Annotated in this window: 113 protein-coding genes (1 of these 113 running past the window's edge); 59 read left to right on the top strand and 54 right to left on the bottom strand. The window is 63.9% G+C overall.

The window, feature by feature from the left end; translation table 11 throughout:
* Nucleotides 1-21 carry the 5' end (the start) of a hypothetical protein gene (locus HV765_RS23385; RefSeq protein ID WP_175171129.1) on the bottom strand. 135 nt of this gene lie to the left of the window's left edge, so 21 of the gene's 156 nt are visible here — the first part of the coding sequence; the start codon lies at nt 19-21; the stop codon falls past the left edge of the window.
* Nucleotides 22-66: 45 nt separating this feature from the next.
* Nucleotides 67-516 carry a universal stress protein gene (locus tag HV765_RS23380; protein WP_175171128.1) on the bottom strand — a complete coding sequence of 150 codons (450 nt, stop codon included), beginning with the start codon at nt 514-516 and terminating at the stop codon, nt 67-69.
* 244 nt (nt 517-760) lie between these two features.
* On the opposite strand from HV765_RS23380, the gene HV765_RS23375 reads away from it, so the two are divergent.
* From HV765_RS23375 to HV765_RS23335, 9 genes are all read left to right on the top strand, one after another.
* Nucleotides 761-1186: a universal stress protein gene (locus HV765_RS23375; protein ID WP_175171127.1), complete on the top strand. Its 426-nt coding sequence runs from the start codon at nt 761-763 to the stop codon at nt 1184-1186.
* 67 nt (nt 1187-1253) lie between these two features.
* Entirely contained in the window at nt 1254-2033 is a 780-nt protein-coding gene (locus HV765_RS23370) for a L,D-transpeptidase (RefSeq protein WP_254600695.1), read from the top strand.
* The gene (locus HV765_RS23365; RefSeq protein ID WP_175171125.1) at nt 2030-4414 is read left to right on the top strand and encodes a phosphoketolase family protein; all 2385 of its coding nucleotides are present in this window, start codon (nt 2030-2032) and stop codon (nt 4412-4414) included. The genes HV765_RS23370 and HV765_RS23365 overlap by 4 nt, the downstream gene beginning before the upstream one ends.
* A 67-nt stretch (nt 4415-4481) precedes the next feature.
* Nucleotides 4482-4940 carry a universal stress protein gene (locus HV765_RS23360; RefSeq protein WP_175171124.1) on the top strand — a complete coding sequence of 153 codons (459 nt, stop codon included), beginning with the start codon at nt 4482-4484 and terminating at the stop codon, nt 4938-4940.
* 145 nt (nt 4941-5085) lie between these two features.
* Complete coding sequence (locus HV765_RS23355; protein ID WP_054427186.1) at nt 5086-5541, top strand: CBS domain-containing protein; 456 nt, start codon at nt 5086-5088, stop codon at nt 5539-5541.
* A gap of 28 nt (nt 5542-5569) precedes the next feature.
* On the top strand, nt 5570-6091 hold the full coding sequence (locus HV765_RS23350) for a flavodoxin family protein (RefSeq protein WP_175171123.1): 522 nt from the start codon (nt 5570-5572) through the stop codon (nt 6089-6091).
* Nucleotides 6092-6314: 223 nt separating this feature from the next.
* Nucleotides 6315-7403: a PAS domain-containing sensor histidine kinase gene (locus tag HV765_RS23345; RefSeq protein WP_175171122.1), complete on the top strand. Its 1089-nt coding sequence runs from the start codon at nt 6315-6317 to the stop codon at nt 7401-7403.
* Nucleotides 7400-8053 carry a response regulator gene (locus HV765_RS23340; RefSeq protein ID WP_054427183.1) on the top strand — a complete coding sequence of 218 codons (654 nt, stop codon included), beginning with the start codon at nt 7400-7402 and terminating at the stop codon, nt 8051-8053. Before HV765_RS23345 ends, HV765_RS23340 begins: the two co-directional genes overlap by 4 nt.
* A gap of 178 nt (nt 8054-8231) precedes the next feature.
* Nucleotides 8232-8966, top strand: coding sequence for a helix-turn-helix domain-containing protein (locus HV765_RS23335; protein WP_175171121.1), 735 nt, complete (start codon nt 8232-8234; stop codon nt 8964-8966).
* 54 nt (nt 8967-9020) lie between these two features.
* Here the strand turns inward: HV765_RS23335 and HV765_RS23330 are convergent, their stop codons facing one another.
* Genes HV765_RS23330 through HV765_RS23310 form a run of 5 tightly spaced genes read right to left on the bottom strand, consistent with a single transcriptional unit; the run spans nt 9021 to nt 13208 of the window.
* Nucleotides 9021-9680: a tetratricopeptide repeat protein gene (locus tag HV765_RS23330; protein ID WP_175171120.1), complete on the bottom strand. Its 660-nt coding sequence runs from the start codon at nt 9678-9680 to the stop codon at nt 9021-9023.
* Nucleotides 9677-10492 (bottom strand): SDR family oxidoreductase, encoded by an 816-nt coding sequence (locus HV765_RS23325; protein WP_175171119.1) that lies wholly within the window; start codon nt 10490-10492, stop codon nt 9677-9679. Before HV765_RS23325 ends, HV765_RS23330 begins: the two co-directional genes overlap by 4 nt.
* The gene (locus HV765_RS23320; protein WP_175171118.1) at nt 10489-11160 is read right to left on the bottom strand and encodes an iron-containing redox enzyme family protein; all 672 of its coding nucleotides are present in this window, start codon (nt 11158-11160) and stop codon (nt 10489-10491) included. The genes HV765_RS23325 and HV765_RS23320 overlap by 4 nt, the downstream gene beginning before the upstream one ends.
* A 6-nt stretch (nt 11161-11166) precedes the next feature.
* The gene (locus HV765_RS23315) at nt 11167-12648 is read right to left on the bottom strand and encodes an AMP-binding protein (RefSeq protein WP_175171117.1); all 1482 of its coding nucleotides are present in this window, start codon (nt 12646-12648) and stop codon (nt 11167-11169) included.
* Nucleotides 12645-13208 (bottom strand): thermostable hemolysin, encoded by a 564-nt coding sequence (locus tag HV765_RS23310; protein ID WP_254600694.1) that lies wholly within the window; start codon nt 13206-13208, stop codon nt 12645-12647. The genes HV765_RS23315 and HV765_RS23310 overlap by 4 nt, the downstream gene beginning before the upstream one ends.
* A 189-nt stretch (nt 13209-13397) precedes the next feature.
* Here HV765_RS23310 and HV765_RS23305 point away from each other — a divergent pair, with 189 nt between their 5' ends.
* On the top strand, nt 13398-14069 hold the full coding sequence (locus tag HV765_RS23305) for a response regulator (RefSeq protein WP_175171116.1): 672 nt from the start codon (nt 13398-13400) through the stop codon (nt 14067-14069).
* Nucleotides 14066-15424, top strand: a complete 1359-nt coding sequence (locus HV765_RS23300; RefSeq protein ID WP_175171115.1) for an ATP-binding protein — start codon at nt 14066-14068, stop codon at nt 15422-15424. Before HV765_RS23305 ends, HV765_RS23300 begins: the two co-directional genes overlap by 4 nt.
* A 55-nt stretch (nt 15425-15479) precedes the next feature.
* On the opposite strand, the gene HV765_RS23295 is transcribed toward HV765_RS23300, so the two are convergent.
* The gene (locus HV765_RS23295) at nt 15480-16802 is read right to left on the bottom strand and encodes a sigma-54-dependent transcriptional regulator (protein ID WP_175171114.1); all 1323 of its coding nucleotides are present in this window, start codon (nt 16800-16802) and stop codon (nt 15480-15482) included.
* On the bottom strand, nt 16799-18178 hold the full coding sequence (locus tag HV765_RS23290) for a sensor histidine kinase (RefSeq protein WP_254600693.1): 1380 nt from the start codon (nt 18176-18178) through the stop codon (nt 16799-16801). Before HV765_RS23290 ends, HV765_RS23295 begins: the two co-directional genes overlap by 4 nt.
* A gap of 407 nt (nt 18179-18585) precedes the next feature.
* On the opposite strand from HV765_RS23290, the gene HV765_RS23285 reads away from it, so the two are divergent.
* The 6 genes from HV765_RS23285 to HV765_RS23260 all read left to right on the top strand — a co-directional run bounded on the left by HV765_RS23285 (nt 18586) and on the right by HV765_RS23260 (nt 24306).
* Nucleotides 18586-19077 carry a tripartite tricarboxylate transporter TctB family protein gene (locus HV765_RS23285; protein ID WP_175171113.1) on the top strand — a complete coding sequence of 164 codons (492 nt, stop codon included), beginning with the start codon at nt 18586-18588 and terminating at the stop codon, nt 19075-19077.
* A gap of 3 nt (nt 19078-19080) precedes the next feature.
* Nucleotides 19081-20607, top strand: coding sequence for a tripartite tricarboxylate transporter permease (locus tag HV765_RS23280; RefSeq protein ID WP_175171112.1), 1527 nt, complete (start codon nt 19081-19083; stop codon nt 20605-20607).
* Between the two features lie 79 nt (nt 20608-20686).
* On the top strand, nt 20687-21259 hold the full coding sequence (locus HV765_RS23275; RefSeq protein WP_175171111.1) for a hypothetical protein: 573 nt from the start codon (nt 20687-20689) through the stop codon (nt 21257-21259).
* A 58-nt stretch (nt 21260-21317) separates the two neighbouring features.
* Complete coding sequence (locus HV765_RS23270; protein ID WP_175171110.1) at nt 21318-22571, top strand: putative Na+/H+ antiporter; 1254 nt, start codon at nt 21318-21320, stop codon at nt 22569-22571.
* 122 nt (nt 22572-22693) lie between these two features.
* Nucleotides 22694-23950 carry a hypothetical protein gene (locus tag HV765_RS23265; RefSeq protein ID WP_175171109.1) on the top strand — a complete coding sequence of 419 codons (1257 nt, stop codon included), beginning with the start codon at nt 22694-22696 and terminating at the stop codon, nt 23948-23950.
* A gap of 128 nt (nt 23951-24078) precedes the next feature.
* The gene (locus HV765_RS23260; RefSeq protein WP_156336987.1) at nt 24079-24306 is read left to right on the top strand and encodes a hypothetical protein; all 228 of its coding nucleotides are present in this window, start codon (nt 24079-24081) and stop codon (nt 24304-24306) included.
* A gap of 70 nt (nt 24307-24376) precedes the next feature.
* Here HV765_RS23260 and HV765_RS23255 read toward each other — a convergent pair whose 3' ends face one another.
* The 5 genes from HV765_RS23255 to HV765_RS23235 all read right to left on the bottom strand — a co-directional run bounded on the left by HV765_RS23255 (nt 24377) and on the right by HV765_RS23235 (nt 31879).
* The gene (locus tag HV765_RS23255; protein WP_175171108.1) at nt 24377-27133 is read right to left on the bottom strand and encodes an aminotransferase class I/II-fold pyridoxal phosphate-dependent enzyme; all 2757 of its coding nucleotides are present in this window, start codon (nt 27131-27133) and stop codon (nt 24377-24379) included.
* Nucleotides 27134-27142: 9 nt separating this feature from the next.
* On the bottom strand, nt 27143-28831 hold the full coding sequence (gene aspT / locus HV765_RS23250) for an aspartate-alanine antiporter (RefSeq protein WP_175171107.1): 1689 nt from the start codon (nt 28829-28831) through the stop codon (nt 27143-27145).
* Between the two features lie 77 nt (nt 28832-28908).
* A complete protein-coding gene (locus HV765_RS23245; protein WP_175171106.1) occupies nt 28909-30324 on the bottom strand; it encodes a TolC family protein in 1416 nt (471 codons plus the stop codon).
* A gap of 10 nt (nt 30325-30334) precedes the next feature.
* On the bottom strand, nt 30335-31477 hold the full coding sequence (locus HV765_RS23240) for an HlyD family secretion protein (protein WP_054427169.1): 1143 nt from the start codon (nt 31475-31477) through the stop codon (nt 30335-30337).
* An 18-nt stretch (nt 31478-31495) separates the two neighbouring features.
* The gene (locus HV765_RS23235; protein ID WP_054427168.1) at nt 31496-31879 is read right to left on the bottom strand and encodes a DUF3302 domain-containing protein; all 384 of its coding nucleotides are present in this window, start codon (nt 31877-31879) and stop codon (nt 31496-31498) included.
* A gap of 108 nt (nt 31880-31987) precedes the next feature.
* Here HV765_RS23235 and HV765_RS23230 point away from each other — a divergent pair, with 108 nt between their 5' ends.
* Together HV765_RS23230 and ppk2 are read left to right on the top strand one after the other, a co-directional pair.
* The gene (locus HV765_RS23230; protein WP_175171105.1) at nt 31988-32914 is read left to right on the top strand and encodes an AraC family transcriptional regulator; all 927 of its coding nucleotides are present in this window, start codon (nt 31988-31990) and stop codon (nt 32912-32914) included.
* Nucleotides 32915-33042: 128 nt separating this feature from the next.
* Complete coding sequence (gene ppk2, locus HV765_RS23225; RefSeq protein WP_054427166.1) at nt 33043-33858, top strand: polyphosphate kinase 2; 816 nt, start codon at nt 33043-33045, stop codon at nt 33856-33858.
* A 73-nt stretch (nt 33859-33931) separates the two neighbouring features.
* Here ppk2 and HV765_RS23220 read toward each other — a convergent pair whose 3' ends face one another.
* The gene (locus tag HV765_RS23220; protein ID WP_420840144.1) at nt 33932-34687 is read right to left on the bottom strand and encodes an IclR family transcriptional regulator; all 756 of its coding nucleotides are present in this window, start codon (nt 34685-34687) and stop codon (nt 33932-33934) included.
* Between the two features lie 82 nt (nt 34688-34769).
* Between HV765_RS23220 and HV765_RS23215 the strand changes: the two genes are divergently transcribed.
* The 5 genes from HV765_RS23215 to HV765_RS23195 are packed head-to-tail and all read left to right on the top strand — an operon-like array spanning nt 34770 to nt 39308.
* Complete coding sequence (locus tag HV765_RS23215) at nt 34770-35738, top strand: Bug family tripartite tricarboxylate transporter substrate binding protein (protein ID WP_175171104.1); 969 nt, start codon at nt 34770-34772, stop codon at nt 35736-35738.
* A gap of 6 nt (nt 35739-35744) precedes the next feature.
* A complete protein-coding gene (locus HV765_RS23210; protein WP_175171103.1) occupies nt 35745-36614 on the top strand; it encodes an amidohydrolase family protein in 870 nt (289 codons plus the stop codon).
* Between the two features lie 28 nt (nt 36615-36642).
* Complete coding sequence (locus tag HV765_RS23205) at nt 36643-37644, top strand: Bug family tripartite tricarboxylate transporter substrate binding protein (protein WP_175171102.1); 1002 nt, start codon at nt 36643-36645, stop codon at nt 37642-37644.
* A 39-nt stretch (nt 37645-37683) separates the two neighbouring features.
* Complete coding sequence (locus HV765_RS23200; RefSeq protein WP_175171101.1) at nt 37684-38367, top strand: RraA family protein; 684 nt, start codon at nt 37684-37686, stop codon at nt 38365-38367.
* Nucleotides 38364-39308, top strand: a complete 945-nt coding sequence (locus HV765_RS23195) for an NAD(P)-dependent oxidoreductase (protein WP_054427162.1) — start codon at nt 38364-38366, stop codon at nt 39306-39308. Before HV765_RS23200 ends, HV765_RS23195 begins: the two co-directional genes overlap by 4 nt.
* Here the strand turns inward: HV765_RS23195 and HV765_RS23190 are convergent.
* Nucleotides 39299-39763 carry a hypothetical protein gene (locus HV765_RS23190; RefSeq protein ID WP_175171100.1) on the bottom strand — a complete coding sequence of 155 codons (465 nt, stop codon included), beginning with the start codon at nt 39761-39763 and terminating at the stop codon, nt 39299-39301. The two genes, HV765_RS23195 and HV765_RS23190, sit on opposite strands and share 10 nt — an antisense overlap.
* Before the next feature lie 170 nt (nt 39764-39933).
* Between HV765_RS23190 and HV765_RS23185 the strand changes: the two genes are divergently transcribed.
* Nucleotides 39934-40578, top strand: a complete 645-nt coding sequence (locus HV765_RS23185) for a hypothetical protein (RefSeq protein WP_175171099.1) — start codon at nt 39934-39936, stop codon at nt 40576-40578.
* A gap of 27 nt (nt 40579-40605) precedes the next feature.
* On the opposite strand, the gene HV765_RS23180 is transcribed toward HV765_RS23185, so the two are convergent.
* Nucleotides 40606-41277, bottom strand: a complete 672-nt coding sequence (locus tag HV765_RS23180; RefSeq protein ID WP_054427160.1) for a hypothetical protein — start codon at nt 41275-41277, stop codon at nt 40606-40608.
* A 27-nt stretch (nt 41278-41304) separates the two neighbouring features.
* Complete coding sequence (locus HV765_RS23175; protein ID WP_175171098.1) at nt 41305-41604, bottom strand: hypothetical protein; 300 nt, start codon at nt 41602-41604, stop codon at nt 41305-41307.
* A 271-nt stretch (nt 41605-41875) separates the two neighbouring features.
* Here HV765_RS23175 and HV765_RS23170 point away from each other — a divergent pair, with 271 nt between their 5' ends.
* Nucleotides 41876-42775 carry an AraC family transcriptional regulator gene (locus tag HV765_RS23170; RefSeq protein WP_175171097.1) on the top strand — a complete coding sequence of 300 codons (900 nt, stop codon included), beginning with the start codon at nt 41876-41878 and terminating at the stop codon, nt 42773-42775.
* On the opposite strand, the gene HV765_RS23165 is transcribed toward HV765_RS23170, so the two are convergent.
* The 6 genes from HV765_RS23165 to HV765_RS23140 form a co-directional block, all read right to left on the bottom strand.
* On the bottom strand, nt 42766-43398 hold the full coding sequence (locus tag HV765_RS23165) for a class I SAM-dependent methyltransferase (protein WP_175171096.1): 633 nt from the start codon (nt 43396-43398) through the stop codon (nt 42766-42768). The two genes, HV765_RS23170 and HV765_RS23165, sit on opposite strands and share 10 nt — an antisense overlap.
* A 182-nt stretch (nt 43399-43580) precedes the next feature.
* The gene (locus tag HV765_RS23160; protein WP_175171095.1) at nt 43581-44870 is read right to left on the bottom strand and encodes a TRAP transporter large permease; all 1290 of its coding nucleotides are present in this window, start codon (nt 44868-44870) and stop codon (nt 43581-43583) included.
* A 9-nt stretch (nt 44871-44879) separates the two neighbouring features.
* Nucleotides 44880-45500 (bottom strand): TRAP transporter small permease subunit, encoded by a 621-nt coding sequence (locus HV765_RS23155; RefSeq protein ID WP_054427156.1) that lies wholly within the window; start codon nt 45498-45500, stop codon nt 44880-44882.
* A 23-nt stretch (nt 45501-45523) separates the two neighbouring features.
* Nucleotides 45524-46576 carry a TRAP transporter substrate-binding protein gene (locus tag HV765_RS23150; protein ID WP_254600691.1) on the bottom strand — a complete coding sequence of 351 codons (1053 nt, stop codon included), beginning with the start codon at nt 46574-46576 and terminating at the stop codon, nt 45524-45526.
* 206 nt (nt 46577-46782) lie between these two features.
* Nucleotides 46783-48165, bottom strand: coding sequence for an amidase (locus tag HV765_RS23145; RefSeq protein ID WP_175171094.1), 1383 nt, complete (start codon nt 48163-48165; stop codon nt 46783-46785).
* Entirely contained in the window at nt 48162-48869 is a 708-nt protein-coding gene (locus HV765_RS23140) for an RraA family protein (RefSeq protein ID WP_175171093.1), read from the bottom strand. Before HV765_RS23140 ends, HV765_RS23145 begins: the two co-directional genes overlap by 4 nt.
* Nucleotides 48870-48983: 114 nt before the next feature.
* Between HV765_RS23140 and HV765_RS23135 the strand changes: the two genes are divergently transcribed.
* On the top strand, nt 48984-49898 hold the full coding sequence (locus HV765_RS23135) for a LysR family transcriptional regulator (RefSeq protein WP_054427153.1): 915 nt from the start codon (nt 48984-48986) through the stop codon (nt 49896-49898).
* 90 nt (nt 49899-49988) lie between these two features.
* Here the strand turns inward: HV765_RS23135 and HV765_RS23130 are convergent, their stop codons facing one another.
* From HV765_RS23130 to HV765_RS23115, 4 genes are all read right to left on the bottom strand, one after another.
* Complete coding sequence (locus HV765_RS23130; RefSeq protein ID WP_254600690.1) at nt 49989-51017, bottom strand: Bug family tripartite tricarboxylate transporter substrate binding protein; 1029 nt, start codon at nt 51015-51017, stop codon at nt 49989-49991.
* Nucleotides 51018-51131: 114 nt separating this feature from the next.
* Complete coding sequence (locus HV765_RS23125) at nt 51132-51656, bottom strand: DsbA family protein (protein ID WP_054427151.1); 525 nt, start codon at nt 51654-51656, stop codon at nt 51132-51134.
* A 2-nt stretch (nt 51657-51658) separates the two neighbouring features.
* Nucleotides 51659-52153 (bottom strand): redoxin domain-containing protein, encoded by a 495-nt coding sequence (locus HV765_RS23120; protein ID WP_175171092.1) that lies wholly within the window; start codon nt 52151-52153, stop codon nt 51659-51661.
* A gap of 42 nt (nt 52154-52195) precedes the next feature.
* Nucleotides 52196-52714 (bottom strand): Dps family protein, encoded by a 519-nt coding sequence (locus HV765_RS23115; RefSeq protein ID WP_054427149.1) that lies wholly within the window; start codon nt 52712-52714, stop codon nt 52196-52198.
* A 229-nt stretch (nt 52715-52943) separates the two neighbouring features.
* Here HV765_RS23115 and HV765_RS23110 point away from each other — a divergent pair, with 229 nt between their 5' ends.
* The 7 genes from HV765_RS23110 (at nt 52944) to HV765_RS23080 (ending at nt 60006) form a co-directional block, all read left to right on the top strand.
* Nucleotides 52944-54539, top strand: a complete 1596-nt coding sequence (locus HV765_RS23110) for a sensor histidine kinase (protein ID WP_217483388.1) — start codon at nt 52944-52946, stop codon at nt 54537-54539.
* 102 nt (nt 54540-54641) lie between these two features.
* Nucleotides 54642-55283 carry a response regulator transcription factor gene (locus HV765_RS23105; protein WP_175171091.1) on the top strand — a complete coding sequence of 214 codons (642 nt, stop codon included), beginning with the start codon at nt 54642-54644 and terminating at the stop codon, nt 55281-55283.
* 115 nt (nt 55284-55398) lie between these two features.
* A complete protein-coding gene (locus tag HV765_RS23100; RefSeq protein WP_054427146.1) occupies nt 55399-55782 on the top strand; it encodes a response regulator transcription factor in 384 nt (127 codons plus the stop codon).
* Nucleotides 55783-56028: 246 nt separating this feature from the next.
* A complete protein-coding gene (locus HV765_RS23095) occupies nt 56029-56865 on the top strand; it encodes an alpha/beta fold hydrolase (RefSeq protein ID WP_054427145.1) in 837 nt (278 codons plus the stop codon).
* 371 nt (nt 56866-57236) lie between these two features.
* Entirely contained in the window at nt 57237-57659 is a 423-nt protein-coding gene (locus HV765_RS23090; protein WP_054427144.1) for a GreA/GreB family elongation factor, read from the top strand.
* Between the two features lie 331 nt (nt 57660-57990).
* Nucleotides 57991-58860 carry an RNA ligase family protein gene (locus HV765_RS23085; RefSeq protein ID WP_175171090.1) on the top strand — a complete coding sequence of 290 codons (870 nt, stop codon included), beginning with the start codon at nt 57991-57993 and terminating at the stop codon, nt 58858-58860.
* Between the two features lie 9 nt (nt 58861-58869).
* Entirely contained in the window at nt 58870-60006 is a 1137-nt protein-coding gene (locus tag HV765_RS23080; RefSeq protein WP_175171089.1) for an AAA family ATPase, read from the top strand.
* Nucleotides 60007-60068: 62 nt separating this feature from the next.
* Here the strand turns inward: HV765_RS23080 and pcaG are convergent, their stop codons facing one another.
* The 12 genes from pcaG to HV765_RS23020 all read right to left on the bottom strand — a co-directional run bounded on the left by pcaG (nt 60069) and on the right by HV765_RS23020 (nt 72939).
* Nucleotides 60069-60677 (bottom strand): protocatechuate 3,4-dioxygenase subunit alpha, encoded by a 609-nt coding sequence (gene pcaG, locus HV765_RS23075; RefSeq protein ID WP_175171088.1) that lies wholly within the window; start codon nt 60675-60677, stop codon nt 60069-60071.
* Nucleotides 60678-60688: 11 nt separating this feature from the next.
* Entirely contained in the window at nt 60689-61423 is a 735-nt protein-coding gene (gene pcaH / locus HV765_RS23070; protein ID WP_175171087.1) for a protocatechuate 3,4-dioxygenase subunit beta, read from the bottom strand.
* A complete protein-coding gene (locus tag HV765_RS23065; RefSeq protein WP_175171086.1) occupies nt 61420-62832 on the bottom strand; it encodes an MFS transporter in 1413 nt (470 codons plus the stop codon). Before HV765_RS23065 ends, pcaH begins: the two co-directional genes overlap by 4 nt.
* 110 nt (nt 62833-62942) lie before the next feature.
* A complete protein-coding gene (locus tag HV765_RS23060; RefSeq protein WP_175171085.1) occupies nt 62943-64133 on the bottom strand; it encodes a 4-hydroxybenzoate 3-monooxygenase in 1191 nt (396 codons plus the stop codon).
* A gap of 152 nt (nt 64134-64285) precedes the next feature.
* On the bottom strand, nt 64286-66031 hold the full coding sequence (locus HV765_RS23055) for a long-chain-fatty-acid--CoA ligase (protein ID WP_175171084.1): 1746 nt from the start codon (nt 66029-66031) through the stop codon (nt 64286-64288).
* 37 nt (nt 66032-66068) lie between these two features.
* Nucleotides 66069-67223 (bottom strand): acyl-CoA dehydrogenase family protein, encoded by a 1155-nt coding sequence (locus HV765_RS23050; protein ID WP_054427136.1) that lies wholly within the window; start codon nt 67221-67223, stop codon nt 66069-66071.
* Between the two features lie 17 nt (nt 67224-67240).
* Nucleotides 67241-68065: an SDR family NAD(P)-dependent oxidoreductase gene (locus HV765_RS23045; RefSeq protein ID WP_054427135.1), complete on the bottom strand. Its 825-nt coding sequence runs from the start codon at nt 68063-68065 to the stop codon at nt 67241-67243.
* Nucleotides 68066-68086: 21 nt separating this feature from the next.
* Nucleotides 68087-68536, bottom strand: a complete 450-nt coding sequence (locus HV765_RS23040; protein ID WP_175171083.1) for a MaoC family dehydratase — start codon at nt 68534-68536, stop codon at nt 68087-68089.
* A 10-nt stretch (nt 68537-68546) separates the two neighbouring features.
* On the bottom strand, nt 68547-68990 hold the full coding sequence (locus tag HV765_RS23035) for a MaoC family dehydratase N-terminal domain-containing protein (RefSeq protein WP_054427133.1): 444 nt from the start codon (nt 68988-68990) through the stop codon (nt 68547-68549).
* Between the two features lie 65 nt (nt 68991-69055).
* Nucleotides 69056-70240 (bottom strand): lipid-transfer protein, encoded by a 1185-nt coding sequence (locus tag HV765_RS23030; protein ID WP_175171082.1) that lies wholly within the window; start codon nt 70238-70240, stop codon nt 69056-69058.
* Nucleotides 70237-71769, bottom strand: coding sequence for a class I adenylate-forming enzyme family protein (locus HV765_RS23025; protein ID WP_175171081.1), 1533 nt, complete (start codon nt 71767-71769; stop codon nt 70237-70239). Before HV765_RS23025 ends, HV765_RS23030 begins: the two co-directional genes overlap by 4 nt.
* Before the next feature lie 126 nt (nt 71770-71895).
* Nucleotides 71896-72939 carry an AraC family transcriptional regulator gene (locus HV765_RS23020; RefSeq protein WP_175171080.1) on the bottom strand — a complete coding sequence of 348 codons (1044 nt, stop codon included), beginning with the start codon at nt 72937-72939 and terminating at the stop codon, nt 71896-71898.
* A 191-nt stretch (nt 72940-73130) separates the two neighbouring features.
* Between HV765_RS23020 and HV765_RS23015 the strand changes: the two genes are divergently transcribed.
* Nucleotides 73131-74300: a CaiB/BaiF CoA transferase family protein gene (locus HV765_RS23015; protein WP_175171079.1), complete on the top strand. Its 1170-nt coding sequence runs from the start codon at nt 73131-73133 to the stop codon at nt 74298-74300.
* A gap of 86 nt (nt 74301-74386) precedes the next feature.
* The gene (locus HV765_RS23010; protein ID WP_175171078.1) at nt 74387-75382 is read left to right on the top strand and encodes a tripartite tricarboxylate transporter substrate binding protein; all 996 of its coding nucleotides are present in this window, start codon (nt 74387-74389) and stop codon (nt 75380-75382) included.
* 21 nt (nt 75383-75403) lie between these two features.
* On the opposite strand, the gene HV765_RS23005 is transcribed toward HV765_RS23010, so the two are convergent.
* The 7 genes from HV765_RS23005 to HV765_RS22975 all read right to left on the bottom strand — a co-directional run bounded on the left by HV765_RS23005 (nt 75404) and on the right by HV765_RS22975 (nt 82036).
* Nucleotides 75404-75778 carry a tautomerase family protein gene (locus HV765_RS23005; RefSeq protein WP_054427127.1) on the bottom strand — a complete coding sequence of 125 codons (375 nt, stop codon included), beginning with the start codon at nt 75776-75778 and terminating at the stop codon, nt 75404-75406.
* Nucleotides 75779-75950: 172 nt separating this feature from the next.
* Complete coding sequence (locus tag HV765_RS23000; protein ID WP_054427126.1) at nt 75951-77204, bottom strand: quaternary amine ABC transporter ATP-binding protein; 1254 nt, start codon at nt 77202-77204, stop codon at nt 75951-75953.
* Entirely contained in the window at nt 77201-78058 is an 858-nt protein-coding gene (locus HV765_RS22995; protein WP_054427125.1) for an ABC transporter permease, read from the bottom strand. Before HV765_RS22995 ends, HV765_RS23000 begins: the two co-directional genes overlap by 4 nt.
* A 337-nt stretch (nt 78059-78395) precedes the next feature.
* On the bottom strand, nt 78396-79397 hold the full coding sequence (locus HV765_RS22990) for an ABC transporter substrate-binding protein (protein WP_175171077.1): 1002 nt from the start codon (nt 79395-79397) through the stop codon (nt 78396-78398).
* 614 nt (nt 79398-80011) lie between these two features.
* Nucleotides 80012-80251: a hypothetical protein gene (locus HV765_RS22985; protein WP_175171076.1), complete on the bottom strand. Its 240-nt coding sequence runs from the start codon at nt 80249-80251 to the stop codon at nt 80012-80014.
* A complete protein-coding gene (locus HV765_RS22980) occupies nt 80248-80718 on the bottom strand; it encodes a hypothetical protein (RefSeq protein WP_175171075.1) in 471 nt (156 codons plus the stop codon). The genes HV765_RS22985 and HV765_RS22980 overlap by 4 nt, the downstream gene beginning before the upstream one ends.
* Nucleotides 80719-80773: 55 nt before the next feature.
* Nucleotides 80774-82036 (bottom strand): class I SAM-dependent methyltransferase, encoded by a 1263-nt coding sequence (locus HV765_RS22975; protein WP_175171074.1) that lies wholly within the window; start codon nt 82034-82036, stop codon nt 80774-80776.
* 179 nt (nt 82037-82215) lie between these two features.
* Here HV765_RS22975 and HV765_RS22970 point away from each other — a divergent pair, with 179 nt between their 5' ends.
* The 6 genes from HV765_RS22970 (at nt 82216) to HV765_RS22945 (ending at nt 88175) form a co-directional block, all read left to right on the top strand.
* A complete protein-coding gene (locus HV765_RS22970) occupies nt 82216-83415 on the top strand; it encodes a Bcr/CflA family multidrug efflux MFS transporter (RefSeq protein WP_441371710.1) in 1200 nt (399 codons plus the stop codon).
* A 332-nt stretch (nt 83416-83747) separates the two neighbouring features.
* Nucleotides 83748-83984: a 50S ribosomal protein L28 gene (gene rpmB / locus HV765_RS22965; protein WP_054427120.1), complete on the top strand. Its 237-nt coding sequence runs from the start codon at nt 83748-83750 to the stop codon at nt 83982-83984.
* Nucleotides 83985-84018: 34 nt separating this feature from the next.
* Nucleotides 84019-84186, top strand: a complete 168-nt coding sequence (gene rpmG, locus HV765_RS22960; RefSeq protein ID WP_003810296.1) for a 50S ribosomal protein L33 — start codon at nt 84019-84021, stop codon at nt 84184-84186.
* Between the two features lie 127 nt (nt 84187-84313).
* On the top strand, nt 84314-85543 hold the full coding sequence (locus tag HV765_RS22955) for an ABC transporter substrate-binding protein (protein WP_156336979.1): 1230 nt from the start codon (nt 84314-84316) through the stop codon (nt 85541-85543).
* Nucleotides 85543-87420: an ABC transporter permease gene (locus HV765_RS22950; RefSeq protein WP_175171073.1), complete on the top strand. Its 1878-nt coding sequence runs from the start codon at nt 85543-85545 to the stop codon at nt 87418-87420. Before HV765_RS22955 ends, HV765_RS22950 begins: the two co-directional genes overlap by 1 nt.
* Entirely contained in the window at nt 87417-88175 is a 759-nt protein-coding gene (locus tag HV765_RS22945; protein ID WP_175171072.1) for an ABC transporter ATP-binding protein, read from the top strand. The genes HV765_RS22950 and HV765_RS22945 overlap by 4 nt, the downstream gene beginning before the upstream one ends.
* Nucleotides 88176-88300: 125 nt before the next feature.
* On the opposite strand, the gene HV765_RS22940 is transcribed toward HV765_RS22945, so the two are convergent.
* From HV765_RS22940 to HV765_RS22925, 4 genes are all read right to left on the bottom strand, one after another.
* Nucleotides 88301-90082 (bottom strand): SulP family inorganic anion transporter, encoded by a 1782-nt coding sequence (locus tag HV765_RS22940; RefSeq protein ID WP_254600689.1) that lies wholly within the window; start codon nt 90080-90082, stop codon nt 88301-88303.
* 115 nt (nt 90083-90197) lie between these two features.
* A complete protein-coding gene (locus tag HV765_RS22935; RefSeq protein WP_054427232.1) occupies nt 90198-91070 on the bottom strand; it encodes a phosphonopyruvate hydrolase in 873 nt (290 codons plus the stop codon).
* A gap of 61 nt (nt 91071-91131) precedes the next feature.
* Complete coding sequence (locus tag HV765_RS22930) at nt 91132-91680, bottom strand: hemerythrin domain-containing protein (protein WP_175171071.1); 549 nt, start codon at nt 91678-91680, stop codon at nt 91132-91134.
* Between the two features lie 102 nt (nt 91681-91782).
* The gene (locus tag HV765_RS22925; protein ID WP_175171070.1) at nt 91783-92943 is read right to left on the bottom strand and encodes a D-alanyl-D-alanine carboxypeptidase family protein; all 1161 of its coding nucleotides are present in this window, start codon (nt 92941-92943) and stop codon (nt 91783-91785) included.
* A 285-nt stretch (nt 92944-93228) separates the two neighbouring features.
* On the opposite strand from HV765_RS22925, the gene HV765_RS22920 reads away from it, so the two are divergent.
* From HV765_RS22920 to HV765_RS22870, 11 genes are all read left to right on the top strand, one after another.
* Nucleotides 93229-93687 (top strand): HU family DNA-binding protein, encoded by a 459-nt coding sequence (locus tag HV765_RS22920; protein ID WP_054427115.1) that lies wholly within the window; start codon nt 93229-93231, stop codon nt 93685-93687.
* A gap of 251 nt (nt 93688-93938) precedes the next feature.
* A complete protein-coding gene (locus HV765_RS22915; protein ID WP_054427114.1) occupies nt 93939-94451 on the top strand; it encodes a MarR family winged helix-turn-helix transcriptional regulator in 513 nt (170 codons plus the stop codon).
* Between the two features lie 186 nt (nt 94452-94637).
* Nucleotides 94638-95858 (top strand): MFS transporter, encoded by a 1221-nt coding sequence (locus HV765_RS22910; RefSeq protein WP_054427113.1) that lies wholly within the window; start codon nt 94638-94640, stop codon nt 95856-95858.
* 100 nt (nt 95859-95958) lie between these two features.
* Complete coding sequence (gene leuS, locus HV765_RS22905; RefSeq protein WP_175171069.1) at nt 95959-98616, top strand: leucine--tRNA ligase; 2658 nt, start codon at nt 95959-95961, stop codon at nt 98614-98616.
* 11 nt (nt 98617-98627) lie between these two features.
* A complete protein-coding gene (locus HV765_RS22900; RefSeq protein WP_054427111.1) occupies nt 98628-99290 on the top strand; it encodes an LPS-assembly lipoprotein LptE in 663 nt (220 codons plus the stop codon).
* Nucleotides 99291-99293: 3 nt separating this feature from the next.
* Nucleotides 99294-100349, top strand: coding sequence for a DNA polymerase III subunit delta (holA, locus tag HV765_RS22895; protein WP_175171068.1), 1056 nt, complete (start codon nt 99294-99296; stop codon nt 100347-100349).
* A 194-nt stretch (nt 100350-100543) separates the two neighbouring features.
* Entirely contained in the window at nt 100544-101824 is a 1281-nt protein-coding gene (locus tag HV765_RS22890; RefSeq protein ID WP_054427109.1) for a glutamate-5-semialdehyde dehydrogenase, read from the top strand.
* Between the two features lie 14 nt (nt 101825-101838).
* Entirely contained in the window at nt 101839-102069 is a 231-nt protein-coding gene (locus HV765_RS22885; protein WP_175171067.1) for a hypothetical protein, read from the top strand.
* Between the two features lie 100 nt (nt 102070-102169).
* Nucleotides 102170-102550, top strand: coding sequence for a hypothetical protein (locus HV765_RS22880; protein ID WP_175171066.1), 381 nt, complete (start codon nt 102170-102172; stop codon nt 102548-102550).
* A 4-nt stretch (nt 102551-102554) separates the two neighbouring features.
* Entirely contained in the window at nt 102555-103340 is a 786-nt protein-coding gene (locus HV765_RS22875) for a 2-keto-4-pentenoate hydratase (RefSeq protein ID WP_175171065.1), read from the top strand.
* Between the two features lie 141 nt (nt 103341-103481).
* On the top strand, nt 103482-104009 hold the full coding sequence (locus HV765_RS22870; RefSeq protein WP_175171064.1) for a GNAT family N-acetyltransferase: 528 nt from the start codon (nt 103482-103484) through the stop codon (nt 104007-104009).
* A 185-nt stretch (nt 104010-104194) separates the two neighbouring features.
* Here HV765_RS22870 and HV765_RS22865 read toward each other — a convergent pair whose 3' ends face one another.
* Together HV765_RS22865 and HV765_RS22860 are read right to left on the bottom strand one after the other, a co-directional pair.
* A complete protein-coding gene (locus HV765_RS22865; RefSeq protein WP_175171063.1) occupies nt 104195-105610 on the bottom strand; it encodes an amidase family protein in 1416 nt (471 codons plus the stop codon).
* A 136-nt stretch (nt 105611-105746) separates the two neighbouring features.
* Complete coding sequence (locus HV765_RS22860; protein WP_175171062.1) at nt 105747-106619, bottom strand: LysR family transcriptional regulator; 873 nt, start codon at nt 106617-106619, stop codon at nt 105747-105749.
* A gap of 139 nt (nt 106620-106758) precedes the next feature.
* On the opposite strand from HV765_RS22860, the gene HV765_RS22855 reads away from it, so the two are divergent.
* The 4 genes from HV765_RS22855 (at nt 106759) to HV765_RS22840 (ending at nt 110010) form a co-directional block, all read left to right on the top strand.
* The gene (locus HV765_RS22855; RefSeq protein ID WP_175171061.1) at nt 106759-108156 is read left to right on the top strand and encodes an MFS transporter; all 1398 of its coding nucleotides are present in this window, start codon (nt 106759-106761) and stop codon (nt 108154-108156) included.
* Between the two features lie 67 nt (nt 108157-108223).
* On the top strand, nt 108224-109171 hold the full coding sequence (locus HV765_RS22850) for a 3-hydroxyacyl-CoA dehydrogenase NAD-binding domain-containing protein (RefSeq protein WP_175171060.1): 948 nt from the start codon (nt 108224-108226) through the stop codon (nt 109169-109171).
* Nucleotides 109172-109315: 144 nt separating this feature from the next.
* On the top strand, nt 109316-109588 hold the full coding sequence (locus tag HV765_RS22845) for a GNAT family N-acetyltransferase (protein ID WP_054427101.1): 273 nt from the start codon (nt 109316-109318) through the stop codon (nt 109586-109588).
* A 20-nt stretch (nt 109589-109608) separates the two neighbouring features.
* On the top strand, nt 109609-110010 hold the full coding sequence (locus HV765_RS22840) for a YchJ family protein (RefSeq protein WP_175171059.1): 402 nt from the start codon (nt 109609-109611) through the stop codon (nt 110008-110010).
* A gap of 13 nt (nt 110011-110023) precedes the next feature.
* Here HV765_RS22840 and HV765_RS22835 read toward each other — a convergent pair whose 3' ends face one another.
* Nucleotides 110024-110896, bottom strand: a complete 873-nt coding sequence (locus HV765_RS22835) for a LysR substrate-binding domain-containing protein (RefSeq protein ID WP_175171058.1) — start codon at nt 110894-110896, stop codon at nt 110024-110026.
* A gap of 110 nt (nt 110897-111006) precedes the next feature.
* Between HV765_RS22835 and HV765_RS22830 the strand changes: the two genes are divergently transcribed.
* Complete coding sequence (locus HV765_RS22830) at nt 111007-111720, top strand: haloacid dehalogenase type II (RefSeq protein WP_175171057.1); 714 nt, start codon at nt 111007-111009, stop codon at nt 111718-111720.
* Between the two features lie 45 nt (nt 111721-111765).
* On the top strand, nt 111766-112506 hold the full coding sequence (locus HV765_RS22825) for an aldolase (RefSeq protein WP_175171056.1): 741 nt from the start codon (nt 111766-111768) through the stop codon (nt 112504-112506).
* Nucleotides 112507-112688 lie beyond the last annotated feature (182 nt).

Here is a 112688-nt window from a genome sequence, read left to right as displayed (position 1 = left end):
CGTTTTTCCAGGTTGTTCCATGTTGATCTCCAGGGGTTGTGGATCAGGGATCGGTTGAGCCGCCCGTCACGGCGTACGGACCAGCAATACGGGAACAGGAGAGGTGCGCAGCACGGCTTCGGCGCTGCTGCCCAGCATTGCGCGCGTCACGCCACGCCGACCGTGTGTGCCCATCACGATCAGGTCGGCTGGCCAGTCCCGGGCGGCCATCACAATTCGCTCTTCCACCGGCAAGCCCAGATCATCGTAAAGCACCGTTTCCACCGGCAGTTCTGCCGCGGTGGCGCGCGTGCGCGCTTGGTCCAGAATCTTCACGCCTTCCTGCTTCAGATTCTCGATCAGCTCGCCCGTGTAGTAGCCCGCGTAGGGGTTGGTGGCAATAAAGAGCGACAGGTCATCCAGCACATGGATGATGCGCAGCGTCGCGTGCGCCCCCTTTGCGATCTTGATGGCTTCGTCCAGAGCCCGATTGGATGCGTGGCTGCTATCAACCGCGACAATGATGCGTGTGTACATGATCTCGTCCTTGCTGGGGGCGCGGCATCGCCCCATGCCTTGAGTCCTATAGTGCGCTATCGCGATCAACGCATGTTGACCATTGTCAATTCGAAAACGGGGACGAAGATCTGCCCCTGCGCCATGCAGCCGGGTTGCAATGAAGTTGACCGGCGTCAATGGAATTCATCACCGCAGTGCCATGATGGAGTTCAAACCACAAACGGCCTTCTGACGAAGACCATCCCAGCACTCCGGAGGCATCGTGAAAAACGTTCTGATTCCCGTAGACGGCTCGGCCAACTCGTTACGCGCCGTGGGCTACATGATTGACCACGTCCGCGAAAATGGCCCCTGCACCCTGCACCTGCTCAACGTGCAACCTCCCATCGTTTCCGGGACGGTGCTGGGCTTTGTTTCCAAGGACATGATTCAGGAGTACTACCTGGACGAGGCCAAGATGGCGCTGGCCGACGCCAAGGTGGCGCTGGACAAGGCGGGGGTGATGTATCAAGAGGCGCTTCGGGTTGGCCACATTGCCGAATCGATCAAGGCGTACGCCACCGAGCATCAATGTGACCACATCATCATGGGCTCACGTGGACTGGGCGCGGCGGGGAGCCTGCTGCTGGGATCGGTGGCGTTGAAGGTGCTGCACACCATCCATATCCCGGTCGTCCTGATCAATTAGGCCAAAGCGCATGAGTCCGCGGCCCCTCCAGCGTCGCGCCATACCGGCGTGGGTGACCGCGGGTGCAATGGTTGCCGCGCCCCTGGCCGGCAACGTGACGGCCTGGGCGCAAGTCTCGGTCGAGGACGTCGAGCGCGCCTTCCGCCAAGAGGTCACCCCTGCGCTGGCCCTGCCCGCCGACGAGCAGACGCGCTATGCCAACCTGGCCTTGCAAACGCTGCAAATGGCGGGCATCGATTTGTTAGGCCCCCAATATGTGCTCGTTGTGGACCGGCATGTGAAAGTGCAGGCCGCGATGCTCTACTGGATGCGCCCTGCTGCCCCGGCCACTTACATAGGCGCGGCCCCGGTGTCCACGGGCCGGGTCGGCCAGTTCGATCATTTCGAAACCCCAACGGGCGTATTCGCGCACAACTTGAATAACCCCGATTTCCGCGCCGAGGGGACGAAGAACGCCAATGGCATTCTTGGCTATGGCGCAAAAGGCATGCGCGTCTACGACTTGGGCTGGCAACAGGCCCGCCAGGGCTGGACCACGGATGGTGTGAGCACGATGCGCTTGCAGATGCATGCGACAGACCCGTCTCTGCTGGAGTCCAAACTAGGCACGCCGCAGTCCAAAGGGTGCATCCGGATTCCGGCAACGCTCAATCAGTTGATCGACCGGCTGGGCCTGTTGGACGCCGACTACGAACTCGCCGCCGACCTCGTTTCCACGCCTTGGGTGTTGCGGCGCGACCGAACGCCTGCCTATGGCGCGGGGCGTTACCTTATCGTTGTTGAAACCGTGCGCGATGGGCGCCCCGCCTGGTCGCTGGCCCCCGGCCACACGAAGGGAAAACCATGACTAGCGCATCGCCGAACACCCAGCTGGACCGCATCCACGCCTACTGGCAGGCCAGCAATTACCTGTGCGCCGGCATGCTTTATCTGCGTGACAACGCGTTGCTGAGAAGGCCGCTGCACGCGGATCACATCAAGCGCCGGATTCTTGGCCACTGGGGTACCTGCCCGGGGCAGTCCTTCACGCTCACGCACTTGAATCGGCTGATTGTCGAGCACGACCTCAACCTGATGTATGTGTGCGGCCCGGGGCATGGGGCAGCGGCGGTGCTCGCGCACGCCTATCTGGAGGGGCACTATTCGGAACGCTATCCCGAGTGCTCGCAAGATGAAGCCGGGATGCTCCGGCTATTCCAGAAGTTCTCGGCGCCAGGCGGTGTCGGATCGCATTGTTCGCCTCATACGCCCGGCTCCATTCACGAAGGCGGCGAGCTGGGCTACAGCTTGTCGCACGCGTTTGGCGCGGCGTTCGACAACCCCGATCTCATCGTGGCCGCGATGATTGGCGATGGCGAAGCCGAGACCGGAGCCCTTGCGGCGTCATGGCACTCCAGCAAGTTTCTGAATCCGGCGCGCGACGGTGCGGTGCTTCCTATTCTGCATCTGAACGGATACAAGATCGCCAACCCCGCCATCCTGGCTCGCATTCCGCATGCCGAGCTGCTTGCGCTGTTCGAAGGCTACGGGTATCGGCCGATTTTCGTCGAAGGGTCCGACGCGCCCGCCATGCATCGCAAGATGGCGCGCGCCCTGGACCAGTGCGTGGCGGATATCCACGGCATCCAGGCGCGTGCGCGCGCAAGCGGCCCCAAGACGCGGCCTTGCTGGCCGATGATCGTCTTACGCACGCCCAAGGGCTGGACGGGGCCGCAACGCGTGCACGGCCACGCGGTTGAAGATTCCTGGCGGGCGCATCAGATACCGGTGTCCGACCCGGCAGGCCGCGCTGACGAGCTGCATGTGCTGGCCGAGTGGCTCAGCAGTTATGGCCCCGAAAAACTGTTTGACGCGGCGGGCAGGCTGATACCGGAATTGCGCGCCCTGGCGCCCGCCGGCCATCGGCGCATCAGCGCCAACCCCCATGCCAATGGCGGAAACTTGCGCCGGGCGCTTGAACTTCCCGACATCGCCGGGCATCAGATCGCCGTGCCGCAGCCAGGCGTGCACACGGCGCAGGCCACGCAGGTGCTCGGGGAATACCTGCGCGACGTGATGCGCATGAACCTGGACCGGTTCCGGGTGTTCGGGCCGGACGAAACCGCCAGCAACCGGCTGTCCGCCATCTATGACGCCTCTGGCAAGACGTGGATGGCGCAACTGCTCGACAGCGATGCCGACGGCGGCAACCTGTCACCCACGGGCCGCGTCATGGAAATTCTGAGTGAACAAACGCTGGAGGGGTGGCTGGAAGGCTATGTGCTGACGGGCCGGCATGGCCTGCTTTCCACGTATGAGGCATTCGCCCACGTCATTGATTCGATGTTCAATCAGCACGCGAAGTGGCTGGACAAGGCTAAACACCTGGTGGACTGGCGCACGCCCGTGCCGTCACTGAATTTGCTGATTACCTCGCTGGTCTGGCGCCAGGACCACAACGGGTTTAGCCATCAGGACCCCGGCTTTCTGGATGTGGTGGCCAACAAGAGCCCTGATGTTGTCCGAATCTATCTGCCGCCGGACACGAACTGCCTGCTGAGCGTGACGGATCATTGCCTGCGGTCTGTGGACTATGTCAACGTCATCGTGGCCGACAAGCAGCCGCACCTGACGTATCTGAACGGGCCGGACGCCATGCGCCATTGCCAGGCAGGCATCGGCGTGTGGGAGTGGGCCAGCACGTTCGTGCCTCATGAACCCGATGTCGTCATCGCCTGCGCGGGCGACATCCCCACGCAGGAAGCGTTGGCCGCCGTGGCGATGCTCAAGCAGATGTTCAGCGGGCTGAAAATTCGCTTCGTCAACGTGGTGGACCTGTTCACGCTGATACCCGATCAGCAACACCCGCACGGCTTGTCAGACGACGCCTTTGACCGCCTGTTCACGCTGGACAAGCCGGTCATTTTCAACTTTCACGCCTATCCCGCCCTGATCCACAAGCTCTGTTACCGCCGCCGCAATCACGCCAATTTCCACGTACACGGCTACCGGGAGCAAGGCGACGTCAACACGCCGTTCGAGCTCGCCATCCTGAATGGCATTGACCGCTACAGCCTGGCGATGGATGTGCTCAAGCGCGTCCCGCGTCTGCGCACGTGTTCGGCGGCGCACATGCAAACCCTGCTGGCGCTGCAAGCCCAGGCGCTCGCCCAGGCTCGGGCGGAAGGCATCGATTCAGACGACATTGTGAACTGGCAGTGGCCGGCGGCAGGCCCGCTGCGTCATTGACTCTGGTCAATGTCGCAGCCCGCAAGGGGCCGATACTGGGTACCCGGCCACCGCCTGGAGACTCGCCATGTATGAACGCATTCTGGTGCCCATTGATGGAAGCCCGACCTCGGAACTTGGCTTGAAAGAGGCGATGCGCCTGGCGATGCTGACCCATGGCAGGCTGCGCCTGATCCATGTGATCGACGAATTGTCCTTTGCCCTGGCCGCCGACTCCTACGGCAATTACGCGGGCGAATTGCTGGACCTGCTTCAGAAAAACGGCGCCGACCTCCTGGCCAAGGCGCAGACCACGGCGCGCGCGCAAGGGCTTCAGACCGACACCGTGCTCTATGAAAACCTGGCCAAGACCGTGGCGCAACGGGTGGTGGACGAGGCCGTCAGTTGGCAGGCAGACCTGATCGTCGTCGGGACGCACGGCCGCCGCGGCGTGCGCCGCATGGTATTGGGCAGCAGCGCCGAAGGCATCCTGCGAACCTCACCGGTTCCCGTGCTGCTGGTGCGCGCCCCCGAAGGCGCGTCGTGATGGCACCTCGTAACGGCACCTCGTGATCGCGACCCGCCCACAACCCTTGCTTGACCAAAATCAAGTTCCGCCGCCCTTGAGGGATCACTATAGAGATGACGATTTCACAGGACAGGGTACGCCTCTGCCCTCCCGGAGAACAGCCATGCTTGCGCACGAACTCATGACCCCTGACCCCTATTGCGTGACGGCCCGAACGCCTGTTTCCCAGATCATGCATGCGATGCTCGACCACGATATCAGCGCCGTGATGGTGACCGGCGACGATGGCGGACTGATTGGTGTGGTCACTGAAGGCGATCTCATCCGGCGTCAGGACAGCGTGCATCAGAAGAAACTGGACCACTGGCTGACTTTGCTTGCCGAGGGCGAGGCGCTGAATCTGGAGTTTCTGCACAGCCTGCAGCTCAGCGAGCAAACCGCGTCCGCAGTGATGAGCCGGCCCGCCATCACGGTGGAGGAAACCGCCGATCTGGCAACGATTGCGGACGTGTTGCTCAAGCGCGGCATCAAGCGCGTTCCCGTCACCCGGGCGGGAAAACTGGTCGGCGTGGTCAGCCGGCGCGACATTCTGCGAGCGCTGCTGGCTCAAGAGACGTGATGCCGCCATTGCGGCAAGGGGACACACCATGGCACGCATCGGCATTTTCTTCTATTCCCGTACGGGAACCGGGCGAACCGTCGCCGAACGCCTGGCTAGCGTCAGCGGATGGCCAAGCTACGAAATCCGCGACGCGTCTCCGCGTTTTGGATTGCGGGGAGATCTGCGCTGCGTCGTCGATACCCTGTTCAAGCGCAGCCCCGCCTTTCGCTATGACGGCCCCGGGCTGGACCAGTTCGATCATGTGGTGCTGATCGCCCCCGTGTGGCTGCGCGCGCTGGCCGCGCCGATGCGCTCGTTCTTGAAAGCGCAGGGCCGAATGATCAAGGCCTATTCGGTGATCGTCGTCATGTCGGGTTATGGCGGGTTTCGCGCCGTGGACGATATGGCGGCCATTGCAGGCGCCAAGCCGCGCTCGATTCTGCTCTTGAAACAATACGATGTGCTTGCCGAAGAGTGCGATGCGTCTCTGTGCCGTTTCAGAGAGCAAACGCTGGCCGCCGATGGCCCCGGCGGATGGAACGCCCCCTTGCTACCGTCCATCGACTGACGCTGCGTTTCCCACCAGATTTCTCCAGCGGATTGCTCCCACGGGCTGCTCCAACAGGCTGCTCCAACAGGCTGCTCCCACGGCTGCTCCCACAGATGCGGCCCCTGTAAACGCACTAGTGCTTTTGGCGCAGCCGCGCTGCGCCTATGGCTTCACCCGGCAATGTGTGCTGCAATGATTTTTCCCCGAACCAGGCTGGCTCGCATCCATCGCACACATTGCAATGACGCCCTCGCCTAGCGCGCCTCCGCTGCTCGATATCATCCAGTCCGCAACCGAACCGATCATCACAATCGACGAGCATCAACGCATTGTGATGTTCAACCCGGCGGCAGAGCGCGTGTTTCTGTGCCACGCCGACCAGGCCATTGGCGCCAGCCTCGATATCTTGATACCGGCGCGCTTTCGCACGGTGCATGCCAAGCACGTCAGCCGTTTCAAAGATACGGGCATGTCCGACCGGAAAATGGGCTTGGGCGCGCCGCTATGGGGGCTGCGGTCCAACGGCGAAGAGTTTCCGATGGAAGCCTCTATCTCGCAGACGAAAACGGAATCGGGGGTATTCCTGTCGATCTTCCTGCGAGACATTACCGAGCGGCAGCGCGTTGACCAAGCGCTGCGCGCGTCGCGGGACGAACTGACCCGGCTGTCCAACGCCTTGCTGCATGTGCGCGAGCAGGAAAAAAAACACATCGCCCGCGAGCTGCACGACGATCTTGGCCAGAGCCTGACGGCCTTGACCATGGAGCTGTCCCAACTGGAATCCAACCTTGATCCCGACGACAACGACGCGCGGGATCGGGTTCGTGCGATGCGCCAGGTGATCAAGGCCACCTTTGCTTCATTGCGGCGTATTGCCTCTGACCTGCGGCCCGTCATGCTGGATGACCTGGGGCTGGCCGCGGCCGTCGAATGGCTTGTGGCGAATTTTGTATCGCGCTATGGCATCGACACGCATGCAGAGATCCACATCGGCCCGGCCGAGCCCTCCAAACGGGTCGCCACGACCTTGTTTCGGGTGGTGCAAGAGGCGCTGACCAATATCGCCAAGCATGCCCAGGCGACGCAGGTGCAACTGCACCTGACCTGTGACGACACGCAATGCACGCTGACCGTGCGGGACAACGGCGTGGGCGCCGCGCCTGAAAGCCTGACCAAGAAGCTGCCGCTGTCGCTCGGCCTGCAAGGTATACGCGAACGGGTTCGGCTGCTTAATGGTGATGTGACGATCACTACCCGCAAGAAGGAAGGATTCCGCCTGGATGCCCGCATGCCGGCGCAACATCCCGAATCGCCCTGGGAGGCATCGTGATCACCGTCATGCTGGCAGACGACCACACCTTGCTGCGCGAAGGGCTACGGCGCCTGCTTGAGCAGGCCGGCGACATCTCCGTTCAGGGCGAGGCCGCCAATGGCGCTGAAGCGCTGAAACTGCTGGAACAGCGGGCGTGGGATCTGCTGGTGCTCGATATGTCCATGCCCGGCCGCAACGGCGTAGATCTAATCCGTCAAATCAAGAGCGGCCATCCCGACGTGCCGATTCTGGTGCTGACCATGCACGGTGAACAGCAATACGCCATCCAGGCCATCAAAGCCGGCGCGTCAGGCTTTCTGACCAAAGACATCGCCGCCGAAGAATTGGTTCAGGCGGTTCGGAAGGTAGCGGGCGGCGGCCGCTATCTGAGCCCATCCCTGGCAGAAAGCATCGCCTTTGATCGGCAGGACAACACCGGCGCACTGCCCCACTTGCTGCTGTCAGATCGAGAACTGTCCGTGTTCCGCCATCTTGCCTCTGGCTTGAACAATTCAGATATTGCCCGGCGCCTGTTCCTGAGCGTCAAGACGGTCAGCACTTACAAAAGCCGCATCCTGGTGAAAATGAACCTGCGCAATCAGACGGACCTGGTGCGTTATGCCATCCGGCACCAGCTGATCAACGAGCAAGATCTCCCGGACCTCTAAGCGGAACGTGTAGGAATATTCCTACGCTTGTAAGGCACCGCTGCCAAAAACTGGCGAACGGCGCTGATAGCGCGAGCCTGGCGGACATCCGATACTGCTGAAAAGCCTGCCGCGTTGCGCAGCGCGCATTTCCTCAGCAAAGCATCGCTCCGATCGAACGACCTAGCGAGATGCAGCCATGGACAATATCGTTGCTTATCCTACCGGCCCAGCCTGGCGCACGGCCGTGCCCCCGAACTGCGAGCTATGCGTCATGGCGCATTTGTGCAACCCCGTATCGGATGGGTACGCGCCTCAGATTCCCGTCCCCGTACGCAGCCAGAAGCTGGTGCATCGCGGAGAACCTGTCTATCGGGCGGGTGATCCGCTGTTGAATTTGTATCAGCTTCGATCCGGATCAGCCAAGGTGCGTGTCACCAATCTGTCGGGGCAAGAGCAGATCACGGCGTTCCCCGTTGCGGGCGCCTTGCTGGGGCTGGACGGGATCGAAACGGGCATCCACACCTGCGACGCCATCGCGCTGGAAGATTCGCTGGTCTGCATCCTGCCGTATGCGGAACTGATGGGCAACTGCCGCAAGGACTACGACGTGGCCCAGCAATTCAATCGGCTGATTGCTCACGACTCAAACCAGTATTGCCGCCTGTTGCTGACCCTGGGCTGCATGACCACCGATGAGCGGGTCGCTGGCTTTCTGATCGGCATTTCCGAGCAGATGGCCGCCAACGGCTACTCGCCGCTGGCGTTCACCCTGAAGATGACGCGCGAGGATATCGCCAACCATTTAGGCATGAAGGTTGAAACCGTTTGCCGCGTGCTCGCGCGTCTGCAAGTGGCGTCCATGGTCAAGGTGAGCCGGCGGCAACTGGAAATACGCAACGTTGAGGGTTTGCGCCAGATGAGCTGCCAATAAGGCGTCCCATTAATCCGCCGCCCCATCAATCAGCCGCCCCGTCAATCCGCCGCGCTATCGCACGCTCTCCAGCAACGCCCGCGCCTCCTGCTTGCGGCCAGCATCGGCCACGTCGCGGCCGGGCCGCGGCGGCGCCTTCAGCGCTTTCTCAAGGTAAGGAATGGCCTCGGGCTTTCGATTCCGATAGATCAGGTAGTCGGCATAAAAGTAGTTGGCGTCGATCCCATCGGGGTTTATCGCCAAGGCCTGCTGCAACAGCGCTTCCGCTTTTTTGTTGTCGCCAAATCCCACCGGCCAGCCGGGCACCTTGTAGTACAGGACGCCCAGGCTGTTCAGGGCGGACCCGCCCAGCGCCTTGCTATCGATCTGGATGGCCGTTTCGTATTCCGCTTTGGCCTGCTTGGCCAAACCCAACGCGCCCAGCCCGCCTTTGGCGCCCGCCCACGAGCTCAGGATGATCCCCTCCCAGATGTGTGGTTCCGCCTTGGCGGCAAAGCGCTCCGTGAGCGCATGCGCCTGCTGCGACAGCGCCTCGAAACGGGTTTCGCGCTGGTTGGCCGGCGTCTGGTACTGGATCACCGCCCAGTCATTCTGAAGAGCGCGTATGCCCTGATCAAGATCGTCGGGGGCCGACGCGGCAAAGGCTGATAGGGACATTGACGCGCCCGCCAGCATGGCGGCGGCCGCTTTGAACAAGGAAAGTCGGGTAATCATGAAGAGGCTCCTGGAGGGAATTTCAAAGACATCAGCGCGCGGCGATGTTTTGCAAACGCGCCATCAAGCCATTCGGGACACAAGCCATTCAAGCGCGCGGCAATCGCCTCGACGCCGCCTGCAAAACCCTGGCGCGATTCGCGTTGCAGCATGTGCGACACGCGAACCGCAATCACCTCCGGGGTGTCGCTGGCGGAACCAGTTGCGTGGTTGAATGCCTGGACCTGCGGGGAATTGAATGGCGTGTCAATCGCGCGCGGCGCGTAGTACTGCACCCGGACGGTAGAGTCCGCCAGTTCGCGGCGCAGCGACTCGGTGTAAATCCGAAGCGCGGCTTTGCTTGCGCCGTACACAGAGAACCCGGGTACGCCCAAGCTGCCCAGCGTCGATCCGATATTCAGCACCTGAGCGCGCGGGCGGCTGCGCAGTAGCGGCAGCATCCCCGCCGTCAGCATCATGGGCGCCACGACATTCGTTTCCATCACGCGCCGGGCGTCGTCGCTCTGCACGTCCTCTGCGGGCCCGAACGCCGCCACGGCCGCGTTATTGATCAGCACATTCGCGCCTCTGGCCGCAGCGGCGTCGATGATGGCCGCGCGGCCGTGATCCGTCGTCACGTCCACCACCAGGGCATCAACGCGATTGCGGTCTTGCGCGCCCGCGCTGAGCGACTGCGCCAGACTCAGCAGCGGCCCCGCCGTGCGTCCGATCAACAGCAAACGTGCGCCTTCGGCAAAGAGCTGCCGAGCAATCGCGCTGCCCAGGCCGCCCGCGGCCCCGGTCAACACGATGGAGGCATCGCGCGGGCTCATGCGGCCTCCGTTTGCGTCTGCGCACGGGGCAATGCGCGGAAAATTGCGCCGTACAGGCCGTAGAACATGTTGGCGGCGTGGATCACTGCGGCCTGATCCCCCGCATCGTCCAGCCGATTCATCAGCAGGGCGAAGTGCGCGGTGTGTTCCTGGTCCAGCGTGCCATGCGAACGCAGATAGCTGAAAGCGGACGCCGGCAGCGCCAGCTTCTGCTGAATCTGATCCGCAGCATTCAACGCCAACGCGACGCTGGTGCCTTCCAGAACGTGCACCATCCCGAAAAATCCCACCGGATTCTTGCGCGCGATCATGTCATAGGCATAGGCCACCATCACCTCGGTCTGCGGGCCAGGTCCGGCAAGCCGGACCTCGTCGGCGTCCTGCCCAAGCGCCCGCAGATCGTTCAGAATCCAGGCGTCGTGCCCGGTTTCCTCTTCGATGTATTCGTCGATGGGCGCCAGCATCCAATTCAACCTGGCCGGCATGCGGGCACGGCAGGCGTGCAACAGCGGCACGGTATGGCTGACGTGGTGATAGGCCTCGCGCAGGAAGGCAATGTAGGCAGGCAACGCGACGGTGCCATGCAAGCAGTCCTGGATGATCGGAGTCGTCACCAGCGACTCCCGGCTTGCACGGGTATCGATAAGCAGTTTGTCGAAAAAGGTCATGACGGTTTACACCAGAGGTTGTGCGGATTTCCGCGAAAACAGATCGGCGTGCAGGTCTGCGACAGCGCTTCGGCGCGGACGGCCGTTGGCGGTCGCCATGCCGCTTGCCGCGCTGAACTCGGCTCGCCCGCGCATCCACGGGCCGATCCGCGCATAGTCAGGAAGGGTGTGGTTGGCGCGGTCGATACCGGCGCGGATGGCGTCGTCACCCACATCGCCCAGCGGCCAAATCACCGCGCCCAGCTCGGGCTGGCCCTCACCCAGCACCACGGCCTGGGCGATAGCGGACTGGTTCGCCAAGCGCAGCTCGATCCATTCGGGCGACACGTTGCGCCCGAAGCCGGTGATCAGCAGATTCTTCTTGCGTCCGTGGATGTGCAGGAACCCCGCTTCGTCCAGCCGCCCCAAATCGCCGGTGGGCAGCCACTGCCGGGGCGCGGCCTGCTCGCCCAGATAGCCCAGCGCATGGGTGCCGGCCACCTCGATTTCGCCGTCGGCCGTCACGCGCAAGCGGGCATGTGGCAAGGGGTAGCCCGCCGAACCCGGGCAATCGGCGCCGGGCAAATTCAAGGTTTGCACCGAGCAGGCCTCGGACAGCCCGTAGCCTTCGTAGGCGGGCAGCCCTTGCGCCCGGGCGCTTGCCAGCAAGTCCACCCCCACCGCGGCGCCGCCGACCGCCATCAAGCGCAGTTCGGGCGGCGCGCTGGTGACCGTGGCTCGCAGAAAGCCGGTGTACGCGCGCAGCATCTGCGGCAGAACAATGACGCTTTGTGCGGCGGCGCCCGTCAGCGCCGCATGAAAGATGGCCGGATCAAAACGCGATGAGCCCTGCAACCCGGTCTCGATCAAAGGACGCGTCACAATCGCGGCCCCTTCCATCAAAGGCGAATAGACGCCCGCAATGTTTTCCAGCAAGACGGGAAGCGGCAACGCGGTCAGGTGGCGGCGTATTCCAAGCGGCCGGGTAGCTTCCGCAAGGCTCGCCGCCACCGCCAGCATTTCGGCGGCGCCCAGGCACACGCCCTTGGGGCTGCCCGTCGAGCCGGACGTGAACGTAATCTTCGCCGTCCGGCTGGGCAAGGACGCCCCCGTGTGGGGACGCCGGAACAGCGCTAGCCGGTCGGGCAGGCTATCGGCCAATTCGAAGCCGAACGCATGCAGCATGGGTTGAATCGACGACGGGCCCACCACGGTATTCGCGCCCGCCGCGTCCAGCGTTTCGCGCCATTGGCCAGGGGTAAAGAACAAGGGCAACGGCACATGCACCACGCCCGCCTGCAAGCACGCCAGGTCATGAATGATCCAGTCGGCGCCGTTGTCCATCAGCGACGCGGTGACGTGTGCCCGATGCGCCGCAAGCAGCTCCGCGCGCACTTGCACCCGGCCAAGCAGCGCTTCGTAATCCAATGATTCCCTTGGGGTCTGTAGCGCAAGGCGGCCAGCGCGGCTCGGGTCTCGCAATAGCGAAATGAAGTCGGCAGCGTTCATGCTTCTTGCTCCGGAAAGTGTTCAAGGATGGTGTGCAGACGGCCTGCAAAGACGTGAGGCGCATGGGCGTAGTAGTCGCCCCAGTCTCTGCGTTCCTGCTCGTTCAGGTGATCCGAGGTCGCCGCCGAAATCGCCTGGTGCGCCAACCCCATTCTGGCGAACAGATGGTGCAGCTCGCTGGTAAGGGTGCTGACCGCCCAGTCGAAGCCTTGCTGGTGCAGGTGGCGGGCAAGCAGCGGCACGAGCACTCGCCCGCCCCCCGGCCTGGCCGCCGCGAACTGGCCGGCCTCGACAATCAGGCGGCGCGCCACGGGCGCGTTCTGATCGCGCAGATACTGTTCGATCGGCGCGGCAAGGTAGCGCTCAAGAAACAACAGATCGTCCGCGCCCCGATAGCCCGCCGCCGCCAGGATTTCCCCGTTCTCCTGCACGCTTACCAGCGTGGGCAACCACTCTTTCAGCGTCGCGCCGAATCGTTGTTGATAGCGTTGGTGGATGTAGGATTCCACGCGGCCGCGCATCGGGTCGTCCACGGGATGGATATGCAGCGTGCGGGGCATGGCCCCTGACTGTGCAGCGATAGCGCGCTGCGTGGGCGAAGATGAAAACTTGGTTTGCGGCATACTGGCATCCGGTCGATGTGGCGTCGGTTTATCGACACTTGGTGCGCAGCTTAGGCAGCCAACCTTAATGAGAAATTAACCGTCCTGCGGTGGTAATCTCAGCCGTACACGGCGCGAAGGCAATAAATGAGAATCCTCATCATTGAAGACGACCCGCTGATCGGTGATGGCCTGAAATCCGGCCTGCGCCTGCTGGGTTACGCGGTCGACTGGTTTTCAAGCAGCCGCGAAGGCGACCAGGCCATGGGCGTCGTGCACTACGATGCCGTGGTGCTGGACCTTGGGTTGCCGGGCGAAGACGGCGTGTCGCTGCTCACTCGGTGGCGCCGCGCGGGCCACACCTTGCCTGTCGTCATCCTGACGGCGCGCGAAGCCGTGGAAAGCCGCATCGCGGGGCTGGACGCCGGCGCCGACGACTACCTGATCAAACCCATCACGCTGGACGAACTTGCCGCACGCTTGCGCGCGGTAACGCGACGCGTTGCGGGCAAGCCCGAACCGGTATGGCGCCATGGCAATCTGGACTACCACCCGGCCCTGCACGAAGTGCACTGGAAGGGTCAAAAGGTGGATCTGACAACGCGGGAAGCGCTGCTGCTTGAACTATTTCTGACCCATCCGAACCGCGTCCTTACCCGCGACTTCATCCGCGACAAACTCTACGACTGGGACTCCGAACTGGAAAGCAATGCGCTCGAGGTGTTCGTGCATCACTTGCGCAAGAAGATTCATCCCAAGATTGTGCGCACCGTGCGGGGTTCGGGCTATGCACTGGGCCAAGTGGACGCCGAGTCATGACACTGCAACGCAGGCTTATCATCGCCGTGCTGCTGGCGGCCCCCTTCGCATGGCTCATCACAATCGCCGGCACCTACTGGCGCGCCGCGCACGAAATCAACGAGCTCTACGACACCGACATGCTGCGGCTGGCGCAGCAAACGCTTGCCATCTCTTCGTTGATCCCGCCCTCCGCCCCCCTGCGGCCCATGCCCGCACAGACGCCGGCTTCGACGGATTCGGGTGATGCTGGGCTGGGTGATCTCTCTGTCGCCATCTGGCGCGGCTCTGATGCTCCGCTGGTGCTTGATCCCGAAGCATTGCAATTCCCGCGTGAAGGAAGTCGGACGGGGTTCTTCGATAGCGTCGTCAGCGGCGAGCCGTGGCGGCTGGTCTACCTGAGCGATCCCGACGGCCAGACCCGCGTCGCAGTGGGACAGCGCATCGGCGAACGCAACGACCTGGTGGTGGCCTACATCGCGGGCCAGATTCTGCCCTGGCTGATCGGGCTGCCGGTGCTGATCGCTTTGCTGATCTTCGCCGTTCGCCGGGCGATGCGGCCCGTGCGTGATCTATCGATGCAGTTAGAGCAACGCAGCCCCGATGACGCCACCCCCTTGCCTAGCGCCGACGTGCCAGGCGAACTGAAGGGCCTGCTCAATGCCATGAACGGTTTGCTCGCGCGCGTGGGCACGCTGATCGAACAAGAGCGGCGGCTGACAGCCGATGCCGCACACGAACTGCGTACGCCGTTGGCGGCGGTGCGGGCGCAATGGGACGTGGTGCAACGCACCGCAGATCCCGCTGAACGATTGCAGGCGCAGACGAGCGTCACTCGCGGGATGGAAAGACTGGACCGGCTGGTGTCGCAGTTGTTGACCATGGCCCAGCTGGACAGCGCCAACCATGCCGACTTTGGCGGCTCCGTGGATTGGCGCGCCGTCGCGGAACAGGCGGTGGGAGATTGCCTGTGGATCGCGGATCGGCGCGACGTGGACATCGCCGTGGAATGGCCGGATGCGGGCATCCTGCCGCTGCCAATGGCGGGTGACGAAAATGCGCTGACCATCATGCTGAAGAACATTCTGGACAACGCCATTCGTTATGGCCCGCGGCATTCGCTTGTGCGGCTGACGTTCTCTTCATCACGCATCATCATCGACGACCAGGGCTCGGGCATTGCGCCCGAGGTCCTGCCCCGGCTGGGCGGCCGATTTGTCCGCGCCCCGGGCAATGAAGAAGCCGGCAGCGGGCTGGGCGTGTCGATCGCTCGCCGCATCGCCCATCACCACGGCATGAGCATCCACTTCGCCATGCGCGATGCCAGCAGCGAGCTGGGACCCGGGCTGCAAGTCACGTTGCGGCGGGGTGAGTAGGCAGGCTCTGCTCAAGGTGCTGACCATCGTCAGCAACAATGCAAGCGCCGCGTCGTCAATCAATCGGCCGATTTCGCAACCGCTTCCAAAGCGTTGTGCGCGAGATTCCCAGCTTTTTTGCGGCAAGGCCCAGCTGGCCGCCGGATACCGCGATCGCTTGCTCTATTGACCGCAGTTCCGCCTCGGCGCGTACTGCGCCCAGATCGGGAACACCTCTTGCGTTGAGCCCCCCTTCGGGAAATAGATCCTGCTCTTCGATCATGGCCCTGTCCGCCAACACCGCCGCACGCACCACGCGATTCTTCAATTCCCGGATATTGCCTGGCCATTCGTGGGCTTGCAGTGCCGTTTGCGCGTCATCCGACAAGCGCTTGGCGGGCTGCCCGGACTCTGCTGCGCACCACTCCTGCAAGAACCGGTGCGCCAAGGGCAGGATGTCCTGCCACCGCTCTCGCAGTGGCGGCAAGCGCAGATGCCCCGCTTCCAACCGATAGAAGAGATCCGCCCGGAACGCCTTGTTGGCGACTGCGGCCTGAAGATCGATATTGCTGCTGGCCATGAACCGGCAGCTGGCTTGCTGCGGCGTAGCGTCGCCCAATGGCTGGAACTGCTTGTCTTCCAGCACGCGCAGCAGCAACGCCTGCGCCTTGACGCCCAGTTCATCGACCCCGTCCAGAAAGAGCGTGCCGCCGGCCGCCTGATCGATCAGCCCCCGGCGGCTTTCCCGCGCGCCCGAAAATGCGCCGCGCACATGGCCGAACAACAGGCTGCCAGCCAGGTCTTCGGTCAGGCTTGCGCAGTTAACGGCAACAAATGGGCCGGTGGCCAGCGCTGAATTCGCGTGCAGGTATTGCGCGGTCAACTCTTTCCCAACGCCCGTTTCGCCTTGCAGAAATACCGTCAGGGTCTGTGACGCCAAGCGTTGAACCTCCAAGGCGATGCGGCTCGTCTCACCACTGATCAGAAATGGATTTTCCGGCGTTCGCCTGACCGCATCGGCATCGTTGAAGGCGGTGATCGCCGCACGTATGCGAGGGATCAGCGCGTCAACATCGTAGGGCTTGGTCAGGTAGTCCGTTGCGCCCGCGGCCACCAGCCGCACCGCTTGCGACAAGTCTCCATAGGCGGTGGCGAACACGATGGTCGTGCGGGCAACATAGGGAATGATGCGGCGGTAAAGGTCTTCTCCGGACCCATCTGGCAGGCGGATATCGGCAAGCAGAAACGCAGGGCGCAGACGGGTCCGGCGAAACGCCTCGACCGCTTGCGCGCAGTTCTCCACCCAGTTCACCGAGATCCCTTCCAGGCCCAACCGTTGGCGCAGTGCGCCCCCCAGCACGCGGTCGTCTTCAATCAGCAGTACATCCACATAGCTCATTTGTCTTTCTTCCCTGCTGCTGCAAACGGCAAGCTCACGATAATCAACGTACCGGGACCCGGCACGTCTTGCACGGCAATGGAACCGCCCAGGCCTTGGACCAGATCGCGCACAATCCCCAGACCAATTCCCCCGGAGGGGTCCTCGCCCGATTGCATCAATACCGCCATGGCCGCATCCGGCATGCCGTGGCCCTGGTCTTGTATTTGCACTTGCAGGCGCTCTCCATGGCTTGCGCTGGTGACGTGTACGGCCCCGCCCGACGGCGATGCAGCAATCGCGTTAAGAACCAGGTTCAGCAATATCTGGCGCACAGGCACGCTGGGCAACGGCAGCTCGGCCGACGGCCAATCATTTCGGAACGCCAGGCTGACGTTCTTGCGCCGGGCTTCGGAACGAATCAGCAATTGCACATCGTCGATGTCTTCCTGACGCAGTGGCGATGAGTGCCCATCCGCTCGAAACGTCTTGAGGCTGGCGTCCACCACAGAACGCAGGGCCGCGACACCGCGCTCGACAAAATCAATGGCGTCATGCCTGGCCTGCTCCTGGTGACCAAACTGGCGCAGCGTTTGCAGCGCCGTGAGCATGCCGCCCAACGGATTGCGGACTTCATGCGCCAGGGCAGCCGACATCCGGCCCAACAGCGCGGCCCGTTCCAGGCGGTCTTGCCGGCGAGCCAACGCTTCCCGCTCTTGTACGCTTTGCACCATCCAGTTGTAGGCATCGAGCAAGTCGGCGACTTCGGTGTCGCCCGTCGCGCCAGCCGGGATATCGACGGGCTGCGGTTCGCGCCGCCGCGCCGCACGCAACTGCTGCGTGAGCTGGATGATGGGCCGCTGGAGCCGGCGCGCCAGCAGAAAGCTCAGGCCCGCGCCAGCCAGGCTGACCCCCAGGCCCACCAGCACGAGTTCGATGGCCAGCGTTCGGCGCTGCGAAATGAAATCGCTGACGTCGAGATTGGCGACGACGGTCCCCATTGATGGCTGGGACTCGTCCAGCAGGCGCCACGTCCAGACGCCTTGCGCCATCTCATTCAAATACGTCCCGCTGTGGTTGAGCGCCAGTTGCGCATTCAGCGGAATATCTTCGACTTCCGGATATCGCGCAACGTGAGCGATAGGACGTTTGTCAGGTCCGATGATCGCGAGTGTGCGGTCGACAATCCCCACATGCGTGTCCAGCGCGCGATTCAGGACATCCAACATTTGCACGGTGTTGCCCGCGCGCACCGCAGGCAGAATCGCCGCGGAAAGCCCGTCCAGATAGACCTGCCCCAGATCCGCCACCTGACGCTCGAACTGGCGCGACAAGCCATGCAGCGACAGCGAAATCAATACGGTCGACACCCCGAAGAAGAGGACTGCTACGCCCATCGGGATTCTGACAGTCAACGGCAGGCGGCCAAGGCGTTTGAGCATGTCGGGCAGAAATTCAAAAGAGAACGGAATTATGCCTGCCCTGCGCGGCCCTCTCTGTGGCAGAAAAATGCAACGCTTGGAAAACAGCACCTGGCCCGGCAATTTTCGTGCCAACAAGCTCCCGCCGCGCTGTGACGCCTTGCGCTTGAAGGCTCGATGTTCACGTTTGTGAACATGCTATTCGAACACGTTCACTTTCCTGAACACGCCACCGCGATGCCTGTCCAGAAGCGGCGCCTAGCGGTGCGCCACACGCCAAATCATGAAAGCAGAATGCAAGCGCGCAACCCTACAGTGCCTGCTCTTTTCCGAGTTGGCCTGTAGCGGGCCCAAAAACAAAACTGACTCCAGAGAGGGGAAACATGCGCGGCAAGATACTGACAGTGAAACGCGATTTATGGGGAGGCGCGCTCATTGCGCTTTGTGGGGCATTGACCATCATGGAGGCGAACACCTACGCCGTCGGTGAACTGGCTCGCATGGGGCCGGGATACTTCCCGATGCTGATCGGCGGCTTTCTGGTGGCGCTGGGACTTCTGATTCCGCTGAGCCCTGACCCGGACGAAGTGCTGGAGACCCAGGAAAGCGACGCAGACGGCGCTCCGCAACCCACGCGCGCGCAACGCCTGCGCGGCATGGCATGCATTGCGGCGGGCATCGGCGCATTCATTCTGGTGGGAAATTTTGCGGGATTCCTGCCGGCCACCTTTGCGCTGGTGTTCATCTCGGCAATGGGCGATACCTCCAACACGTGGCGCTCGGCCGCGCTGCTGGCCGCCGCCATGACGCTGTTCGGCGCCATTGTCTTCTCCTGGGGCTTGCAGCTTCAGTTTCCGATGTTTCGCTGGGGTTGAGCCATGGAACTGCTATCTAACGTAATGCATGGTTTTTCCGTTGCCTTCCAATGGGAGAACCTGGGCTGGTCGTTCTTCGGCGTGTTCATGGGCAACCTGATCGGCGTCTTGCCGGGCATGGGTGTCCTGGCGGCCATTTCCATTCTGTTGCCGCTGACGTACGCCATGACGCCCACCGCGGCATTGATGATGCTGGCGGGCATTTACTATGGCGCGCAGTATGGCGGCGGGATCACCTGCATTCTGTTGAACCTGCCCGGTACGCCGTCTCACGCGGTGACCTGCCTGGACGGCAATCCGCTCGCCAAACAAGGCAAGTCAGGTTCGGCGCTGTTCATGCTGGTGATGTCGTCTTTCATCGGCGCGTGCATTGGGATTCTGATCATGATCCTGTTCTCGCCGATTCTTGTGGAGGTCGCCTTCAAGTTCGGTCCCGCCGAGTATTTCTCAATGATGATGCTGGGGCTGTTTGCGGGCGCCACCCTGGCCAAGGGCTCGGCGATCAAGGGCGTGGCGATGGTCTTTTTGGGCCTGCTGCTGGGCGTGGTCGGCACGGACGTCAACACCGGTACGATCCGCTACGCGTTCGGTGTGATCGAGCTTAGCGACGGTGTGCAGCTTGTTGCGCTGGCCATGGGCCTGTTCGGGTTGGCGGACTTCTTTGCCAACGTCAACCGGATTGGCAAGGCGACGGTGGTCAACACGGGCTCCAAGCGCATGTCGGTCAAGCCCGAACCCGGCGACATCAAGAAGTCGATTGCACCGATTGCGCGCGGCAGCGCCATCGGTTCGCTGCTTGGCATCCTGCCTGGCACGGGCGCGACCATTGCGTCATTCATGTCGTACGCCGTGGAGAAACGCGTATCGAAGACGCCGGGCCGCTTTGGCAATGGCGCGATCGAAGGCGTGGCGGGTCCCGAGTCGGCCAACAACTCGGCGGCGCAGACCAGCTTCATCCCCACGATGAGCCTGGGTATTCCCGGCGACTCCGTGATGGCGCTGATGCTTGGCGCATTGATCATCCATGGCATCCAGCCCGGCCCGCAAATGGTCACGGAACATGCCGACATATTCTGGGGGCTGATCGCCAGCTTCTGGATCGGCAACGCGCTGCTCGTGGTCTTGAACCTGCCGCTGATCGGCATGTGGGCCAAGCTGCTGCGCGTGCCCTACAAGTACCTGTTCCCGTCGGCGCTGTTCTTCGTCTGCGTGGGCGTCTACAGCACCAACAACAGCTTGTTCGACGTGGTTCTGGTGTTGATTCTGGGCATCGTCGGCTACCTGTTCCTGAAGTTGCGATTCTCGCCCGCGCCGTTGTTGTTGGGCTTCGTGCTGGGACCGATGGTTGAAGAGAACTTCCGGCGCGCGCTGCTCTTGTCGCGTGGCGATATGGGAATCTTCATCAGCCGTCCGATCAGCGCCGCCTTCATCTACGCGATTCTTGCGCTGGCCGTCTGGCTCGCCTACTCCACAGTCAAGGCTCGCCGGAAAGTCCGTGCGGCGCTGCAAGCGCAAACCCAAACGCAGTAATTCGTGTCCGCGCCCGCGACCGCTCCTCCACGAGCGGCCGCGGGCTTTTTTCCATGCTGAGCGGGGAGATGTCATCGCTATGAGCGACGGTTCCGAAATCGTTCCCAACCCGGTGTTCAACGCCACCGATTGCGTCGGCCTGACACGCAGGCTTGCGTTCATAGAACTGATGGAATTGCTGGAGTTCAGCGTATTGCGGCTGGACCCGCCATCAGCCGGCCTGTCGCCCGCGCCGTTGACGGAGCTGATTGGAACGCAGGATTGGCGGCTTGCCGAGGGCGGAGAAGCGCCGCCATCCTCGGCTGAGCGGGATGAAGATCACGCGGTCTATATCTACTCGACGACAGACGCCCTGCGGGAAGCGGTATTGCCGGCAGAAGACACGCTGGTGCGCCTGGACAGCGCGGCCGCCGTGTCCGGTGATTCGCTTCCTTCAGCGCCCGATATGCACGGCGTCCGGCTGTCTGCGTCGGCGCGCGGGCCGCAGACCTGGCCACGCGTGCAAACGCGCGCCCGGCGCCCCACCTTGCGCGTCGACCTGACCCGCCTGCTCAGCCGCGTGGTGGTGCCGGCCGCACGCCCGCACCACATGTTCGAGCTGGTGCAAAGCGTTGTCCGTTCACGGGTATGGATCGACGTCGTGCGCGCATGACGTCGCGCGGGCGCGCAGCCAGCCGAAAACCCTTCATCACCAGGCAGGAATCTTCGACATGACATTGATCAACGGGCTGTCCGCCGGCCTATTCGCCATTGCGCTGCTACACACTTTTTCCGCATCCCTGTTTCTACGCCTGGCGCACCGCAGCAAGCGCCACGCCGGGTTATGGCATCTATTGGGAGAAGTTGAAGTTGTGTTCGGCTTCTGGGCGGCGGTGCTGATCATCGTGATGGCATTTGCGGGCACGGGTGAACAGGCGTTGGCCTACGCCGAGTCCCGCAATTACACCGAACCGTTGTTTGTCTTTGCGGTCATGGTCGTGGCGGCATCCTTGCCCGTGTTGACTGCGGTGATGCGCGTGGTGAACGTTATTGCGCGCTGGATACCGGTCGCCACGACAACCGCCAAGGTCTGGCTGAGCCTTTGCCTGGTGCCCCTGGCCGGCTCCTTGATCACCGAACCCGCCGCGATGACGATCGCCGCCCTGATGCTCGGCCCCCAGGTATTCCACCAAGGGATGCCGGAGCGGCTCAAGTATGCCGCGCTGGGCGTGCTGTTCGTCAACATCTCGATTGGCGGCACCCTCACCTCTTATGCCGCCCCGCCTGTGCTGATGGTGGCGTCCACCTGGGGCTGGGACAGCGCGTTCATGTTTGCCCATTTCGGATGGAAGGCCGCGCTTGCCGTGTTGATCAACGCCACCGTGGTCACGTACTGCCTGAAAGCGCACGTGCGCAGCGCCGATGTGATGGCCGGGGCGCGCCAGAACGCGCCCGTGTCGGCAGTGGCAATTGCGATCCACCTTCTGTTCTTGGCGGGGATCGTCTTCTTTGCCCATCATCCCGTCATCTTTCTTGGGCTGTTCCTGTTTTTCCTGGGCTACACCCAGGCGTATGCGGCGTCCCAAAGCCGCCTGATCATCAAAGAAGCGTTGCTAGTGGGGTTCTTCCTGGCAGGGCTGGTGGTGCTGGGCGGGATGCAGCAATGGTGGTTGCAGCCGCTCGTCTCCAGCCTGGAGCCCGCCATGCTGTTTCTGGGCGCGCTGGGCCTGACCGCGATCACCGACAACGCTGCGCTGACCTACCTGGGATCGTTGATCAGCGGCATTTCCGACGACGCCAAATACATGTTGGTCGCTGGCGCAGTGGCCGGCGGCGGGTTGACGGTAATTGCCAATGCGCCCAACCCTGCGGGCGCGGCGCTGCTGCGTGGCGGCTTTGAAAATGGAGCAATCAGTATGGGAGGACTATTCGTGGCGGCATTGGCGCCGACCCTCGTTGCCGGAACCGCCCTCTTCCTGCTGTGACTGCGCCATCACAAAAGCGCCCATCAAACGGCAACGCGGCCGCGAACAAATCGTAGGAAACCCCATATCCAAACTGGTTAATAATGCCTGTCCTCGCAACGAAGACAGGGAGACCCTGCAAGATGAGTCTGAACACACCCAGCCTATGGCATCGACTGCGGCGTCCGGTCGCCGCAATGATCTTGGGCTTGCTGCCCTTCTGGTTATTCTTGGGAACGTCCCAGACGACCACCGTGAATGGCAAGCTGGTGCAGGACTCCAGCTTCAATGTGCTGGGCTTGATTCTGGCCATTGCGGGGCTTGTCATGGCCGTGAAGATGCTGAAGCAGGATGGCGCTTACGGTGAAGCGCCGCGCTGGTGGCCACGCACTGTGCTGGCGGTGTTGGCGGGCCTGCTCTGCGTCTTTCAGATCGGGCAAACCGCAGGGTTCTATCACGTCAATGTCGGCCAATCGATCGCACAGTGGCAGGCCAAGCTTCTTGGCCCCTCTGAACCGCGCGCGCAGGCGCTGGCGGCTGAGCTCGATAAAGCGATGCACGCCCGCACCCAGCAGCGTGCGGCAAGCGTGGACCAAGTTCTGCTGCGCGATGACATCGCCACGTCGCTCGCACGCATCCACGCTAACGGCACGCTCTTCAACCTGTATGCCGAGGCGTGCAACAACCCTGGCAAACGCTTCGTGCTGGACGCAGCCCCCGCGCTGCTGACCGACGACGACAAGACCTATGTCAACAAGGCCCAGCAGCTGGCCGCGCGCAATGCGACGGAGCGCTTTGATTGCAATAGCCCGCAGGTGCGCGACTTCATGTCGAACTGGCTGGCCGACGACGTGCTGCGCGACCGCGCCAATCTGGCCCTGCAAACCGCCGCCTACCGCGAACGTTTCGGCGACAAGCCCGCGCCGGCAGGCAAGGATGCGCTGGTCACCAACGGCTTGGGGATATGGCTGGGCGATACGATCAGCCAGGTGCAGACGGCGCTTGGCACCCAGAGCGAGCCGGTGGCCGCGGCCAGTTCGGGCTATTACCGACTTGACCTTCCCGAGCGCGGCATCGAACTGCTGTTCAGCCCGGTTGGCCAAGTGGCCTCCATTACCGTGCGTGCACCATTCAAGGGCAGCATCGTGGGCCTGAAGATCGGTGATAGCCGCCGCACGGTCAACCGTTTGCTGGGCGATGGGTGGATTGACGTCCGGCTGCCCTACGACAACGCCGCCGCTGGCTACGACATCCAGTTGCGCAAGCAGACGCCGGGCACGCAGGCGCAATGGCTCGACCGGCGCGCCGGTAACGACGTAGCGGTGGTGCAGCTGTCAGGCGCAAACTATGCCAGCACCATCGACGAGATCCGGCTGATCACGCCCCGCCGGCCGGGGTAGCGCCGGGCACATTCCAGACCAGGGAACGGGGCCGATGCGCCCCCGGTTCCCATGCTGCAACGCGTATTGACCTCTCCTTGTATGCGTGACCCAATAAACGCGACAACCCAAATCGTATGGAGGCGGTCATGATGAATGCGCAAACCAAGCGGGTCATGGAAGTCGTGGCGGCCGCAGAGGACGGGACGACTTACCGCATCAACCGGTACTGCCGCTCCGAACCCGACCAGCCGGCAGATCCCCACTACTTTTGCTGCCTTCAGGATGGGCAGTTGGTGTCATGGCGCGGGGATGGCAACTACGAGTTGCCCGACGGAACCATCGTGACGACGGTGGCCACACGACTTTGCCAATAGCGCGCACGTCACGAACGCCCGGGCCGCGCCCCCGTCGCAATGCGGCGGCGCGGCCAACCCCGGCGTAGACCTACTTCGTGCCCCCCTTCTTCCCTATTGCAGATGGCTGAATCAGCTTGATCCCGCGCGCCGCCTGATAGCCGTGGATTTCCTTCACATCCAGCTTGCGCATGAATTCGATGGTGCCGGCATCGATGATCTGGCCAGGCACCATGATGGGAAAGCCGGGCGGATACGGGATCACAAAGTTTGCCGATACCAGTTCCGGGCCATTCGCCAGGCGTTCGTCCAGCTTGGGGCTGGTCAAGGGCAGGTACTCGCACTCGTCCTCGTTGTAGGCCGCGAAGAAGGCGGTGCGCATATTGCCTTCCGACGTGGTGCTGGCGGGATTGTCGCGGTAACCATCGTGAAAGCTGCTGAAGTTGGGCAGGCTGGGCACGTCTTCCATCAAGCTCTTGACCTTGGCGGCGAACGCCATTCGCCCTTCCTCCCCTTCGGACTTGAGCCGGGCCTCAATATCTTGGGAGATCTCCAACAGCACCTTGATCAACGCGGCCACGTCGCTGCGCGTGTTGTTGATATTGCTTTGCAACAGCGCGCTATTGCGCGAGGTCTTGTTCAGCTGGATGTTGTACTTGGAGGCCAGCAGGTTCTTGAAGGTGGTGCCGTCGAATCCCGCCGTACCGCACACCAGCGTCAACCGGGTGGGGTCCAGGCAGAACTCGTCGTCCTTCAACGCCTTCACGGCGGTCAGCCAGGTCATGCCCGGCTGCATGTAGTCAGAAAAGCCCGAGCCGCGATACGCCTCCGGGATCATCTTGTCGGCTCCCAGCACGCTGAAGTACTTCGAGATCAGCGGATGCTTGGCCACTTCGCGGCGTATGGCCAACGCGACTTCAATCGCGCGCATGACCAGCTCGTACCCTTCGAGCTCCATCTGGCGCCGAGCGACATCCAGCGAAGCGATGATCTGCGCGTTCGGCGAGGTCGATGCGTGAATGAAGACGGCTTCGTGAAACGCCGAGATGTGATGGTCGTAGTCTTCATCGCGCACAGCCACAATCGACCCTTGCCGCAGGCTCGACATGGACTTGTGAACGGAGTCCGTTTCATAGACACGGATGCGCATGGTTTGCGGGTTCGGCACCAATTGCCGTTCCATCACGCGCGGGTCTTTCGGGTCCAGGTCTTCGCCCAGTTCCTTGACCTGGGCGTTCCATTCCTCCATGGCGGCTGGGTCGTCACGCCATTGCTCAAGCGCGGCGGCCGCGCCCATGGCCGTTCTGGGACGCAGGAACGGTGACCACCGGGCAAAGCCGAACCAGGCTTCGTCCCAAAGAAAAATCAGGTCTGGCTTGATGGCCAGGCATTCCGCCATGACGCGGCGCGTGTTGTAGATATGGCCATCGAACGTGCAGTTGGTCAGCGTGATCATCGACACCTTGTCGAGCCGCCCTTCCGCTTTGAGATCCAATAACGCCCGCTTGATGGTGGCCAGCGGCACCGCGCCGTACATCGAATATTCCGTCATCGGAAACGCTTCAACGTAGAGCGGCTGCGCGCCGGACAGCACCATGCCGTAGTGGTGAGACTTATGGCAGTTGCGGTCGACGATGACGATGTCGCCCGGCTTGGTCACGGCCTGGTAGACCATCTTGTTCGAGGTGGACGTGCCGTTGGTCACGAAAAAAACGTGGTCCGCACCGACTGCGCGCGCGAACTTTTCTTGCGCAAGCTTGATGTTGCCCGTGGGCTCCAGCATGCTGTCCAGCCCGCCTGTCGTGGCCGACGTTTCCGCCAGGAACAGATTCAAGCCATAGAACTCGCCGAAGTCGCGTATCCAGTTCGACTTGATGATGGACTTGCCGCGCGCAATCGGCAGCGCGTGAAACGTGCTGATCGGCCGCGAGGCATAGAGCTTGAGATTGTCGAAGTGCGGGGTCGACTGCCGGTCGCGCACGCCTTCCAGGATGTTGAGGTGGACCTCCATGGGTTCTTCAGCTTCATAGAACACGCGGCGGATCGCTGACGCTGCCGGGTCGCCCGCCAGCTGCTCGACGTTGCGGTCGGTCAGCAGATAGACATCCAGTTCCGGCCGGATGTTGGCGATGAAACGGGCCAGCTTGAGGCCCGCCTCTTGGGTCTCGCCCGCAGAGGGCTCCATGTGCTGATACACCGTCAGGAAGTCGCGCAGCACCGGGGTGTCGTGCTTGGAGCCAAAGGGCACGCCGTCATAGATGACAACCGCCTCGATCTTGCCGTTAAGAATGGTCGCCAGTACCGCGTCTTCGAAGGTGCCGACCAGCACGGGTTCGTAGACCAGGCCATCTTCGGCCCGGCGCAGTTGCCGGATCTCTTGGCAAATGGCCGCCGAACGTGCAGGAGACATCGCGTTCACGAACAGGGTTTCGAAATACGGCCGCCGCTGTGCGCCCGCGCCCAAGCCGGGCGGCAGGCGGTCGGGGACATCGGTAGAGGTCTCGTCAGCCACTTCCCATTCGCTGTTGTCGTAACGGTAGCTGCCAGAGAGCAAGGCGCCGCTCATGCGAAGCACCAGGCGCGCCACGCCTATCGCATCGCCTTCGGCCAAACGGTCGTCCAGCGCGTGCAGCAAGTGCGCGCCGGGATAAGCGAAGTAGCTTTCCAGCGCGCGCAATTCCGCCAACGCCTGCTGCACGGCCTCGCCGCCCGAATGGCGCTTGCCGCTTCGTTCCGCGGCGGCCCAGGCCTGCGCCTTGGCATTCATGTCGCGCCACCGGTCAGCCCGGGCGGCGGAATTCGAAAACAGATGGTCCAGATGCTGCGGAGTATTTGTGTCACGGGTCATGGTGCTCTCCTAAGCAAGAATCATGATGATGACCATGCCCCATATGGTCAGCAGGGTATTGCCGACGGCATACGTGACCGTATATCCCAAGCCGGGCACCTGGCTCTTGGCGGCTTCGCACACCATGCCCAGCGCCGCGGTCGTGGTGCGAGCGCCCGCGCAAATCCCAAGGATCAGCGCCGGATGAAATTTGAAAACGAATTTGGCAAGGAACATGCCCAGGACCAGCGGGACGGCGGTTGCGAAAATGCCCCACAGGAACAGGCTGATCCCCAGCTTCTGCAAGCCGGCCACAAACCCCGGCCCGGCTGAAATGCCCACCACGGCGATGAAGACATTCAGGCCCACGGAATTCATGAACCAGAGCGTGGGTTCAGGGATGCGGCCGAAGGTAGGCCGAATCGCGCGGAACCAGCCGAACACAATACCGGCGATCAACGCGCCGCCTGCCGTTGAGAGGGTGATCGGGATGCCCCTGACATTGATCACCGCGGCGCCGATCAGCGCGCCGACTGTGATGGCCAGCGACATGAACGCCACATCGGTTACGGTGGTGGGCCGGTCCACATATCCGATTTCCTTGGCGGTAGTGTTGATGTCCTGCGTGCGCCCCACCACCGTGATGACGTCGCCACGGAACAGCTGCGTCTTCGGCAACACAGGGATCACGGTCTCGGTCGGGCCACGGCGTATGCGCTTCAGAAATACGCCACGCGCACCGGGCCAGCGCGCCAGCTCTTCCAGCCGCTTGCCGTCCACCTTCTTGTTCGAGATATAGATATCCACGCCTTCGGTCTTGATATCCAGCAGCTCGGCGTCTTGCACTTCGCGGCCGCTTGGACCCAGCCGGGCAATCAGCTGATCGCGCTTGCCGCCGATGGCGACAATGTCTCCGGCCTGGATCAGCGTGGTCCGATCCGCTTCGATGATCTTGCCGTCGCGGCGGATGCGTTCAACAAAGGCCCGCACGCCATCCTGCGTACCCGCTTCGATGTCGCCGACCGCACGGCCGATGAACGGGCTCTCGGGCGCCACGGAATACGCACGCACCTCGAAGTCATGCCACTGCGTTTCGCCTTCTGCGCCGCTTCCCGCGCCCAGCATCTGCTCGTATTCCTTGCAGGCCGCAACCAGATCAATGCCCAACAGCTTGGGGCCGATCTGCGCCAGAATGATGGCCGACCCCACCGTGCCGAAGATGTACGTCACGGCATAGGCAATAGGCATCGCATCCAGCAGCGCCTGCGCTTCTTCCGGCGACTTGCCCAAGCGGTTGATGGCGTCAGTCGCCAGCCCCATCGACGCCGAAATGGTCTGGGACCCGGCAAACAAACCGGCGGCCGAACCCAGGTCATATCCCGCGAGGACAGCGGCAACTGCGGCCGCGCCCAGCGAGAACAGCGCCATGATCACGGCAAAAATCGCTTGTGGCAGCCCGTCTTTGGCGATGCCGCGCACAAACTGCGGACCCACGCCATAGCCCACCGCAAACAGGAACATCAGGAAGAAAACCGACTTCACGTTCGGCGAAATCTTCACGCCCAGGATGCCAATGACAATCGCAACCAGCAGCGTTGCCGTCACCGCCCCAAGACTGAATCCCTTGAAGCTCTTTCCTCCGATCCAATAGCCAATCCCGAGCGCCAGGAAGATCGCGATTTCGGGATAGGCCTTGAGCGTAGCGACGAACCAATCCATGGTCTTCTCCTTATTCAACGGAATCTAGCCGTTGAAAATTTGGCGGGCCATACCCCATCTGCGGTACGTCTGGCCCGTTACTCTGAAGGGACATCGACAACACTGAACTTTCCGCCCAGCGCCAAATGCAGATTCACGCGCTGAACCAGCCGTTCGGCGCGCACATGCAACAGGTCGCCTTTCACGCGCAACACATCGCGCTTGCGCTGCAAGACATCGAAGGTGTCGAACTGGCCAATCTGACGCTGCACCTCTGCCAGCTCCAGCGCGCGGGTGCTTTCGGAATACTGGCGTTGAATCGCGCGCTCGCGCAGCGCCAGTTGCTGCTCGCCCGTCAATCCGTTTTCCACTTCGCCCATGGCCGTGAGGATGGCGCGTGCATAGGACGCCAGCGCTTCGCGCTGCTGCTCGGTACGCAGTTCCAGCGTGATCTGGCGGCGGCCGGCATCAAACAACGGCCAGATCAACGATGCGCCCACCGGGTAGACCCAGCTCTGCATGCTGGTGGCCAGCCCCGAGTAATCTTTCGTGAAACGGCCCGCTCCCGCAAAGATGGAAATCGCGGGCAGGCGCGCGGCCTTGGCTTCTTCGGCGCCGAAGTACGCGGACACCATCCGCTCGCGCGCCGCAATCAGGTCAGGCCTGCGGTCCAGCAAGTCCAAGGGCAGCCCGGGCGCAAGCGGCGGCGGGGTGTCGGGGATGGCTTCGTTCGCTTGCGCGGCCCCTTCTGGGTAGCGGCCCAGCAATAACTCCAGCGCACGCAGCGCCTGCATGCGCGCCTGTTCCCGTTGCGCCACGACATCTGCCGCGGCTTCGCGCTGCTGCGCCCAATAAGCCACGTCCAGTTCGCTGACCTTGCCAATGCGGCGACGGTATTGCACCAGTTCAAGCTGTTCGCCGGTCGTGCTTTCAAGTTCCTGCGCCAGCGCCAATTGGCCGGTGGCCTCTAACGCAGCAAGCCAACTCTTGGCGGTCAATGCGCCGATGGACTGGCGCGCGTATGCGTAATCGGCTTCGGTAGACCGGTATCCGGCCTCACCCGCGCGTTTCTCTGCGCGCGCCCTGCCCCATAAATCGATTTCCCAGTTGATCAGGATGGCGTAGCCATTGGCGGAAAATGCGCTGCCCGGCGTGGGGTCGGTCGCCGTGCGCGCCCCGAAGCCAACCGTGGGCAGCAGGTCCGCGCCCGCCAGCCTGGCCTGCTGCGCCGCCTGTTGCACCCGGCTGGCCGCGACACGAAGGTCCAGGTTATTGGCCAGTGCTTCATCAATCAACGCTTGCAAGGTTCCATGTTCGGGAAATCCCGCCCATGCCGGATCAAAGGCCGCCACCCTGGCGCTGGCGACCCAGTGTTCAGGCACTGCCTTGCCCTCCATGGCCTGTTCGGCCATCGCCTGGTTGGTGGGCGCGTCCAAGTTGGCGCAGCCCGCCATCAGCGCGGCCGCGCACATCGCGGTGAGAAGTTGGGGAACGATCATGCGGTTCGGGTGCATGTCGGCCCCGTCAATGAAGCTTCAGAACCAGATAATCCAGCTTGGACTGCACGCGGAAGATAACTTTGCGCACCATATGCAGCGCGCCCAGACGGTCCGTGTAGATTGCGGCATTACCGCGGGCGCCCATCGCCAGCGTCATGTCTTGCGGCGTTTCAAGATCAATGCGCACCGCGAACTGCATGGGCGCATCGGCTCGCGCGCCTTCGCTGGTGGTGCCGGGCAGCAGGCCCGATGCCTGGAATTGGCCTTGCGAAGTGGCCCACACAATGGAATCCACCTTGCCCTTGAAGACGTGGCCGGGCACCGTGCGCAGCGACACTTCGACCTCGTTGCCTTCCTCGACTTTGGTCAGCTGATTCTGATCAAAAAACGCGATCACCTGCTGCGTGGTCTCCACAAACGACATGATGGGGCGTAGCGGTATCGCGGCCGCGTATGACCCCACGCGCGCCTGCAAGTTGATTGCGTAGCCATCAGCGGGGGCATACAGCGTGGTCTGCGCCAGTTCCCACTTCGCCGTGTCCAGCTCGGCCTTGACCTGCGCCACGGCTACTTGGTCCCCGTCGACCACCGCCTCTTGATTCAATTTGATCTTGCGTTCGGTCTCGCGCGCGGCTTCCCAGTTGCCCAGCCGGACTTTCAATTCGCTTTGAAAGCTCTGCACGTCGTACTGGCTGCCCGCGCCGCGCGCCGCCAAGGCGGTGCTTTGGCGCAAGCGCATCCGGGCAAGGTCGACTTGCGCCAAGGCCGCTGCCGTCAACGATTGCGCGGCGGCAAGGTCACGGTCCAGCGATTGCCGCGTGGCTTGCGCATCGATGAGCTTGGCTTCCAGCTGCCTGACCTTCAATTGATAGGGTTCCGCATCCAGGCGCAGCAGCACGTCGCCCTTCTTGATCAGCCGGTTGCCTTCCACCGCAATTTCCACCACGCGCCCGGTCACCCGGGGAATGATTTCCACCACGTAATTGACAACGCGCAGCTCGTTGGACGATGGCGTAACCACATTGATGATCAGCACCAGCGCCGCCACGCCGGCGGCCCCGATGGCCACCACGCCAACCTGGGATTTGATGTTCCACGGCAGCCACTTCAGCTTGATGAAGATCAGCCAAATCAACAGCCCATACACCATCAAGATGAGTTCAAGCATGCCGGCGCCCCTTTATGGTCAACCCAAGGTTTCCGGACCGGGCCCGTCTTCCTCATGCTTGTCGCGGCCATAGGCGAGCCGGTATCCGACGGGTCTGGTATGCGCCCACAGCCAGGCAAAGGGCCAGAGCATGCCGCCAAACACCAGCGATAACAGGCACAGCGACTTGATGGCCTCGGCTTGAGGGTGATGACGTTTTTCGGCAATCACTTCCGGCAAAACGTGCAGCTTCCAGAAGATCCAGATGGCCAGAATGGGGACAAGAACGAGCACGACCCAGACGAGCACATCCGCGATGGCGTCCTCCAGGTGTCCCGACACCGCGTGTCCCGTCAGGGGAAAGCACAGCAGCGCAACGGTTGCTACGGCCACGAACCGGCGCCGCGATTTGGCAAGAAACATGTAGAGCCCCTTGCAAGAGAACGTGTGCTGCATTTTCGCCAGTGACGGAGTGCTAAGTCCATGCTAATTTCGGCAATATGTCGTCAGCTCTCTTGCGTGGAGGCTTAGATGAAATTGCAGCACTTCGAGTCGTTTGATTCGTACGCGGCCGCTCTATTCCACGCCGACGTAAGGGTATTCCTGCTGGGTTCCAAAGACGGCGGCTGGCGAACCGGCCATCTGGATGTGGATGGCATCGACGTGCAACGCGGCGTCACCCGGGTGCCTAACCTGTGCGAGGCCGCGGGCTGGGCCACGCACCTGACCTTGCTATTGCCAGAACCCTCGCCCGCCCAGGCATGGCTGAATGGCGTCCCCTTTAGTCAGGATTCGATGGGTGTGCTGGCGCCTGGCAAAGGGTTCGTCTTCCGCGCCGCTGGCCCCAATGACTGGGTCAGCATCGCGCTGCCGCTGGCGTCTGATTTATTGATGGACGACAGCTTTGCGGCGCAAACGCTGCGGCGCTGGGCTAGCGCGGCTGACATGGTGAAAGCAGACCCCCTGCAAGTTGCCGCGCTGCGCGAGGCGGCGCTCCTGTCGATGGCGCCCGCCTGCCCGCCCGCGCTGGGGCGCCGTCTGGTTGAGCAGCGCTTGCGTAATCTGATCGCCAACCGTGTGCCGCACGACAAGAACAAGGGCCGGCCCAGCTTGCGCTTGCCCCAGCTGTGCGAGTTGGCGCTGGCCATCTTTCGCGACCCGCAGCAGGCGGTGCATGTGGACGAATTGCGCAAGGGCCTGAAGATCAGCGAACGCAGCTTGCGCGATGTTTTCCAGGCCTGTTTCGGCATGAGTCCGGGCCATTACTTAGCCTTGAGAAAACTGCATGACGTTTATCTGGACCTGGCCCACAGCAATAACCAGCAGACCGTTTCCGATTGCTTTTTTCAGCATGGCTATCCGTATTCCACATACGCGGCCGCGCGCTATCACGACCTGTTTCTAGAAACGCCGTCCGAAACCCGGCGCAGGCGGCATCCGCATTCGCATCCCGCCTGACGGCTTTTCGCCGGAATCATCATGGACGCGCGGCGGGCTCGCGCCTCACAATCGCGAAGGACGTGGGAAATACCCGAGCAATACAAGAGCAATACGCAAGTAATTCGTGCGACTCAAGGAGGCACATCATGGCCAAGAAAAGAGCAGCGGAAGACAGCGTGAAAACAGCAAAGCCCCTGACGGGCAAGGACTACGAAAAAGAACTCGCCCGCCTGCATATCGAACTGGTCAAACTTCAGCAGTGGGTGGTGCATAGCGGCGCCAAGGTCTGCATTCTGTTTGAAGGCCGCGATGGCGCGGGCAAGGGCGGCACCATCAAAGCGATTACGGAGCGCGTCAGCCCGCGCGTGTTTCGCGTCATTGCCTTGCCCTCACCCACCGATCGCGAGAAGACGCAGATGTATGTGCAGCGTTATCTGCCGCATCTGCCCGCAGCCGGTGAAATCGTGATCTTCGACCGCAGCTGGTACAACCGCGCGGGGGTCGAACGCGTAATGGGCTTTTGCACGAAGGAACAGGCCAAGGTGTTCCTGAAAGCGGTGCCGCTGGTAGAACGGGCGATCGTTGATTCCGGGATCATCCTGCTGAAGTACTGGCTGGAAGTCAGCGAAGAAGAACAGACCCGCCGGCTTCAAGCGCGCATTCACGACGAGCGCAAGATCTGGAAGCTGTCGAAGCTGGACCTGGATTCGTACAGCCACTGGTACGACTATTCACGGGCGCGAGACGACATGTTTGCCGCCAGCGATACCGACCATGCGCCGTGGTACGTGGCCGACTCCAACAACAAGAAGCGCGTGCGCCTGAACATCATCAGCCACATCCTTCAGAGCATTCCGTACAAAGCCCTGCCCCATCCCGAAGTCAAACTGCCTAAGCGGCAAAAGGCGCAGGGGTATCAAGAGCCGGATCGGCCGATTCGATTCGTTCCGGAGAAATTCTGAACCGAGCTGAACCTCGCTGAATCACGCTGAATCGCGCTGACACCTGCTGAACCGCGTGAGTCGCCACGCGCGTTCAAGCGCCCTGCCGCGCGCCCATCATCGAGCGCGACAGCCGGCTGGCCGCGGCAAGAATGGCATCCTTGTGGCCCAGCAGCACTTGCTCGGTCAGCCGGGAGATCGGGCCCGAGATGCACATTGCGCCCAGCAAGGTCCAGTTCATGCCATAGACCGGCGCCGAGAGGCTTGAGACCTCGGCGTCGCGCTCGCCCAGCGACATCATGTAGCCGGCCCGCCGCACGGATTCGTAGGGCTCGCCAGCTTCGCCGGAGAAGGCCAGCAGCACGCGGCCCGGGCTGCCCAGCGTGAGCGGCAGCGACGCCCCCACCCGCACGTGATGGCGGATGGACTTGGGCCCTTCGACACGCGCCATGCAGATCCGCTGGTTGCCCTCGCGCACATAGAACGTGGCGCTTTCGCCCGTGGCGGCCGATAGCTCGCGCAGCACCGGCTGCACCACTTCCTGCACGTTGAAGGTGGCCTGATAACAAGCGCCCAGCCAGCCGGCCGCGCGCGCCAGCCGCCAGGTGCCATCGGCACGTTGCGCCAGGTAATCGTCCATGGCGAGCGTGCGCGCCAGCCGCAGCACCGTCGAACGATGGCAGCCGGTGCGCCGGCTCAGTTCCGCCAGCGTCAGGTGCGAATCTTCAACGCCGAACGCCTCCAGGATGCGCATGGCGCGGCGCACCGCAATAACGCCTTCTTCGCCGTCCTCGCCTGCCTTCGCGGCATCGGGGTTGCCAGTCTCTTCTTCGTTCATGGTACGCAACATGTTTCGCTAGACGAACTTGGATTGTATTGTGCGGAACACGATCCGACAATGCGCCTACCAAAACAAAAATCGGAGACAAACCATGAAGGTCGTCGTACGCGCGCTCTCAGGACTCGCCCTCGTCTGCGCAACCGGGCTCAGCCTGGCCCAGGGCTACCCCAACAAACCCATCCGCCTGGTCGTCCCGTTCCCCCCGGGCGGCGGCACCGACGTGCTGGCCCGCGAAGCCGCCGTGAAGGTCGCCAGCAACACCGGCTGGAACATCGTGACCGAGAACCGCCCCGGGTCCGGCGGCAACATCGGCGTGGACACGGTGGCCAAGTCCGACCCCGATGGTTATTCGCTGGTGCTGGGGCAAACCAGCAACCTGGCGATCAACCCCACGCTGTACGCCAAGCTGCCCTATGACCCCGAGAAAGACCTGAGCGCGATTGGGCTCATTGCCGACGCGCCGCTGGTGATCGTGGTGCCGGCGGGTTCGCCGTTGAAGTCGCTGGACGACATGATTGCGGCCGCCAAGGCGAAGCCGGGAATACTGAATTACGCCAGCTCGGGCAACGGCACCGTGTCGCATCTGGCGGCCGTGCAGTTGCAGAACGCAGCCGGCATCCAGCTCACGCACATCCCCTACAAAGGGGCCGCGCAGGCCTCCAATGACCTGATCGGCGGGCAGATCGACATGTACCTGTCGTCCGTTCCCACGCTGATCGGCCACGTGCGCAACGGCAAGATGCGCGCGCTGGCGGTCACGTCCGCGCAACGCGTGCCCGATCTGCCCGACGTGCCCACCATCGCCGAACGCGGCTATCCGGGGTTTGAAGCCGTGACCTGGTTCGGCCTGGCCGCCCCCAAGGGCGTGCCGAAAGACATCGTGGACCGCCTGAACGCCGAGTTCAACAAGGCGCTGCAATCCAAGGAACTGAGCGTGAAGTATCAGGAACAAGGCGCGCGCGTGTTGACGGGCACCCCTGAGGACTTCGCCACACTGATCCGCGACGACCGCGCCCGCTGGGGAAAGATCGTCAAGGACTCGGGCGCCCGCGTCGAGTGACCTTTCATGCGTGCCCCCTACGCCTATTCTGCCGGTGAAGGACGGCCTGCCATCGCCGCGCCCGCTGGCGCTTGCGACTGCCATGTCCACGTCTACGACGGCCGCTATCCGCCCGCGGCGGGCGCAACGTTGCTGCCGCCGGACGCAAGCATTGCGCAGTACCGCGCGATCCAATCCCGGCTCGGCACGCAGCGCGCGGTGCTGGTCACACCTTCCACCTATGGCGCAGACAACCGCAGCATGCTGGCCGGTCTGGCCGAATTGGGTGAACAGGCGCGCGGCGTCGCCGTCATCGACGGCACGGAGTCCGACGCGCAACTGGAAGCGCTGCATGCGCAGGGCGTGCGTGGCATTCGGCTGAACCTGTCGCTGGGCGTGACGGGGTCGGCGGCGCACATCGCGCCCTTGGCCGCGCGAGTGGCGCCGCTGGGCTGGCACGTGCAGTTGCTGATGCCGCCCGATCAGCTCGCGCAGCTGGGCGAACTGCTGTCGTCGTTACCCTCGCCCATCGTGTTCGACCACCTGGCCCGCATCACGCCCGCGCTGGCCGGCCAGCATCCCGCGCATGCGCGGGTGCTGCGCTTGCTTGGCGCCGGGCGCGCCTGGGTGAAGCTGTCTGGCGGGTATCTCGTCAGTGATCAGCGGTCGACCGACGACCCATCGCTGCATGCCTTGGCGCGCACCTACCTCGACGCCAACCCCGACCACGTTATCTGGGGCAGCGACTGGCCGCACGCTACCGCGTCGGCCGGCAAACAGCCTATGCCCGATGACGCCCGCCAGCTCGACCGGCTGAGCGAATGGGCAAGCAGCCCGGCCGCATTGAATCGCATTCTGGTGAGCAACCCGGCAGCCCTCTACGGCTTTCCGGAATGAAAAAAGACAACATCACGGAGACACCCTCATGCCTACCCTGGCCACCGCAACCCTCACCCGGCGCCGCCTGCTGACCCTTGGCGCAGCACTGGCCGCCACCACGGCTTTCAACGTGCGCGCAGCGCCGGACTGGCCGGCAGGCAAGACCATCACCTGGGTCGTGCCTTATCCGGCGGGCGGCAGCACCGACGTGCTGGGCCGCGCCATCGCGCAGCAACTCGATGCGCTGCTTGCCACCCGCGTGATCGTCGACAACCGGCCGGGCGCAACAGGCACCATCGGCGCCGCACGCGTCGCGCGCGCCGAACCCGACGGTCTGACGCTGCTAGGCACCTCGATCGGCCCGCAAGCCATCGCGCCGCACGTAATGGGCAAGCTCACCTATGACCCGGTCGCGGACTTCGCGCCCGTCATCATGATCGGCACGATCCCGCACCTGTTGGTCGTGGGCGCGGCGCAACCCTTCAAGACGCTGGACGACCTGCTGAAAGCCGCAAAGGCCGCGCCGCAAAGCCTGGCCTATGCCTCTGGCGGCACGGGGACCATCCTGCATATGCAGGGCGAACTGCTACAGCAACGCACCGGGGCGCGATTCCTGCACGTGCCTTACAAGGGCGACACGCCCGCCTTGCAGGACACGCTGGCCGGCCAGGTGCAGTTCGCCTTCATCCCGGCCGCCGCCGCGCTCCCCCATGTGCGCACGGGAGCGCTGCGCGCCTTGGCCGCCACGTCGGCCCGCCGCCTGCCCGCCCTGCCCAACGTTCCCACCATGGAAGATGCCGGCATGCCCGACTTCGTGGTCGAGCAATGGCAAGCCGTGTTCGCCCCGGCCAGCACGCCTGCCGCCGTCATCGAACGGCTGAATACCGATATCGCCAAAGCGCTGCAAAGCCCCGCGTTGATTGCGCTGGCCGAGCAGCTTGGCATCACGCTCGCCGGCGGCTCGCCGCAGGCATTGGACCAGACCCGCAAGGCCGACTTCGACAAGTGGGGCAAGGTCATTCGCGACGCTGGCATCAAGCCGGCCTGACGACGCCCCACCTCCCTTCTGACTCTTACAGGAATCTTCATGGCAAACCAGGACATCATCAAAGACTTTCCCCGCGTAGACGCCGCCATCGTGCGCCGCGCGGCGGAACTGCAACCCGCGATTCTGGCCGACGTGGCTGGCCGCCGCGGCGCGCTCAGCGGCCGCATCCGGCCCTTGCATCCCAGCATGAGAGTCGCGGGCACGGCGCTCACCGTTGAAGTTCGGCCGGGCGACAACCTGATGATTCACGCCGCCATCTCGCTGGCCAAGCCGGGCGATGTGCTGGTCATCGACGGCAAGGGCGATCTGAGCTCGGCGCTGATGGGCACCATCATGATGACCGCCTGCCGCAAGCTGGGCATCGCGGGCGTGGTGATGGATGGCGCGGCACGCGACACCGTCGAAATCATCGAGATGGACTACCCGGTGTTCGCCGCAGGCACCAACCCCAACGGCCCGACCAAGAACGTGCCCGGCCGCATCGGCCACCCCGTGTCGGTGGGCGGCGTGACCGTCAATGCGGGCGACTTCATCATCGGCGACGCCGACGGCGTGGTTGTCGTCGAACGCGAAAAAATTGAAGGCCTGCTTCCCGCCGCCGAAAAGAAAGTGCGCGACGAAGCCGCCCGCATCGCCGCCATCCAGGCGGGCGACACCGAGGCCAAGTGGCTGACGGCAGCGCTGCGTGCGGCGGGTGTGTTGAAGGAAGGGGAATCGCTGTGAACGCTCCCGCTTCTGACAAACCCGCCATCCTCGTCACGGCGGCCGACCTGGCGCCCGAAGCGCTGGCGCTGCTGGGCGACTTCAACGTGGTCTACGCGGGCAAGACGCCGTCTGAAGACGACGTCGTGGCGCTGTGCCGCACGCACAACCCCATTGCCATCATCGTGCGCTACAGCAAGGTCGGCGCGGCCGCGATGGATGCGGCGCCGGCGCTGCGCGTGATCTCCAAGCATGGCAGCGGCACCGACACCATCGACAAGGCCGCGGCCGCACAACGCGGCATCGACGTGGTTGCCGCCGTGGGCGTGAACGCGGCGGCGGTCGCCGAGCAGGCGCTGGCGCTCTTGATGAGCTGCGCCAAATCGGTGGTGGCGCTGGATGCACGCATGCGCGGCGGCCACTGGGACAAGTCCACGCACAAGAGCGTGGAACTGGCCGGCAAGACGATTGGCCTGATCGGCCTGGGCGCCATCGGCCAGCGCATGGCGGCGGTGGCGCACGGCATGGACATGCGCGTGATCGGTTTTGATCCTTACGCGCAGAACCTGCCCGCGTATGTTGAGCGTGTGCCGTTGGAGCGCATCTGGAAGGACGCCGATGCGATCTCCCTGCACTGCCCGCTGACGGATGACAACCGCGGCATGGTCAATGCCGCCACGCTGGCGCAATGCCGGCCGGGCGTGATTCTCGTCAACACCGCGCGCGGCGGTTTGGTGGACGAAGACGCGCTGCTGGCGGCGGTGCGATCCGGCCAGGTGATGGCGGCGGGCCTGGACAGCTTCGCCACCGAACCGATGGCGGCCGGCCACCCCTTCCAAGAAGAACCGCGCATCATCCTCAGCCCGCACATTGGCGGCGTCACCAGCGCGGCCTATGTGAACATGGGCATGGCCGCGGCACGCAACATTTTGGCGGTGCTGGAGCCGTCAGTTCAACGCTGAAGGCAAGCCGAAACGTCTGCCTTCAACCGCGCCATTTCCTGATTGACGCCCAAGTCCGCGCAGTACGCGCCCGCGCCCCGCAAGGTCAGGGTCAGCGTCGACGGCGTCTTCTTTGACAGCTCGGCTTTCAGACGAAACCCGGATACGTTCGACGCGCGGTACTGGTCTGTCTCGTACACGCCGGCCGTCAGATCCCGGGTGGCCTTGCCCTTGCCTGCGTATTCAGGGCGATCGCCCTTGCCGCTGGTGGCCTCGTCCAGGCAGGCAAACACCTTCTGGGCGGAGGCGGCTGGCGGCACATCCATCGACGCGCTTTGGCTCGGGCCGAAGCTGTCGCACAACCCTGACGACGTTGAACACGCGCTCAATAGCCCGGCAAACACCAGCGTCGCGGCAAACTTGCCCTTCCATTGCCAACGCGCCAACACCCGATTCTTGCCTACGATCGATCGCATTCGCGCATCCTTTACAGAGGTCATGGAATCGCGAAAATATAGCAGCCCGACGCCCGATCACCTTTTTTGACATGGAGGCGTGCGGCACTTTGTGGCAGCATGCCGGTGCATCCCGCCCCGCTGACCTCACGCGCGGCGCAAGAACCCACACACGACGGAGTGTTTTTCCTATGAAATTCAAGGCCTTGACCCTGGGCATCCTCATGGCCGGCGCTAGCGCTTCGCAAGCCGCAACGGTGAAGGAAGTGTTCAACGGCAGCATGCTGGGCACGACGCAGCGCTACTTCGAATCGATTGCCGGGGTGCCGCGCGAATCCTTCAAAAATGACCACGTTTTCGTGGTGCAGGAATGCCGCATCACGGCCACCATCACCAACGACAAGGTCTCGGCTCTGCGCATGGACTTGGCCGACAACTGCAAGCCCGACCTGACGAGCTTCATTGGTGAAGACGCCCCCAAGGCCGGTCAGCCCATCACCCCGGGCGCGTTTGGCCGTGGCCAACGCTACACGGCAAGCTGCCTGACGGACTGCGGCAACGCCGTGGACCCGTCGGCCTATGCCCTATGGGTGGCTCCGCGTTCGTCGGGCGGCCTGGAAGTCTTGATGGAAATGGTGCTGGCGGGCGACAAGGCGCTGGATGCGGCCGACCAATGGGAAGCCGACATCAAGAAGGCCGCTGGCCAAGACTACGTGCTCAACCGGAAATTCAATTGCGAAACCCGCTTTGACACCGCCGCGGAAGCCGCCTTCAAGGACGTCCCGGTCAACGCCATCACGGTCGGCTACGGCTTGCCGGTAGAACGCTGCAACTGAAACCGATGTAGCCGTCTGGCGCAACGGCTACAACGTGCCTTCACGCGCCTTTTCCCGCGATGTCATCAGTGCGGCTTCGGCGGCTTTCATCTTGTCGCCGAAGTCCCGCGCATAGTCTCGCCAGACCTGCTTCATCGCCTCGGGCTTGTCGTTGCGATCGCCCATATTGCGTAGTTCACCCTGGATGTTGGCGCCTACCTGCCAGAAGCTTTCGAATGCCGGCGTTGCCCCGGGAATAAGATCCATCAGACGCGGACGCGCCTGTCGCATCAACTTCTCGGCCGCCTCCGCATCAGCGTCGACATAGCCGCCGTACTCCAACGCAGCAAGGGCGTAGTAGTAGCTCGATATTGCGGTACTGACTGTGACGCTTGCGATAGCGACTTGCCCCATGGCGAAATCGACAAGCTGCATACCGCGATCGATCTCACCCTTCAACCGTGCGAGATCGCCGTTCACTTTGCTGCTGATATCTCCCTTCAGCGCTTCAAGTTCGCTGTTGGCCGCCTGCTGACTGGACAGGACGATCAACGACACGGCGGCACCGAGCGCTGCTGTCAACGCCGCAATCCACGCGGCAATGAGCTTGACGAACTCGTCACCGGTATTGACGAACTTCCACGACCATACGGCCGCCACCAACAGCAGTACCGCATACGCCACGACCAGGCGAAAAATCACGTTGCTTTTCTTGCTCATGTCTTACCCCCCCGGGGCAAGTTGATGTCAGCCGCACATCTTCGTATTGGGATGACAAAGACATCCCAAGCGAATACATCGATCTACGCACGCGTCGGGCATGCAGCTTGTGTTCTGCAAGTCCAGATAGCTCATGATTTGTTCGGGCACCCATCGGCAAGCGATCACCGCGGGGTCTTCGGCGTGATCCACGAACTCAACATACGACCTGACACGTATCAGCACCTTGCGCGTGCTGCCGTCAGATTCCAGCCGTAAATAAACGCCCGTTCCTCTGTCTTCCGGGCCGGTAATCGCCGCACAGGCGTAATCAGTTTGGTCTTTCATCGCAGAGTCCCGTCCTTGGCTTCGCCGTTAGACAACGCGCCTATCATGCGCCGCGCACCTACCGGCGGCAACGAGGCCACGCCGGATTCAATCGTCCGCGCGCGGCACTCCTGCTTTAGTGCGGCCAAAAGAGACTAGGCGTGGGGGGTCAGCATGAAAGTCACCAGTGAGAAATTACCGGTACCCAAGGATGACGCGCCTGCCGTCAGCCGTCAGCATCTACCGGCTAAAATTCCCGCTTCACTGTTCTTGACAATGCAAGCGGCTTTCCATGGATCAAAGCTCGACGTCGTGGGAATACTCCGCACACATGCATGCCGAGGTCACGCAGACCATCGTCAGCAATGCGTTGCAAGCCTCTCCCATCGGCATTTCCCGCGTTCAAAGCGCTCGGCGTGACAACGGGCTCACCGAGCCCTATCAGCTGGAAGCGGCCTACCTGGTGGTGTTGCAGCTGAAGCCGTTTTCCGAGCAGGATTTGTGGGTGGACGGCAAGCCCGCCCCCCATCGCCCATCCAGCGTAGGCACCTTGATCATCTACGACCTGGACCGCCATTGGGTGTCGAACTTGCGTGGCAGCTACGACTGCCTGCAATTCTATGTGCCGCAATCCGCGCTGGATGAAACCGCTGAAGACATCGGCGGCCGCCGGGCCGGGCGGCTGTTTCACCCGCCGCATCTGGCCACCATCGACCCCACCGTGCATCAACTCGGGCAAGCGTTGCTGCCGGCCCTGGCGCACCCTGAATGCGCCTCGCGCCTGTTTGTTGACCATATGGCGCTGGCGCTGCACGCACATTTATCCAAGACCTATGGCAGCTTGACCCCGCCCCGCCTGCGCGGCGGCTTGGCGCCCTGGCAAGAGCGCCGCGCCAAAGAGATGATGCTGGCGCACATGGATGGCGATCTGCCGCTGGCTGAACTTGCACAGGCTTGCGGGCTGTCGCGCAGCCACTTTGCGCGCGCGTTTCGTGAGACGACCGGGCTGCCGCCGCACCGCTGGCTGATGCAGGCGCGGCTGGACCGCGCCAAGGACTATCTGCGCACGTCCACGCTGCTGCTGGGTCAGATTGCGCATTTGTGCGGGTATGCCGACCAGAGCCATTTCACCCGCACCTTTTCGCGCGCCATGGGATGCAGCCCCGTGGCGTGGCGCCGGCTTCAGGCGTAGCGCGACAGGCTGTAGACGGACGCGGGCGGCAGATTCAACGGCACAAAGCTGGACCGCCGGGCCTTCAAACCGAAGTCGTCCAGCACACTGGCGGATATCGGGCAGCGCACGCCATAGGTAAACAAGTGCATGGCCCCGCCCGGACGCATCGCCTCGAACACCGCCGCCAATAAGCGGCTATGCAGCGCCGAGCTCATGTTGCGCAAGGGCAGCCCGCAGATGGTGGCGCCGATGCCGTCCAGCTCCGGATGCGTGTCACGCGACAGATCCTCGGCGGACGCCTGAAGCACGGTCGCATTCGGAAACTGTTGGCGCAGGCGGGAGCTCATGGCGGAGTCCTGTTCAACCAGCACCAGGTTCGACGGGTCCACGCCCTTGCGCACCATCTCGCGCGTGAAGACGCCGGTGCCGCAACCCAGCTCCAGCACTTTGCCTTCCGCCGCGTGCAAGGGCGCCGTGATGGCCGCCGCCAGCGCTGCGCTGGAGGGCGCGATAGCGCCAATGGCGGCGGGGTTCGCCAACAACGCCTTGATGAACTGGCTGCGCTCTTGCACCCAATGCATCGAACGATGCGACAAGGGGTTAAGCCGCGCAGCGGTCTTGAGTGACTGCCTGAAATGCATAGTGCGTCTGACTCCAAACGAGACACGCCGGCGTGTCTGCCACCGCAGACCTTAACCGAGGCATACCGCCCGAGTCGTCAACCGGATGTAAGCACTCCTGCCAAGTTGACACGGGGGGCGATGCTGCGCCCCAGGAAAGTATCCATCATCATCAGGCCGTTACATCCACAGCCTGACGTGCACTACCGCCCCGACATCGCCGCCGGCAACCACGTCGCCAGTTGTGGCACGGCCAGCAGCAGCGCGATCATCACCAGCAGCACCGCCAGAAACGGCAGCACGCCGATGACGACATCCATGAACTTTCCCTCGCCTCGCACGCTGTGCACCACGAACAGGTTCATGCCAAACGGCGGCGTCAGCTGCCCCATTTCGCACAGCACGATCAACATGATGCCGAACCACACCGGGTCGTAACCCAAGGCGACGACGATCGGCACGGTCAACGGCGCGGTCGTCACCAGCATCGCCAGCGTGTCCATGAAGCAGCCCAGCAGGATGTAGAACGCGATGATGGCCAGCATCATGCCCAGTGGCGGCAGGTCGAGTCCTTGCACCGCATCTACCAGCATCGTCGTCAGGCCCACGGACGACAGCACGAAGTTCAGAAAGAAGGCCGCCAGCGTGATCAGGATGATCATGCCCGTTGTGCGCAGCGTGGCCTCGAAAGCGCGGCTCAGCATGTTCCAGCTGAGCGCGCCCTTGGCCGCGCACAACAGCGTCGCCGCCACCACGCCCAGCGCGGCGGATTCGCTGGCGGTGGCGATGCCGCCATAGATCACGCCGATCACCAGCACGAAGATGGCCAGCGGGGGCACCAGATGCGGCAAGGCGGCAATCCGTTCAGCCCAGCTGATCGACGGCAGGCTGCCGGCAAGCCCCGGCCGCCACAGACACAAGCCCACGATCAGCAGAATGAACAGGCAGACCAGCAGCAGGCCGGGCAGCGTGGCCGCCAGATACAGCTTGGGCACGGACACGTTGGCGATCAGCGCATAGACGATCATGTTGATCGATGGCGGGATCAGGATGCCCAGCGTGCCGCCCGCCGCGATCGACCCCAGAAACAGCGGCGCGTTGTAGCCCGCCTTGCGCTGCTCGGGCAACGCCAGCGTAGAGATGGTGGCGGCGGTAGCCACGCTGGACCCGCTGGTGGCCGAGAACAGCGCGGACGCGCCGATGTTCGCGTTCATCAGCCCGCCAGGCAGCCACGACACCCATTTGGACACCGCGCCATACATCTGCCCGGCCACGCCCGAACTGACCAGCAATTCACCCATCAGCACGTACAAGGGGATGGCCACCAGCAAGAATTCAGAGCTGGTGCCCCAGGCCAGTTCGCCCATGGCGTTCACGAGCGACAGCGGGGAATACGCGCCCGCCAGCGTTACGCCCAACAGGCCCACGGTAGCGGCCGCCGTCACGCTCAGCGCCAGCAGGCCGAGCAGCATGGAAATCGTCAGAGTCAACATGCGGCGCTCCTAGCGTTGCATTGGGGTGGCAGGCGCGGCAACGGGCGGGGGTGCCGCCGATTGCGTTTCCGCCTGAATCTCTTCATCAAGCGAATGAATGCCGATCAAACCATTCACGTCTTGCCAGCGGCCTGCCATCAACCGCGCAACCGCGCACGCAGCCAGCACCACGATGGTCAGCAGGAAGAACGCATAGCCTGCAAACCACAACGACTGCGGAATCCATTGCGGCACCTGCAACGGCGTGTTCGACACCGAACGAAAGCGGATGGAGTCGGCCAGCACGCCCCAGGCGTGAAACGTCAGCAAGCCGATGAAGACGCTCAGGCAAGCGATCGCAAAAAAGTCGAGCGCTACGCGGGTCTTCGCGGAAAGATGCGTGTAGAGCACGTCGACGCGGATGTGCGAGCGGCGCAGCAGCGTGATGGGAAACGCCCAGGCGCTGGCCACCGCCAGCACGTAACCCGCGATCTCGTCGGCGCCGCCCAGCGACACGCCGGCCAGTTTGCGCGCAGCAAGATCAACGACGATGAGCCAGGACGCAGCCATCAGGCCTAGCCCGCCGATCCAGACGCCGCCGCGTGCAATGCGCTCCAGGACGCGCACCGGAGCATGAGTAGTCGATGACATGGAATCTCCTTGTTTGAGTGGCGTTAGCGCAAGGTCACGCCCAACGCCTGGCCGACCGATCCGCTCCACGCGCGGGCGCACTCCGCACCGCAGCGCTTGCCCCATTCACCCGCCACTTGCGAGGCGATGGCGTGCAGCCGTTCCCGCTCGGCGGGCGAAGGCGAGGCCGCCTGCATGTCGGCCTTCGTGTGAATGCGGCATTCGCCCTGCCCCGTGTTGCAGGCCAGCGCAAAGTCGTTCTCGCGCCCCGTCTCTTGCCAGAGGCGGTCTTCCAGAACACGGGCCTGTTCTTGCAGAAACCGTTGCACAGCTGGGTCCAGCCGCTGCCAGCGCTTTTCGCCCATGGCGTAAAAGCCAATGGACCAGTCGGTCGGCAGGTTGTACAGGTGCTTGGCCACGTCGTACCACTTGGCCGAGTTGCCCGAGCCGATGCCCGACACCGCGCAATCCACCACGCCGGTCTGTAGCGCAGGGATCACTTCAGCAAACGGAATAGTGACCGGCGAGCCGCCCAGCGCGCTGATGAAGTCCGCCATGTTGCGGCCGCGCGTGCGGATCTTGCGGCCCTTCAGGTCTTCAAGCTGCTGCACGGGTTCGCGGCAGAAGAACACCTGCGCCGTGTATGGCACCGTGGCCAGCAGATGCACGCCGTGGCGGTCGCGCATGCGGGCTTCGAGCACCGGCCGGTACGCCTGCACCATCTTTCTGGCGGTGGCGATGTCGGGCGCCATCCCGGGCAGGTCCACGCCTTCCAGCATGGCGTCGTCGCCGCTGACAAAGGCGAACACGCCCATGCCGACGTCCAGCGCGTTGCCCCGCATCAAGCGCAAGATCTCGGGGCCTTTCAGCCCGCGTTCGTTCAGACCCGCCAGTTCAGCCGTGACATGGCCGCCCGATGCGGCCGGCAAGGTCTTTTCCCAGAAGGGCTTTTCAACCGCCGAGTACGTGTAGTTGTGGCTGCCGCCCCCGACCACCTGGAAGTGGACGTCGGGCAAGGCGTCAGCGTCCGCCGCCATCGAGACGGCCGGCGCCAAAGCGGCAGAGGTCAGAGCGGCCGACGTCAGAGCGGCCAACAACGGGGCGGCCGAAAGCCGCACAGAACACCGCACAGAACACCGCACAGAACGCCCCAAAGAACGCCCCACAGAACGCCCCACAGCACACCGCACAGCAAACCGCACAGCAACCCGCCGGACGGCAACCATCGGGACGGCCGCCAGCAGCGCCGCCAGGGTCCTACGCTTCATGATTTCCCCTTGTAGGTTTTAGTTCTTGCGCCGCGTCAGCCCGGAACGTGTTCCGCCTGCGGCTCCGCGCGCGCCAGATGCCAATCGGTGTGGTGTTGATAGACCTCGGCCAGGAACAGCGCCAGCCGGTCTTCGCCGCCTGGGCAAAGAATCTGCAAGCCGGTCGGCAAGTCATTGGCGTCGCGGCCATTCGGCACCGACAGCCCGCACATCTGCAGCAGGTTGCCAATGCGCGTGTAGTGCACCGGCGCATTGCCATGATCGACCTGCTCAAGCGGCAACGCGGTGGTCAGCGTGGTGGGCGTCAACAGCCCCGCTACGCCCTGCAACCGTTGCAATAGATCGGCCTGCAAGCGATCACGCTCGCGCAGCGCGGCCAGATAGCGGGTGGCCGGCACCTCCAGCCCCACCAACAACCGTGGCCGCACGGAATCGTCTACAGGCAGGCTCATGTCCGTGATTTCGCGTTCGAATGAGAACGCGCCCTCGGTCATCATGATGTCGCCCGTGACCGCCTTGAAGTGCGCCAGCGTGGCGGGCAGCGTCACGGTGACGATGCGCGCGCCCAGCGACTGGTACACGGCCACCGAATCTTCGTAGGCTTCGCGCACGGCGGGCTGCACGTCTGGCAGAAATTCGTCGGGCAAGCGGGCCAGCGTCATGCCGCGCACGTCAAAGCGCGGCGCGTGGAATCCTTCGGCCCACTCGCCCGGCTGGGCAGGGACCAGTGCGTCGAACACGGTGCGCGCGTCCGCCGCGCTGTGTGCGAAGACGCCTACGCTGTCCAGCGTGTGGCTCAGTGTCGCGACGCCTTCGGTGGATATCCGCCCTGCCGTCGGCTTGAAGCCCGTGATGCCGCAATAGCTGGCCGGCACCCGCACCGAGCCGCCCGTGTCCGTGCCGATGGCCAGCGGCGCAAGCCGGCCCGCCACCGCCACGGCCGAGCCGCTGCTGGAGCCGCCGGGAATGCGATGCACCGCGTCGTCCCAGGGATTGCGCGGCGTGCCCATGTGTTCGTTGGTGCCCCAGGCGCCCATGGCGAACTGCACCATGTGCGTCTTGCCCAGCACGATGGCGCCCGCGCGTTGCAGCTGCCGCACCAGCGTCGCCGTGTGGGCGGCGATGCGCTGCGCGTGGTTGGGCGAACCGATTGTCGTGGGGCGGCCCGCGATATCGATGATGTCTTTCAGCGCAATGGGAATGCCATGCAAGGGGCCCAGGTCCACACCCGCACGCAGTTGCAAGTCGGCGGCGCGGGCGGCGGCCATGGCCTCGTCGGCATAGACGTTCAGGTACGCGTGATACCAGCCATTCAATGCGCTGATGCGCGCCAGGTAGGCGCCCACAATGTCTTCTGCGCTGCTCTCACGGCGGCGGATCAAATTGGCCAGTGCGGCGGCGTCCAGATTGATACTCATGACGGTTCCCCTTGTGTCTGCGCGGCGGCGTAGGCGCGGCCTGCGGCGATGGCGCGGTCGATCACGGCGCGCGAGCCCACGATGTCTGGAAATTTTTCACCCGCACGCAAGCGCGCAAGCGTCGCCTGTTCGTTGGTTTGGAATTCGATGGCGCGTTGGGCCTCGGCGCGCACGTCTTGCGGCGCAAGAATCAGCACGCCGTTTTCATCGGCCAGCACCGCGTCGCCCGGCTGCACGGCCACGCCGCCGCAGCTGATGGCGCAGCAGAAGCCGCCGTCATGGCCCAGCAGACGCGTCGTGACCGGCGACGGCCCCTTCGACCACACCGGCACGCCATGCTGGCGCAGCTCGCCCAAGTCCGTGACGAGGCCATCGACGATGATGGCCGCCACGCCGGCCTGCTTGGCCGCATAGGCCATGGCCCCGCCCAGCGCCGCCGTCACGGCTTCACCGCAACGGTCAATCACCAGCACATCACCGGGACGCACGCAGCCCATCGCGTAATGCAGAATGCCGCCATCGATGCCCGGCATGCGCACCGTCACCGCCGTGCCCGCCACGCGCACATCCTGCTGATGGGCACGGATGTCAGCGCGTAGAAAACCGGCTGACCGGAAGTGGCCGATGGTGGCGGGCTCGGCCTTCAGCAGCAGCGCCAGATCATCGGGCGGCACTTGCGCGGGCAAAGAATTGATCAGATACATCGTCTGGTTTCACTACAATCAAAAGGGCCAAAACCCGGTGAATAAAAAGGTAGCACGGGGCAATTCGGCCCAAATAATCAAAATTTCGGCGCACTTTGAAAAGTAATTCTTATCATGCGGATAACCCTTAGCCAGCTGGAAGCCTTCTACTGGGCGGCCAAGCTGGGCAGCATTCATGCCGCGGCGCGCCACCTTCATGTCACCCAACCCGCGGTGTCATCCCGCATCCGCGAACTTGAAAGCACGTTGGATGTGCAGCTCTTTGATCGTTCGCGCCAACGCATCACGTTGACCGACACCGGGCAGTCCGCGTTGCGTCATGCCGAGACCGCGCTGCACAGCAGCCGGCAGCTGGAACACTTCGGCAAAGACCGCACGCTGGGCGGCAAGCTTCGTCTGGGCGCCGACGAATGCTCGGCCAACGTGGGGCTGACGGCCGTCATCGCGCAGCTGAAAGAGCACTACCCGTCGCTGGCGCTGGAAATGACGGTGGACGTGGGCTCGGTGCTGAACCGCAAGCTCAATGCGGGCGAGCTCGACATGGCGCTGTTGACCAACCCCGCCACCAGCGAGGAAGTCAGCGACGTGTTCATCGGCTGGATGCCGTTTCATTGGGTGGCCTCGCCCTCGTTGCGCATCGCCGCCGACCCATTCAAGCCCGAGCATGCGCGCGGCCATCACATCGCCACGCACTCGCCGCCTTCCACGTTGTATACGGTGGTAGAGAACTGGCTGGGGTCGGGCGGTGTAGACATGGCGGGGCTGAGCACCACGAATTCGCTGGCGCTGATCTCGCGCCTGATCGGGGCCGGACACGCCATCGGCATCCTGCCGGTGCCGTTGCTGCACGACATGCTGTCGATGGGCGTGCTGCAAGCGCTGCCCAGCGACCCGCCCATTCCGCCCGCGCGCTTTTATATTTCGTACCTGACTGCGGCGCATGGCGCGCACATTGATTCCATTGTGGACATCACGCGGGACACGCTGACCCGCTTGAATTTCCTGATGCCGACGCAGGGCGTGGAATGACACAGCGCCTGGAATGACACAAGGCCTGAAATGACACAAGGCCGCATACGCGGCCCTGTGCCGGGTTGATGCCGTCTTCCGTTGACGGGATCAGTCGATCCGCGCCCCCGAGGCGCGCACCACCTCGCCCCATTTCGCGACCTCGCCATTGACGAGTTCGGCGTACTGCTTGTTGTCGGTCAATGTCGGAATCACCAATCCCACGGCGGTAAGCTTTTCGCGAATCTGCGGCGATTGCATCGCGGTGCGTGTCGCTTCAAACAGCTTCTGCGAGACGTCGTCTGGCAGCCCGGCCGGTGCGCTCAAGCCAAACCAGTATTCCGATGAAAAGCCCGTCACCCCGCTTTCCGCCAGCGTGGGCGTATCGGGAAACACCGGGTTGCGTTCGGCGCTGCCAATCGCCAGCGCGCGCAGCTTGCCTGCCCGCACATGCGGCAGCACGGTGTCCTGGTTCACGAACAGCGTATCAACGCGGCCCGCCAGCACATCATTGATGGCCGCCGAACCGCCGTTGTACGGCACGTGCATCATGTCCAGCTGGGCGCGCATCTTCAGCATCTCCATGCCCAGATGGCCTGACGTGCCATTGCCCGACGACGCATATGACAACTTGCCCGGTTCCTTGCGCACGCGTTCCACGAACTCCGCGTAGGTCTTGGCCGGAAACGTGGGCGCCGTCACCAACACGTCTACGCCGTAAGCCAGGATGGCGATCTGCTCCAACTGATCCAGCCGGTAAGGCAGCCGGCTGTAGAGCGCTTGATTGGTCGCCATGCCCACCCCCGACAGCAGCAAGGTGTAGCCATCCGGCTTGGCTTGCGTGACATACGCCGTGCCGATATTGCTGTTGGCGCCGCCCTTGTTTTCGACCACGACGGTGGTTTGCAGAATCTTGCCCAGCTCGGCCGCAAGCAACCGGCCGATGAAGTCCGTGCCGCCGCCAGCGGGGAACGGCACCACCAGGTTGATCGGCTTGCCTGCGGGGTAATCCGCCGCGGCTGCGGCAGGGTTTGCCCACAATGCCCCAGCGCACAGTGCGGCGGCGGCGATCGTCAGGAAGCCTCTGCGCGAGGCAGAAAACGGCGACGCCGCCAGGCGCATATCTTGCACAGCATTCATGATTCTTGATTCCCTTGCTTTATGGATTAGTCTTTGAAAAGCAAGGAAAAAGTAGCATGTGGGCCGACGCGTTCAGTAATCAAAAATACCTGGGGAATTGAAAGATTCCGCTTATCAACTCGCCGCCACGCGCGTCAGCACATCAATCAAACTTGCCGCATCGCGCCTGCCGTCATAGCGCAGTCCGTTAATGAAAAGTGTGGGCGTGCCGTTCACGCCGCTGCGCACGCCGCCCGAGAAGTCCTGCTCGATTTTTTTATCGAAGCTGCCTTCAAAAGCCTGCCGCAAGGTGGCGCCGCCCACGCCCAGGCGGGCGCCGTACGCCACCAAATCCTGCTCCGACAACGCGTTCTGGTTTTCGTACAGCAGATCGTGCGCCTGCCAGAACTGCCCGACCTGCGCGGCGGCTTCGGCGAACTCGGCCGCGCGCATCGCGTCGGGGTGCAATTCCGAAATGGGAAAGTTGCGGAACACGAAGCGCAGGCGGTCGCCCATGGCCTGCTGCACGGCCTTCAGCACGGGATAGGCTTCGCCGCAATACGGGCATTCGTAGTCGCCGTACTCCACCAGCGTGACGGGGGCGTCGGCGGGTCCGGCTGCATGGTCCTGTGCGGAAACCGGCAAGTAAAGGTGGCTCATGATCAGGCTCCTTTGTGTTGGGTAGGCGCGGCAAGTTTGTCCAGCGCATCAAGAATGCCGTCGGCGCCCGGGTTGATGCCCAGCGGCGAGACCTCGCTCCAGCGGATGATGCCGTCCGCGTCCAGCACGAACAGCGCGCGTTCGGTGATGCCGTCGGCTTCGCGGTAGACGCCGTAGCGGCGCGCCACCGCGCCCTTGGGTTCAAAGTCCGCCAACAGCGGAAAGTGCAGCTTGCGTGCCTGGGCGAAGGCCGCGTGGCACCAGACGCCATCCACCGAAATGCCCACCAGCTGCGCACCTGCGCGGTGGAATTCGGGCAGGATTTCGTTGTACAGCGCCATCTGGTCGCCGCAGACCGGGCTCCAGTCGGCGGGGTAAAAGGCCAGAATCGCGGGGCGGCCGCGCAGGTCCTGCAACGACACCTTCTGGTCCGGCGTGGCCGGCAGGATGAAGTCGGGAGCCGCCGTGCCCGCAGGCAGAGGCGTGATGGAAGACATGGGGTTTCTCCTTAGCAATCAGGGCAAGCAATGCCAGCAGGCTTAGCGGGCCGCGCGGGTGGACTCGAACAGGAACCAGCTGCGGCGCTCGGCTTCGTCGATCCAGTTCTCAAGCAGGCTTGTCGAGGCCACGTCGTTGTAGTTGTCGCAGACGACATGGGTGGCGCGCAGGAAGCTCAGCAGTTGCCGGTTGTCGTCGCCCAGCTCGGCCAGCATGTCTTCGGGCGTGACGTAGTCGGCGTCGTTGTCCAGCAGGCGCTGGGTGCGGTGGATGTGGCCAATCGACCGCAGCGTCGTGCCGCCGACCTTGCGGGCACGTTCGGCAATGGCGTCGGTGGTGGCGAAGATTTCATCGCCCTGCTCGTCCAGCATCAGGTGGTAGTCGCGAAAGTGCGGCCCCGACATATGCCAGTGGAAGTTCTTCGTCTTCAGGTACAGCGCAAACATGTCGGCCAGCAGCGCCGTCAGCGCGCCCGAAATGTCGACACGGGCCTGGGCGCCCAAGTCAGTAGGCGTACGCAGGGGGGCGCTCAGACGGGACGGGATAGCAAGATCGTTCATGGAAATCTCCGGGTTCAGGGGACAGACCGTCGGGCTTCGCCGCCCGATGGAAAGCAGAATAGGCGCGCCCTGGCAGCGGCGAAATCGGCAGATCGTTTCCCCACCCCATACCTTTGTTTAATCGCCGGAACAGGATGATTTCGTTCAAAGTTGATTGATAACGTGCAAGCCGCAGCGTGATGCAACCGCTACCGTGACGGTTTGGCCGCTTCCATCCCGGAGACTTCTCTTGCTCTTGACGCCTCGCGCGCGCGCGCCCCGGCTGCCATTCTTGCCGCCCGATCATGACGGGCTGCATGCGTCCGCGCCCCGGGGTTCCCTCCTGGCCTGCCGCCTGGCCGCCGCCAGCTTGGCGCTGGCCATCTTTCTGTTCGACTCGCTCAGCACCTTCGAAGGCGCGGTGGCCGTGTTGTATGTGGTGGTTGTGATGCTGGCGGCGCGCTCGGCGCGTGCGCGCGACATCATCATCGCCGCCGTGGCGGGCATCACGCTGACCCTGGTGGCGTATATCGACTCGCACGGTTTCAACCATGTGGGTTCCCAGACGGTGCGCGCCTTTGTCAGCCTGGCCGCCATCGGCATTACGGCCGTACTGGCGCTACAGAACCAGACCGCCACCAAAAGGCTGGCGGCCCAGGCCCGGCTGCTGAACCTGTCGCACGACATGATCTTCGTGCGAGACCGTACCGGCGCCATCACCTTCTGGAACCGCACGGCCGAAGAGGTCTATGGGTGGCCCTCGCACCTGGCGGTCGGCCAGCGAGCCGACGCGCTGCTGCAAACGTGCTACCCGGAACCTCGCGCCGCCATCGAGGCCCGGCTGCTGGAAGCGGGCAGTTGGGAAGGGACGCTCGCGCAAACGACCCAGGCCGGCAAGACGCTGACCCTGGCCAGCCGATGGGTGGTGCAGCGCGACCACAACGGCCGCTCCGTGGGCGTGATGGAAACGCATACCGACATCACTGAACGCAGGCAGGCGCAAGACGCCTTGCTAGAAGCGCGGGCCGAACTGGCGCACGCGGCGCGCGTGGCCACGCTGGGCGAGCTGACGGCGTCCATCGCCCACGAAGTCAACCAGCCGCTGATGGCGGTGGTCACCAGCGGGGAAGCCGGCATGCGCTGGCTGCGGCGCGAGCCGCCGGACTTGCACGAAGTGGGCATTTCCATTGAACGCATCGTGTCTGAAGGCCGCCGCGCCAGTGAGATCGTCAAGCGCATCCGCGCTTTTTTGAGCAAGTCGCCCGCGCAGTGCAACACGTTGGACGCGGGCGCACTCATCGATGAGGCCGCGCGGCTCGTCGAACACGAGCTGAACCGCGAGCGCGTCTTTCTTCACGTCGCCATTGCGCCCGATCTGCCGGCGCTGTCGGGCGACCGCATCCAGCTTCAGCAAGTGCTCGTCAACCTGATGGTGAACGCCGCGCAGGCCATGGCGGGGCTGCCCGAGCCGCGCATCTTGTCCATCAGCGCCAACCTCGCCAATGCCAATGCTGATGCCAATGCTGATGCCGATGCCGATGCCGATGCCGATGCTGATGCTGATGCCGACGCCGATGCTGATGCCGACGCCGATGCCGATGCCGATGCCGATGCCGACCCAAGCGCCGTGGAAATCATCGTGGCCGATACCGGGCCGGGTATCGACATGAACGCCATCGACCGCTTGTTCGACCCGTTCTACACCACCAAACCGCAAGGCATGGGCATGGGGCTGGCCATCTGCCGCACCACGGTCCAGGCGCACGGCGGCCAGTTGACGGCCAGCAACCAGCCCGGCGCTGGCGCGCGATTCGTGCTGACGCTGCCCCCTGCCTCTAAAGGCTGAACGCTAGTGCCTATTCACAGCCCGCAGCCCGCAGCCCCTAGCCCCTAGCCCGCAACCCTGAACCCAGAACCCTGAACCCTGAACCCTGAACCCACCGCCCCCATGATCGCGACCAACAAGACTGCTCCCCCGCCGCCCGCCCAGGTGCTTATCGTGGACGACGACGCCGGCGTGCGCGACGCGCTGGACAGCCTGCTGCGCTCGGTCGGATTGCGCACGCTGGTGTTTGCCTCGCCCGCCGAACTGCTGCAAGCGACGCTGCCCGATGCGCCCGGCTGCATCATCCTGGACGTGCGCCTGCCCGGCGCCAGCGGGCTGGATTTTCAGGACCATCTGTCGGCGCTCGGCATTGCCCTGCCCATCATCTTCATCACCGGCCACGGCGACATTCCCATGACCGTGCGCGCCATGAAGGCGGGCGCCGTCGATTTTCTATCCAAGCCGTTTCGCGAACAGGACATGCTGGACGCGGTTGCCGCGGCGATCGACCGCGACCGCGCACGCCGCGACCAGGCGGCCGCGCTGGGGGATGTGCGCGCCCGCTATGACACGTTGACGCCGCGTGAACGCGAGGTGCTGGCGCATGTGGTGTCGGGGCTGATGAACAAGCAGGTGGCCGGCCTGATCGGGCTGAGTGAAATCACGGTGAAGATCCATCGCGGCAATGTCATGCGCAAAATGGGGGTGCGGTCGCTGGCCGATCTGGTGCGCAGCGCCGAAGCGCTGGGCGTTTCGCGCCCTTGATCGCGCCCGCCCCAAACCTGCGTATGATTTTCCAGACGGCGGCGAAGGTTCATAAAGGAGGCATGCCGCGCATTGGACGCTCTTTCATGCATCACGCGGCAGGAAGGATTTGTCTATGAATCACGCCTCAACGATCGCGATCGTCGACGACGACGACGGGGTCAGGGTCTCGTTGTCCAGCCTGGTGCGCTCGCTGGGCTACGCCGTACGCACGTATGGTTCCGCGCACGAATTTCTGCATGACCCGGACGCCGGCAAGCCCGTCTGCCTGATCGCCGATATCCAGATGCCCCTTATGACGGGAGACCAGCTACAGGCCGCCTTGCTGGCGGCCGGCAGACGGCTCCCGATGATTTTCATGACGGCGTTTCCCACGGAAGCCATGCGCCGACGCGTCATGGACGCCGGGGCCTGCGCCTATCTTGAAAAGCCGGTTGACGCCGACGCCATCGCCCGCTGCCTGGCGGCGGCAATGGCGCGCCGCGCCGCGTTGGACTAAGCAACGTGGCGTGCGCGACACAACCGGAGCAAGCGCAGCACGCGGCGTTCATACCGCCGCCTATACGTTCGTATGAGGGCGCAAACCCAGCGTAGGATTTTCCTGCGCGGGTCTTGGCTCTAGTCTTAGTCTTAGTCTTGGTCTCAGTCCTAGTCTTAGTCCTAGTCTTAGTCTTAGCCCTAATCTTGCTTCTCCTCTTCCCCTGCGGTTCACCCCCCCTCGCTTCATCACCAGGAGTCACCGACCATGAGCACCATCACCACTACCGACGGCGTGCAGATCTTCTTCAAGGACTGGGGCCCGAAGTCGGCCCAGCCCATCATGTTCCATCATGGCTGGCCGTTGTCGAGCGACGACTGGGACGCCCAGATGCTGTACTTCGTCAGCAAGGGCTTTCGCGTCATTGCGCACGACCGCCGCGGCCACGGCCGTTCCAGCCAGGTCAGCGATGGCCATGACATGGACCACTACGCAGCCGACGCCGCCGCCGTGGCCGAACACCTGGACTTGCGCAACGCCGTGCACATCGGCCATTCCACGGGCGGCGGCGAAGTGGCGCGCTATGTGGCGAAATTCGGCCAGCCGCAAGGCCGCGTCGCCAAAGCCGTGCTGGTCAGCGCCGTGCCGCCCTTGATGGTCAAGACGGACAGCAACCCGGGCGGCACGCCAATCGAAGTCTTCGACGGCTTCCGCGCCGCGCTGGCCGCCAACCGCGCGCAGTTCTTCCTGGATGTGGCCGCCGGCCCCTTCTACGGCTTTAACCGCGCCGACGCAAAGGTGTCGCAAGGCGTCATCAACAACTGGTGGCGCCAGGGCATGATCGGCGGCGCCAAGGCGCATTACGAGGGCATCAAGGCCTTCTCGGAAACCGATCAGACCGAAGACCTGAAGGCCATCACCGTGCCCACGCTGGTCATGCATGGTGACGACGATCAGATCGTGCCGATCGATGACGCCTCGCGCCTGTCGGTCAAATTGCTGAAAAACGGCACGCTGAAGGTGTACGCGGGCTTTCCGCACGGCATGCTGACAACCCACGCGGAAGTCCTCAATCCGGACCTGTTGGCCTTCATCAAGGGCTGATTTTTCTCAACATCTTGTAAAAGGGGGCGGGTTAACCCTGCCTTCTTTCGGACTTTTCCGATACTTCGGCCCGCCGATGGCCTATATACTCCCCTCTTGCCGACAGCAGATTGGGCGCCAACCCGCGCAAAACCTGCACGCTTCGATGCAAGAATCAGCCCCGTGGGGCTCTCCCCGGGGACACGGAACGCTTCACGATCCGTCTGCCGCCACGGCGGCGAACTCTCCCACGCCAGATTCAAACGCTACGCATCGTCGCGGCACTGCTTGAACATTTTCTTCCCAAAGCGCTGTCATCTCCTCCATCGCCTTGCCCCGTGCATGCCAGCCGGCATACGCAGGCCGAGGCATTTCGTCTAAGAAGAACCGACATGAACGCCGTGCCGCAAGACAAACTGATTACCGCCCTGGACCACGCCCGCCTGCTGGGCATGATCACCCGGCCGGCCACCGCCGCCGCATTGCCGCGCGACGCGATCGACGCCGCCCAGGACATCCTGGATTCCGCGCCCATCATCGCCATCGAAGAAGTCACGCCCGACATCGTGACGATGCGCTCGCGCCTTCGCCTGCTGAATGACAACGGCACGGAACTCCTCGTCACGCTGTGCTACCCCGCGGACGCAAACCTGGCGCAAGGCCAGGTCTCGGTGCTGTCGCCGCTGGGCTTGAGCCTGCTCGGGTCGCGCCAGGGCCAGCGCATTACGTGGACGGCGCCCAACCAGACCGAACACGCCGGCACCATCGAAGAAATCGTCTACCAGCCCGAAGCGGCTGGCGACACCACGGCCTAGCATGTCGTGGCCAGCGCGCCACGCCTTGCGTTGACAAGACGCGGCGCGCTGTTTTAGGATTCGGCCCTCTTTGCTTGACCTGCTCGTTTTCTCTTCTTCACCCCCTTTTCTCTTGAGTGCAACCGTGTCTGCCATTCGTCAATTCGCCTAAACGCCGACGACTACCTCCCTGGTAATCGCGGTCTGCTTGCTCGCCCTTGCGGCCAGACGCCTTCGTCTTCGCCCCAACACCAGAGTTCAAGCGCGGTTCCAGAAAGCACACACACACTCCCGCTTTCCCCCCCGTTCAGACTGCGTCGTCGGCTTCCCCTATTTGCTTTGGAGAAGACCCATGACGCTGGATTTCTGCGCCTACGCGCAATCGCTGGACCTGTTCCGTTACCCCCGCACGCCGCACCTTGAAGGCTCGCGCCTGCAAGACGGCGACGAAGGCCATGACCACGCGCCCTACCGCAAGCTGGCCGGCCTGCATCTGGTCGTTGAAGAAAAGCTGGATGGCGCCAACACGGGCATCAGCTTCAGCCCGTCGGGCGAACTGCTGCTGCAATCGCGCGGCCATTATCTGGTGGGCGGCGGCCGCGAACGGCAGTTCAGCTTCGTCAAGGCCTGGGCCGCCGCGCATGCGGATTGGCTGCTGCAACGCCTGGAAGACCGCTACGTGATGTACGGCGAAACGCTGTCGAAGAAACATTCTGTTTTCTACGACGCGCTGCCGCATCACTTCTTCGAATTCGATGTGCTGGACCGCCACACGGGCGAATTCCTGTCCACCGATGCGCGGCGTGTGCTGCTAGCGGAGGGTCCGGTGCTATCGGTACCCGTGCTGTACGAAGGCGTGGCGCCCGCCAAACTGAGCACGCTGAAAGCCCTGCTGAAGCCGTCGCTTGCCAAGACGCGCGACTGGCGCGCCGCCTTTGAAGCCACGGTGCTGCGCGAAGGGCACGACCTGACGCGTGCGTGGAAGCAGTGCGACAAGTCGGACTTGTCGGAAGGCCTGTACATCAAGGTCGAAGCCGATGGCAGAACGCTGGCCCGCTACAAATGGGTGCGCGCCGACTTCGTGCAGGCCATTCTGGATTCCGACAAGCATCACTCGGAACAGCCCTACGTGCCGAACCTGCTGGCCGCGGGCGTGGACCTCTATGCGCCGCGCCTGACGGTGGACTGGGACACGTTGCGCGCCGGCAGCGCCCAAGAATAAGGAACGATCATGCAATTCGATACCCTGCGGGCGCTGGCGCCCGAGCCCGGCCAATCACCGGATTACGCCGCGTGCCTGGCGGCATTCCCCGCCCTGGAACTGGCCAAGACCACCCCGCAAGACCCGCGCTATCACGGCGAAGGCGATGTCTGGACGCACACCATGATGGTGGTCGACGCCCTGCTGGCGCTGCCGCAGTACCAGACCGCGTCGCGCGCTGACCAGGAAGTGGTGTTTCTGGCCGCCCTGCTGCAAGACGTGGCCAAGCACAGCACCACCGTCATCGACCCCGTCACGGGCGCCATCGGCCAGCCGGGCCATTCGCGCAAGGGCGCTATCGACGCGCGCATCGCGCTGTGGGATGCCGGCGCGCCTTTCGCCGTGCGCGAGGCCGTGTGCCGGCTGATCAGCGTGCATCAGGTGCCGTTCTTTGCGCTGGAAGGCTCGCGCCGGGGCAAGCCGCCCGAGTTCATCGCGCGTGAATTGTCATGGCACGTCAGCCTGCCCTTGCTGGCGATGCTGGCAGAAGCCGACATGCGTGGGCGCATCTGCGCCGATGCGCAGCGGGTGCTGGACAACATCGCGCTGTTCTGCGAACTGGCGCGCGATGACGGCTGCTTTGAACAGCCCCGGGCTTTCGCCGACGCGCACACCGCGGTCAGCTACTTTCGCGGTGCGGACGTGCACCCCGACTACCCGCTGTTCCAGGAGCCGGGCTCGCGCGTCATCGTGATGTCGGGCCTGCCGGCATCGGGCAAGAATACGTGGGTGAACGCGCATTACCCCGACCTGCCGGTGATTTCCTTCGACGATGCCCGCGAAGAGCTCGGCCTGCGCCACGGCAAGAACGAAGGCAAGGTGGCGCATCTGGCCATCGAGCGCGCGCGTGAACTGCTGCGCCGCAAAGCGCCATTCGTGTGGAACGCCACGAACCTGAGCGAGCTGATGCGCAAGAAGACGCTGGACCTGCTCTACGCCTACCACGCCGAGGTGGAGCTGGTGTACTTGGAAAAACCGCGTGCCGAACTGCTGCGCCGCAACAGCCGGCGCGACACATCGTTGTCGAACAAGACGTTGACCGGCATGCTGCACCGCTGGGATCTGCCGCTGCCGACCGAGGCGCATCGGGTTGTGTACGCGGTATAGCCGGAGGGGCATTGTGCCGCCTCGGCTTGCGGTGTGCAGCACGCGGCACGCCGCAAACCCGGCTAGCAGTCAAAGAACACCGTTTCTTCCGAGCCTTGCATGTGCACATCGAATGCGTAAACGATGTCGGCACCGCGCTGCACACGCCGGGCCAGCAAGGTGTGGCGGCGTGACGCAGGGACGCTGTTCAGCACGGCATCATGCGAGTTCGCCGCCGTCTCGTCGTCGAAGTACACGCGCGTAAACACATGCAGCAACAAGCCGCGCATGGTCACGATCATGTTGATATGCGGTGCGTCGGCCTCGGCCTGCCCTGCGGGCTTGACCGTGTGGAACGCGTAGCGATGCTGCGGGTCGGTGCCGGTGCCGCAGCGGCCAACGCCTCGAAAGCCCATGCGTTCCGCCTGGTCCGCGTCTTGCGGATAGCGCCCGTCGCCATCCACGTGCGAGATTTCAACCAGCGCGTCAAACACCGGCACGCCATCGCCATCCAGCACACGCCCTTCCAGCAGGATACGTTCGCCATGCGCCGCATCGGTGGCGACAACCGCATCAAACGGCTGGTTGAACGGGTATCCGTACTGCGCGGCGGTAAGCCCGTAGGCAAAGTACGGCCCCACCGTTTGCGAGGGGGTCTGTCCGAAGTTGTCTTGCAAACCTTGCATCAGCATGGCGGGCCTTTTTAGCGGTGTTCGAAGGGCGTTTCATCCGCCCCGCGCAGCACGATGTCGAACTGATAGCCCAGCGCGTAACCCTCTTGCGTCAGGTCCAGGCTGAAGTCCGCGATCAAGCGGCGGCGTACCCGTTCAGGCGTGCCGGTGATCATCGGGTCCAATGGCAGCAGCGGGTCGCCGGGGAAGTACATCTGCGTCACCAGCCGGCTGGCGAAGTGCTGGCCAAACAGTGACAGGTGTATGTGTTGCGGCCGCCACGCGTTGGGATGATTGCCCCAGGGATACGCGCCCGGCTTGATGGTCAGAAAGCGGTAGCGGCCCTGGCTGTCGGTCATGCAGCGGCCCGCGCCCAGAAAGTTCGGGTCAAGTGGCGCGTCGTGCTGGTCACCCTTGTGTACGTAGCGCCCGGCGGCGTTCGCTTGCCAGATTTCCACCAGCGTGTGCGGCACGGGCCGGCCGCGGTCATCCAGCACGCGGCCGGCCAGCACAATGCGTTCGCCAATTGGCTCACCAACCGGGTCGCCCGGACGTCGCGCGTTGCGCGTCAGGTCGTGATCCAGTTCGCCCACGCACGCGTGCCCGTAGACCGGCTGGCGCAGTTCGCCCAGCGCGGCCTTCAATGGAATCAGCGGTTGCAGGGGCCCACGCTTGGCGGTTGAGCGGTAGCCGTCGTACTGGTACGCCGGGTGGCTGTCCCAATCACGCGGAGACAACCCCGCGCCAGAACAAGGATTGCGGTTCATCGTGACACTCCGGAATGCGCAACAGGGCGCGTCAGGTCAGGGGAAACTTGCGCGGGGATGTGGCGGCGCAAGAGCAACAGGGCGATCAACGCAAACACCATCACCGTGCCCAACATCATCAGATAGCCGTGCGCACCGCCCAGCGTGATCACCGTAGCGCCCACGAAGGCGCTGAGGATGGCGCCAAGCCGGCCGAACGCGAGCGCCGACGCCGTGCCCGTTGCCCGTACGCCCGTGGGGTAAACGAAGGCGCACAGCGCGTACATGGTGGATTGCACGGCGTTGACGAAGAGCCCATGCACGCCGAAGCCAAACACCAGCAGCGATGTGTCTTGCTGCACGTTCAGCTTCAGCATCAGGAACGCGCTGCCAAAGGCGCCGGCGCAGCAGATGGCCAGCGGCCAGCGCGAGCCCCAACGCGTCATGGCGACGGCGCACACCAGCGCACCGATCACGCCGCCCAGGTTGTAGGCGGTCAGGCCCGAACCCGCCACCGCCAGCGGCAAGCCCTCGGCCGACAGCATCGTCGGCAACCAGCTGAATGCGCTGTACACCGCCGTCAAGCACATGAAGAACGCCACCCAGATGGCAAGGGTGTCGCCGCGATAGCCCCGTGCAAACAGCGCGCGTACCCCGCCCTGCTTGGCCGATGCGCGTTGCTCGATGGCCTGCTCCACCGCATCGGTATAGATGGCGCCTTGCGCCATGGGCCGCCCCATGCGCGCCAGCAGCACATTCAGTTCTGGCCAGCGCTCGGGCCGGCGCGCCAGGAAGCGTGGCGATTCCGGCAAGGTCCGCATCAACACCACGCCTAGCACCAAAGGCAACGCGCCGCCGACAAAGAACAGCGTGCGCCAGCCATACAGCGGCAACACGTGGGCCGAAAAGAACCCGGCAAGCATGCCGCCCAGCGGCACGCAAACGATAGTGGCCGTAACCGCCAGCGTGCGCCGGCGTGCGGGCGTGAATTCGGCGGTCATCGTGGTGGAGCTGGGCAGCGCGCCACCGATGCCCAGGCCGGCGATCAGGCGCAGCACGGCGACGGTGAGCGGGTCGGGCGCCAGACCGATTGCGCAGGTGGCGGCGCCGAACACGAAGACGCTGACGATCACCGCCATCCGCCGCCCGAAGCGGTCGGCGAACAGCCCGGCGCAGGCGCTGCCGATTGCCATGCCGATCAGCCCGGCAGCCACGGCGGGGGCGAAGGCTTCGCGCGTGATGCCCCATTCCTTGATCATCAGCGGAATGGCAAAGCCGATCAATTGGGCGTCAAACCCATCCATCACGATTGCCAGCGCGGCCAGCATCACGACGATCTTCTGCGTGCCGGTGAACGGGCCGTTATCCAGCAACGCGCCGATGTCGGCGGTGGCGCGCGCGGGCGCCGCGCCCGGGTGGGTTCCTGCCATGTGTTGTCTCCTTTGTCTTGCGCTCTGTGTTGCACCCGGTGTTGCACCCGGTGTTGCTCTGATGGCATCGCTCTGTCTGGGGCAGGGAATTTAAGCGGGTATCACTGCATTCAATCCCAAGGCGCCTCCATCGGCAAACCCACGTAGTTTTCCGCGAGCGCCGTAGAGGCGGCACGTGAACGGGTCAGGTAGTCAAGGTTGGCGTCTTGCACTTTGCGCTCAAACGCATCCGCGCCGGGCGCGCGATGCAGTATCGACGTCATCCACCATGAGAATCGTTGCGCCCGCCAAATACGGCGCAGCGCCGAGGCGCTGTACTGGTCCAGCAGTTCTTCGCTGCGGTGCTGGTAATAGCGCGTGAGCGCACGCGACAGCAGCCGTACATCGGACATGGCCAGGTTCAACCCCTTGGCGCCCGTGGGCGGCACCACATGCGCGGCGTCGCCCGCCAGGAACAGCCGGCCATGGCGCATCGGTTCGGTCACCATGCTGCGCATGCCTACCACCGTCTTGCTGAAGATTTCGCCTTCTTTCGGTTCCCACCCATCCCGCGTGGCCAAGCGCGCACGCAAGCCAGACCAGATGCGGTCGTCGGACCAGTCGTCAAGCGTATCGCCGGGGTCGCATTGCAGGTACATGCGTTGCACCTGCGGCGAACGCGTGCTGACGAGCGCAAAGCCGTCGTCGCCCAGCGCGTAGATCAGTTCATCGGAAGACGGCGGGGCCTTGCACAGAATGCCCAGCCAGCCGAAGGGGTAGTGGCGTTCGGCGGTTTGCCGCGCGTGCGCAGGGATCGCGGCGCGGCTCACGCCGTGCGTGCCGTCGCACCCGGCGATGAAGTCTGCTTCCAGAATATGCGTGCTGCCGTCCGGCCCGGTAAAGCGCACGCTGGGGTGCGTGGACTCCAGCGCATGTAAAGACACGCCGCTGACGTCGAAGCGGATGTCGCCGCCTGCGGCCAAGCGCGCGTCAACTAGGTCCTTGATGACCTCGTGTTGCGCGTAGACCATCACGGCCCGGCCCTGGGTGAGTTCAACGAAATCAATGCGCCGGTCAACGCCGTTAAAGCGCAACACCGTGCCTTCGTGGCGAAAACCTTCGCGCCGCAGCCTGCCGCCCAGACCGGTTTCGGTCATCAAGTCGACGGTGCCTTGCTCCAGCACGCCGGCGCGAATGGTTGCGCAGATGTCTTCCCGGCTGCGCGTTTCCAGCACCACCGATTCGATACCCTGCAAATGCAATAGATGCGACAGCATCAAGCCAGCCGGCCCTGCACCGATGATTGCCACCTGCGTCCGCATACCGATTCCCCTTGTCGTCACGCGCCGCGACAGCCGTCAGAACAGGCAGGCATGTGCAGTTGGCGAAGACCCTTGAGTGTCACCTCCTCTGTCGTTCTTGAGAATGGGTTTAACGCAACGAATTCATTACGCTTTGGTAGGACTTTCGGCTTTCAGCCACTGGCGGCGCTCAACGCCGTCGCCCGCCCCGCTTCCTGCAATTGCCGCCACAGGATCTTGCCTGTGCTGGACTTGGGCAGCGCGTCCACAAACTCCACGATGCGCGGGGCTTTGTATGCCGCCATGCGGGCACGCGCCCAGGCGATGACCTCGTCTTCACTGGCGCTGTCACGCGCCTCGGGGCGCAACACCAGCAAGGCCTTTACCGTTTCGCCACGGCACGCGTCCGGCACGCCGATGACGCAAGCCTCGTGGACGGCGGGGTGGTCGTACAGCGCGTTCTCGACTTCCGCCGGCCAGACCTTGTAGCCCGACGCGTTGATCATGCGCTTGAGCCGGTCGGTGACGAAGAAATAGCCGTCTTCATCGACCCGCCCCAAATCCCCCGTGCGGAAATAGCGTTGGCCATCCAGCATGAAGAAGGCCTCGGCATCCGCCGCCGGGTTGTTCCAATAGCCTTGCATGATCTGCGCGCCGCGCGTGGCGAGTTCGCCGACTTCACCGGGCGGCAGTTCCTGCAACGTGGACGGGTCGACCACCCGCGTGTCGACGCCAAAGGTCGGCACCCCGATGCATTGGCGCTTGTTGCGGTTCATGGGGTTGCAGTGCAGGAAGGACGCGGTCTCGGTCAGGCCGTAGGCTTCGTTGAAGATGATGCCGTAGCGCTCGGCCAGCATCGCCGCCACCGCTTCGGGCATGGGCGCGCCGCCGCCGCACAGCAAGGCCAGGCGCGACAGGTCATACGATTCGATGCCGGGTTGTGCGAAGAAGTCCACGATCATCGCGGGCGGCGCGGCCCAGACGCTGACGCGATGCCGCGCCATCAGTTGCGCGGCCACGTGCCGGTCCCAGCGCGGCAGCAGCACGACGGTGGCGCCCAGCAAGATCGGCAGATTCATGCAGTTCTGCATGCCCAGCAAATGGAACAGGGGCGCCACGCCCATGATGACCGCTTCGGATGTCAGCCCGCGCCACAGCTGCGACCCCGTCACCGCCGCGCCCAGCGTACCGTGCGTGTGGCGGCACCCCTTGGGCCGGCCGGTCGTGCCGGATGTGTAGGGCAGCAGGCACAGATCGCCCGCCTTCGCCTTGTGCGGCAGCGGCGGCGAATTGACCGCCATTGCGCCGTACCACGGCACGCCGCCGGCAACGTCCGGCGCACGCCGCGGTGCGGCGATGAGTTCGGGCGGCGCCACGCTGCTGTCGTCTGCCTTGTTGTCCGTCCCCCGGTCTTTGTCTTCGCCTTTGTCCGAGTATGCGTACTTGCTTACCCCCAGATAATCCGAATACGTATGCACGATCACGCGGTCCAGCCGGCCGTCTTCGACAAAGCCCGCCAGGCGCCCCGCAAGCTCCTGCGCGGCGAACGCCACGCGGGCGCCGCTGTCATCCAGATAATGCGCAAGCTCCTCCGGCGTGCTCATGGCGTTCACCGGCACCACCACCGCGTCCGCGCGCAGCACCGCGTAGTAGGCAATGATGAACTGCGGACAGTTCTGGCTGAACAGCAACACGCGGTCGCCCGCCTTCACGCCCGCGCCGTGTTGCAGATAACCGGCCATGGCGTCGACCTCGCGCTTGAGCCGCGCGTAGTCCAGCACCGTGTCATAGAACACGATGGCGGGCTTGGCGGGATAGCGCGTGGCCGCGGCCTCCAGGTTGAAATACAGACTGGATTGGGGCGGGCTGATCTCAGCCGGCAGCCCCTTGGGCCAGTACTGATAGTGCGCTTGCTGCATCCGTTGTCTCCGGTTCCCGCTCGTCGGGTGAGCCGCGTCAGGCGGTCATGCCTCGGGCGATGATTTCTTTCATGATCTCGTTTGAGCCGCCGTAGATCTTGCCCACGCGCGCATCCGCATACATGCGGGCGATGGGGTATTCCAGCATGTACCCGTAGCCACCGTGCAGTTGCAGGCATTCATCGATCACCTGGCAGTTCATCTGGGTCGTCCACCACTTGGCCATCGCAGCGGTGGACAGGTCCAGCGTGCCCGCCAGCTGCCGCGCAATGCAGTCGTCGACAAAGCGTGCGGCGATGGTAGCGACAGTCTCGCATTCAGCGAGTTTGAAGCGCGTGTTCTGCATGTCGATCAGCGGCTGGCCAAAGACTTGCCGCGTGGATGTGTAGGCCACGGTATCGTCGATGGCGCGGCGCATGGTGGCCACCGCGCCTACCGCAATCAGCAGGCGTTCACGCGGCAGTTGCTGCATCAGCTGGGAAAAGCCCCGGCCCTCGGCTTCACCCAGCAGGTTGGCGGCGGGCACGCGCACGCCGTCAAAGAACAGCTCGGCGGTGTCCAGGCTTTTCTGGCCCAGCTTTTCCAGCAGCCGCCCGCGTCGGAAGCCGGGCAAGTCCTGCGTTTCAACCATGACGAGCGACACGCCGCGCGACCCGGCCTGCGGGTCAGTCTTGGCGACGACGCAAATCAGGTCGGCATGCAGGCCATTGGTGATGAAGGTCTTGGAGCCGTTGACCACATACGTATCGCCGTTGCGCACTGCCGTCGTGCGCACGCTTTTCAAGTCGGACCCGGCCCCCGGCTCGCTCATGGCAATGGCGCCCACGAGTTCGCCCGTGGCCATCTTCGGCAGCCAGCGCTGCTTTTGCGCCTCGGTGCCGTAGTTCAGAATGTAGTGCGCCAGAATGGCGCTGTGCACGTTGTTGCTGAAGCCGTAGACCATGGCGCGCGCCTGCTCAGCCGCCACAATGGCTTCGTGCGCAAAGCTGCCCCCGCCGCCGCCATACGCTTCGGGCATGCTGACGCACAACAGGCCCATCCGCCCGGCCTTATGCCAGACCTCGCGGTCAGCGTGCTGCTGCTTGCGCCACTTTTCTTCGTCAGGCACAAATTCGTTTTCAAAGAGGCGGCGCGTGGAATCCTGAAACAGCGTCAGGTCGGCATCCATCCAGCCTTGCCGTGGCGTGTCCATCGTGGTCTCCTGGCCGTTCACGGACGGCCGCCGCCCACGACCAGCACCTGGCCGCTGACGTAGTTGGATTCAGGCAGGCAGAACAGATACACCGCCCCCGCCGCTTCGGCCGGCGTGCCGGCGCGCCCGATCGGGATCAGGCTTTCGGCGTTCTTCAGCACCTGCGGGTTCACGCCCACCTTGATCTGCCGGCCCTGGATATCCAGCGTGGCGTCGCCATCGGCGGCCGCTTCGGTCAGGCGCGTCTTGATCAGGCCGAACGCCACGCTGTTCACGTTGACCTTGTAGCGCCCCCATTCCTTGGCCAGCGCGCGCGTCAGGCCATTGATGCCCGCCTTGGCCGCCGCGTAATTGGCCTGGCCCGCGTTGCCCATTACGCCCGACGTCGAAGAAATGTTCACGACCTTGCGGAACACTTCGCGGCCATCGGCGGCTTCGGCCTTGGCGGCTTCGCGGATGAAGCCCGAGGCCGCGCGCAAGATGCGAAACGGGGCCGACAGATGCACCGCCAGGATCTCGTCCCATTGCTCATCCGTCATCTTCTGGATGACGTTGTCCCAGGTGTAGCCGGCGTTGTTCACGATGATGTCCAGGCCGCCAAACGTATCGATGGCCGTACCGACAAAGCGTTCCGCAAAGCCTGTTTCCGTGACGCTGCCAGCGCACGCCTGCGCCTGCCCGCCCGCCTGCCGGATCATCGCAACGGTATCTTCGGCAGGCCCGGCGTCCAGGTCATTGACCACCACCTTCGCCCCTTCGCGCGCCAGCTTCAACGCGATTTCCTGACCAATGCCGCGTCCCGATCCTGACACCAGCGCAACCTTGCCTTCAAGCGTTCCCATTGTCTTGCTCCTGTTTGGTTTTCAACGCGCGGCCAACACCGCCACGCCGCTTAATCTGAGTTCACCTGCCTGGCTGCGCGCTTGCAGTTCCACGCGCAAGCGCGTTTCGCCTTGCGCGTCGAAACGTTCGACAACCTGGCCGGTGCAGCGCACTTCATCGCCCACATGCGTGATCGCCACGAAGCGCACCGCGAATTCGCGCAAGGCCGATTGCGGCGCCCAGTTCGTCAGCAAGCGCGCCAGGTAGGCGGTGGACAACATGCCGTGCGCGAACACATCGTCCATACCGGCTGCGCGTGCGAAGTCGATGTCGACGTGGATGGGATTGTGGTCGCCCGAGGCGCCGCAGTACAACGCCAGCGCATGCCGGCTGATGGGGCCGGCGGTGAAACCGGGCAGCGCATCGCCCGCGCGGGCAGCGTCCAGGCGGTGGGGGTCGACGCTTCGTGCATCCAAACCTCGTGATTCCATGTCTGCCCCCTTAGCCATTGCGCACCACCGTCACGGCGCGCATCTCGGCCACCAGATTTCCTGCGGCGTCGCTTACGCGCGTTTCGCGCACCACGAATTCCAGCGCGCCGCCCTTCTTGGCATAGATGTCGGTGATGCGCGGCTCGAAGCGCAGCACGTCGCCCGCGCAGGCCATGGCGTGGTACGTGAAGCCCTGCTCGCCGTGCAGCACGCGACCGATGTCGATGCCCAGCAGTTCCCGCATGGCAGCTGGGCGCGGGCTGTCCATTTCCAGGCAGAAGAAGAACGTGGGCGGCACGGGCAGGCCACGATGGCCGGCCGCGCGCGCCGCGTCGTCATCGGTGTAGACGGGGTCGTCCTGGCCCGTCGCCTTGGCGAAGAAGCGCAAGCGGCCGGCTTCCACCGTCGTGGTGAAGGCGGGAAGCTTGGCGCCGATATGGCGGGTGTCCAACATGGGAATTTTTCCTTGTTGTTGACTGAGGTGGCTGGAATCAGGCGGCTGGCATCAGGCGGCTGGGTTCAGGCCGCTTGATACAGCGTGACCACGCACGCGCCGCCCAGCCCCAGGTTGTGCTGCAACGCCAGCCTTGCGCCCTCCACCTGACGCAAGTCGGCCTGCCCGCGCAACTGCCACACCAGCTCCGTGCATTGCGCCAAGCCCGTTGCACCCAGTGGGTGGCCCTTGGACAACAGGCCGCCTGAAGGATTGGTCACCACGCGGCCGCCGTAGGTGTTGTCGCCATCGACAATGAATTTTTCGGCGGTGCCTTCGGGCGTCAGGCGCAGGCCTTCGTAGGTGATCAATTCATTTGCCGTGAAGCAGTCATGCAGTTCCACCACGTCTACATCGGCCGGGTCCACGCCCGCGGCCTCGTAGACCTGATCCGCCGCGGCGCGCGTCATGTCGGCGCCGACGAGTTTGCGCATGTCCTGTTCGCCAAAGGTGGATGGGGTGTCGGTCGTCATGGCTTGCGCGGCGATGCTGACGGCCGGGTTCAAGCCGTGGCGGCGTGCGAAATCTTCCGAACACAGAATGGCGGCCGCCGCGCCGCAGGTGGGCGGGCAGCATTGCAGCCGCGTCAACGGATCAAAGATCATGGGCGCGGCCAGCACTTCGTCCAAGGTGACGGTCTGGCGGAACACGGCGTACGGATTACGCGCGGCGTGCTGGCGCGCCTTGACCGAAATGCGCGCGAACGTGTCGGCGCGGATGCCGTGTTCTTTCATATAGTCGCGCCCGGCGCCGCCAAAGAATTGCGCGGCGCGCGGCTTGTCGGTGTCGTACCCTTGCAGGCCCGACATCGACGACACGAATTCGGTAAGCGGCGACGGCCGGTCTTCGTACACGCCCTTCAGCGCGCCCGGCACCATCTGCTCAAAGCCCACCGCCAGCGCGCATTCCACCGCGCCGCTTTCCACGGCCTGACGCGCCAGGAACAAGGCCGACGACCCGCTGGCGCAGTTGTTGTTCACGTTGAAGACGGGAATGCCCGTCAGGCCCACGCCATACACCACCGCCTGACCGGATGTGGAGTCGCCGTACACGTAGCCGGCGTAAGCCTGTTGCACGGCGTCGTAAGGCACGCCGGCATCCGTCAAGGCTTCGCGCACGGCGCGCATGCCCATCACGGAATAGGGATCGCTTGCACCGGGTTTGCTGAACGGGATCATGCCGACACCGGCCACCCATACTTTTCGATTCATGCCTGCTTCTCCTGTGGGGTCGTGGCGGCCGTTGCCGCACGCGGGGGTTCATAGCCTTGCCGTAGCGCGGACTTCAATACTTTTCCGGCGGCAGACATCGGCAGTTCGTTGCGGAAGTCATAGCTCTTGGGGCATTTGTAGGTGGCCAGCAACGGGCGGCAATGCGCGCGCAGCGCGTCCGCATCCAGCGCATGGCCCGTACGCGGCACGATCACGGCGTGCACGGCTTCGCCCCAGCGTTCGTGCGGCACGCCGATCACGGCGCAGCGCGCGACCGACTCGTGCTGCGCGAGCGCGGCCTCGACTTCAGCGGCATAGACGTTTTCGCCCCCGCTGACGATCATGTCTTTCAGGCGGTCCACCACATGCAGGTAGCCGTCTTCGTCTATGCGCGCGGCGTCTCCGGTCAACAGCCACCCCTGTGAGAACGCGCTGGCGGTGGCGTCGGGCAGGTTCCAGTAGCCCGAGATCACCATGGGGCCGCGCACGGCAAGTTCGCCCACGTGGTTGACGGCAGCCTCTTCGCCATCGGGCGTGAGGATGCGCACTTCCACGCCCACGGCGGGCCGGCCCACGGAGTGCATGCGCGCACCGCCGTGGCGCACGTGGCGGTGGATGGCGACCAGCGCCGAGGTTTCCGTCATGCCATACGCGTGTACGAATTCCGCTTGCGGAAATGCGGCCAGCGCGCGGTCGAGCAAGGCCGGTGCAATGGGTGATGCGCCCCAGATCACGCGCTGAACGCCGTCCAGGCGATAGCTTGAGAAGTCAGGGTCATCCAGCAGCATCTGGATCATGCTGGGCACGAGCAGCACTTCGGACACGCCGTCATCTTGCAAGGATCGCAGCACCGCCTTGGGGTTAAAACCGCGCTGCATCACCACCGAGCCGCCCGCCAGCAACTGGCCCATCAAGCGCCCCAGCCCCGCCACATGAAACAGCGGCGCCACCAGCAGCACGCAGCTGTCTGCGTCGGTGGGCACCGTGGCCAGCCGGGCGACGGCGGCGCTCCAGAGATTGGCGTGCGTGAGCATCGCGCCTTTTGGAAAGCCGGTGGTGCCGCCCGTGTACAAGATGGCGGCCAGCGTGTCGCCGCCCGCGCGCAGATCATCAAGGGGCGCGGCGGATTCAGCTTGCGTTTCCACCGTGGCGAACGACACGGTCTGCGTGGAAGACGGCGGGGTGACTTCATCCAGGCGCGGGGCCAGCGCGTCGTCCACCAACAGCAGGCGCGGTGCGCCGTCTGCCAGCCCTTGCGTCAGCTCTGCGCTGCTCCAGCGCGTGTTCAAGGGTTGAATCGCCGCGCCCAGCCACCAGCACGCCAGCATCGACGACACATAGGCGGCGCTGTTCACGCCCAACAACGCGACGCGGTCACCCGGCTGCACCCCGCTGGCGCGCAACACGGCGGCCTTGCGTGCGGCCCAGGCCAGCAGTTCGGGATACGTCCATCGCTGCGCGTCTTCGCGCAGCGCGGTCTTGCCGGGATACAGCCTGCTGGCGCGGTGCAGGCCTTGCGTCAGATACATCACCGTTGTCTCCTGCGGCGCGGGTCTCTGTGGCCCGCTGTGCTGTCTGGCCGGCAGTCTTCTGCCCAGCCGTTGACGAGCCCCTAGCTTCCCGCCGGGCGCGCATGGCGGCAATGGCCGCAGGCGTCAAATGGATTGGCGGAAAGTGTCAGCGGGTGCGCGGGGGCCACACACCAATTGATGGCGCCGGTATTCGCCGGGCGACACGCCGGTCCATTTCTTGAATGCACGATGGAACGTGCTGGATTCCGAGAAGCCCAGGCGCTCGGCGATGTCCATCAACGACAACTCATGCCGCCCCAGATACTCCACCGCCGCATCGCGCCGCAAGTCATCCTTCAGCACCTGGAAGCCTTGGCCCTCTTCGCGCAGATGCCGCCTGAGCGTTTGCGGCGTCATCGACAAATGCGCGCTGATTTGCGCGAGCGACGGCAGGTCGGCTGACAAGTCATTGCGCAGCAGCCGCCGAATGCGATCGGTAAGCGTGGCGCGGTCTTGGTACTTCACCAGCAGGTCGAACGGCGCATTGGCCAGAAAGGCCTTCAGTGATTGCGCGTCCTGCACGACGGGCAGCGCAAGCCAGCGCGACTCCAGCCACAGGCCCGTGACCGGCTGGCCATAGCGCACAGGCGCATGGAACACCTTATGCGCATCGGCGCTGCGCGTGCCGCCGTTGTAGTCCACACCCAGAATCGGAATGCGGCGCGCGGCCAGCCAGTTGGCCACGCCGAGCGTGAAAAAGAGAAAGGTGCGCTCGCCGTACCACTGCGTGCAGTGGCGCGCGCCACGGGCGTCCAGCACGATGTGGGCGGCGTCGCCCGTGACACACAGGCGGGCGGTGAAGTCGCGCAGCACGCCGTGGTAATAACGGAACGCCACGCGCAGCGCATCACCGATGGTGGCTTCCTGCAAGGCCAGCCGGCATGCGTGCGCGAACACGCCCAGCGGCACCGGGTGTTGTCCCATGCCCAGAAAATCGTCACGGGTGGCGCGCCGCAGCATCCGCAATATCTGCGCGAACTGCGCTTGCGACACGCGCGCCATCGGCGCCTGCAACAGCGCAGGCGGCACGTCGGCGCGCAGCAGGACGCGATCAACATCCACGCCCCGGCTGCGCGCGCCTTGCAGGATCTGGGCGATATGCCCGACGGCAATGGTGTGATGCGTCATGGCGGATTCCTACGGCTTGGCGAGCACCGGTAGCGCTGATGGTAGCCAAAACCATGGCGGCAAGGAATGCCCGGCATGAGCATTCCCGCCAAGTGGAATCAGCGATTTCGCCATTGGTTCGCCGCAAAGCCGCGCCTAGACTGGATCGCGCCCCTGACTGGCCGCCTCTTCGTATTTACCGGAGTCCCTCTTTGGATACGCCGAACACCGCCCCGCTTGCGGGCATCAAGATCCTGGACCTGTCGCGTTTACTGCCCGGCCCGCTGGGCGCGCAGTACCTGGCCGACCTGGGCGCAGACGTGATCAAGATCGAAGACACGCAGGCAGGCGATTACGCGCCGCCCGCCCTGCGCGCCGTGTGCAACCGCAACAAGCGCGGCTTGCGGCTGGACTTGAAACACCCCGACGGGCAAGCCGCGCTGGCCGCACTGGTGCGCGACGCCGACGTGCTGATCGAGAGCTTCCGGCCCGGTGTGACGGCGCGATTGAAGGCCGATTACGACACCTTGTCGCGGCACAATCCGCGCTTGGTGTATTGCAGCATTACGGGCTACGGCCAGGATGGCCCGCAGCGGGATGCGGCCGGACACGACCTGAACTATTCGGCCTATGCCGGCGTGGCGGATCAAATGGGGTGCGGGCCGGATCAGCCCGCGCTGTCCAACCTGCCGGTCGCCGACATTCTGGGCGGATCATTGACGGCGGTGATGGGCATTCTGGCCGCGCTGGTGGATGCGCAGCGCACGGGCCGAGGCCGCTATGTGGACATCGCCATTGCCGATGGACTGCTTGCCGGGGCGGTGGTGCCATTGGCCACGCTGAATGCGCATGGCGATACGCGCCCGTCCGGCGGCGATACGTTGTCGGGCGCGCTGGCGTGTTACGGCCAGTACCGCACGCAAGACGGGCGCTATCTGGCGGTGGCGGCGCTGGAACCAAAATTCTGGAACACCTTGTGCCGCCGGCTGGATCGGCCCGACCTGATTGCACTGCACCGCGACGACAGCGCCGCGCAACAGGCGCACGTGAAAGGCGAACTGCAAAGCCTGTTCGGTTCGCGGCCGTTGGCGCATTGGGTGGAATTGCTTGAAGACGCCGATTGCTGCGTGTCGCCTGTGCTGACACTGTCTGACAGCCTGGTGCACCCGCACTTCAATGCGCGCGGCATGGTGCATCACGCGCGCCACGAGGTCTATGGCCCCGGCGCGCACATCGGCAGCCCCGTGAAGATGTCGGGCTTTCAATTTGCGATTCATCGCCAGGCCCCGCTGCCCGGCGAACACACCGATCAGATTCTGCGCGAAGCCGGTTACGACGATGCCGGCATCGCCAGCCTGACCGAGCGCGGCATTGCGCGGTAGCGCGCGCCGCCGTGTTCGGATGCCGCCGTGACAAGTGGCGCTGCCAAAGACCCGCTGTACCCATAACAATCAGGACGGAGACAACCATGACTGATCATCCTCGCAGCACCGCCTCGCCCGGACGCCGCAGCCTGCTGAAGCTTGGGCTGGCGCTGCCCGCCGCTCTGACGCTGGCCAAGCCCGCGCGCGCGGCCACCTTCCCCACGCGCCCCATCACGCTGATCGTGCCGTTTCCCGCGGGCGGCGCCACCGACACGCAGATGCGCGCACTGGCAGTCGCAGCCTCGCGCGAATTGGGGCAGACGGTCATCATCGCCAACCGCCCCGGTGCAGGCGGCACGCTAGGCCCGGCGGCGATGGCGCACACCACGGCCCCCGATGGCTACACGGTGTCCGTCGTGGTCGGCACGCTGTTCCGCTATCCGTTCCTGCAACAGGTGAACTACGACCCGCTCACGGACTTCACCTACGTGGCGTGCATGACGGCGTATTCCTACGGCATCGTCGTGCGCCAGGATGCGCCCTGGAAAACGCTGGACGAGCTGATCGCGCACGCGCGCGCGAATCCGGATCAGGTCAGTTATGGCGGCACCGGTGCGGGTGGCTCGGGCCGCATCGCCATCGAACGTCTGTCGCGATTGACGGGCGTGCGCTTCAACTTCATTCCGTACAAGGGCGCAGCGGAAGAAACGACCGCGCTGTTGGGCGGCCACATCCAGATGGTGTCGGACGCCGGATGGGGGCCAATGATCGACACCGGCAAGGCGCGCCTGTTGGCGGTGATGGGCGAGGCGCGCGCCAAGCGCGTGCCTGACGTGCCCACGCTGACCGAACTGGGCTACCCCATCATTGCGTCGAACCCGGTGGGCATCGCGGGGCCGAAGGGGATGGACCCGAAGGTGGTGGCGGTGCTGCAAAAGGCGTTCCACCGCGCGTCCCGAGATCCGGAATACAACCGCGCGCTGGAAAATGCGGATCAGCCGCACATGCTGATGGACAGCGCGGCCTATACCGAATACGCCGTCCGTCAGGTGGCGGAGGAAAAACAGTTCGTGGCCGAACTGGGCTTGAAGATGCAGTAATCGAACGGCGGGTGCGTGGGCTTAACGGCCAGCGGCTTTGGCGCTGATGCCGTTGGCCACGCCCATGTCAACCTTGGGCACGTCACGGATCAGGACGCGCACGTCTTCGCCCGAGATGTCGATGCTGGTGCACACGGCCTGGTTCAACGCCGCGATCAGCGCCGCCTTCTTGGCTTCGTCGCGGCCTTCGATCAGCGCCACGTCCACGCGCACCATGCGCTTGCCGATTTCACCGGCCACGATCACGTTCTCGGCAGGCACTTCCTGCAACACGATACGCACGCTGGGCAGCGGCGCGGCGATGCTCTCGACGACCGCGTTCGAGGCGGCCGTCAACAGCGCGGCTTTCTGAGCGGCCGAGTGGCCTTGCAGGATCTGGACATTCAAAATGGGCATGACGGCTTCCGATAATCCGAATGGGAGAAACCGGCCGAACTGACCGGCCAGCCATCATAAAACGACTTTGCCCGCATGCAAGGGATTGCATGCGGGCAAAAGGGTCAAGCTTGGGCGACGATGGGCGACGATGGGCGATGCTGGGACGCCCCCGTCAACCGCGCCGTCAGGGTCAGGCTGCTTCGCCCCGGTGTTCCGGCACGGGCTGGCCTTCGAGCTCGCTGGCAACCGCTTCCGCAGGCGCGGACTCGGTCAACGCAGGCGTCACCAGTTCCACGACCTTCTTGCGCGACAACATGCCCAGGAACTCGTCGTCTTCGCCCGTGACGGCAACCGGCTGGTCGCTGTGCACCAGTTGGGCCAGCACTTCGCCCAGGCCGGCGGTGGCGGGCACCGAGGCCAGGTCCTCGACAAAGCGCGACACATCGCGTGCGCCTTGCTCAATGGCCTGCTCGGCCGCCATGGCCGTCAGCACACCGGCCAGGCGCTTGCCGTCCAGCACCGGCGCGTACTGGTAGTCCATGGCGCGCATGCGGTCCAGCGCGTGCGCGGGGCGCGAACGCATGGTCAAGGTCAGGCGCGCCGGGTTCACGGCGTGCGTGGCGTTGAGCACCTTGGTGCGGTTCACGTCCTGCAAGAACGACTGCACATAATCGTTGGCCGGATTCAGCAGAATGTCTTCCGGCGTGCCTTCCTGCACCAGTTCGCCGTCCTTCAGGATGGCGATGCGGTTGCCCAGGCGCAGCGCTTCGTCCAGATCATGCGTGATGAACACGATGGTCTTGTTCAGCTTGGCTTGCAGTTGCAGCAGCTGATCCTGCATTTCGCGGCGGATCAGCGGGTCCAGTGCGGAGAACGCTTCGTCCATCAGCAGGATTTCGGCGTCGGTCGCCAGCGCGCGCGCCAGGCCCACACGTTGTTGCATACCGCCCGACAACTGATGCGGGTACTGGTTTTCAAAACCGGCCAGGCCCACTTGTTCAAGCCAGTCACGGGCGCGCTTTTCGCGTTCCGCCTTGCCCACGCCCTGCACGGTCAGGCCATACGCGGCGTTGTCCAGCACCGTGCGGTGCGGGAACAGGCCAAAGCGCTGGAACACCATGCTCATCTTCTTTTGACGGAAGACTTCCAGGTCGCGCTTGTTCAGGCTGACCACGTCCACGCCGTCTACCAGGATGTGGCCGGCGCTGGGTTCGATCAGGCGGTTGAAGTGACGGATCAGCGTCGACTTGCCGGAACCCGACAAGCCCATGATGACGTAGATGCTGCCTTCTTCAATCGACAGGCTGATGTCGCGCAGGCCCAGCGTGTGGCCGCTTTCGGCCAACAGCTGTTCCTTGCTCATGCCGCCCTGGGCCGCTTGCAGCCACTTCTTCGGATGCGATCCAAAGACCTTGTAGATGTTCTTGACTTCGATCTTGCTCATCGCTGGCCTCCCATGCGCATGCGCTGTCCATACGATTGCGTGATCCGGTCGAACAGCACGGCCAGCACCACGATACCCAAGCCTGCCAGCAGGCCACGGCCCACTTCCAGACGGTTGATCCCCAGCAGCACTTCATAGCCCAGGCCGCGTGCGCCGATCATCGACGCAATCACCACCATCGACAGCGCCATCATCGTGGTCTGGTTGATACCGGCCATGATGTTGGGCAGCGCCAGCGGCAACTGCACGCCAAAGAGTTGCTGGCGCGGATTGGCGCCGAACGCGCGCGACGCTTCCAGCACTTCGCGGTCGACCAGGCGGATGCCCAGGTCGGTCAGGCGGATCAGCGGCGGCACGGCGTAGATGACGGTGGCGATGATGGCGGGAATCTTGCCCAGGCCAAACAACATCACAACCGGAATCAGGTACACGAAGCTGGGCATGGTCTGCATCACGTCCAGCACGGGCAGCATGATGGAGCGCAGCCAGTTCACACGCGCCATCAGCACGCCCAACGGAATGCCGATTACCACCGACAGGCCCGCGGCCATGATCATCAGCGCCAGCGTCTGCATGCCGGCGTCCCACAAGCCCAGCACGCCAATGACGCACAGCAGCGCGCCCATCGCCAGGCTCAGGCCGATACGGCGGCTCACGCCATAGGCGATGGCGATGGTCACGGCAACCACCGCCCACCAGGGCGAGCTGCGCAACACTTGTTCAAGCCACACCAAGGCGTGCAGGACCGGCTGAGACAGGGTCTCTAGCGTGTCCGCGTAATTGGTGACCAGGTGATCGACGAACCCGTCGATCGCCGCCCTGACCTGACGGGCGGGAATAATTTCAGGAAACATATCTTTGACTCCATTCTGGGGCGCTTGGTGGCAGCCGCCGCCACGCATTCCGAGTAATCGGATGTCCATGCAGCCAGGACACTTCCGGTTGGAAACCGGCTGCTGGAAGGGGCGGCGCCATGTGCTTGCTTCCGAACGCATGCGTCCGGCAAACGGCCGTCCCAGGGGAAAAAACCCAGGGCAACATGCCCGCCACGGGGCTTTTTCCCTTAGGGGCTTTCCTATTCAGGGCGCTTCCTGAAGGGCTTTGCCTTCGGGGAGGCCCGGCTGGCGGGAACACTTCCCGCTGGCCGGGCCGGCACGCGCCACAAGGGCGCGGCACCAGCACCACGTTACGTTACAGCGCGCTTTGGACGCGCCCGGCGACGTCTGCGGGGACCCACTTGGTCCAGACATCGGGCTTGTTCTTCAAGAACCACTTGGCCACCGTGTTGGAATCGTCGCCAGACTCTTCCATGTGGGCCAGGGTTTCATTGATCACCGGCAGCGGCACCGAGACCTTAGCCAGGAAGGCGGTCAGCGTCGGGGCTTCTTCGGAGAACTTGGTGTTCACCGCGGTGAAGACGGGATTGTCAGGATAGGCGCTGGCCTCGGGCTTGGCGCACTTGGGCGACGTCAGGCACTTGTGCTTTTCGGCGTCGTAGGGCGGCATGTCCAGCTTGACCAGGTCCATCGCGCCAACCAGCGGCGTGGGCGACCAGTAGTAGAAGACGACGTTCTGCTTGCGCTTGTAGGCCGACATCAACGCCGCCTTTTGCGCCGCGCCCGTGCCGGGCGAGTACAGCGTGTAGGTGTCGTCCAGCTTCAAGGCGTGGAAGAGGTTGTTGCTGGTGACTTCGCAGCCCCAGCCCGCCGGGCAGCCGTAGAAACGGCCCTTGCCGGGTTCTTCCGGGTCCTTGAACTTGTCCTTGAACTTCGGCAGGTCGGCCGCGGACTTCAGTTCAGGCAGGCGTTCGGCCGTGTAGCGGGGGATGTACCAGCCTTCGGCGCCCATGTAGATGTCGCCGATGCGCTTGACCTTGCCAGTCTTTTCAGCGCGTTCCCAAGGTTCGGCCACGCTGTTCAGCCAAATCTCGGTATTGATATCCAGATCGCCGCGCTCAAGCGCAGCCAGGGCAGGCAGCGTTTCCGTCGGCAGGGTTTCGGTTTTGCAACCGTAGCCCTTTTCCATGATGAAACGTTCGACATCCACGAGGACCAGGTTGGATTCCCAGTTCATGGCGCCGAAATTGACCGGACGCTTGATTTCACATTGCGGCGCGTCGGCAGCTTGGGCTGCACCGGCAAACGCAAACAGAACGGCCGCGGCGGCCAGGGTCTTGACAGGGGTAAAACGCATTGGCTTTTGCCTCCATAGGTTCAGGGACACACGCCGGGTCTGGCCCGGAAGTGCCATGGAGCTAAGGGGGTTGTGCGGAAGACGGGCAGAACCGCCAATACAAACCGACACTAGCGACAAGAGGAACCGCAAAGGTGCGGAGTCTTGCAAGACAGAGGTTTCAAAAACGCGGTTTTTGAAAACCCACAGAAAGTGAACAAACTGAACGAAGAAGGCAGCATCTTAAACGAAATTGCTGCGCCGCCCAACCCCTGGGATGAATGAAACAGATACATTCCCAAGAAAATCTGTACGGGATTACCCGGAGTAAACCGAGGCGAATTGCGAATTTCCTCTGGGGAATAATGGGTCAAAAATGAAGATACATTCAGTAAATATTATGTTCTTATTAGTACATTCAAGGCGTTCCAGAAGGCCGGGAAATCGCCGTTTTAAGCTCTTTCTGAGCATAAATTCAGGTGAAATTCAGCTGGAAGCGGCGGAGAATCGGCGCGGCGATCGGCTTCTGGACGGTTAGTGCGACGACGGGTTTGCAGAAATAATGCAGCGCAGCATGGGGCATGACAGAGAGTCAACACCGCGAGCGCCGTGTTGTGCCCTATCCACCGTTCAATTCATCGCAGCCTTGCCTCTTCCGCGTTGATTCTGGCCAGGATGCGCTGGGCGCGATGGCGCTGCGCCTGCAACACCGTCAGACGCTGACGAATGCCCGGCCCCGCCGCACGATACCGGCGCTCACGAACGCGATCCTCAAGCCAGAACACGACTCGCATGCCCACCCAGGTCACAATCGTCATCCATACAACGGGTGCGTAATCGCCCCAAAATGCCGAGATATGGTGATAGATATTCATAGCCTCCTCGCCATCCATTCCGTTGCCACCGTTCCCGCAAAATAGTAGCTACTCCCGATGACGAACGGCGAGAACTCCATGATTTCTCGGACTTCATTACTGAACGACGCCATCAAAAGGTAGATCCAGCACACCGCGCCAAGGAGCGCCATCCAAAAACTCAACGCCGCGATGGACCGGGCCATCCCTCCTTGGCAGGCTTCACGGCTGGACGCCGCCGTCAACGCAACGAACAAGCCGATGCCCGCAACCGTCAGCGAAAGCGGAAAAAAGGCGTCCTTGTCTGGCTGCCGGAAACCCACGCGGAGCAAGTACTCCACGGTCCCCATGATGATGGGAAGCACATAGATCAGCCGTCTGGTCGTCGAAGGGAATCCGCCGATTCTCATTGCTTGCACGCCTTTGCAAAGGAATGCGCGCGGCTGAGCCATCCCCGCCGACGCGCAGCGCCCAGGATGCAGGATCAAGCAAGAGTTGTGGCGGGAATGCGTGCCCGTTACCTACCCTGATTCCGTCCGACTTTCAGCGGTCGCCGCTATACATATAGTCGCGCCGCCATGGGTACGAGAGGTCGGCGGGGTTGTCGAGTTCGTCCGGGCGGCCGGTGGCGGGCGGTTGGCCCAGGATCTGGTGCAGCGCGATCCAGCCGTGCTCGAACGCCATGGCGCAGCCGGCCAGATACAGGCGGTACGCCCGCAATGACCGTGCGCCCTGCTCGCCGCCTAATACCTGCGCGGCTTCGGGCAAGCGGGCTTCCAGCGCGTCGCTCCAGGCCCACAGCGTGCGCGCGTAGTGCGGCCGCAGGTTTTCGATGTCCACTTCCTCCAGGCCGCCATTGGTCATGGCTTCCATTACGACGCTGATGTGGGTCAGCTCGCCGCCGGGGAAGATGTATTTTTCGATGAACTCGCCCATGCCGTTGCCCAGCTCGGCGTTGTAGACGCCGGCGGCGGTAATGCCATGGTTCATGATCAGTCCGCCCGGTTTGAGCAGGCGGCGCAATTTGGCGAAGTAGCCTTCCAGCTGCGCCCGGCCCACGTGCTCGAACATGCCCACCGATGCAATCTTGTCGTAGGGCTGGGATTCATCCAGCTTGCGGTAGTCCAGCAGTTCCATGCGGACGCGGCCCGCCAGGCCTTTTTCCTGAATCAGTTTGGTCACGTGCGCATGCTGGTTGCGCGACAGCGTGATGCCGGTGGCGTCCACGCCGTAATGCTCGGCCGCCCACAGCAGCAAGCCGCCCCAACCCGCCCCCACGTCCAGAAAGCGCTCGCCGGCTTGCAGGCGCAGCTTGCGGCAGATGTGATCGAGCTTGGCTTCCTGGGCCTGCGCCAACGTCATGTCCGGCGTGCGGTAATAAGCGCAGGAATAGACCCGGCGCGGGTCTAGCCACAAGGCGTAGAAATCGTCTGACAGGTCGTAATGGAATTCGATCTGTTTGGCGTCCCGCTCAATCGAATGGCGCCACACCGACATCACTTTGCGCACCAGTTCCGTCAGCCAGCCGCCGCGCGCCGCGTCGACCGGAGACCCGGGCATCAGCGCTGACGCCGCCGCCATCACATCGCGCATATTGCCTTCGATATCGATGCGGCCTTCGACATAGTCCTGCCCCAGCACCCCGACTGCGCCTTCGGCCAGATGGGCCAGCGCCGTCTTGTCATGCGTGACAAAGCGCACGCGCGGGTCGGGCGGACCCAGCACCACGCCGTCAGGCAGAACGAGTTGGACGGTGACGGGCAACGCGTCGAGTTTGCGTTCCACAACAGACAACAAAGGATTCACGGCCTCTCCTCTGAACACGGTCGGACGCCAACGACTTTATCGGAAAACCGCTTAAATTTGCGTGTCAGGTTGCCCGTGATAAAGTCGCTGGCTTGGCGCAAACCCTGCAACAAACGCATTCGCGCCTTGTCTTTGCGCACTGTTTTTGCGCTACACCTCTGCGCTTTACCGCCACCACAATGCCCCCATCACCCGTTTCCCGCTCCGGCCTGCCCGGCTGGCTCATCCTCATGGGCGCGCTGACGGCGATCGGCCCGTTCGCCATCGACATGTACCTGCCCGCGTTCCCGACCATTGCGGCGAACCTGGGCGTGCCGCGCGGCGATGTCGAACGCACGCTGGCGGCCTACCTGATCGGCCTGGCGCTGGCGCAAGTGTTCTACGGCCCGATGGCCGACCGCTTCGGCCGCAAGCCGCCGCTGATGGTGGGGCTGGCGCTGTTCATGGTGGCTTCGCTGGGGTGTGCGCTGTCGGGTTCCGTCGAAGCGCTGACCGGCTGGCGCGTCGTGCAAGCCATGGGCGGCGCGGCGGGCATTGTGATTCCGCGTGCGGTGATCCGCGACCATTACGAAACCCATGAAGCGGCGCGCGCGATGTCGCTGCTGATGCTGATCATGGGCCTGGCCCCGATTCTTGCACCGCTTGCGGGCGGGCAGTTGCTGGCCATCACATCGTGGCGCAGCCTGTTCTGGATCATGCTTGCCGGCGGCGCCATGCTGATGTTTGCCGTGGCGAAGATCATGAAGGAATCGCTTGCGCCCGAACGCGTGGTGCCGCTGCGCTGGAGCACCATCCTGCGCAACTATCGTGACCTGTTCCGCCATCGCGGCTTCATGGCGCACAGCCTGGCCGGCGGTTTTGGGCAGGCGGGCATGTTCGCCTACATCATTGGATCGCCGCGCGTTTTCATCGAACTGTATGGCGTGGCCCCCCAGTACTACGGCCTGCTCTTTGGCACCAACGCGCTGTCGCTGATTATCTGTTCGCAGATCAGCGCCCGCCTGCTGCGCACCTATAAGCCCCGCCAGCTGCAACGCAAAGCGCTGACGGCGCTGGCGCTGGCCAGCCTGGTGGCCGTTGCGCTGACGCTCGCTGGCTGGATGACCCTGCCCCTTTTGATGCTGTGCTTGATCAGCTATATGGGTAGTCAGGGTTTCGTGAACCCCAATTCGGCAGCGCTGGCGCTGTCGGAGCAAGGCAAGCGGCTGGGCGCAGCGTCTGCCTTATTGGGGACGCTGCAATTGTCCTGCGGGGCGCTGGCCGGTTTTGCCGTCAGCGCCTGGCAGACGGACAGCGCCCTGCCCCTGACGACCACGCTGGCGACCTGCGCCTGCCTGTCCTGGATTTCGGGCCGTGTGGCGCAAACCCACACCGCTTGAACATGGCCGCTTGATTTACTTGCGTTTTTCGTATTAGAATCGAAGTCTTCACATGAAGTTTCCCGTGCTGATCTACTATGCTTTGTAGTTCAGCACTCTGACCCCAACCGCGCATAGCGAGATTCCAACGGAATCTGCAGCGATAGATGCAGCGGGTGCAGGCAGCGGGTATAAGCACGGGCGGATTCCGATCCCCCTCATCCACTAAGACTGGGTGGCCGGCAAAGGCAGCGCAACAGGCAACACATTGCGCTTACTTCACAGCCCGGCGGCTAAAACCCTGTCTACCCCCCAAGCGATGCGCGACAAGAACGACATAAAGAGGTGCATCCATGGCACGCGTATGCCAAGTGACCGGCAAAGGCCCGATGGTGGGCAACAATGTTTCGCACGCGAACAACAAGACCAAGCGTCGCTTCCTGCCCAACCTGCAATCGCGCCGGTTCTGGGTTGAATCCGAAAACCGCTGGGTCCGCCTGCGCGTTTCGGCCAAGGCCATCCGCACGATCGACAAGAATGGCATCGACGCCGTCCTGGCCGACATGCGTGCCCGTGGCGAAGCCGCCTAATCGGCGCCCCCAATCACCATACTAGGAGCACGACATGGCCAAAGGTATCCGCGAAAAGATCAAACTCGAGTCGACCGCCGGCACGGGTCATTTCTACACGACCACCAAGAACAAGCGCAACATGCCCGAGAAGATGCTGATCAAGAAATTTGATCCGGTCGCTCGCAAGCACGTTGACTACAAGGAAACCAAGCTGAAGTAATTCAGCCGGTTTTCTGGTTAGCGAAAAGCCCTGCACGGTAACGTGCGGGGCTTTTTTATTGCCGCAAGGCAAAGGTGCGTGCTTCAATCCGGTCAAGCCCGATTCCTCTTGCTTCTCGATAACCGCCATGCTCCGTCCCTGCCTTACCCTGCTGCGCCGCGCGCTCGCGCCCGCGCTATTGGCCCTGGCGCTGACGCCGGTCGCCGTTGCCGTCGCCAAAGACCGTGAACCGCCGATCCGCATTGGCGAGATCAACAGCTACAAGGCCATTCCCGCTTTCCTGGGCCCCTACAAAAAGGGTTGGCAGCTGGCGCTGGAGCAGGTCAATGCCGAAGGCGGCGTGCTGGGCAGAAAACTGGAAGTCATCTCGCGCGATGACAACGGCAACCCTGGCGATTCCGTGCGCGCCGCGCAAGAATTGCTGGCCCGCGAGAAAGTCGAGCTGCTGTTTGGCGGCTTCTTGTCCAACACGGGCCTGGCGCTGACCGATTTCGCCAAGCAGCAGCAGGTATTCTTCCTGGCCGCCGAGCCGCTGACGGACAAGATCACCTGGCAGGAAGGCAACCGCTATACGTACCGCCTGCGCCCGTCCACCTGGATGCACGTGGCGGCGCTGGCCCCCAAGGCGCTGGCCTTACGCAAGAAGCGCTGGGCCATCGTCTACCCCAACTATGAATACGGGCAGTCCGCCGTGGCCACGTTCAAGGCCATGATGAAGTCGTTCCAATCCGACGTGGAGTTCGTTGCCGAGCAGGCCGTGCCGCTGGGCAAGGTGGATGCCGGCGCGGTGGTGCAGGCCTTGGCCGACGCCAAGCCGGACGCCATCTTCAACGTGCTCTTCGCCGCCGACCTGACGCGTTTTGTCCGCGAAGGCAACACGCGCGGCCTGTTCGAAAACCGCGCCGTGGTGTCCGTGCTGTCCGGCGAACCGGAATACCTGGAACCGCTGGGCGCTGACACGCCGTCGGGCTGGATCGTGACGGGCTACCCCTGGTACGCCATCGACACGCCGGCCAACAACGCCTTCGTAGAAGCCTACAAGAAGCGCTACAACGAGACGCCCAAGGTGGGTTCGGTGGTGGGCTACGCGTCGCTGATGTCTATCGCCCAGGGCCTGAAAGCCGCGGGCGCCGTGGATACCGAAAAGCTCGTCGACGCGTTTGCCGGCCTGAAGGTGGATACGCCTTATGGCCAGATCCAATACCGCAAGCTGGACCATCAATCGACGATGGGCGTCTATGTGGGCGTGACGGCGGTGGAAGACGGCAAGGGCATCATGAAAGACTTCACCTACATTGACGGTGCGCGTCTGCAACCGCCTGACGAACAGGTGCGCAAGATGCGTCCGGCACACTGATGAGCCTGTCGGGGCTGCTGTCGCAGTTGCTGAACGGGCTGGCAGACGCCAGCGCCTTGTTCCTGGTTGCCGCGGGTTTGTCGCTGATCTTCGGTGTCACCCGCGTCGTGAACTTCGCGCATGGCTCGTTCTACATGCTGGGCGTGTATCTGGCGTGGACCTTCACCACGGCATTTGGCGACGGCGCGGGCTATTGGGCCGGTCTGCTGTTGGCCGCGCTGGCCACCGGCCTGATCGGGGCGGCCGCCGAATGGCTGGTGCTGAAACGGCTGTACCAGGCGCCCGAACTCTTCCAGTTGCTGGCGACCTTTGCGCTGGTGCTCATCATCGGCGACGCTGCGCTGGCCATCTGGGGGCCTGAAGACCTGTTCGCCGCGCGCGCCCCCGGGCTGTCTGGCGCGGTGCAGATCCTGGGCCGCCGCTTTCCCGAATACGACTTGCTGCTGATCGCCGCCGGCCCCATCGTGCTGGGGCTGCTGTGGCTGCTGCTGATGCGCACGCGCTGGGGCCGGCTGCTGCGCGCGGCCGCTGAGAACCGCAGCATGCTGGCCGCCCTGGGTGTAAACCAGGCCTGGCTGTTCACGTCCGCGTTCACCTTGGGCGCCTTCCTGGCCGGATTGGGCGGCGCGTTGGCCGCGCCCCGCGTCCCCGCCACGCTGGGGCTGGACCTGGAGATCATCGCCAGCGCATTTGTCGTGGTCGTGGTGGGCGGGCTGGGCTCGATTCCTGGCGCTTTCCTGGCGGCGCTGCTCATTTGTTCAGTGAAGGCGGTGTTCGTCTTCCTGGGCCAGGTGGCAATCGGCCCTTGGGTGTTCAATCTGTCCAAACTCACGCTGCTGGCCGAATTCGCCGTGATGGCGGTGGTGCTGGTGGTGCGCCCTTGGGGCCTGCTTGGCAAGCCCCCTGCCCCGGCCTCGCATGCTGGCGCGCCGGAACGCCCCATCGCCCCCGCGGGCCGGCGCTTGCGGGCGGCGTATGGCCTGCTAGTGGTGCTGTTGGCCCTGGTGCCGATTGCCGCATTGCAATGGCCGTATCTCAGCATTCTGATGACCGAAATCCTGATCGCGGCGCTGTTCGCGGCCAGTTTGCACTTTCTGACCGGGCTGGCCGGCATGACGTCGTTCGGCCATGCCGCGTGGTTTGGTCTGGGCGCGTATGGCGCGGCCTTGCTGCTCAAACTGGCGGCCGTGCCGATGGAAGCCGCCTTGTTGCTCGGCCCGTTTGCCGCCGCCTTTGGCGCGTTGCTGTTCGGCTGGTTCTGCGTGCGGCTGTCTGGCGTGTACTTGGCGATGCTGACGCTGGCCGTCGCGCAGATTCTGTGGGCGCTGGCGTTTCAATGGGACGACGTCACGGGCGGCAGCAACGGCCTCATCGGGCTATGGCCGTCGTCGTGGCTGGCGCAAGGCCCGTGGTTCTATTACGTGACGCTGGCCCTGTGCGCGGCGGGCATCGCGTGGTTGCGGCGCTTGGCCTTTTCACCATTGGGCTACGCATTGCGAGGCGTGCGCGATTCGTCGTTGCGCGCGGAAGCGCTGGGCATGGAAACGCGGCGCGTGCAGTGGGCGGGCTTTGTGGCCGCGTCCTTTGCGGCGGGCATGGCGGGTTCGCTGTATGCGTTTTCCAAGGGCAGCATCGCGCCCGACGTACTGGCCGTGAGCCGCTCGGTTGATGGTTTGGTGATGGTGCTGCTGGGCGGCGTGCAAACGCTGGCCGGCCCGCTCGTGGGCGCTGCCTCCTACACATGGCTGCAAGACGTTGCCGCGCGCAGCACCGAGTACTGGCATGCCGTGTTGGGCGTGGCGATTCTGGCGTTGGTGCTGGCCTTTCCGGATGGTTTGGCCGGCGCCGCCGCGCGTCTGCGGGGAAAGCGCGCATGACGGCCGCAACCGCCCTGTTGCAAGTGAAGGACTTGCGCAAATCCTTCGGCGGCATCGACGCCCTGGCCGGCGTGTCCTTCACGCTGGGGGCGGGCCAGATGCTGGCGCTGATCGGCCCGAACGGCGCGGGCAAGTCCACGTGCTTCAACGCGTTAGGCGGGCAATTACGCCCCGATTCCGGCTCGGTGCAGCTGGATGGCCGTGAACTCGTCGGCTTGTCGCCCGGCAAGATCTGCCGCCTGGGCGTGGGCCGCACCTTTCAGACCGCCGCCACGTTCCGCTCGATGACGGTGCGCGAAAACGTACAGACGGCTTTGCTGTCGCGTGACCGCCTGCTGTTCAACCCCTGGCGCCGCGCCGCGCACCACGCGGCCGACGAAGCCATGGATCTGTTGTCACAAGTGCAGATGGCGGACAAGGCGCACGCCGCCTGCGGCACCTTGGCGTATGGCGACGTCAAGCGGGTTGAGCTCGCGATGGCGCTGGCGCATCGGCCGCGGCTGTTGCTGATGGACGAACCTACCGCAGGCATGGCCACCAACGAACGCCACGCGTTGATGCGCCTGACGCGCCAACTGGCCGACACGCAACGCCTTGCCGTGCTGTTCACCGAGCACAGCCTGGATGTGGTGTTCAAGCATGCGGACCGCATCGCCGTGCTCGTGCGTGGCGCACTGTTGGCCGAAGGCGAACCCGCCGCGATCGCCGCAGATGAACGCGTCCGAGCCGCCTATCTGGGTACCGATACGCCCTGACGGCAGGCCTTGCGTCATGGGTATCGACTCGCCCTGACGCCACGCCCTGCGTCATGGGTACCGACTCGCCCTGACGCCAGGCCCTGCGTCATGGGTAGCGGCTCGGCCTGACGCCAGGCCCTGCGTCAGTGGCCGCGTTGCGAGGAATCCGGCTGGCATTCCCAGAAGATCTTGGCCTGGCAGCCCGCGCAGATGCCGGGGTCCAGCTTGGCGTAGATCGCGTGCAGCGCCGTGGCCTTGTCCGGGTAGATGTGGTCTTCGCCCAGGCGCGTCAAGAACCCCGTACGCCGCCACATATCCAGCACTTCGGGGCGCGGCCGATGGAAATACAGATCGCCCCCCATCGCACGGCGCGCCGCAAGCTCGTCTTCCCACACCTGCGCGCCCGCCAGATCAATGAAGTTCATGCTTTTGGCCATCACCAGCAGATGGCGCGGCGCGTTCGGGGCTTCACGCAGCGCGTGCAAGCGCTGCGCTACATGCGCCGCCGCACCGAAATAAATGGACCCTTCCATACGCAACAGCTTCAATTGCGGGCATTCCGGTAACGCATCCGGCTGGTGTTCCAGCACCACGAAGCGGCGGTCCAGCCCGCGAGAATCAAAGCCCATCGTCCGCATGGCGGGGCGCGACGTGCGGTGCAGGTACGCCATCAAGGACAGCACCGTCCCCAGCAGAATCGCCACTTCCATGCGGATTGTGACGGTGGCGGCCAGCGTGGCGGCGGCAATGGCGCTTTCGCCCGGCTGCATGCGGATCAATTCGCGCCAACGCGGAATATCCAGCAAGGTCCATGCCACCAGCAACAGCAGCCCCGAGATGGCCGCATTGGGAATCATCGCCAAGAGCGGCGCCGACACCGCTACCAGCACCACCAGCAGCACCGCCGAAAATACCGCGGCCAGCGGCGTTTTCGCGCCGGCTTCATAGTTCGGAATGGACCGGTTCAGCGACCCGCAAGACAGGTAGGAAGAGAAGAATCCGCCCACGATGTTCGACAGCCCCTGCCCCACGAATTCGCGGTTGGCGTCGATGCGCTGGCCCGAACGCGTGGCCACCGCCTTGGCGATGGAGATCGATTGCGCCAGCGCCACGATGGTCAGTGCAAACGCCAGGCTCAGCAGGTCGGGCAGCGCGCGCCAGTCGACGCTGGGAATATGAAACGGCGGCCAGGGCTGGGCAATGGCGCCCAACACGGACACGGGCGTAACTCCGTTAGCCGCAGCCCACGCATTGAACACTGCCGCCGCCGCAGACCCGGCGACCAAGCCCAGCAGCATGTAGGGTTTGCGCTTGTCCAAGCGGCGCACCAGCAACGCAACGCCCAACGTCGCGAGCGTCACCATTAGCGCGCCGGGATGCACCTGCCCCAGATGCGTGCCCACACTGACCAGCAAGGCCCCCGCGCCGTGCGATTCCGGCGACGGCATGCCCAGCGCGTCTTTCAAGGCATGCACCGCAATCAACAACGCGGCGCCGCTTGTGAACCCGAACAGCGCCGACGGAGAAATGAAGTGCGCCAGCGACCCCAGCCGCAACGCGCCCACCAGCCACTGCATGATGCCGACCAGCACCGTCACCGCAAGCGCCAGCTGGATATAGCCCGGGCTGCCGGCAACGGCCAACGGCGTCAGTACCGCAAACAGCGCGAGGGAATTCGCGTTGGTCGGGCCAGACATCACATGGCGGCTGGAGCCGAACAGCGCGGCCACAATACAGGGAATGATGGCGGAGTACAGGCCGTATTCGGGGGGCAGCCCGGCCAGCGTGGCAAACGCCACCCCTTGCGGCAATACCAGCAACGCCCCCAACAGCCCCGCCGACAAGTCGGCGCGCAAGGTCAGCCGATTGACGTCGTCGACCCAAGCGCCAAACATCCGGCCCGCCAGTTTCCTTCCCTGCGTCATGCTGTCTCGATTCCTGAGCTGGTGTGTCCCGCCCCTTCCACAGTGAAGGGTCGTCTAGCGTAAACGCTCACTCTGGCGCACGCAACGCATCTGGTGATGATCTTGTCACGCCCCATCACTTGAGATAGCGGCGTTCCAGCTCACGCATATCGGCATCGCCCTGCAACGCGATGATCTCCTTTACCGAAGGCAAATCCGCATCCACCGCATGAATGCCGCCATCGCTGCGGATGCGGGCAAATACGTCACGCATCGCCCCAACGGCCGCGCGGATGGCATGATTGCCGTAGATCACCAGCCCCACTTTGCCCAGCGCCTGGATGTCGGATTCGCGCAGTTGCGGATACGCCGTCGGCACCAGCACCAACGGCGCACGGCCTTGCCACGCCGCAATAAAGGACAGGATTTCGTCAGGCGTGTTCTGCTTGGAATGAATCAGGATGGCGTCGGCGCCCGCGGCCTCGTAAGCGTGAGCGCGGTCCAGCGCTTCTTGCTGGCCCAGCCCGGCAATCAGGGCTTCGGTGCGAGCGATCACGCAGAAATCCGGGTCGCGCCGTGCCGCGCAAGCCGCTTCGATCTTCCCTTGAAACTCCTGCACGCGCACGAGCTCCTGCCGCCCATTGGCGCGCAGGCTCGTGTCTTTGGGAAAGGTCTTGTCTTCCATCACCACGGCGGATACGCCGGCCGCTTCGTACTGCGGCACCATGTAGGACACGTTGATCGCGTTGCCAAAGCCGGTGTCGATATCGGCAATGACGGGTACGTCGACCGTGGCGGCGATGGCGCGCATCATGTCCAGGTGCTGCGATGCGGAAAGAATGCTGGCGTCGGGCACGGCGTAGCTGGCGGACAGCTCAAACCCGCTGCCCCAGATGGCGTCAAAGCCCGCATCGGCGGCCAGACGCGCCGCCATCGGGTTATGGGCCGACATGGCGTGCATCAAGACGGAATCCTGCAATTTCTGGCGAAAGCGTGAGTTGCGGTTCATGGCGTGGCGGCGAAAGTTGCCGGCGCCCGGTGCGCCGGCCAGCGGCAATCGTAGCGCCAATTCAGCTTGCGCCACCGCCTCGCCGCGCGCGCATCGCCTGACCGATGGCGGCTAAGGCGTCATCGGAAATCAGCCGCGCCGCCATGGGCAAGAGCTCGTCGTCTTCGCGTTGAATGTGCGCCGCATAGGCCTCGGCAAAGGCCTGCACTTGCGGCATCGGCAACACGGCGGGCCGCCCCGCTGCGATGTCGGACAAGGCCGCGCGCAGCGGCAGCCACAATGCCGCCAAGCGGCGATGCTCGTCGATCAGCCCCTGCACCAGCGCATGCAGGCAGCCCGCATCGGAACCTGCCATGGATTCGATCAGCGCGGGAAAGAGATCGGCTTCCTCGTCTTCGTGATGGTGCACCGCGGCCGTGTCGAAGTAGCGCGACACGCTGGCCGCAGCCGTCTGCGCGGCTTCGTCACTGCCATGCATGGGCAGATGCGCGGCCAGACGCGACAACGTCGCACATTGGCGCGCGATGCGTCCGTGACAGGCGGACAGCAGCGCCAGCGGATCATCCGCGCCCGGCGCAGGCGCCGGACCTCCGGGAAAGCTCACTGCCATTGCATCGCTCCTTGTCCCCTTGGCTGGCATTTATGCCCGCGCGTTGCCGGCCTCTAGCTCGCTTGTTGCCGGCCTCTATGCAGTCTTGTCCGCCGCTTGCGATCAGCCTGAATGGCCCCGCCACCACAACCGAACAGAGTCCCATGCGCGGCCGGCGAAACCGGCCTCAGCCACGGGTTCCAGCGCCACCACCGGGAACTGCATGGCCGGCTTGCCATCCACCATCACGCGCAGTGCGCCCACCGTGGCCTGCGCGGCAATCGGGGCGACCAGCGGTTCCTGCGGCGTCCACACCGGCTCCACCTTGGCGCCCGCTGGCACGGTCACGTAGGCGTCCCGCGCGAAACCGGCCTTCAGGCTGTCGCTTTCGCCCTTCCAGACTTCGGGCGTGGCCACTGCCTGGCCGCGCGCGTACAGCTTGATCGTATTGAACCCCTGGAAACCCCACTCCAGCAACTCGCGGCTTTCCTGCGTACGCAACTTGTCGGACGCCGTGCCCACCACCACCGTGATCAAGCGCCGCTGGTCGGCGCCGTTGGGCCGGCGCGCCGTGGCCACAATGCAGTAGCCGGCCGATTCCGTGTGCCCCGTCTTCAAGCCGTCCACGCTCGGGTCCAGCCAAAGCAGGCGGTTTCGATTGGGCTGCGTGATCTTGTTGAATGTGAATTGCTTGGCGGAATCGTAGGTCTTGTATAGCTGCGGGTAATCGCGAATGAAGCGCGTGGCCAATATGGACAGGTCGCTGGCCGTGGAGTAGGTGTTCGGGTCCGGCAGGCCATGCGGGCTCGCAAAGCGGGTCGCGTGCAGGCCCAGCTTGGCAGCCGTATCGTTCATTCGCGCGACGAAGGCTTCCACGCTGCCCGACACCGCTTCGGCCAGCGCAATGGCCGCATCATTGCCAGACTGGATCATCAGCCCGCGCAGCAATTCGTCAACCGACACCTTGGAGCCCGGCTCCAGGAACATCTTCGAGCTGCCCGCCGGCACCTTCCAGGCGCGCGTCGAGATCACCACCAGTTGGCCGGGCGTCACCTCCTTCTTATTCAGTGCATCGAACACGACATAGGCCGTCATGATCTTGGTCAGCGACGCCGGTTCGATACGCGTCGTTGCGGCGTGCGACGCGATGACCTGTCCGCTGGTCTCATCCAGCAAGAGCCACGCCTTGGCCGACAACACCGGTTCCGGCATCGGCTGCGCCATCGCGCTGGTCAAACACGCGCTTGCGACGAGCAGACTCGCCGCCAATTTCTTCATCAACATATAGGTGCTTGCATCCCGTGCATTCTGTTTTTCGCACGCAATTGGAACATGCTCGGCGCGGTTGGTTCAGTGCGCGCATGTGCCGCAAAAAAAGGACTCGAATGTCACGACCTATTGCAAGAGCCCTTGCTAGAAGCACTTTTCGCGTCGAAAACAACAAACAGTGGCTTAAAACCCGTTGTAAAGCCGCAAGAACCCCAAGTCTTCCGCTATCATCGGGCGCGTAGCGTTAATTGCCGATACCCGGCGCACGCTGCCCCATGTCCTCAACTACGGATTTTGACCATGGCCACCAAAGCAAAAGCTCCTGCGAAGAAAGTCACCAAGCCCGCCGTCAAGGCGCCTGCAAAGAAGGCAACCGCCACCAAGGCCGCTGTGAAGCCCGCAGCAAAGAAGGTCGTCGCCGCCAAGAAGGTCGCTGCTGCACCCAAGGCCATCAAGGCTGCTCTGAACAAGACCCAACTGATCGCTTACATCGTTGAGCAATCGGGCGTTGAAGCCAAGGCCGTCAAGGCCGTTCTGGCCAGCCTGGAAACCTCGGTGCTGGGTTCCGTGGACAAGAAGGGCGCTGGCGAATTCACGCTGCCCGGCCTGTTCAAGGTTGCCGTGCAGAAGGTTCCCGCCAAGGCCAAGCGCTTCGGCAAGGACCCGTTCACGGGTGAAGAGCGCTGGTTCCCCGCCAAGCCGGCTTCGGTCAAGGTGAAGGTTCGCCCGCTCAAGAAGCTGAAGGACGCCGCGCAGTAATTCGCGCGAGTATCTGGTCAAGCCGGAAAGGCCCGCCTCGAAAGAGGCGGGCCTTTCTCTTTGGTGGCGCGCTTTTTTGCCGCGCGCTTTGCATTTCGGGTGGGCGGCCTGCTAGAATTTATCTCAACGTCAAGAAACTTCATATCAAACAATCATCGCTTGCCCCCGTCGTCTGCCCCGTCGTCTGCCCCGTCGTCTGCCCCATCGTCTGCCCCATCGTCTGCCCCATCGTCCGCCCTCCTCCCCTGCCCATGAATGACCTTGTTGATTTGGTGATCTCGCAATGGACCACGGAATGTCCCAACCAGGACTTCGCGGCCATGTCGGTCGTCACCCGCGTGTTCCGTCTGAATGCCTTCGCCACCCGCAACGTGAACCGCAGCTTTCGCCGCTACCACCTGCACCAGGGCGAATTCGATGTGCTGGCCACGCTGTACCGCAGCGGCGCGCCTCACGCCATGAATCCGCAGAAGCTGGTCGAAGCCTTGCTGCTGACCTCCGGCGCCATGACCAACCGTCTGGACCGCCTGGAACAAGCCGGCCTGCTGGTGCGCAATCCCAACCCTGACGACCGCCGCGGCATCATCGTGTCGCTCACGGCCGAAGGCTTGCGCGTCATCAAGCTGGTGTTGAAGGACTATCTGAAAGACCTGGGCGAACTGCTCGACCCGCTGTCGTCCACGGAACGCAAGCAATTGGCGGGGCTGCTGAAAAAACTGCTGATCAAACATGATCAGGAAACGCCGGGAGGCATTGGGGCCTGACGCGCCCTTCCGTCATCCTGCCGCGCAGACCGACGCATTGCCACCCCACACGGCACGGTTTTCGCCCCCCGCTTTTCGCATCCGAATCCCGCCTGATTCGCCGCATCCAAACCCCGCCTGATTCGCCGCATCCAAACCCCGCCTGATTCGCCGCATCCAAACCCCGCCTGACTCGCCTTGCCCCTTATGACATCCGCTTCCGCCCCCACTCCGACACCGGTGCTCACCGCGCCGATCATCCTGTTGATGTCCGTGGCCACTGGCCTGGCCGTCGCCAGTAACTATTACGCGCAACCGCTGTTGCACACGATCGGCCAGCAATTCCAGCTGTCGAACGCGGCAGCCGGTGCCATCGTCACCACCGCCCAGCTCAGTTATGCGCTGGGGCTGATGCTGCTGGTGCCGTTGGGCGACCTGTTCGAACGCCGCAGCCTGATCGTGCTGATGACGCTGCTGTCCGCGGGCGGGCTGCTGATTTCAGCGTTTGCCGACAACATCATCGTGCTGCTGGTGGGCACCGCGCTGACGGGGCTGCTGTCCGTCGTCGCCCAGATTCTGGTGCCGTTTGCGGCGACCCTGGCCGCGCCGCATGAACGGGGCAAGGCGGTGGGCACCGTCATGAGCGGCCTGCTGCTGGGCATTCTGCTGGCCCGCACCGTGGCCGGCGCGCTGGCCGACGTGGGCAGCTGGCGCACGGTTTACTGGGTGGCCGCCATTCTGATGCTGGTCATGTCCGCCGTCCTGTGGCGCGTGCTGCCCCGTTATCAGAGCCCGACAACGATGAGCTATCCACGCCTGTTGGGTTCCATCCTGCGCATGTTCGTGGAAGAGCCGCTGTTTCGCGCGCGGTCGCTGCTGGGCTTCCTGTTGTTCGCCGCCTTCAGCATGCTGTGGACGCCGCTGACCTTTCTGCTGGCCAGCCCCCCTTATGAATACAGCAACACCACCATTGGCCTGTTCGGGCTGGCGGGAGCGGCGGGCGCCTATGCCGCCAACCGCTTTGGCCGGCTGGCCGACCGGGGCCTGGGCAACCTGGCCACCCGCGTCGGGCTGCTGTTGCTGCTGGGTTCCTGGGGGCTGATGGCGTTTGGCCAGATGTCGGTCGTGGCCCTGCTGGCGGGCATCGTGGTGCAGGATCTGGCGATCCAGGGTGTCCATGTCACCAATAGCAGTTCGCTGTATCGCCTGCGCCCGGAAGCCCGCAGCCGCCTGACTGCCGGCTATATGACGTGTTACTTCATCGGCGGCGCATCCGGTTCACTGGTATCGTCCTGGCTTTACGCCCATTTTGGCTGGCCCGGCGTGGTGATCGCGGGCGCCGTCCTGGGGGTCGTGACATTGGCCTATGGCGCCCTGGCGCCCAGTGCGCGCATCCCCGAAACGGCTCCGTCCCCTGTCCGTGCCTAGCACCTCCTATAATCAGGGGTTTTGACCGCCACCGCGTCAGGCCGCCCCCGCGTCCGCGCGGCAGGGCGGCTCACCCTTTTTTGCCACCGTGCCCGAGCCCATGCAGGAACGTTACCTCCCCACTACCGTCGAAGCGGCCGCCCATCAAGACTGGCAGGCCCGCGACGTCTATCTGGTCCACGAACACGCGAAGAACGCCGACGGCTCTGAAAAGCCGAAGTTCTACGCCTGCTCGATGCTGCCCTATCCCAGCGGCAAGCTGCACATGGGCCACGTGCGCAACTACACCATCAACGACATGATGGCGCGCCAGTTGCGCATGCGTGGCTATAACGTCCTGATGCCCATGGGCTGGGACGCCTTCGGCATGCCGGCGGAAAACGCCGCCATCAAGTCCAAGGTGCCGCCGGCAAAATGGACCTACGACAACATCGCCTACATGAAGAAGCAGATGAAGGCGATGGGTCTGGCAATCGACTGGACGCGCGAAATGTGCGCCTGCGATCCCCAGTACTACAAATGGAACCAGTGGCTGTTCCTGAAGATGCTGGAAAAGGGCGTGGCCTACCGCAAGACCCAGGTCGTGAACTGGGACCCGGTGGACCAAACCGTGCTGGCCAACGAACAAGTCATTGATGGCCGTGGCTGGCGGTCGGGCGCGCTGGTTGAAAAGCGCGAGATCCCGGGTTACTACCTGCGCATCACCGATTACGCCGACGAACTGCTTGGCGCCGTCCAGAACGACCTGCCCGGCTGGCCCGAGCGCGTCCGCCTGATGCAGGAAAACTGGATCGGCAAGTCCGAGGGCCTGCGTTTCGCCTTCCCGCACAAGATCGCCGGCCACGATGGCCAACTGATCCAGGACGGCAAGCTGTACGTCTTCACGACCCGCGCCGACACCATCATGGGCGTGACGTTCTGCGCCGTGGCGCCGGAACACCCGCTGGCGACGCACGCCGCGCGCAACAACCCGCAGCTGGCCGCGTTCATCGAACAGTGCAAGCTGGGCGGCACGACCGAGGCCGAAATGGCCACGCGTGAAAAAGAAGGCATGCGTACGGGTTTGACCGTCACGCACCCGATCACGGGCGCGGACGTCGAAGTCTGGGTCGGCAACTACGTGCTGATGACCTACGGCGACGGCGCCGTCATGGGCGTGCCCGCGCATGACGAACGCGACTTCGCCTTCGCCAAGAAATATGACCTGCCCATCGTGCAAGTCGTGGAAGTGGCCGGCAAGGAATACTCCACCGCCGCCTGGCAGGAATGGTATGGCGACAAGCAGTCGGGCCGCACCATCAATTCCGGCAAGTACGACGGCCTGTCGCACAAGGAAGCCGTGGACGCCATCGCCGCCGACCTGGGCCCGCAAGGCCTGGGCGAAAAGCAGACCACGTGGCGCCTGCGCGACTGGGGCATTTCGCGCCAGCGCTACTGGGGCACCCCGATCCCCATCATCCACTGCGCGGATTGCGGCCCGGTTCCGGTTCCGGAAAAAGACCTGCCCGTCATCCTGCCCGATGATCTGATCCCCGACGGCAGCGGCAACCCGCTGGCCAAGAACGAAGCCTTCCTGTCCTGCGCCTGCCCCAGCTGCGGCAAGCCCGCGCGCCGCGAAACGGACACGATGGACACGTTCGTGGACTCGTCCTGGTACTTCATGCGCTACACCTCGCCGGGCAATGACAATGCCATGGTCGATGCGCGCAATGACTACTGGATGCCGATGGACCAGTACATCGGCGGCATCGAGCACGCCGTGCTGCACTTGCTGTACGCGCGCTTCTGGACCAAGGTCATGCGCGACATGGGCTTGCTCAATTTCGACGAGCCCTTCACCAAGCTGCTGTGCCAGGGCATGGTGCTGAACCATATCTATTCGCGCAAGACGCCCCAGGGCGGCATTGAATACTTCTGGCCCGAAGACGTCGAAAACGTCTACGACGACCGCGGCGCCATCACCGGCGCCAAGCTGAAGTCGGACGGCTCCGCCATCAACTATGGCGGCGTGGGCACGATGTCCAAGTCGAAGAACAACGGCGTCGATCCGCAATCGCTGATCGACACGCTGGGCGCCGACACGGCTCGCCTGTTCGTCATGTTCGCCAGCCCGCCCGAGCAGACCCTTGAATGGTCGGACTCCGGCGTTGAAGGCTCCAACCGCTTCCTGCGCCGCCTCTGGTCCATCAGCTACGCCCGCCGCGACGCCATCGCGCGTGGCCTGGCCAATGGCGCCGACTGGTCGCAAGCGGCAACCGCCGTCAAGGATCTGCGCCGCGAGGTCTACACGCTGCTCAAGCAAGCCGACTACGACTACCAGCGCATCCAGTACAACACCGTCGTGTCGGCCTGCATGAAGATGCTGAACGCCATCGACGACGCCAAGCTGGCCGAAGACGCCGCTGCCGACGCCGCCTATGCCGAGACGCTGGGCGTGCTGCTGCGCGTGCTGTACCCGGTGGTCCCGCACATCACCTGGCACCTGTGGCAAGACCTCGGTTACGCCAAGGAACTGGGCGACCTGCTTGACGCGCCGTGGCCGCATGTGGACGAAGCCGCGCTGATCGCGGACGAAATCGAGCTGATGCTCCAGGTCAACGGCAAGCTGCGCGGCTCGATCCGCGTGGCCGCCACCGCCGCCAAAGAAGACATCGAAAAGCTCGCCGCCAGCCAGGAAGAAGTCACCCGATTCCTGGAAGGCCGTCCGCCCAAGCGTGTCATCGTGGTTCCGGGCAAACTGGTCAACGTCGTAGGCTGATGAGGTCAAGCATGCACTTCGCCGGGCAACAAACGCACTCCCCCCGCCAATCCTGGCTGCTGCGCGGCGCCTGCCTGGCGCTGTTCATGCTGCTCTCTGCTTGCGGTTTCGCGCTGCGGGGGGTGACTCCCATGCCGTTCGACACGCTCTATATCGGCATCCCCGACAACACGCAGTTCGGCGCCGACGTGCGCCGTTCGCTGCGGGCCGCCTCGCCGAACACGAAGCTCGTCGATTCGCCGAAGGAAGCGCAAGCCATTCTTCAGCAAGTCGCCGATACGCGCACGCTGCGCGAAGTCTCGCTGAACGCGCAAGGCCGGGTCGAGGAATACGAACTGGGCATCAACTACACGTTCCGCCTGATCGACAACAAGGGCCGTGCGCTGATTCCGGACACAACCCTGTCGATCTACCGCGAAATGCCGTATGACGATCAAGTCGTGCAGGCCAAGCAGGGCCAGATCGACACCTTGTACAAGGCCATGCAACGCGACCTGGTGTCTCGCTTGCTGCGCCGCATGACCGCGCCGGAAGTTCGCCGTGCGGTGGAGTCCGCAGAAGAACGTGGCGAAAGCGGCGAGATTCCGCTGTACGACCCGAACGCGCCGGAGCAAAAGCGTACGCCTACGCCGTGGCAAACGCCGTCCACCACCGACCCGGCCATCCTGCGCTAGCCCATGGCACAGCCTTTGGACGCAGACCGGTTGGCCGAACACCTGCAGCGGCCGGGCAACCGGCTTGCGCCGATGTACACGGTGTCGGGCGACGAACCGCTGCTGGTGACCGAAGCCGTCGACACCTTGCGCGCCTCGGCGCGCAATGCCGGCTACACCGAGCGTCTGTCCATGGTGATGGACGCCCGCAGCGACTGGAGCGCCGTGCTCGCCGCCACGCAAAGCGTGTCGCTGTTTGGCGACCGGCGCATTCTTGAAATCAAGATCCCTACCGGCAAGCCCGGCAAGTCCGGCGCAGACACCCTGACCAAGCTGGCCGAGCAAGCCGAAAAGCAGGCCGACGCCGACACGCTCATCCTCATCGCCCTGCCCCGGCTGGACAAAGCCACGCGCGAAAGCCGCTGGGTCCAAGCGCTTAACCGCGGCGGCATGATGGTGGATATCGCCAATGTCGAACGCGGCCGGCTGCCCGCCTGGGTGGGCATGCGGCTGGCCCGGCAGAACCAGCGCGCCGATGCCGCCACCCTGCAATGGATGGCGGACAAGGTCGAAGGCAATCTGCTGGCGGCGCACCAGGAAATCCAGAAGCTCGGCCTGCTCTATCCTGAAGGCCAACTGGCGGCAGAAGACGTCGAGCGCGCGGTGCTGAATGTGGCGCGCTATGACGTATTCGGCCTGCGCGACGCCATGCTGGCCGGCGATATCTCGCGCACCATCCGCATGATCGACGGCCTGCGTGCCGAAGGCGAAGCCTTGCCGCTGGTGCTGTGGGCAGTGGGCGAAGAAATCCGCTTGCTGGCCCGTGTCGCCGAAGCGCGCGCGCTGGGTCAGGACGTGAATGGCTTGATGCGCCGCCTACGTATTTTCGGCGCGCACGAACGCCTGGCATTGCAAGCGCTAGGCCGGGTACAGCCCAGCGTCTGGCCTGCCGCAGTGCAACACGCTCACGAAGTCGACCGGCTGATCAAGGGCCTGTCCGTGCCGGGACGTTTGTCTGACCCCTGGGAAGAAATGACCCGGCTGGCGCTGCGAGTCGCCGCCGCCGGCGGGCGACCGTGAAGGCGGCATTGCCGCCGCCTTCGCTTCGCTCTGCGCCCTTCGTTTCGGCCTTCGCTTCGGCCTTCGTTTCAGCCTTACGTTTCGGCTTTCGTTTCAGCTTTCGGTTCGCCCCACGCCCCCCCTTTGCCTACGCCCGGCCGCTTTGGCCGGATATACACTGATTCCTCAGACGGCCCCTGCGCCGCCCCCACTCCATGATCGACGCCGCCATGTCCTCGTCCTCCATTGAACACGCCATGTTGACCTTGGGCGAAAACGCCCGCCGCGCCTCGCGCGCCATGATGCGCGCCAATAGCGCCGCCAAGAACAAGGCGTTGCTCGCCATGGCTGACGCACTGGCCGCCAGCCACGACGAACTGAAAGCCGCCAACGAAAAAGACGTGGCCGCCGCGCGCGCCAATGGCCTGGAACCGGCCCTGCTCGACCGCCTGACGCTGTCAGACAAGACCCTGGCGCACATGGCGGAAGGCCTGCGCCAAATCGCCGCCCTGCCCGACCCCATCGGCAGCATCACCGCCACGACCGTGCGCCCCAACGGCATGCGGGTCGCGCAGATGCGCGTGCCGCTGGGCGTCATCGGCATCATTTATGAATCGCGGCCCAACGTCACGATCGACGCGGCAGCGCTGTGCTTGAAGTCGGGCAACGCGGCCATCTTGCGTGGCGGCAGCGAAGCCTTGCACTCCAATATCGCACTGGGCCGCATCGTGCAAATGGGCCTGGCTGCCGCCGGCCTGCCGCAAGATGCGGTGCAGGTCGTGGCCACCGCCGACCGCGCGGCCGTCGGCACGCTTATCACCATGACCGAACACATCGACGTCATCGTGCCGCGCGGCGGCAAGGGACTGATCGCCCGCCTGTCGCAAGAAGCGCGCGTGCCGCTGATCAAGCACCTGGATGGCAACTGCCACATCTACATCGACGCAGCGGCGGATCCGGACAAGGCGCACTCCATCGCCTTCAACGCCAAGACCTACCGCTACGGCATCTGCGGCGCCATGGAAACGCTGCTGGTCGACGCGGTGGCCGCTGTCTCGATTCTGCCGACGCTGGCCGCCGCTTTCACCGAGCACGGCGTCGAATTGCGCGGCTGCCCGCGCACGCTGGCGCTGTTGCCGCACATCACGCCCGCCACGGAAGAAGACTGGGGCACGGAATACCTGGGCCCAATCCTGGCCGTGCGCATCGTCGACACGCTGGACGACGCCATCGAACACATCGCCCGCTGGGGCTCCGGCCACACGGATGCCATCGTCACGGAAGACCTGTCCGCCGCGCAACGTTTCCAGCGTGAAGTGGATTCCAGCTCGGTGTACGTGAACCTGCCCACCTGCTTTGCCGACGGATTCGAATACGGCCTGGGCGCGGAAATCGGCATTTCCACGAACCGCCTGCATGCCCGTGGCCCCGTCGGCCTGGAAGGGCTGACCACGCTGAAATGGGTACTGACCGGCGAAGGCCAGGTCCGCGGTTAATCCGGTGCCGTTTCGTGCCGGACGGTTTCGTTCGGCGCGATATCAGGGCCGGGGCCGAAGCGATGGTCCAGGCAATCGCCGATGCCGAAGCAATGGCCCAGGCAATCGCCGATGCCGAAGCAATGGCCCAGGCAACCGCCGATGCCGAAGCAATGGCCCAAGCAATCGTCGAGGCCAAAGCAATGGTTCCGGCCGAAGCCAAGACGGGGACGATTCAACGCCCGTCAGCGCTGACGCAGCCCTGAACACGGGCTGCCGCCAAGCCTTCTACAATACGGCCAGAAATTCCATTCTGGCTTCTTATCATCCCAACGCGGCGTGCCGCGCAATCTTGAGATCTCCCCCATGCATTCTCCTGTCATGGCCATGGCCTTCAGCCTTTTCGTGCTGTGCTTCATCACCTGCTCGCTGAGCGGCATCGTGCTGTTTTTCTTCAAGAGCAAAGAGATCAACGCCACGCTCAAGCACCCGTATCTGCAGCATCGCCCGTTCAAGCAATACCCGCTGTCGATCCAGGCCGCGATCATGCTGGATTACTTTTTCCGCCTGATGTTCCCGGGTACTCGGTTCTGGCTGGTGGGCAACGCCAACGACCTGCTGGGTCACGTGGATCCGAAAAAGACGCCGCTGTCGCTGAAGTGGCCCATCGTGGGGTTTTGGGGCTCGTGCTGGCTCGGCCTGATCGCAATGATCGTCTTGTGGGTCATGTTGTATTTGGGGACCTGAACGCATGCAAATCAGAATCGAAGACTATCCGGGCAGCCTTGACGCCGCCCGTACCTTGATCGCCGCTCGCGAGTCCGGCATTGCGGGGCCGCGCCTGCCCGCTGAATGCCGCCCGCAATCGCTGGGGCAGGCATTTGCCGTCCAGCAACGCACCGCGCAGCTGCTGCAAGAAACTCGCCAGGACCGCATCGCGGCCTGGAAGAGCGCGTTGCCGTCACCGGAAAAAACCGTGGTGGCGCCGATTTACGCGTCAGGCACCGCCCACGCCGAAGCCGGCCCCATCGCAGCGCGCACCGACATCGTGCGGATCGAACCCGAGATCGCCTTCGAACTTGCCCACGATCTGCCCGCCCGCGCCACGCCCTACACCGAAGCTGAAATTGATGCCGCGGTGGGCAGCGCATGCTTGGCGTTGGAAGTGCTTGGCTGCCGCTACGCGTCGCCCGAACACGCCAGCCTGCCCGAGCTGCTGGCCGACCACATGTTCAACCAGGGCCTGGTCCTGGGCCCGCGCATTGCATCGCCCGACGCCGCCCCGTCCAGCATGACGCTGACCTTGTTGGTCAATGGCGAAGAAGTCGAGCAGCATCCCGGCTTCCACCCTAACGATCGCCCCAAGGCTGGCCTGTATTGGCTGGCGAACTTCCTGCGCGAACAAGGCCTTGGGCTGTATGCCGGCCAACACGTTATTACAGGTTCGTACGCCGGATTCCTGGATGTGCCGGCAAACCAGGATATCGAACTGGTTTATGGCGACCTGGGCGTGCTGCGGTTGCGCTTCAGTAAGTGAATACGCGCACGCGCGGTAAACCGTGCGTGCTGCCGCTGCATGTTGAGTAATACATTCGTCCTCGCGTCATCAACGGGGTCAACGCACCGTCCGACAATAACGCCCCACTTCGCCCCTTCCACCCTGCTGGAGCCTTCGTTCATGCTGACCCTGCGCCCGTTTGCGATCTCGGATTTTCCGTTGTTAGCCAGCTGGTTTTCGAGCCTGCCGGACGTCGTGCAATGGGGCGGCTCGCACCTGTCGTACCCGCTGACGCAAGACGATGTGGAAGACATGCTGGCGCAAGGGCAGTCCCGCCCGCCCAACCGCCGTTGCTGGATGGCGTATCGCGGCGACACCGCCATCGGCCATGCGCAGTTGGCCTATGAATGGCGCGACGGCAACGCCCGCCTTGGCCGCGTAGCCATCGCCCCGGCCGAGCGCGGACAAGGCTTGGCACGGCCCATGGTCACACTGATGATCGAAGAAGCCTTTCGCACACCCGGCATCGAACGCCTGGAGCTCAACGTGTACATGTTCAACACACGCGCCATCCGTACGTACGAAGCACTGGGTTTCACCATGGAAGGCGTCAGGCGTTCATCCACGCGCGCGGGCGACGCGCGCTGGGACACCGGCATGATGGGCCTGCTGCGAACCGAATGGCAGGCGGCACCCCCCGCCGCTTGAAGCACCCCGCTTGAAGCACCCCGCTTGAAGCACCCCACTTGAAGCACCCCACTTGAAGCACGCCGCCTGAGCCGGGCCACCTGAAGTTCGGTGGTCTACCTCGCCCGACGATCACGGCTGCCGAGCCAATCGGAACCTATCGGCGCCGATGCCGCGGTGCCGATTGCGGCATCGGCGCCGTGAATCTATCGCGGCTTGGGCTCCGCGATGCTGACCGGGTCGCCTGCCGCTTCGATCACTTCACCTGCCGCCAAGCACAGGTCTTCGCGGTAGCGCCCCGCCACAATCTGCACACCCACGGGGCTCGGGCCCGCGCTGCTCATTGCGCTGCCCATCGCCACCGACAAGCCGGGCAGGCCCATGAAGGGCACGCCGATTTGCGTCATCTGCGCGCGCCACACCCGGGCGTAGGCGGCGTCGCCCTGCAAGTCCAGCTTGTCTGGGAATGGCAACTCTGCGGACACAGGCAGCAGCAGAATCGGGTAGTCGGCAAAGAACAATTCCCACTGGCGAGTCAGCGTCGCGCGGCGCGTCAACACTGCAGAAAAGCTATTCAGGTCAGCGCCTGCGGCCTTATCGCGCTGCCCTCGCAAGGCCACGAGCGCGCCTTGGTCGCCTTCCTTTTCGGCTGCGGCCAACATGGCGTCATAGCCATCTGCCATCCACATACGAATTTGAAGATCGGCCGCTTCCTGCAGGGGGGGAATCGTGTCCAGGGTATCGACCGTCCACCCGGCTTCGGTCAGCCGGCGCGCGGCCTCTTGCAGCGCTTTGACCACGGCCGGTTCGGTGTCCATGCCTTCCGGGTTCACGCATAGCGCGGCACGGCGCGGCACATCCGGGCCCACCAAGGGCGCGGGCACCCACCAGGGGTCTCTGGGGTCGGCCGCTGCCAGCGCAGCCAGCCCCAACCGAACATCGGCGATGGTGCGGCCCAGCGGACCAGACACTGCGGTCAACTGGCCACCAATCGATCGTTCAGGCAAGGCCGCGTTGTAGGCCGCGACACGGCCCAACGACGGCCGCAAGCCATGCACGCCGCAGGCATAGGCGGGATAACGAATGGACCCGGCGATATCCGTGCCATGCGCCAGATGCCCGATGCCAGCCGCCACCGCCGATGCGGCGCCGCCCGACGACCCACCGGGCGTCAGCGCGGCGTTACGCGGGTTGCGCGTGTCGCCATGCAACGCGTTGCCAGTGAACCAGCGCAATGAAAATGCAGGCGTATTGGTACGCCCCAGGACGACAGCGCCGGCCCTGCGCAGGTTGTCGACGACGGGGCTGTTCACGGTGGCGATCAAATCTTTCTGCAGGCCAACGCCATTGGTGGTGGCATACCCGGCCTGATCCACGTTGACCTTCACGGTGACGGGGACCCCGGCCAACATGCCGGCATCTTCGCCACGGGCCAGCGCAGCGTCCACGGCGGCAGCCTGCGCCAGCACGTCTTCGGGACGATGATCGATGACGGCATTAAGCGCGGGGTTCACGGCATCCAGCCGGCCGAGCGCGCTTTGCGCGGCTTCCACGGCTGACACCTCACGGTTGCGGATACGGGCGGCTAATTCAACTGCGGACAAACGCCAAAGATCGGACACGCGTGACTCCTGAAGTCATAGGTTTCTTGCGGGGCAGACAAACCTTAGCGCCTGACGCGCCGCCCCACAAGCCACGGTTTACCGCAGTTGATGCGCCATTTGTCCGCTTCCGACCCTGTCCGCCCCAATGCCCACTTCAAACCTTATCCGCTTCAAACACGTCGACAATCGCATCAGCCACCGCGCGCACGCGAGCCGTGCGGTTCAAGTCACCGTGCATCACCAGCCACAGATCGTAAGGTTCGCTACGCGTCGGCCAGATCCGAACCAGTTCGGGATACGCCGGCGCCATATGGGTAGGCAATTCGCCGATGCCCAGGCCCGCAGCCACCGCGTCGATGATCATCATTCCGGAATTCAGTTCGACGGCAATATGGCCATTGCCCGTGGGTTCGCCGCAGAACGTGTCCGACCAGCCCGGCAGCACCGACTGCTGATACGTCACCAGCGCGTGGCCGGCGAACGCCGTGCCAGGCTTGGGCTCGCCATGCTGCGCCAGATAGCTGCGTGACGCGTACAAACCCACCTCTTTGCGCGCCAGATGGCGTTGGATCAGGTCAGGGTTATCCGGCTTGACGTTGCGTATCGCCAGGTCCGCCTCGCGCCGCGTCAGATTGCTGATCTGGATGGACGCGGACAGCACCACCCGGATATCCGGATGATGAACATGCACGCGGCGAATAGCCTCCATGATGAAGTAGCTGGCCACGGTTTCGGACGCCGCCACCCGCACGACGCCGGACAAGCGGTGGTCCAGCCCTTGCATTTGCCGTTGCAATTGATCAGCCGCCTGCTCCATGCGCTCCGCCGCAGCGAAGGCCAGCTCGCCAGCGGCGGTCGGCACATAGCCGCCGGGAGTGCGCAAGAACAAGCGTGCGTCCAGCGATGATTCCAGCGCCGCCAACCGCCGCCCCGCCGTCGCCTGATCGATCTGCAACAGGGCCGCCGCCCCTCGCAGTGTTCCGATCCGATAGATGGCCAGGAAGATCCTGGCATTGTCCCAATCCATGGTGCTCGTCCTTGGCAGAGGCTTGAAGCCCGCCTTGTGATGCAAATTTGCATGACTATAAAGCACTTATTCAGCTTTTTTGCATCGCTGAAAACTCCTAAGCTTCATTCCTCGAAATGCCGCCATTCCCCCGATCATCATGAATACCGCTTGCCCGCAAGTCCCCGCGCCCGTCCAGGACGCCACGCCCGCCACCGGTTGGCTGCCGCTTATCACCCTGGCCATCGGCTTTGTGATGGCGATGCTTGATGTCACCGTCGTCAACGTCGCCCTGCCCAGCATCGCGCTGCAATTCACCGTGCCGCTGACCGACCTGGTCTGGATTGTGGACGGCTACACCCTCACCTTCGCCGCTTTGCTGCTGGTTGCCGGCGCGCTGGCGGACCGCTACGGGGCCAAGACGATCTACCTGAGCGGCCTGGGCGTCTTCACGCTGGCCTCGCTGCTGTGCGGGTTGGCGCCCGACGCGAACACGCTGATCGCCGCCCGCATGCTGCAAGGGGTGGGCGCGGCCTTGTTCATGCCCAGCTCGCTCAGCCTGCTGACCCATGCGTATGACGACGAACACGTACGCAACCGGATGCTGGCCGCGTGGTCGGCCATCGTCGCAGTGGCCGGCGCGTCCGGCCCTTTATTGGGCGGCGTACTGATCCATCAGTTTGGATGGCGCGGCATTTTCCTGATCAATATTCCGCTTGGGGCGGCCGGCCTGTGGCTGGCGCGTCGCCGCATCCAGGCAGCCCCGCGCCGCCCGCGCGGGTTGAATCCGTTGAGCCACGTGCTGGGCGTGATCGCGCTGTCGTCGCTGTGCTTCGTGCTGATCCAGGGCAACGCCTACGGCTGGACCTCCAGCCGCATCGCCGGCGTCAGCGCTCTGTGCGCCGTCGCGGCCGTGTTGCTGGTGCGGCGCGAACGCCGCCATGCCGAACCCATCATTCCGCGCGCGTTGTTTCAGACGACGCAATTCGCCGCCGCCAATGGCGTGGGTTTTCTCATCAACCTGGCGTCGTACGGACAGCTCTTCTTACTAAGCCTGTTTCTGCAACACGCCCGAGGCGCAGACGCCCTGCAAACCGGCATTCAGCTGGTGCCGATGCTTGCCGTTTTCTCGATCGGCAACATGATTTCCGGCCGCGTCTCGGCGCGTTGGAACGTATCGGCGTCGCTGTTGGGCGGCGTCTCGCTTGCGGCCATCATGAGCGCGGCGGGCATCTATGCGTTCACGCCCGGCATCGCCTATTGGCCGTTCGCCATCATGGTCGCGCTGTCAAACCTGGGCGTGGGCATTGCCGTGCCGGCGATGACCAGCATCGTGATGCAGGTGTCCGGCAAGCAACATGCCAATAGCGCCGCCGCAGCGCTGAACGCCAACCGCCAGTCGGGCGCGCTGGTCGGCGTTGCGCTGATGGGCACCATTCTGCATGCGCTGCCCGACTGGAGCGCCAGCCTGCCCGTCGCTTACTGCGTCATTGCGGCAAGCTACGCGGTAGCGGTCGTACTGGTCTGGCAGCATCTGCGACGCACCCGCAACTCTTAAGCGTGCACATGGCAGCGCGGCGGCGTTTGCTTCACAATGTGGCCGAACCCCATCCTCGGAGAGCCGCATGTCCAGCACCGCCACGCCCATCCCCTCCATTCGCCGCGTCGCCATCGTGGGCGCGGGCACGATCGGCGCCAGCTGGGCGGCGCTGTTCCTGGCGCACGGGCTGGAGGTCGTGGTCAGTGACCCCGCCAGCGATGCCGAAGCACAAACGCGCGTTCGCGTCGCCGCCGCGTGGCCCGTACTCAAGGAACTGGGCCGCGTGGCCGAGGGCGCGTCATCCGATGCGCTGCATTTTGAACCGGACTTGACCGCCGCCTTGGCGGATGTGGATTTCGTTCAAGAAAACGCACCCGAACGCGAAGACTTCAAGATTGACCTCTTTGCCCGCATGGACGCGATATTGCCGCCGCACGTGATCGTGGCATCCAGCTCATCGGGGCTCATCATGAGCCGCCTGCAATCGCGCTGCCAGCATCCCGAGCGGTTTGTCATCGGCCATCCGTTCAACCCGCCCCATCTGATCCCGTTGGTGGAAGTGGTGGGCGGCGACAAGACGTCCGCAGACACCATCGACCGCAGCATCGCGTTCTACCAAGCGATGGGCAAGTACCCCATCCGCCTGAACAAGGAAGTGCCGGGCCATATCGCCAACCGGCTGCAAGCCGCGGTCTGGCGCGAAGCGATCCACCTGGCGGCGGAAAATGTGGCCAGCGTGGCCGATATCGACGCCGCTGTCTCGCAAGGCCCCGGACTGCGCTGGGCGCTGTTCGGGCCGCACATGACGTTTAACCTGGGCGGTGGCGAAGGCGGTTTGACGCAATTCATGCATCATCTGCTTGGGCCCGTCCAAACCTGGTGGGACGACCTGGGCGCACCCGTGGTCACGCCCGAACTTCAGCGCAAACTGATCGAAGGCGTCAACGCCGAAGCAGGCCAGCGCAGCATTGCTGATCTGGTGCAGACGCGCGACGCACAGCTCACCGCGCTGATCAAAACGCTGAATCGTTGAACCGTTGGACTGTTGAACGGTTGGACTGTTGAACCGTTGAGCTGTTGAACCGTTGAACTGCGGCACCGTTGAACTATGGCACCGCCAAACCGCCGAACCACTGACCCGTTGAACCAGAGAACGGCTACTCAAGAGACTCGCCCTATGACCATCGTCACCCACGACTCCGCGCAATCCCGATTCACCGCCACCGTCGATGGCGTGCTGTGCGTGCTGGACTATCAGTTGCACAACGGCGCCATGGCCATCGTTCACACGGGCGTGCCCAGCCAGGTCGGCGGCCGCGGCATTGCGGCCGACCTCACCAAAGTCGCGCTGGACACCGCGCGCGCCAATGGCTGGAAGGTACGCCCGTTGTGCTCCTACGCCGCGGTCTATGTGCGCCGCCACCCCGAATACAACGACCTGCTGGTCTGAATGGCTGTTTCGATTTTCCCGTGACCAAAAAGCCCGACTCCTCGAATCTGCCCTGCCCTTGTGGTGGCGCAACGTACCTCCAATGCTGTGGCCGCTGGCACGATGGCCCGCAAGCCATGCAAGCGCCCACCGCCGAAGCGCTGATGCGTTCGCGTTACAGCGCGTTTGTCTTGGACAAGCTGCCTTATCTGCTCGCCACCTGGCACCCCAACACACGCCCCGCCTCCCTGGAACCCAATCCGCCCGATTTGAAGTGGCTGGGGCTGGCCATCAAACAAGCGCGTAACCAGGATGACGAACACGCGACGGTTGAATTCGTGGCGCGTAGCCGTCAAGCCGGACGCGCGCATCGCATGCACGAAGTCAGCCGTTTCGTGCGTGAAGGCGGGCGATGGTATTACGTTGATGGCGATCTGAACTGATCGCGTTGTTGTCCTAAGGGGCCAGCGCGCCTTCGATATCCGTTTCGACGGCGTGTCTTAGCGCGGCCACTAACTGTTGTTCGATCCCCGTGGGCGCGCGCGAACGGCCCACGATGGCCAGCTCGGTCGCCGGCACCGCCGACAGCCCTTCTTGTTCGCCCAGCAAGGCGTGCGTAGACAACCGTGCAAAGGCCGGCAGCAAGCTCACGCCCAGCCCGGCCGCCACCGCCGCTTGCACGCCGGCCAGACTGTGGCTGTGATACGCCACATGCCAATGGCGGCCCATGCTTTCCAGGGCGTAAATCATGCGCTTTCGATAGATGCAGCCGTGCGGGAATATCACCAACGGTACGGCCCCAGCCCCCGCCAGATGGCGCTTGTCGCCCACCCACACCAAACGCTCCGGCCACGCCGCCAGGCAAGGCCCCTCGCCAGGCTCGCGCTTGATCAGCGCCAAATCCAGATCCGCCGATGCCAGCTTGCCGCGCAGGTCGGTACTCATGCCACTGATCGTTTCCAGCCGCACGTCGGGATGGTTGGCCACAAACCCCGCCAGCAGCACGGTCAGCCGCGATACGTCGAAGTCCTCAGGTATCCCAAGCCGCACGACCCGCGCCGCGCGGGGCGCCGCCATCACATGCTCGGCCTCGTCCGCAATGAGCAACAAGCGGCGCGCATAGGCCAGCATCACTTCGCCATCTTCGGTGGCCGACACGTTGCTGCCGGTGCGATCACGCAGCAAGAGCGTCTTCCCCACGGTTTGTTCCAGCTTGCGGATCTGCTGGCTGACCGTTGACTGCGTCCGATGCACACGGCTAGCCGCGCGCGTGAAGCTGCCTTCATCGGCGACGCATACCAAGGTTCGTAGCAGTTCAAGATCGAGCATGGGAAGTTTGATATTTGACTATCAACTGAGTTGAGTTCGATTATTAATTTTACAACTGGATTGCGGGACCGCTACGCTCACAATTCCGAAATCGCTTCCAGGACACTCCTATGCCGCTGAATCATTTACCGCGTCCCGAATGGCTCACCTTCGATTGCTATGGCACCTTGATCCAATGGGATGAAGGCCTGCAAGCCGCCGTCGCACGCATTCTGGCGGCCAACGCGAACGGTCAGGAAACGCCAACGCCAGCTCAATTCCTGCATGTCTATGATGAGCACGAGCACCGCTTGGAGCGCACCCCGCCGCATCGCAGCTTCGCTGACATCACCCGTGAATCATTGCGGTTAACCATGCAGGAACTCGGCCTTGCCTATCGGCCGGAAGACGCCGACATGCTCACGGGTAGCATTTCTGCGATGCCGCCGTTTCCCGAGGTCGTCGGTGCTTTGGCAGCGTTGAAGCAGGCGGGATTCCGGCTTTGTATTGTCTCTAATACCGACGATCAGATCATCGCGGGCAATGTGGCGCAGCTTGGCGGCCACATCGACCGCGTGATCACGGCCGAGCAGGCGGGCGCCTACAAGCCATCCCGCAAGATCTTCGCCCACGCGCACGACAGCCTGGGCGTCTCGCCCGACCAGGTCGTACACATCTGCGCCAGCCCACATCTGGATCACGCGGCCGCCCGTGATATTGGCTTCCGCTGTGTATGGATCGACCGCGGAACTGGCCGCAAACTCTTGCCGGACTACCGCCCGGACGCTACCGTACCCACTTTGGATCTCGTGCCTGAATTGTTCCGCGCCGCGGGTTGGCGGTAAACGAGTTGGGCTCGTCTCACCCTTTCTGAACCTTCGAAGGCAGTCATGAATCAAGAACCCCGTTTTGCCGAGGCACTCTTTCACGCCAAACCCGTTGCCGCGCTGCGCGCGGATCTGGCGCTGGCACTGCGCGCTGCCGCTGCTCATGGCTTGGGCGAAGGCGTCTGCAACCATTTCAGCGTGGCGTTGCCCGGCGATCCGGACCACTTCCTGCTGAATCCGCGCGGCCTGATGTGGAATGAAGTCCAGGCGGACGATATCGTCTTGATTGATGCCCATGGCAACAAACTGGCCGGCCGGCATGCCGTCGAACCTACCGCCATGTTCATTCATGCCGCTATTCACCGCATTGCGGGCAAAGCCTGCGTCCTGCACACGCATATGCCCTATGCCACCGCATTGACGCTCACCTCAGATCGCGGGCTGGATACGACGCTGTCCCAAAATGCCATGCGCTTTCATGGCCGCTTGGCGATCGACGAAAACTACAACGGGCTGGCGCTCGATGTCAGCGAAGGCGAACGCATCGCCCACGCCATGCAAGGCGCGGATATCGTTTTCCTGGGCAACCACGGCGTCGTCGTCTGTGGCGAACGTCTGGATTATGCGTATGACGACCTTTTCTTCCTAGAGCGCGCCTGTGCTGCACAAGTATTGGCGCAATCCACCGGCCGCCCACTCAAGCCAGTTAATGCAGATATCGCCAGCAAAGTCGCCGCCCAGATCCAAAGTGAACGTCTGCAATCCGAGCTTTTCTTCGCAGCACTGCGTCGCCAATTGCCCTGACATCGGCGCGGCCGGTATCAACCACCGCACGATCCGAAGCCGTAGCGATAGCCGTAGCCGTAGCGTAAAGACAGGATTAATACCCGCGCCCATGCAAAAACCCCTCGCAGCGCCAGCTGCGAGGGGTTTTCTTTTAATCAATGCTCAATATCAATGGTCGAATCGTAAAAACCGAATCACCA

Origin of the sequence: Achromobacter kerstersii, from assembly GCF_902859595.1 — a bacterium.
Classification (GTDB): domain Bacteria; phylum Pseudomonadota; class Gammaproteobacteria; order Burkholderiales; family Burkholderiaceae_B; genus Achromobacter; species Achromobacter kerstersii.
The sequence above is the reverse complement of the archived record's forward strand: the minus strand, read 5'-3'. Positions and strand labels throughout refer to the sequence as shown.

Excerpts from the sequence above, each read along its gene's own strand:
- HV765_RS23380 (WP_175171128.1), bottom strand. The coding sequence starts at position 516 with ATGTACACACGCATCATTGTCGCGGTTGATAGCAGCCACGCATCCAAT.
- HV765_RS23370 (WP_254600695.1), top strand. The coding sequence starts at position 1,254 with ATGGTTGCCGCGCCCCTGGCCGGCAACGTGACGGCCTGGGCGCAAGTC.
- HV765_RS23365 (WP_175171125.1), top strand. The coding sequence starts at position 2,030 with ATGACTAGCGCATCGCCGAACACCCAGCTGGACCGCATCCACGCCTAC.
- HV765_RS23360 (WP_175171124.1), top strand. The coding sequence starts at position 4,482 with ATGTATGAACGCATTCTGGTGCCCATTGATGGAAGCCCGACCTCGGAA.
- HV765_RS23355 (WP_054427186.1), top strand. The coding sequence starts at position 5,086 with ATGCTTGCGCACGAACTCATGACCCCTGACCCCTATTGCGTGACGGCC.
- HV765_RS23350 (WP_175171123.1), top strand. The coding sequence starts at position 5,570 with ATGGCACGCATCGGCATTTTCTTCTATTCCCGTACGGGAACCGGGCGA.
- HV765_RS23345 (WP_175171122.1), top strand. The coding sequence starts at position 6,315 with ATGACGCCCTCGCCTAGCGCGCCTCCGCTGCTCGATATCATCCAGTCC.
- HV765_RS23335 (WP_175171121.1), top strand. The coding sequence starts at position 8,232 with ATGGACAATATCGTTGCTTATCCTACCGGCCCAGCCTGGCGCACGGCC.
- HV765_RS23330 (WP_175171120.1), bottom strand. The coding sequence starts at position 9,680 with ATGATTACCCGACTTTCCTTGTTCAAAGCGGCCGCCGCCATGCTGGCG.
- HV765_RS23325 (WP_175171119.1), bottom strand. The coding sequence starts at position 10,492 with ATGAGCCCGCGCGATGCCTCCATCGTGTTGACCGGGGCCGCGGGCGGC.
- HV765_RS23320 (WP_175171118.1), bottom strand. The coding sequence starts at position 11,160 with ATGACCTTTTTCGACAAACTGCTTATCGATACCCGTGCAAGCCGGGAG.
- HV765_RS23315 (WP_175171117.1), bottom strand. The coding sequence starts at position 12,648 with ATGAACGCTGCCGACTTCATTTCGCTATTGCGAGACCCGAGCCGCGCT.
- HV765_RS23310 (WP_254600694.1), bottom strand. The coding sequence starts at position 13,208 with ATGCCCCGCACGCTGCATATCCATCCCGTGGACGACCCGATGCGCGGC.
- HV765_RS23305 (WP_175171116.1), top strand. The coding sequence starts at position 13,398 with ATGAGAATCCTCATCATTGAAGACGACCCGCTGATCGGTGATGGCCTG.
- HV765_RS23300 (WP_175171115.1), top strand. The coding sequence starts at position 14,066 with ATGACACTGCAACGCAGGCTTATCATCGCCGTGCTGCTGGCGGCCCCC.
- HV765_RS23295 (WP_175171114.1), bottom strand. The coding sequence starts at position 16,802 with ATGAGCTATGTGGATGTACTGCTGATTGAAGACGACCGCGTGCTGGGG.
- HV765_RS23290 (WP_254600693.1), bottom strand. The coding sequence starts at position 18,178 with ATGGGCGTAGCAGTCCTCTTCTTCGGGGTGTCGACCGTATTGATTTCG.
- HV765_RS23285 (WP_175171113.1), top strand. The coding sequence starts at position 18,586 with ATGCGCGGCAAGATACTGACAGTGAAACGCGATTTATGGGGAGGCGCG.
- HV765_RS23280 (WP_175171112.1), top strand. The coding sequence starts at position 19,081 with ATGGAACTGCTATCTAACGTAATGCATGGTTTTTCCGTTGCCTTCCAA.
- HV765_RS23275 (WP_175171111.1), top strand. The coding sequence starts at position 20,687 with ATGAGCGACGGTTCCGAAATCGTTCCCAACCCGGTGTTCAACGCCACC.
- HV765_RS23270 (WP_175171110.1), top strand. The coding sequence starts at position 21,318 with ATGACATTGATCAACGGGCTGTCCGCCGGCCTATTCGCCATTGCGCTG.
- HV765_RS23265 (WP_175171109.1), top strand. The coding sequence starts at position 22,694 with ATGAGTCTGAACACACCCAGCCTATGGCATCGACTGCGGCGTCCGGTC.
- HV765_RS23260 (WP_156336987.1), top strand. The coding sequence starts at position 24,079 with ATGATGAATGCGCAAACCAAGCGGGTCATGGAAGTCGTGGCGGCCGCA.
- HV765_RS23255 (WP_175171108.1), bottom strand. The coding sequence starts at position 27,133 with ATGACCCGTGACACAAATACTCCGCAGCATCTGGACCATCTGTTTTCG.
- aspT (WP_175171107.1), bottom strand. The coding sequence starts at position 28,831 with ATGGATTGGTTCGTCGCTACGCTCAAGGCCTATCCCGAAATCGCGATC.
- HV765_RS23245 (WP_175171106.1), bottom strand. The coding sequence starts at position 30,324 with ATGCACCCGAACCGCATGATCGTTCCCCAACTTCTCACCGCGATGTGC.
- HV765_RS23240 (WP_054427169.1), bottom strand. The coding sequence starts at position 31,477 with ATGCTTGAACTCATCTTGATGGTGTATGGGCTGTTGATTTGGCTGATC.
- HV765_RS23235 (WP_054427168.1), bottom strand. The coding sequence starts at position 31,879 with ATGTTTCTTGCCAAATCGCGGCGCCGGTTCGTGGCCGTAGCAACCGTT.
- HV765_RS23230 (WP_175171105.1), top strand. The coding sequence starts at position 31,988 with ATGAAATTGCAGCACTTCGAGTCGTTTGATTCGTACGCGGCCGCTCTA.
- ppk2 (WP_054427166.1), top strand. The coding sequence starts at position 33,043 with ATGGCCAAGAAAAGAGCAGCGGAAGACAGCGTGAAAACAGCAAAGCCC.
- HV765_RS23220 (WP_420840144.1), bottom strand. The coding sequence starts at position 34,687 with ATGTTGCGTACCATGAACGAAGAAGAGACTGGCAACCCCGATGCCGCG.
- HV765_RS23215 (WP_175171104.1), top strand. The coding sequence starts at position 34,770 with ATGAAGGTCGTCGTACGCGCGCTCTCAGGACTCGCCCTCGTCTGCGCA.
- HV765_RS23210 (WP_175171103.1), top strand. The coding sequence starts at position 35,745 with ATGCGTGCCCCCTACGCCTATTCTGCCGGTGAAGGACGGCCTGCCATC.
- HV765_RS23205 (WP_175171102.1), top strand. The coding sequence starts at position 36,643 with ATGCCTACCCTGGCCACCGCAACCCTCACCCGGCGCCGCCTGCTGACC.
- HV765_RS23200 (WP_175171101.1), top strand. The coding sequence starts at position 37,684 with ATGGCAAACCAGGACATCATCAAAGACTTTCCCCGCGTAGACGCCGCC.
- HV765_RS23190 (WP_175171100.1), bottom strand. The coding sequence starts at position 39,763 with ATGCGATCGATCGTAGGCAAGAATCGGGTGTTGGCGCGTTGGCAATGG.
- HV765_RS23185 (WP_175171099.1), top strand. The coding sequence starts at position 39,934 with ATGAAATTCAAGGCCTTGACCCTGGGCATCCTCATGGCCGGCGCTAGC.
- HV765_RS23180 (WP_054427160.1), bottom strand. The coding sequence starts at position 41,277 with ATGAGCAAGAAAAGCAACGTGATTTTTCGCCTGGTCGTGGCGTATGCG.
- HV765_RS23175 (WP_175171098.1), bottom strand. The coding sequence starts at position 41,604 with ATGAAAGACCAAACTGATTACGCCTGTGCGGCGATTACCGGCCCGGAA.
- HV765_RS23170 (WP_175171097.1), top strand. The coding sequence starts at position 41,876 with ATGGATCAAAGCTCGACGTCGTGGGAATACTCCGCACACATGCATGCC.
- HV765_RS23165 (WP_175171096.1), bottom strand. The coding sequence starts at position 43,398 with ATGCATTTCAGGCAGTCACTCAAGACCGCTGCGCGGCTTAACCCCTTG.
- HV765_RS23160 (WP_175171095.1), bottom strand. The coding sequence starts at position 44,870 with ATGTTGACTCTGACGATTTCCATGCTGCTCGGCCTGCTGGCGCTGAGC.
- HV765_RS23155 (WP_054427156.1), bottom strand. The coding sequence starts at position 45,500 with ATGTCATCGACTACTCATGCTCCGGTGCGCGTCCTGGAGCGCATTGCA.
- HV765_RS23145 (WP_175171094.1), bottom strand. The coding sequence starts at position 48,165 with ATGAGTATCAATCTGGACGCCGCCGCACTGGCCAATTTGATCCGCCGC.
- HV765_RS23140 (WP_175171093.1), bottom strand. The coding sequence starts at position 48,869 with ATGTATCTGATCAATTCTTTGCCCGCGCAAGTGCCGCCCGATGATCTG.
- HV765_RS23135 (WP_054427153.1), top strand. The coding sequence starts at position 48,984 with ATGCGGATAACCCTTAGCCAGCTGGAAGCCTTCTACTGGGCGGCCAAG.
- HV765_RS23130 (WP_254600690.1), bottom strand. The coding sequence starts at position 51,017 with ATGAATGCTGTGCAAGATATGCGCCTGGCGGCGTCGCCGTTTTCTGCC.
- HV765_RS23125 (WP_054427151.1), bottom strand. The coding sequence starts at position 51,656 with ATGAGCCACCTTTACTTGCCGGTTTCCGCACAGGACCATGCAGCCGGA.
- HV765_RS23120 (WP_175171092.1), bottom strand. The coding sequence starts at position 52,153 with ATGTCTTCCATCACGCCTCTGCCTGCGGGCACGGCGGCTCCCGACTTC.
- HV765_RS23115 (WP_054427149.1), bottom strand. The coding sequence starts at position 52,714 with ATGAACGATCTTGCTATCCCGTCCCGTCTGAGCGCCCCCCTGCGTACG.
- HV765_RS23105 (WP_175171091.1), top strand. The coding sequence starts at position 54,642 with ATGATCGCGACCAACAAGACTGCTCCCCCGCCGCCCGCCCAGGTGCTT.
- HV765_RS23100 (WP_054427146.1), top strand. The coding sequence starts at position 55,399 with ATGAATCACGCCTCAACGATCGCGATCGTCGACGACGACGACGGGGTC.
- HV765_RS23095 (WP_054427145.1), top strand. The coding sequence starts at position 56,029 with ATGAGCACCATCACCACTACCGACGGCGTGCAGATCTTCTTCAAGGAC.
- HV765_RS23090 (WP_054427144.1), top strand. The coding sequence starts at position 57,237 with ATGAACGCCGTGCCGCAAGACAAACTGATTACCGCCCTGGACCACGCC.
- HV765_RS23085 (WP_175171090.1), top strand. The coding sequence starts at position 57,991 with ATGACGCTGGATTTCTGCGCCTACGCGCAATCGCTGGACCTGTTCCGT.
- HV765_RS23080 (WP_175171089.1), top strand. The coding sequence starts at position 58,870 with ATGCAATTCGATACCCTGCGGGCGCTGGCGCCCGAGCCCGGCCAATCA.
- pcaG (WP_175171088.1), bottom strand. The coding sequence starts at position 60,677 with ATGCTGATGCAAGGTTTGCAAGACAACTTCGGACAGACCCCCTCGCAA.
- pcaH (WP_175171087.1), bottom strand. The coding sequence starts at position 61,423 with ATGAACCGCAATCCTTGTTCTGGCGCGGGGTTGTCTCCGCGTGATTGG.
- HV765_RS23065 (WP_175171086.1), bottom strand. The coding sequence starts at position 62,832 with ATGGCAGGAACCCACCCGGGCGCGGCGCCCGCGCGCGCCACCGCCGAC.
- HV765_RS23060 (WP_175171085.1), bottom strand. The coding sequence starts at position 64,133 with ATGCGGACGCAGGTGGCAATCATCGGTGCAGGGCCGGCTGGCTTGATG.
- HV765_RS23055 (WP_175171084.1), bottom strand. The coding sequence starts at position 66,031 with ATGCAGCAAGCGCACTATCAGTACTGGCCCAAGGGGCTGCCGGCTGAG.
- HV765_RS23050 (WP_054427136.1), bottom strand. The coding sequence starts at position 67,223 with ATGGACACGCCACGGCAAGGCTGGATGGATGCCGACCTGACGCTGTTT.
- HV765_RS23045 (WP_054427135.1), bottom strand. The coding sequence starts at position 68,065 with ATGGGAACGCTTGAAGGCAAGGTTGCGCTGGTGTCAGGATCGGGACGC.
- HV765_RS23040 (WP_175171083.1), bottom strand. The coding sequence starts at position 68,536 with ATGGAATCACGAGGTTTGGATGCACGAAGCGTCGACCCCCACCGCCTG.
- HV765_RS23035 (WP_054427133.1), bottom strand. The coding sequence starts at position 68,990 with ATGTTGGACACCCGCCATATCGGCGCCAAGCTTCCCGCCTTCACCACG.
- HV765_RS23030 (WP_175171082.1), bottom strand. The coding sequence starts at position 70,240 with ATGAATCGAAAAGTATGGGTGGCCGGTGTCGGCATGATCCCGTTCAGC.
- HV765_RS23025 (WP_175171081.1), bottom strand. The coding sequence starts at position 71,769 with ATGTATCTGACGCAAGGCCTGCACCGCGCCAGCAGGCTGTATCCCGGC.
- HV765_RS23020 (WP_175171080.1), bottom strand. The coding sequence starts at position 72,939 with ATGACGCATCACACCATTGCCGTCGGGCATATCGCCCAGATCCTGCAA.
- HV765_RS23010 (WP_175171078.1), top strand. The coding sequence starts at position 74,387 with ATGACTGATCATCCTCGCAGCACCGCCTCGCCCGGACGCCGCAGCCTG.
- HV765_RS23005 (WP_054427127.1), bottom strand. The coding sequence starts at position 75,778 with ATGCCCATTTTGAATGTCCAGATCCTGCAAGGCCACTCGGCCGCTCAG.
- HV765_RS23000 (WP_054427126.1), bottom strand. The coding sequence starts at position 77,204 with ATGAGCAAGATCGAAGTCAAGAACATCTACAAGGTCTTTGGATCGCAT.
- HV765_RS22995 (WP_054427125.1), bottom strand. The coding sequence starts at position 78,058 with ATGTTTCCTGAAATTATTCCCGCCCGTCAGGTCAGGGCGGCGATCGAC.
- HV765_RS22990 (WP_175171077.1), bottom strand. The coding sequence starts at position 79,397 with ATGCGTTTTACCCCTGTCAAGACCCTGGCCGCCGCGGCCGTTCTGTTT.
- HV765_RS22985 (WP_175171076.1), bottom strand. The coding sequence starts at position 80,251 with ATGAATATCTATCACCATATCTCGGCATTTTGGGGCGATTACGCACCC.
- HV765_RS22970 (WP_441371710.1), top strand. The coding sequence starts at position 82,216 with ATGCCCCCATCACCCGTTTCCCGCTCCGGCCTGCCCGGCTGGCTCATC.
- rpmB (WP_054427120.1), top strand. The coding sequence starts at position 83,748 with ATGGCACGCGTATGCCAAGTGACCGGCAAAGGCCCGATGGTGGGCAAC.
- rpmG (WP_003810296.1), top strand. The coding sequence starts at position 84,019 with ATGGCCAAAGGTATCCGCGAAAAGATCAAACTCGAGTCGACCGCCGGC.
- HV765_RS22955 (WP_156336979.1), top strand. The coding sequence starts at position 84,314 with ATGCTCCGTCCCTGCCTTACCCTGCTGCGCCGCGCGCTCGCGCCCGCG.
- HV765_RS22950 (WP_175171073.1), top strand. The coding sequence starts at position 85,543 with ATGAGCCTGTCGGGGCTGCTGTCGCAGTTGCTGAACGGGCTGGCAGAC.
- HV765_RS22945 (WP_175171072.1), top strand. The coding sequence starts at position 87,417 with ATGACGGCCGCAACCGCCCTGTTGCAAGTGAAGGACTTGCGCAAATCC.
- HV765_RS22940 (WP_254600689.1), bottom strand. The coding sequence starts at position 90,082 with ATGACGCAGGGAAGGAAACTGGCGGGCCGGATGTTTGGCGCTTGGGTC.
- HV765_RS22935 (WP_054427232.1), bottom strand. The coding sequence starts at position 91,070 with ATGAACCGCAACTCACGCTTTCGCCAGAAATTGCAGGATTCCGTCTTG.
- HV765_RS22930 (WP_175171071.1), bottom strand. The coding sequence starts at position 91,680 with ATGGCAGTGAGCTTTCCCGGAGGTCCGGCGCCTGCGCCGGGCGCGGAT.
- HV765_RS22925 (WP_175171070.1), bottom strand. The coding sequence starts at position 92,943 with ATGTTGATGAAGAAATTGGCGGCGAGTCTGCTCGTCGCAAGCGCGTGT.
- HV765_RS22920 (WP_054427115.1), top strand. The coding sequence starts at position 93,229 with ATGGCCACCAAAGCAAAAGCTCCTGCGAAGAAAGTCACCAAGCCCGCC.
- HV765_RS22915 (WP_054427114.1), top strand. The coding sequence starts at position 93,939 with ATGAATGACCTTGTTGATTTGGTGATCTCGCAATGGACCACGGAATGT.
- HV765_RS22910 (WP_054427113.1), top strand. The coding sequence starts at position 94,638 with ATGACATCCGCTTCCGCCCCCACTCCGACACCGGTGCTCACCGCGCCG.
- leuS (WP_175171069.1), top strand. The coding sequence starts at position 95,959 with ATGCAGGAACGTTACCTCCCCACTACCGTCGAAGCGGCCGCCCATCAA.
- HV765_RS22900 (WP_054427111.1), top strand. The coding sequence starts at position 98,628 with ATGCACTTCGCCGGGCAACAAACGCACTCCCCCCGCCAATCCTGGCTG.
- holA (WP_175171068.1), top strand. The coding sequence starts at position 99,294 with ATGGCACAGCCTTTGGACGCAGACCGGTTGGCCGAACACCTGCAGCGG.
- HV765_RS22890 (WP_054427109.1), top strand. The coding sequence starts at position 100,544 with ATGATCGACGCCGCCATGTCCTCGTCCTCCATTGAACACGCCATGTTG.
- HV765_RS22880 (WP_175171066.1), top strand. The coding sequence starts at position 102,170 with ATGCATTCTCCTGTCATGGCCATGGCCTTCAGCCTTTTCGTGCTGTGC.
- HV765_RS22875 (WP_175171065.1), top strand. The coding sequence starts at position 102,555 with ATGCAAATCAGAATCGAAGACTATCCGGGCAGCCTTGACGCCGCCCGT.
- HV765_RS22870 (WP_175171064.1), top strand. The coding sequence starts at position 103,482 with ATGCTGACCCTGCGCCCGTTTGCGATCTCGGATTTTCCGTTGTTAGCC.
- HV765_RS22860 (WP_175171062.1), bottom strand. The coding sequence starts at position 106,619 with ATGGATTGGGACAATGCCAGGATCTTCCTGGCCATCTATCGGATCGGA.
- HV765_RS22855 (WP_175171061.1), top strand. The coding sequence starts at position 106,759 with ATGAATACCGCTTGCCCGCAAGTCCCCGCGCCCGTCCAGGACGCCACG.
- HV765_RS22850 (WP_175171060.1), top strand. The coding sequence starts at position 108,224 with ATGTCCAGCACCGCCACGCCCATCCCCTCCATTCGCCGCGTCGCCATC.
- HV765_RS22845 (WP_054427101.1), top strand. The coding sequence starts at position 109,316 with ATGACCATCGTCACCCACGACTCCGCGCAATCCCGATTCACCGCCACC.
- HV765_RS22835 (WP_175171058.1), bottom strand. The coding sequence starts at position 110,896 with ATGCTCGATCTTGAACTGCTACGAACCTTGGTATGCGTCGCCGATGAA.
- HV765_RS22830 (WP_175171057.1), top strand. The coding sequence starts at position 111,007 with ATGCCGCTGAATCATTTACCGCGTCCCGAATGGCTCACCTTCGATTGC.
- HV765_RS22825 (WP_175171056.1), top strand. The coding sequence starts at position 111,766 with ATGAATCAAGAACCCCGTTTTGCCGAGGCACTCTTTCACGCCAAACCC.